Raw genomic sequence first — 90,891 nt, forward strand, 5'->3', positions numbered from 1 at the left:
GCCGTAGCGCCGATGGTAGTGTGGGGTCTCCCCATGTGAGAGTAGGGAACTGCCAGGCATCAATTGAGAAGAACCCCGTACCGTAAGGTGCGGGGTTTTTTGCTTTGTGCGCGATAAAAATGCCGGGTGGTGGTTTCGCCTTACCCACCGACAAAACCCGTAGGCCCGGTAAGCACAGCGCCACCGGGCACGCCAAACCGCCCCCTTCCTGAAACTTTCTCACCTTCGACTTGCAGGCTCGACATTACGACCGTTTATAAGTATTGTTAGCTGTCTGGATGTCTAAACGTTTATACGTATGCTGTGAGGAAACAGAGTTATGCCGATTCGGGTTCAGGACGAGCTGCCAGCCGTCAATTTCTTACGTGAGGAAAACGTCTTTGTGATGACGGCTTCACGTGCGACAGGTCAGGAAATTCGCCCGCTAAAGGTGCTCATTCTCAACCTGATGCCTAAGAAGATCGAAACCGAGAATCAGTTCCTGCGCCTGCTCTCCAACTCCCCGCTTCAGGTTGATATCCAGCTGCTGCGCATTGATGCCCGCGAATCGCGTAACACGCCGTCAGAGCATCTCAACAATTTCTACTGCAACTTCGATGACATTCGCAATGATAACTTCGATGGCCTGATCGTCACCGGCGCGCCGCTGGGCCTGGTGGAGTTCAACGACGTTGCCTACTGGCCGCAGATCAAACAGGTGCTGGAGTGGGCCAAAGATCACGTGACGTCCACGCTGTTTGTCTGTTGGGCGGTACAGGCCGCGCTGAACATTCTCTACGGCATTCCCAAGCAAACGCGCACGGAAAAGCTCTCCGGCGTTTATGAACACCACATTCTTCATCCGCACGCATTACTGACCCGCGGTTTTGATGATTCTTTCCTTGCGCCGCATTCTCGCTATGCGGACTTCCCGGCCCAGCTGATTCGTGATTACACCGACCTGGAGATCCTGGCCGAAACGGAAGACGGTGATGCATACCTGTTCGCCAGTAAAGATAAACGTATCGCCTTCGTTACCGGCCACCCTGAATACGATCCTGACACCCTTGCGACAGAATTTTTCCGTGACGTTGAAGCCGGTCTCAATCCAGACGTGCCGTACAACTATTTCCCGAAAAACGATCCGCAAAACACGCCGCGCGCATCCTGGCGCAGCCATGGAAATTTGCTGTTTACCAACTGGCTTAACTATTACGTCTATCAAATCACACCATACGATCTGCGACACATGAATCCAACGCTGGAATAATGTTCTACGAAGATCGATCCTAAAGCGTTTCAGCTAATCACATCAGGCACCTTCGGGTGCCTTTTTTATTTCTGAAATCCTGCTCAACACTGGGTGAAACTTTAATCCATTAGTAATCAAAATGTTACATACAATTAACGATTAAAATGGAAATTGTTTTTGATTTTAGAAAAAATAAAGATAGGCTTAATTCTGCTGAGCGAAAACTACACAACGATCTTCGCTCGCGCTCGGGAGTGGATTGAGATCTTTGAAGAGGAGCAGAATGATGACTCAACAGGCAACGACGGCGGACGAACTCACGTTTAACCAGCCGCATGGCGAGCAGGAACAGCAGATTTTAACGGCGGACGCCGTCGAATTTCTGACAGAGCTGGTCACCCGCTTTACGCCGCAGCGTAACAAGCTGCTGGCTGCGCGCATTCAGCAGCAGGAAGCCATCGACAACGGTAAGCTTCCAGACTTTATTTCGGAAACCGCTTCCATTCGTAGCAGCGAGTGGAAAATCCGCGGCATTCCGGAGGATTTGCAGGATCGTCGCGTAGAGATCACCGGCCCGGTAGAGCGCAAGATGGTGATCAACGCCATGAATGCCAACGTTAAAGTTTTTATGGCCGATTTTGAAGACTCGCTGGCTCCGGACTGGCGCAAAGTGATCGACGGGCAGATTAACCTGCGCGACGCCGTAAACGGCACGATCAGCCATACCAACGAAGCTGGGAAAATTTATCAGCTCAAGCCCAACCCGGCGGTTCTGGTCTGTCGCGTGCGCGGTCTGCACCTGCCTGAAAAGCACGTCACCTGGCGCGGCGAGGCGATCCCGGGCAGCCTGTTTGACTTCGCACTGTACTTCTTCCATAACCATCAAAACCTGCTGGCCAAAGGCAGCGGCCCCTATTTTTATCTGCCGAAGACCCAGTCCTGGCAGGAAGCGGCGTGGTGGAGCGAAGTCTTAAGCTATGCGGAAGATCGGTTCAGCCTGCCGCGCGGCACCATCAAAGCCACGCTGCTGATTGAAACGCTGCCCGCGGTCTTCCAGATGGATGAAATCCTTCACGCGCTGCGCGACCACATCGTTGGCCTGAACTGCGGGCGCTGGGACTACATCTTCAGCTACATCAAAACGCTAAAAAATCACGCCGATCGTGTACTTCCGGATCGCCAGGTCGTCACCATGGATAAGCCTTTCCTGAGCGCCTACTCGCGGCTGCTGATTAAGACCTGCCACAGGCGCGGTGCCTTTGCGATGGGCGGCATGGCGGCCTTCATCCCAAGCAAAGATGCCGAGCGCAATAATCAGGTTCTGAGCAAGGTGAAGGCCGATAAAGAGCTGGAAGCCCGCAACGGTCATGACGGCACGTGGATTGCGCATCCGGGCCTGGCAGACACGGCGATGGGCGTGTTTAACCGCGCGCTGGGCGACCAGAAAAATCAGCTTTCTGTATTACGCGAGGAAGATGCGCCAATAACCGCCGAGCAGCTGCTTGCGCCATGCGAGGGCGAACGCACCGAAGAGGGCATGCGCGCCAATATTCGCGTCGCCGTGCAGTACATCGAGGCGTGGATTTCCGGCAACGGCTGCGTGCCGATCTACGGCCTGATGGAGGATGCCGCCACGGCAGAAATCTCCCGTACCTCTATCTGGCAGTGGATACACCACCAGAAAACGCTCAGCAACGGCAAGCCGGTCACCAAACCCCTGTTCCGCCAGATGCTGGCCGAAGAGATGCGGGTGATTCAGGACGAGCTGGGCGAGCACCGCTACAGCAGCGGCCGCTTTGACGATGCCGCACGCCTGATGGAGCAAATCACCACATCAGATGACTTAATCGACTTCCTGACCCTGCCGGGCTATCGCTTCCTGGCGTAATTCACCACATAACAATATGGAGCATCTGCACATGAAAACCCGTACCCAACAAATCGAAGAATTACAGAAAGAGTGGACTCAGCCGCGCTGGGAGGGCATTCGCCGCCCGTACAGCGCACAGGAAGTGGTGAAATTACGCGGTTCGGTCAACCCGGAATGCACGCTGGCGCAGAACGGCGCGGCAAAAATGTGGCATCTTCTGCACGGCGGCTCTAAAAAAGGCTACATCAACAGCCTCGGCGCGCTGACCGGCGGCCAGGCGCTGCAGCAGGCGAAAGCGGGTATCGAAGCCGTCTATCTCTCCGGCTGGCAGGTAGCGGCAGATGCCAACCTGGCCTCCAGCATGTATCCGGATCAATCGCTCTATCCGGCGAACTCCGTGCCGTCGGTAGTGGATCGGATCAACAATACCTTCCGCCGCGCTGATCAGATCCAGTGGGCCGCAGGCATTGAGCCAAACGATCCGCGCTTTATTGATTATTTCCTGCCGATCGTCGCGGATGCGGAAGCGGGGTTCGGCGGCGTGCTCAACGCCTTTGAGCTGATGAAATCGATGATTGAGGCCGGTGCAGCGGCCGTACACTTCGAAGACCAGCTGGCGTCAGTGAAGAAATGCGGACACATGGGCGGCAAGGTGCTGGTCCCGACTCAGGAAGCGATTCAGAAGCTGGTTGCCGCGCGCCTGGCTGCGGACGTGCTGGGCGTGCCGACCCTGGTGATTGCCCGTACCGATGCCGATGCTGCCGATCTGATCACCTCTGACTGCGACCCGTACGACAGCGAGTTCATTACCGGCGAGCGCACCAGCGAAGGCTTCTACCGCACGCATGCCGGTATTGAGCAGGCGATTAGCCGCGGTCTGGCCTACGCGCCGTATGCTGACCTGGTGTGGTGCGAAACCTCTACGCCGGACCTGGCGCTGGCAAAACGCTTTGCCGACGCCATCCACGCGAAATACCCGGGCAAGCTGCTGGCCTACAACTGCTCGCCGTCCTTCAACTGGCAGAAGAATCTGGACGACAGCACCATCGCCAGCTTCCAGCAGCAGCTCTCCGACATGGGCTACAAATACCAGTTCATTACCCTGGCGGGCATTCACAGCATGTGGTTCAACATGTTCGACCTGGCGCACGCTTACGCGCAGGGAGAGGGCATGAGGCACTACGTTGAGAAGGTGCAGCAGCCAGAGTTCGCGGCCAGTAAAGAGGGCTATACCTTTGTGTCTCACCAGCAGGAGGTGGGCACCGGCTACTTCGATAACGTGACCACGATTATTCAGGGCGGGACCTCCTCCGTCACCGCCTTAACGGGTTCAACGGAAGAAGCACAGTTCTGATGTTTTCCCCCTCTCCCCTTTGGGGAGAGGGTTAGGGTGAGGGGTGAAGGGCGAGGAGAATATATGCCGCGTGGTCTGGAATTACTGATTGCCCAAACGATTTTGCAGGGCTTTGACGCCCAGTACGGGCGGTTTCTGGAAGTCACCTCGGGGGCGCAGCAGCGCTTTGAACACGCCGACTGGCACGCCGTGCAGCAGGCGATGAAGCAGCGCATCCACCTCTACGATCACCACGTTGGCCTGGTGGTCGAACAGCTGCGCTGTATTACTGAAGGCAAGAGTCCTGATGCGGCATTTTTACTGCGCGTGAAGGAGCATTACACCCGTTTGTTACCCGACTACCCTCGCTTCGAGATTGCGGAGAGCTTTTTCAACTCCGTCTATTGCCGGTTATTTGACCACCGCTCGCTATCTCCCGAGCGGTTATTTATTTTCAGCTCTCAGCCGGCGCGCCGCTTTCGCACCATTCCGCGTCCGCTGGCGAAGGATTTCTTTCCTGACGGCGGCTGGGATACGCTGCTAAACCGCGTTCTGAGCGACCTGCCGTTACGGTTGCCCTGGCAAAATCGCGCGCGTGACGTGGGCTACATCATTGCGCATTTGGAGGAGAATTTCGGCGAAGAGACGCTAAAACACAGCCATCTTCAGGTTGCCAACGAGCTTTTTTACCGCAATAAAGCGGCCTGGCTGGTCGGCAAGCTCGCCACGCCAGCGGGCGTTTTTCCGTTTCTGCTGCCCATCCACCGCACCGATGACGGCGAGCTTTTCATCGACACCTGTCTGACGACCAGCGCCGAGGCCAGCATCGTCTTTGGGTTCGCCCGATCCTATTTCATGGTGTATGCCCCCTTGCCCGCGGCGCTCGTAGAGTGGCTGCGGGAGATCCTGCCGGGCAAAACCACCGCCGAGCTGTACATGGCCATTGGCTGCCAGAAGCATGCCAAAACCGAAAGCTACCGCGAATACCTGCACTATATTGCCCGCGCGGACGAGCAGTTTATCGAGGCGCCCGGCATCCGCGGCATGGTGATGCTGGTGTTTACGCTGCCGGGATTTGACCGCGTGTTTAAGGTGATCAAAGACCGGTTTGCTCCGCAGAAGGAGATGACCGCCGCGCACGTTCGCGCCTGCTATCAGCTGGTCAAGGAACATGACCGCGTCGGGCGAATGGCGGATACCCAGGAGTTTGAAAACTTCGTGCTGGATAAACGGCAAATCGATCCGGCGCTGTTGGCGCTTTTGCAGCAGGAAGCGCCGGGGAAACTGACCGATCTCGGCGATAAAATTTCCATCAGCCACCTTTACATCGAGCGGCGGATGGTGCCGCTGAATATCTGGCTTGAGCAGGCAGAAGGGCAGGCGCTGCGCGATGCAATAGAAGAGTACGGCAATGCCATCAGGCAGCTTGCCGCCGCCAATATTTTCCCGGGCGATATGCTGTATAAAAATTTTGGCGTGACCCGGCACGGGCGCGTCGTGTTCTACGATTACGATGAAATTTGCTACATGACGGAAGTGAATTTCCGCGATATTCCCGCGCCGCGTCATCCGGAGGATGAGCTATCGGGCGAGCCGTGGTACAGCGTCTCGCCCGGCGACGTCTTTCCTGAGGAGTTTCGCCACTGGCTGTGCGCCGATCGGCGCATCAGGCCATTGTTTGAAGAGATGCACGCGGATCTGTTCCGCGCCGACTACTGGCGCGGCCTGCAAACGCGGATTAAGAACGGGCACGTCGAAGACGTCTATGCCTACCGCAGGCGACAGCGTTTCTGCGTGCGCTACGCGGCCTAGGGCTCGCCGTACAGCCCGATTAACCGCCGCACCACGCCGTTGGTCCAGCCGAAGCCGTCCTGCAGCGGATATTCGCCCCCGCCCCCTTCGCGCGGCGTGCTGCTGGCGATGTGGTACTTCTCAATCAGCTTGTGGTGCGTTTTGTAATAGTGGTTGACGGTCTGCAGCCAGCTCCACGCAATCTCATCGCCCAGCGAATCGTTGCCGTACTGCTTAAAGCCCTGAATCGCCATCCACTGCAGCGGTGCCCAGCCGTTGGGGCGGTCCCACTGCTCGCCGGTTTCATATTCCGTTGCCAGAATGCCGCCCGGCGTCAGCAGGCGCGCTTTTACGGCGTCGGACAGGCGCTCCGCCTGCTCGTGCGTGGACATGCCGACGTACAGCGGCACGATGCTTGCCGCAGAGAACAGCGCCATCTCCTCGCGTCGCCAGTCGTAATCGCGGTAGCAGCCGCTCTCCTCGTCCCACAGGTAGCGGTTCACCGCCTCGCGGCGGTTTGCGGCCTTCCGGTGGAACTGCTCGGCGACCTCTTTATCCCCTTTCGAGGCAGAGATGTTGGCGATAGCGCTTTCCAGCTTGAACAGAAACGCGTTCAAATCAATCGGGATAAACTGCGTGGTGCGAATGCTGGCAAGGCGAGCCGGATCGCGCAGCCAGCGGGAAGAGTAATCCCATCCCGACGCCGCGCCCGCCCGCAAGTCGCGGTAAACCTCGTTAGGCGGACGACCGGAGTGTCGCGCGGTTTCCACGTCTTCAACCCAGGACTCGTCTCGCGGCGTGTCGCGGTCGTCCCAGTAGCGGTTGAGTAAGGAGCCATCCGGCATGCGTACCGCGCTGCGGTAGGCCTGGTTGAGCAGCAGCGATTCCGCGCCGTCCATCCAGAAGGCGTACTCCATCTTCAGGTGGTCCAGATAGCGCTTCGCGCCCCGCACGCCGTCCTCCTCGAACAGCTCAACCATCAGGGCAAACACCGGCGGCTGGGAGCGGCTCAGGTAGTAGGTGCGGTTGCCGTTCGGGATATGGCCGTAGCGCTCGATCAGCCACGCGAAGTTATCCGCCATGCATTTCAGCAGGTCGTTACGGCCGCTCTCCGCCAGCCCCAGCATGGAAAAGTAGGAGTCCCAGTAGTACGTTTCGCTAAAGCGCCCGCCCGGCACGATATAGGCCTGAGGCAGCGCCAGCAGCGACGACCACGGAATATGATCCTGCGGTTCCCGCGTCAGCACCGGCCACAGGCTATCGATGTGTTCTTTCAGCGAATTTCCTGGGTCGGAAACATATTCACTGGTTAGCACTTCCGGCAGCCAGAAGTGGTTTTCCACGAACTGGCGCAGGTCGAAATCGCGGTGGCGACGCACCTTGCGGTAGCGGATCAGAATATCCAGCGGGTCCATTTTGGGCGCGCAGTCGGGGAACGTTTTGCTATCCACAAACAGCCGCGATGACTGAACGTGTTCGAACAGTTCAAGATAGCGGTCTGCGGGCGTCAGGGCATCGGAGGCGGGAAGCCCCTCGATCATCTCCGGCTCCGGTTCCGCCTCGATCATCTCATCCAGTTTCAACTCGCAGGGATCGGTTTCGTAGCGCAGCTCTTCTGCAATCTCGAACTCGACATTCTCGGCAGCCTGTAGTTTCTGGTTGAACATGGTGATAAGCGCCTCCGGTTATAGGTTCACGTTGACGGGTTTTTCCGGCTTTCTATAAAGCGTAGACATTCGCTTCGGTGTCTGGGGAGGGAAATGTGCGGTAGATCACTATTTTCGGAGCATTCGTTTTGCAACGATTTATGAATGTTAAAAAAATGCCCCTCCGGGGAGGGGCATCAGGATTAACGCATGGTAACGAACTCTTCCGCCGCGGTAGGGTGGATCGCCACGGTGTTGTCGAAGTCTTTCTTCGTTGCGCCCATCTTCAGCGCCACCGCAAAGCCCTGCAGGATCTCGTCCATGCCGAAGCCGATGCCGTGGATACCGACAATCTTCTCGTCCGGCCCGACGCAGACCAGCTTCATGCGGCACGGCTGGCGGTGCGAGGTGACGGCGGTGTACATCGCGGTAAAGGACGATTTATAGACCTTCACCTGGTCCTCGCCGTACTGCTCGCGCGCCTGCGGCTCGGTTAAGCCGACGGTGCCGATAGGCGGATGGCTGAAGACCACGGTTGGAATGTTGCTGTAGTCCAGATGCTCGTCCGGCTTGTTGTTAAACAGGCGCTCGGAGAGGCGACGGCCCGCCGCGACGGCGACCGGAGTCAGCTCAACCGCGCCAGTGTTATCGCCCACGGCGTAAATGCCGGGAACGCTGGTGTTCTGGAACTTATCAACGACGATATAGCCTTTTTCGTTGGTTTTCACGCCAGTGGCGGCCAGGTTGAAGTTGTCGGTAGCCGGTTCGCGACCAATCGCCCAGATCAGGCAGTCCACGGTCTGGCTGCGGCCATCTTCCAGCTCCAGCGTCAGGCTGCCGTCAGCGTTTTTCACCACCGCTTTCGGCACCGCGTTGGTGTGCAGCGTTGGGCCTTCGGCGTTCATGACCTCAACCAGCGTCTCGACGATCAGCGGGTCGAAGCTGCGCAGCGGCGCGTGTTTACGCACGAACAGGTGCGCTTCTGCGCCCAGGCCGTTAATCACGCCGGCCAGCTCGACCGCGATGTAGCCCGCGCCAACGACCGCAACGCGCTTAGGCAGGGCAGGCAGCTCGAAGAAACCGTCGGAGTCGATGCCGTATTCCACGCCGGGGATGTCCGGGTGGCTCGGACGGCCGCCGGTGGCGATCAGGATATGATCGGCGGTGATCGTCTCACCGTTCACTTCGATCGTCTTCGCATCCACAAAGCGGGCAAACCCACGGATCACGTCGACGTTATTCTTGCCCAGCACGTTGTCGTACGAGGTATGGATGCGGTCGATATAGGCGGTGCGGCTGGCAATCAGCTTGTCCCAGTCGAAATTATTGATGGTGGTGTCAAAGCCGTAGTCCGGGCCATACATATGGATGGCTTCGCGGATTTGCGCCGCGTGCCACATCACCTTTTTCGGTACACAACCTACGTTCACGCAGGTGCCGCCCAGCGCTTTGGCTTCAATCAGCGCACACTTCTGGCCGTACATGGCTGCACGGTTGATGGAGGCGATGCCGCCGCTGCCGCCGCCGATGGCGATGTAGTCATAATGCTTGCTCATGGGTCTTGTCCTTAATCGTTAATTGCCGCGATTGTATACCTGAAATCAATAGTTTCCACCGATGGCTGCGATTACTCCGGTACGATCCAGCTCACGGTGGCGTGGCCTGTTCCGGCCGGCACCAGCGTTTTGTGCAGCCACGGCAGCACGTTGTTCATCTGCGCTTCCAGCTTCCACGGCGGGTTAATCACAATCATGCCGGACGCGGTCATGCCGCGCTGGTCGCTGTCCGGACGCACCGCCAGCTCAATTTGCAGAATTTTGCGAATGCCGGTGGCCTCTAAATCCTTGATCATGCGTTTGATTTGCGCGCGCAGCACCACCGGATACCACAGGGCATAGGTGCCGGTGGCGAAACGCTTATAGCCCTCGTTGATGCCCGTCACCACCGCCTGATAGTCGGTTTTGATTTCGTACGGCGGGTCGATCAGCACCAGGCCGCGGCGCGAAACCGGCGGCAGCTTGGCCTTCAGCTGCTGGTAGCCGTCGGCTTTATCCACGCGGGCGCGGTTATCTTTCTGAAATTCTGAGCGCAGCAGCGGGAAGTCGCTCGGGTGCAGCTCGGTGAGCTGAAGGCTGTCCTGCTCGCGCAGCAGCTGGCGCGCAATCAGCGGCGAGCCGGGGTAGTAGCGCAGCTGGCCGTTGCGGTTGAAGTGATTGACCACGCTAATGTACGGCTCCAGCTCGGCGGGCAGGTCGTCCTGCTGCCAGATACGCGCGATACCTTCCAGATACTCGCCGGTACGCTCGGCGTGCTCGCCGCTCAGCTGGTAGCGGCCCGCGCCCGCGTGGGTGTCCAGGTAGAGAAACGGCTTATCTTTCTCTTTGAGCGCTTCGATGATCAGGCTCTGAACGGTATGTTTAAGGACGTCGGCGTGGTTGCCTGCGTGGAAGCTGTGGCGATAACTGAGCATGGATGAATGTATTCCAGGTAGCAAACGTAGGCCCGAAAGCTGCGCGCCTTCGGGCAAAAATAGAGCGTATCGCCACAGTATACAGAAAAGTTTCCACGGCCGCGAAAGCACAACGCCCGGCATTGAAATCCTCTACAATTAACCCCATTACACTTTCAATATGCACAGCGCCGGATGCGCGCTTCATTCACCTATTTGACAGGACAGCGCTTATGACCAATCCATTACTGACGCCTTTCTCGCTCCCGCCGTTTTCTAAAATCCTCCCCGAGCACGTTGTTCCAGCCGTAACGCAATCGCTGGAAGACTGCCGCAAGGCCGTTGAGAGCGTCGTCGAGCAGGGCGCGCCCTATACCTGGGAAAACCTGTGTCAGCCGCTGGCCGAAGTGGACGACGTGCTGGGGCGCATTTTCTCTCCGGTAAGCCACCTCAACTCGGTGAAAAACAGCCCGGAGCTGCGCGAAGCCTACGAACAAACCCTGCCGCTGCTCTCCGAGTACAGCACCTGGGTCGGCCAGCACGAAGGGCTGTACAAAGCCTATCGCGACCTGCGGGACGGCGATCATTACGCGTCCCTCAACACCGCGCAGAAAAAAGCGGTCGATAACGCGCTGCGCGATTTTGAACTGTCCGGGATTGGCCTGCCGAAAGAGAAGCAAAAACGCTACGGCGAAATCGCCGCTCGCCTGTCCGAGCTGGGCAACCAGTACAGCAACAACGTGCTGGATGCGACCATGGGCTGGACGAAGCTGATTACCGATGAAGCCGAGCTGGCCGGAATGCCGGAAAGCGCGCTGGCGGCGGCGAAGGCGCAGGCCGAGGCGAAAGAGCAGGAAGGCTACCTGTTAACGCTGGATATCCCAAGCTACCTGCCGGTGATGACCTACTGCGATAATCAGGCGCTGCGTGAAGAGATGTACCGCGCCTACAGCACCCGCGCCTCCGATCAGGGGCCGAACGCCGGTAAATGGGACAACAGCCCGGTAATGGCGGAAATCCTCGCCCTGCGCCACGAGCTGGCGCAGCTGCTGGGCTTCGAAAGCTACGCCTATAAGTCCCTCGCCACCAAAATGGCGGAAAACCCGCAGCAGGTGCTCGACTTCCTGACCGATCTGGCGAAACGCGCCCGTCCGCAGGGTGAGAAAGAGCTGGCCCAGCTGCGCGCCTTCGCCAAAGCGGAGTTCGGCGTCGACGAGCTGCAGCCGTGGGACATCGCCTACTACAGCGAAAAACAGAAGCAGCATCTCTACAGCATCAGCGACGAGCAGCTGCGCCCGTATTTCCCGGAGAACAAAGCCGTTAACGGCCTGTTCGAAGTGGTTAAGCGCATTTATGGCATCACCGCCAAAGAGCGTAAAGACATCGACGTCTGGCATCCGGACGTGCGCTTCTTCGAGCTGTACGACGAGAAGAACGAGCTGCGCGGCAGCTTCTACCTTGACCTTTACGCGCGTGAGAACAAGCGCGGCGGGGCGTGGATGGATGATTGCGTCGGGCAGATGCGCAAAGCCGACGGTTCACTGCAGAAGCCGGTCGCCTACCTGACCTGTAACTTCAACCGTCCGGTGAACGGCAAGCCCGCGCTGTTTACCCATGATGAAGTGACTACCCTGTTCCACGAGTTCGGCCACGGGCTGCACCACATGCTGACGCGTATCGAAACCGCGGGCGTGTCCGGCATCAACGGCGTGCCGTGGGATGCGGTCGAGCTGCCGAGCCAGTTTATGGAAAACTGGTGCTGGGAGCCGGACGCGCTGGCGTTTATCTCCGGCCACTACGAGACGGGCGAACCGCTGCCGAAAGAACTGCTGGATAAAATGCTGGCGGCGAAAAACTACCAGGCGGCGATGTTTATCCTGCGCCAGCTGGAGTTCGGCCTGTTCGACTTCCGCCTGCACGCCGAATTCAGCCCGGAGCAGGGGGCGAAAATCCTCGAAACGCTGGCCGAAATTAAAAAGCAGGTCGCCGTTATTCCTGGGCCAACCTGGGGCCGCTTCCCGCACGCGTTCAGCCATATCTTCGCGGGCGGTTACGCTGCGGGCTACTACAGCTACCTGTGGGCCGACGTGCTGGCGGCAGACGCGTACTCGCGCTTCGAGGAGGAGGGGATCTTCAACCGCGAAACCGGCCAGTCGTTCCTCGATAACATCCTGACGCGCGGCGGCTCTGAAGAGCCAATGACGCTGTTCAAACGCTTCCGCGGGCGCGAGCCGCAGCTGGATGCGATGCTTGAGCATTACGGCATCAAGGGCTAGTTGATTCGTGAAGATCTGCTTAGTAGATGAAACAGGCGCCGGAGACGGCGCCTTATCCGTTTTAGCGTCCCGCTGGGGGCTGGAGCACGACGACGAAAACCCGATGGCGCTGGTGATGACGCCCGGGCATCTGGAATTACGCAAGCGCGACGAGCCGAAGCTCGGCGGGATTTTTGTCGACTTTGTCGGCGGAGCCATGGCGCACCGGCGCAAGTTTGGCGGCGGTCGCGGCGAGGCGGTGGCGAAAGCCGTGGGCATCAAGGGAAGCTATCTCCCGGACGTGGTTGACGCCACGGCGGGGCTGGGGCGCGATGCCTTCGTGCTGGCCTCCGTGGGCTGCCGCGTGCGGATGCTGGAGCGTAACCCCGTGGTTGCGGCGCTGCTCGACGACGGGCTGGCGCGTGGCTATGCGGATCCGGAAATCGGCCCGTGGCTGCGGGAGCGGCTGCAGCTCATACACGCCTCAAGCCTGACGGCCCTGACGGATATCACCCCGCGTCCGCAGGTGGTTTATCTCGACCCGATGTTCCCGCACAAGCAGAAAAGCGCGCTGGTGAAAAAAGAGATGAGGGTGTTTCAGTCGCTGGTGGGGCCGGATTTAGATGCGGACGGCCTGCTGGAGCCCGCTCGTCAGCTCGCGACGAAGCGCGTGGTGGTGAAGCGTCCGGACTATGCGCCGCCGCTGGCGGACGTGGCGACGACCAACGCGGTGACCACCAAAGGGCACCGGTTTGATATTTATATTCCCTCACCCCAACCCCTCTCCCCATAGGGGCGAGGGGCTCGATCGTTCCCTCTCCCCTATGGGGAGAGGGTTAGGGTGAGGGGTAAGGTTTGTACCTACTTACTCGTCTTCTTCGTCACGCAGCGGAACAATCAGCATATCCACGTGAACGGTGTTGATCAGCTGGCGCGCGGAGGACATCAGCTTGCTCCAGAAGTCCTGATGGTGGCCGCATACCACCAGATCCATATCGTATTTCTTAATCGCATCAACCAGCACCTGGCCCAGGTCGCCGCTGCCGCTTAATGTTTCGGTGATGGGGTAGCCCGCGTTGGTAGAGAGCTCGCTCAGCGCGTGGTGCGTCTCTTCGGAGATGCGTTTCTGCATATCCCCAAGATTCACGTCAATCAGGCCGGTGTAGAGATCGGAGTAATTCACATCAACGTGAATCAGAGAAACTTTCGCGTTGTAGGGACGTGCCATGGATACCGCTTTATCAACCAGCACTTTGCTCTCTGGGGAGAGGTCTACCGCGATGAGAATGTGTTTGTAAGCCATAGTGTTACTCCTTCCTTAAGTTATCGATGACTAAAAGGGAAAGCCGTCGTCTGTTGCTTTCATTACGGCCCAGTTAAACAAAATTATCAAGCTTTGGTGTTGATAACGATTAACCTTGTGGCAAAAAAATTAACGGATCTCCTACACTATTTAATGAGCCGTTCGGATTTTAAAACGCGAACCGGATCGACTTTTGGTCATTCTTTCACTGAACTGTCTGTCAGGGCATTGGGTGCGGTAGCTCGGAAGCCTCGCTTCATGGGCGGACGCCGGGGAGGATGTATGATTAGCACCGTCGCATTGTTTTGGGCGTTATGCGTGGTTTGCATAGTGAATATGGCGCGCTATTTTTCATCGTTACGCGCGCTGTTAGTGGTACTTCGTGGTTGCGATCCGTTGCTTTATCAGTATGTGGACGGTGGAGGATTCTTCACCTCGCATGGACAGCCCAGCAAACAGATGCGTCTGGTGGGGTACATCTACTACCAGCGCTATCGCGATCACCATGATGACGAGTTTATTCGTCGCTGTGAGCGCCTGCGTCGTCAGTTCATTTTAACCAGCGCCCTGTGCGGGCTGGTTGTCGTCAGTATGATTGCATTGATGATTTGGCACTGAGCATAAAAAAAGGCGGAGCATGTCTCCGCCTTCTTTCTTTCATTACTCTGCGTTAACCGAGAACCGCAGGTTAGAAACATCCTTCTGTATTGACGTTACCTTTCCGCTGTATGAGATGTTTACTTCCCCGTTCTCACCTAAACGTGCCTCGGTAATCGTGCCAGTTCCTTCAATGACGGGATATTTAGCATTGAGCTGTTGGATAATTTCCGCATCTTTCCCGGTTAACTTTTGCGAAAGATAGTAACGGTAGAGGGTAGGGACCGTTGCTCCGCCCTGATTATTTACCGTCATATAGAGCCAAACGCTATCGGACAGCTTATAGACACGCTGCAGTTCATCGCTATTTCGCGGATCGGGCTGGTGGTTTAGCCAAATAAACCCTGCGACCAGGAGCAGAAGGAAAAGCGTGATAAGTCGGTGAGTCCATTTAATAGCCGTGTTGAATGGCATACTCTATCCCTTCCCTAATATTTCGCTGATCTGTGGGGTCGTCACCATAAGGCGGTTTTTCATGCCATTTTCCCCATTCAGGTTTTGATGTTCCTGCTCGTCCTTGCGCCCAGCCTGCGCCCATCAGAAGCATTTTTGCAGGGATACCTGCTGCTGTTCCGGCAGCACCAAAGTTGAAATTACCGAATGCCGCGAAGTAAGGATCAAATTTTTTGTAATCCCATGGGCCACCATTTCTCACTTTTTGATAGAACCAGTAGTACGTCGAGGCGGTAGCCATATTTCGTGACATTCCTTGACGTCTGGCCTCGCGCATATTATTCACGATAACGATTGAGCCGGGTCCAGGGGTAGGTACAGAAGCCATACATTCTCCATTGTTTTAACATATCCATACCCAGCATGGTAATCAGCGTACTCGATTGTTTTTGTGCAAAAAATGTTCAGGCTTTCCTTATAATATGAGCTGATCATGGAATGAAAGCATAAAAAAAGCGGGTCAGTTTCCTGACCCGCTTTTTGTCACTCTCGGCCGATTAAATCAGCTTCAGTGAAAGCCAGTAGAGCCCGCCGGACAGCAGGATGGAGGCTGGAAGGGTGAACACCCAGGCCATCAGGATGTTGGTCACGGTTTTGCGCTGCAGACCGCCGCCGTCAACAATCATCGTACCCGCTACGGAAGAGGAGAGCACGTGAGTGGTTGATACCGGCATACCGGTGTAGCTCGCCAGACCGATAGAGACAGCCGCCGTCATCTGCGCGGACATACCCTGCGCATAGGTCATGCCTTTCTTACCGATCTTCTCGCCGATGGTGGTCGCCACGCGGCGCCAGCCAATCATCGTACCGATACCCAACGCCAGCGCGACCGCCATGATGATCCAGATTGGCGCGTACTCGATAGTATTGAGCATATCGCTTTTCAGTTTCTTCAGCAGACGCTGGTCGTCAGCGTTCACTTCCGGCAGCTTGGCGACTTTATCCGTCACGTCAGAGATGCAAAGCATAATACGACGCAGCTGACCGCGCTGTTCAACGCTAAGCTTGTCGTAGCTTTCAATATCGCCCAGCATGCCTTTCGCACGTTCCAGCGCGCTGATGGCATTTGCCGGATGGCAGTGGAACTCGCCCGGTACGGTGGCTGCACCTGCTTCCGGAGAAGGGATCAGCTGGTCAACGCCCGTTGCTTTCTTCAGCAGCGCAGGATGCTGCTGGAAGTAAACTTCAACGTTGTTGACGGCATCACGGGTACGGGTGATTTCGTATCCGGAAGCGTTCATGTTGACCACGAAACCTGCCGGTGCAACGCCAATCAAGACCAGCATCACCAGGCCAATGCCTTTCTGACCGTCGTTCGCGCCGTGTGAGAACGCCACGCCGATAGCGGAAATGATCAGCGCGATACGCGTCCAGAACGGCGGCTTTTTCTTGCCGTCTTTCTTCTCACGCTCTGCTGGCGTGAGGTGGATGCGCGCACGTTTTTTGGTGTTGCTCCAGTAGCGACGCAGGATGAAGATTAAGCCACCCGCAACCACCAGACCCACAATCGGGGAGACGATAAGAGACGCAAAAATGCCGAGCACTTTCGGAATGTTGAGCGCATCAACAACAGACGTGCCGGTCATCAGCGCATTGGTTAACCCGATACCAATAATGGCACCGATGAGAGTGTGAGAACTGGATGCAGGCAGGCCGAAATACCAGGTTCCGAGGTTCCAGATGATGGCAGCGAGCAGCATTGAGAACACCATGGCGAGACCATGGCCAGAACTAACGTTGAGTAGCAGATCCGTTGGCAGCATATGCACGATCGCATACGCAACGCTCAGTCCGCCCAGGAGGACACCAAAGAAGTTAAAAATCGCTGCCATGACAACCGCAAGCTGCGATCGCATTGCGCGAGTATAGATAACCGTTGCTACTGCGTTTGCAGTGTCGTGGAAGCCGTTGATCGCTTCGTAGAACAATACAAATACCAGAGCAAGCAAGAGTAAAAGGCCGGTATGTAAATCCAGGCCAGCAAACAAATGTAGCATAGGACGTTACGCCATTTTGGAGGACATGAACGCGGCGCATTATCCAGGACAAATGCGCAACGGGCAAAGTGAAATATAGACTTTTTTTGACATACCACCTGTTTTGAGAAAAGCGCCTGAAGGGTTATTCTTTTAATATCAATGGAATGGCTTTGTATTATCTTTTTGCGCTGGTGCGACCACAGAGGAAACTTTACAATCCGCGGCAGTTAACGATGAGGATTTTGACGTGGAAAGGTTTGATGCCGTAGTAATTGGCGCCGGTGCGGCGGGTATGTTTTGTGCGGCGATGGCCGGACAGGCGGGTCGTCGCGTGCTGCTGCTGGATAACGGTAAAAAACCGGGGCGCAAAATTCTGATGTCCGGCGGCGGCCGCTGTAACTTCACCAATCTCTATGTTGAACCCGCGGCCTACCTTAGCCAGAATCGCCACTTCTGCAAATCTGCGCTGGCGCGTTACACCCAGTGGGACTTTATCGATCTGGTCGGCAAGCACGGCATTGCCTGGCATGAGAAGACGCTGGGCCAGCTGTTCTGCGACGACTCCGCGCAGCAGATTGTCGATATGCTGGTGGCCGAGTGTGAAAAGGGCGGCGTGACGATGCGCCTGCGCACCGAGGTGCTCGAGGTCGCACGCGACGAACAGGGCTATACGCTGCAGCTCAACGGTGAAAGCGTCAGCGCGGACAGCCTGGTGATCGCCAGCGGCGGCCTGTCGATGCCGGGCCTGGGGGCTTCGCCTTTCGGTTATAAAATCGCCGAGCAGTTTGGCCTGAAGGTGCTGCCGACCCGCGCAGGCCTCGTTCCGTTCACCCTGCACAAGCCGCTGCTCGAACAGCTCCAGACGCTTTCCGGCGTTTCGGTTCCGTCGGTCATCACGGCAGAAGACGGCACGGTGTTTCGCGAAAACCTGCTCTTTACCCACCGCGGCCTCTCCGGCCCGGCGGTGTTGCAAATCTCCAGCTACTGGCAGCCGGGCGAATTTGTTACGGTCAACCTGCTGCCCGATTGCGACATCGACAGCTTCCTCAACGAGCAGCGCGCCGCGCATCCGAACCAAAGCCTGAAGAACACCCTGGCGATGCAACTGCCAAAACGTCTGGTGGAATGCTTGCAGCTGCTAGGGCAGATCCCGGACGTCTCGCTCAAGCAGCTCAACGGCCGCGAGCAGCAGGCGCTGGTCGAGACGCTGACGGCGTGGCGCGTGCAGCCAAACGGTACCGAAGGCTACCGCACGGCGGAAGTGACCCTCGGCGGGGTAGACACTGACGCGCTTTCCTCGCGCACCATGGAGGCCCGCAACGTGCCCGGCCTGTATTTCATCGGCGAAGTGATGGACGTTACCGGCTGGCTGGGCGGGTACAACTTCCAGTGGGCATGGTCCAGCGCATGGGCGTGCGCGCAGGCGCTGGCTGAAAAGAACGTTTAATATTTAATTTTTAGAGCGTTGATCTCTGGGCGCTCACTTTTTATCTCTCATGGCCTTTGCCAACTTGCATACTGTTGTATTTTCTCTAAAAAAGGATTGTGTATGTCCTCTGCTCATCTCGGTTTCCCAACGGAAACCGTTGTTGTCTTTGTGGTCATGGCCGTTGGGGCGATGTTTGTCGACCTCTTTATGCACCGCCACGACAAGCCCGTTTCGCTGAAAAGCGCCGCGATGTGGTCCATCTTTTGGGTCATGATGGCGATGGCCTTTGCCGGGTTTCTGTATGTTCACCACGGCGCGGAGATGGCGAGCCTGTTCCTGACGGGGTATGCGCTGGAAGAGGTGCTCTCGGTCGATAACCTGTTCGTGATGATGGCCATTTTCGCCTGGTTCGGCGTGCCGGATAAGTATCGTCACCGCGTCCTTTACTGGGGCGTGCTGGGCGCGATTGTCTTCCGCGGTATCTTTGTTGCCATCGGCACCAGCCTGCTCAGCCTTGGGCCGTACGTTGAGGTGATCTTTGCGCTGGTGGTGGGCTGGACGGCGGTCATGATGCTCAAGCGTAACGAAGAGAGCGATGAGGTTGAAGATTACTCCGGCCACCCTGCCTATCGCCTGGTGAAGCGGTTCTACCCCGTCTGGCCGAAAATCAGCAGCAATAAATTCCTGCTGACCCAGCAGGAGGTGGATGCGGAGCTGGAGAAGCCGGAAAACCAGGACGTAACGGTTGGGCGCGTGAAGAAAGCGAAGCGTTACGCGACGCCGCTGCTGCTGTGCGTGGCGGTGGTGGAGCTGTCCGACGTGATGTTCGCGTTTGACTCCGTGCCGGCGATTATTGCCGTCAGCCGCGAGCCGCTGATTATCTACAGCGCCATGATGTTCGCGATCCTCGGCCTGCGTACGCTCTACTTCGTTCTGGAGGCGCTAAAGCAGTACCTGGTGCATCTGGAGAAGGCCGTTGTGCTGCTGCTGTTCTTCGTGGCGTTCAAGCTGGGGCTGAATGCTACCGATCACTTCTGGCACCACGGTTACAGCATCGGCGCGACGGCGAGCCTGTTTGTGGTATTAGGCGTGCTGGCGCTGGGGATTATTGCGAGCGTGATGTTCCCTGGGAAACGTGAAGCCTGATGCATCGCCCGGTGGCGCTTCGCTTACCGGGCCTACTGTTCGAATGTAGGCCGGGTAAGGCGCAGCCGCCACCCGGCAAAAAGGCTACTTGATGGGTGAATTGCGGCGCTTGCGCGGGTGATGGAAATGCCGCCAGTGCGGATCTTGCGCCGCGGCCAGCAGTTCGTGGTCGCCGCGCGTGTCGCCCCAGGCGCGCAGATGATAGGCGGTCAGATCGCCGTACACCTTTTCCAGCCGCGCCACTTTCTGCGCGCAGCGGCAGTTGTTGCCGGTAATTCGTCCCGTCAGCCTGCCGTCTTTCACTTCCAGCTGAGTGCCAATCAGCTTAATACCGAGCTTGTCGGCCCAGGGCTGCAGCACCAGTGCCGGTGAGGCCGAGCAGATGGTCACTTCCGCACCGGAGTTAACCTCCGCCGCAACCGCCAGAACGCCTTCCGGGCGCATCAGCTTATTCCAGTATTTTTCACAAAAGGCTTCCGCCTGCTGGCGTAGCCAGTGCTCGTCCACGCCGGTCAGGAACGTTTTGATCAAGACCTCTTTCAGCTCATCGCGCGTCAGCTTGCGGCGGACACAGTGCAGCGTTGGCAGCGCCATGCGCACCAGTCGTCCCGCGAAGTACCGTTTACCAAAGGCAAAACGCAGGAAAGGAATGAAGCTGTCGTGGTGGGTCAACGTTCCATCAAAGTCAAAGACGGAGAGCACGTTAGACCGGGCCACCGTATCGTCGGCAATCATATTGGTCATAAATAAGTCTTAGCTGAAATACACATCCTGCCCATTAGTTTACCCGTTTTGCCGCCGCAGTCCTTACTCCTCGCACGATTTTTTCGCGATCCGCAGCGCCGGGAAGTCCGAAAGTGGACCCGATATGAGTTGGTTGAAAAGTGAGCTGTCTATATTATCACCACATCGCACGATATTTCAGGAGGCCCTTGGTCTCCACAGGTAAGGAAAACTTTACTCACTGTTGCTTCTTGTTATGACGTTCAAAAAGTTAATTTCAATACTCTCTTTAAGTTTTGCCTCATTCTCTGCGTTCAGCTTTCAGATACCCGCGTCAATGCTCTCGGCGCAAAGCGCCTTTGCGATCTCCCCCGCGCGGGCGTCGCTGGTCCACCCGGAATCGGGGCCGCTGCGCTCACGCATTATGGATCAATATCAGAAGTGGAAAGGAACCCACTACCAGTGGGGCGGCACCACGCATCGCGGCGTGGATTGCTCCGCGCTGATGCAGCACCTGTTCAGCGACGCGGCGCATCTCAGCCTGCCGCGCACTACCGGTGAGCAGATCCAGCGCGGCGTGCAGGTGGCGCAGTACCGCCTGAAGGCCGGAGACCTGGTGTTCTTCCAGACCGGCCCGCACCGTCGGCACGTGGGGGTTTACATCGGCGACAGCCAGTTCATTCATGCGTCGAGCAGCCAGGGCGTAACGGTTTCAGCCTTGACGGATAACTACTGGCAGGCGCATTTCATCACCGCCCGCCGCGTGGCGGGCAGTGCGGCCTGACGCATCAGATAATGTCATCCACGACGCCACCGTCGACGCGCAGCGCCGCGCCCGAGGTGGCGGAGGCCTGGGTCGAGCAAACGTACACCACCATGTTGGCAACCTCTTCAACCGTTGCCGCCCGCTGGATCACCGAGCTGGGGCGATTCGCCATCACGAACTCTTTCGCCAGCTGCTCCAGCGATTTGCCGGTTTTTTCGACTTCGTCTTTCATCATCTCGGCAAAGCCGTCGGACATCGTCGGGCCGGGCAGCACGCTGTTCACCGTAACGCCGCTGCCCGCCGCGAACTTCGCCAGCCCGCGCGCCAGCGAAAGCTGCGCCGTTTTGGTTACGCCGTAGTGGATCATGTCCGCCGGAATGTTGCAGGCCGATTCGGAGGAGATAAACACCACGCGGCCCCAGCCCTTTTGCACCATGCCCGGCAGCAGGGCGCGGGAGAGGCGCACGCCGGACATGACGTTGGTTTGCCAGTAGCGATCCCAGGTCTCGTCGTCGGTGGCGTAGAAATCCTGCGGCCCGTAAATCCCGGCGTTGTTCACCAGGATATCGACGTTCGACGCCACCTTCAGCAGCGCCTCCACCCCTTCCGGCGAGCTAAGATCGGCGATGGAAGCCCGCGCCTGAACGCCGGGAACCGCCTCCTGCAGCTGCTGAATACCGCGATTCACCGAGTCGGCGCTGCGGCCGTTAATAATCACTTCCGCGCCGCTCTCGGCCAGCCCTCTGGCAATGGCCAGCCCGATGCCGCCGGTTGACGCGGTCACCAGTGCCACTTTCCCCGTAAGGTCAATCTTCATCGTCTGCTCCTTGTCGTTTTCACCTTCAGACCCTAAAGCGTAGCAGCTGACGGTGACTCGTCCTGGCGAAACAGGTGCAGCAGCGTTTCCACCTGCTCGTCGAGCGGAGTAAGCGCGCGCTTCACAATCAGGTGCAGCGGCGTGGCGCGACGCACGCCGTGGCTCAGCGGCAGCGTTTTCAGCACGCCCTGTTCCAGCAGCCTCTGGATGCGCTCCTCCGGCAGCCAGCCGTAGCCTACCTGCGAAATCACCGCTTCAATGGCGGCATCAATGGTGGAGAAGGTCCATGCCTCCGCGCCGGGGCGGGCGCTGGTGTGGCTATCCGCGATCTGAATCAGCGGCCACGGGCGAAGCAGATCGTCGTTAAGCGGCGCGTCGAGGGCGAAGAGGGGATGATCGCGATGGGCGACGGCGACAAAATCAACGTTCATCAGCCATTCGCCCAGCCCGGTAATGTCCTGGCGGCGGGTGAGCACCATCACGTCAGCTTCGCTGCTGGCCGCGTCGACGCTGGCGTTTTCCAGCACCTCGGTCAGCCGCACCTGCGTTTGCGGATAGCGCTGCTGAAACTGGCGCAAAATCGCAAACAGTCGGCGGCGTGGGAAAATACTGTCTACCATAAGATCGATGCGCGTTCGAACGCCGCTGCGTAACGTCGCGGCGCGCGTCTCAACGTAGCTGAAGGCTTTAAGGAGCGGTTTGACCTGGTTCAGCAGCAGCTCTCCCGCGGGCGTCAGCACGGCCCGCCTTCCTTCCGCCGCCAGCAGCGCCACGCCCAGGCGCTCCTGCAACAGCGAGAGGTTATAGCTCACGGAAGACTGGCTGCGGTTGGTCAGCTCTGCCGCTTTGGCAAAGCTCCCGGCCTCAACCACTTTTTCCAGCAAGGACCATTGTTCGAGCGTTGTTTTGTGCATGATTTATCTAAATTTTGAATTAATTTGATTCAAACATAGCGTTATTCATTCGATTTTTGAAGGGGTACGATACGTTCATCAAAACAAAGGAGAGACATCATGAGCAACTTCGACAAACATGACTTAAGCGGCTTCGTCGGCAAACACCTCGTTTACACCTATGATAACGGCTGGAACTACGAGATTTACGTCAAAAATGAAAACACCCTCGACTACCGCATCCACAGCGGGCTGGTAGGCAACCGCTGGGTTAAAGATCAGCAGACGTACATCGTTCGCGTTGGGGAGAGCATCTACAAAATCTCCTGGACGGAACCGACCGGTACCGACGTCAGCCTGATTGCCAACCTGGGCGACAACCTGTTCCACGGCACCATCTTCTTCCCGCGCTGGGTAATGAATAATCCGGAAAAAACCGTCTGCTTCCAGAACGATCACATCCCGCAGATGAATGCGTACCGCGACGCGGGCCCAACCTATCCAACGGAAGTAATTGATGAATTTGCGACCATCACCTTCGTTCGCGACTGCGGCGCCAACGATGACACCGTCATCGCCTGTTCCGCCAGCGAGCTGCCGGAAAACTTCCCGGAAAATTTAAAATAAGCGCGACACTTAACTAAAAAGAAAAGTTCCCGATATATTTCGTTTTCTCGTGAAATATATTGGGAATTTTTTATCCGTTGAGGTTTGGTTTAAATAACAAAAAACGCTCCGCAACTATTGTCACAAATTTAAAAAATTCATAAAACTTTAACCTGTTGTAATTTAAAGGTTAATTACATTTAACTCGCTTTTTTATTCCCTTCCTTAATTTTCTCCTAAGAAATGAACGCTACCTTGAGATGAGTTTATGGTTCGTTGAAATAAACGATTCGGCATTTCGCTATTATCCTGAAAAGATGCTTTTCTTATCTCAAGGAAATTAATGATGAGTGAATTTCTGCCTTTTTCCCGTCCCTCAATGGGCAGTGAGGAAATAGCCGCGCTGCAGGAGGTAATTGCGTCCGGCTGGATCACGACGGGGCCGAAGAATCAGGCGCTAGAAGAGGCATTTTGTACGCTAACGGGAAATCGTCACGCCGTTGCCGTGAGCTCCGCCACGGCGGGGATGCACGTCACGCTGATGGCGATGGGGATCGGCCCGGGTGATGAAGTGATTACGCCTTCCCTGACCTGGGTTTCCACGCTGAATATGATCGTCCTGCTGGGCGCCACGCCGGTGATGATCGACGTGGATCGCGATACGCTGATGGTCACGCCGGAGGCAGTCGAGGCGGCTATTACCCCAAAAACCAAAGCCATTATCCCCGTTCATTATGCCGGAGCGCCCTGCGACATTGACGCGATCCGCGCGGTCGGCGAGCGCCACGGCATTCCCGTCATCGAGGATGCGGCGCATGCTGCAGGCACCTACTACAACGATCGCCACGTGGGCTGGCGGGGCACCGCGATCTTCTCCTTCCACGCCATCAAAAACATGACCTGCGCCGAAGGCGGGCTGGTGGTGACGGATGACGAACAGCTGGCACAGCGCATCCGCAGCCTGAAGTTTCACGGCCTGGGCGTGGACGCCTACGATCGCCAGACGCACGGCCGCGCGCCGCAGGCGGAGGTGATCTCTCCCGGCTTCAAATACAACCTGGCGGATATCAACGCCGCGCTGGCGCTGGTGCAGCTGGGCAAGCTCGGCGAGGCCAACAGGCGCCGTCGCGACATCGCCGACCGCTACCTGCTTGAGCTCTCCGATACGCCGTTCGAGCCGCTGCGCATTCCGGCCTGGCCGCACCTGCATGCCTGGCACCTGTTTATTATCCGCGTGGATGAAGCCCGCTGCGGGATCTCCCGCGATGGCCTGATGGCGGCGCTGAAAGAGAAGGGCATCGGCACCGGCCTGCACTTCCGCGCTGCGCACACGCAAAAATACTATCGCGAACGCTTCCCGGACGTCTCTTTGCCGAACGCCGAATGGAACAGCGATCGCATTTGTTCTCTCCCTCTTTTCCCGGATATGACCCATGACGACACAACCCGCGTCATTACCGCGCTCCATCAGCTTGCAGGATATTGATATGTTCAGCGCGCCGCCCGTAAAAAAAGTGTCCGTGGTGATCCCGGTCTACAACGAGCAGGAGAGCCTGCCCGAGCTGATCCGCCGCACCACCGCCGCCTGCGAAACGCTGGGCAAAGAGTATGAAATCCTGCTCGTGGACGACGGCAGCAGCGACGATTCCGCAATGTTGCTCACCGACGCCGCGCAGGCCGACGACAGCCACATCGTCGCCGTGCTGCTCAACCGCAACTACGGCCAGCATTCAGCGATCATGGCCGGGTTCAGCCACGTCACGGGCGATCTGATCATCACCCTGGACGCCGACCTGCAAAACCCGCCGGAGGAGATCCCGCGCCTGGTGGACAAAGCCGATGAAGGTTACGACGTGGTAGGCACGGTGCGGCAGAACCGCCAGGACAGCCACTTCCGCAAGCTGGCATCCCGCACCATTAACCGCCTGATCCAGCGCACGACCGGTAAAGCGATGGGCGACTACGGCTGCATGCTGCGCGCCTATCGCCGCCACATTGTCGACGCCATGCTGCACTGCCACGAACGCAGCACTTTTATTCCGATTCTGGCGAATACCTTCGCCCGTAAAGCGACCGAGATCCCCGTCCTGCACGCCGAGCGCGAGCACGGGGAGTCCAAGTACAGCTTTATGCGCCTCATCAACCTGATGTACGACCTGATCACCTGCCTGACCACCACGCCGCTGCGCCTGCTGAGCGTCTTCGGCAGCGTAATCGCGCTGGCCGGATTTGCGCTCTCGGTGCTGCTGGTCGTGCTGCGGCTGGTCTTTGGCCCGCAGTGGGCCGCAGAAGGGGTCTTTATGCTGTTTGCCGTGCTGTTCATGTTTATCGGCGCGCAATTTATCGGCATGGGCCTGCTCGGGGAATACATAGGCCGTATCTATAACGATGTTCGCGCGCGTCCGCGCTACTTTATTCAACGTGTTGTCCGTCAGGAACACAAAGCGTCTCAAGAGGAAAACCACCCATGAAAGCCGTTGTCTTTGCCTATCACGATATGGGGTGCGCGGGCACGCTGGCCCTGCTGGAAGCGGGCTATGAAATTGCCGCTATCTTTACCCATCCGGACTCAGCCGGGGAGAACCATTTCTTCGGCTCCGTGGCGCGTATCGCGGCCGAGCGCGGCATTCCTGTTTACGCGCCGGATGATGTAAACCATCCGCTGTGGGTCGACCGCATTCAGAAGCTTTCTCCGGACGTGATTTTCTCGTTCTACTACCGCAACCTCCTGAGCGACGCGATTTTAAGCCTGGCGCCAAAAGGCGCGTTTAACCTGCACGGCTCCCTGCTGCCCGCCTACCGCGGCCGCGCGCCGCTCAACTGGGCGCTGGTCAACGGCGAAACGAAAACCGGGGTAACCCTGCACCGGATGGTGCGCCGCGCCGACGCGGGCGCGATCGTGGCGCAGCAAAGCGTGGCCATCGGCGAGGACGACACGGCGCTGCAGCTGCACCACGCGCTTTGCGAAGCGGCGCGCGCCCTGCTGCATGACGCTCTGCCCGCAATCCTTCGCGGCACGTTCAGCGAAACCGCGCAGGACGAGAGCAAGGCAACCTGTTTTGGCCGCCGCAAGCCGGAAGATGGCCGCCTGGACTGGACCAAACCGGCGCGCCAGCTGCACAACCTGGTGCGCGCGGTGACCGATCCGTGGCCGGGCGCGTACAGCTTTGCCGGGGTCAGCAAGTTTATCGTCTGGAAGTCCCGCGTGCGCGACGACGTTTCCGCCGCGAAGCCGGGCACCGTTATCTCCGTTTCGCCGCTGATTGTCAGCTGCGGCGAGCAGGCGCTGGAGATCGTCACCGGGCAAACTGACAGCGGCCTGTACGTGCAGGGCACCCAGCTGGCGCAGTCGCTTGGCCTGGTTGCGGGGGCGCTCATTACCAGCGCGCCGGTCGTCGCCATCAAGCGCCGCACGCGGGTGCTGATCCTCGGCGTGAACGGCTTTATCGGTAACCACCTCACCGAACGCCTGCTCAAGGACGACAACTACGAAATCTATGGCCTGGACATCGGTTCCGACGCCATCAGCCGCTTCCTCGACAACCCGCGCTTCCACTTTGTGGAAGGGGATATCAGCATTCACTCCGAGTGGATCGAATACCACATTAAAAAATGCGACGTGGTGCTGCCGCTGGTGGCGATCGCAACGCCGATTGAGTACACCCGCAACCCGCTGCGCGTGTTCGAGCTGGACTTCGAAGAGAACCTGAAGATCATCCGCGACTGCGTGAAATACGATAAGCGCATCATCTTCCCGTCCACCTCCGAGGTGTACGGCATGTGCACCGACAAAAACTTCGACGAAGACACCTCCAACCTGGTGGTGGGGCCGATCAACAAGCAGCGCTGGATTTACTCCGTATCCAAACAGCTGCTGGACCGCGTGATTTGGGCCTACGGCGAAAAAGAGGGGCTGCGCTTTACGCTGTTCCGTCCGTTTAACTGGATGGGGCCGCGTCTGGACAACCTCAATGCGGCGCGCATCGGCAGCTCCCGCGCCATCACCCAGCTGATCCTCAACCTGGTGGAAGGCTCGCCGATTAAGCTGATTGAGGGCGGCAAGCAGAAGCGCTGCTTCACCGACATCAGCGACGGCATCGAGGCGCTGTTCCGCATCATCGAGAACAACGATAACCGCTGCAACGGGCAGATCATCAACATCGGCAATCCGGACAACGAAGCGAGCATTCGCGAGCTGGCCGAGATGCTGCTGGCAAGCTTTGAACGCCATCCGCTGCGCGACCGCTTCCCGCCGTTTGCCGGCTTCCGCGAAGTGGAAAGCAGCAGCTATTACGGCAAAGGCTATCAGGACGTTGAGCACCGCAAGCCGAGCATTCGCAACGCGAAGCACTGCCTGAACTGGACGCCGACCGTGAAGATGGAGCAGACCATTGACGAAACGCTCGACTTCTTCCTGCGCACCGTGGAGCTATCGGAACAGGCGTCATGAAAAAAGTCGGTTTACGCATTGATGTCGATACCTTTCGCGGCACGCGTGACGGCGTACCGCGGCTGCTGGAACTGATGAGCAAGCACAACGTTCGCGCGAGCCTCTTTTTCAGCGTGGGGCCAGACAACATGGGACGTCACCTGTGGCGTCTGGTTAAACCGGCATTTCTGTTCAAAATGCTGCGCTCGCGCGCGGCATCCCTTTACGGCTGGGATATCCTGCTGGCGGGCACCGCCTGGCCCGGCAAGCGCATCGGCGCGGGTAATGAAGCGATTATCCGCGAGGCGGCGCGCCTGCATGAGGTCGGCCTGCACGCCTGGGATCACCACGCCTGGCAGGCCTGGGCGGGCGTGTGGGATATTCCGCGGATGACGCGTGAAGTTGAGCGCGGCGTGCTGGAGATGGAGGCCATTACCGGCCAGCAGGTGCGCTGCTCGGCGGTGGCGGGCTGGCGGGCGGACCAGCGCGTGGTGAAAGCCAAAGAGCCGTTCGCGTTCCGCTACAACAGCGACTGCCGCGGCACCGGGCCGTTTTTACCGCAGCTGGGTGAGAACCGGTTCGGCACCGTGCAAATTCCGGTTACGCTTCCCACGTGGGATGAAGTGGTCGGGCGCGAAGTCAGCGCCGACGGGTTCAATCGCTATATCCTGGACCGCATTCATCGCGACGCCGGTACGCCGGTGTATACCATTCATGCGGAAGTGGAGGGGATCGCGTATCAGCACGATTTCGACGCGCTGCTGGCGATGGCGAAGCAGGAGGGCATCGCGTTTTGCCCGCTCGGCGAGCTGCTGCCGGACGATCTCTCAACGCTGCCGCCCGGCAAAATCGTACGCAATGAAATGGCCGGCCGGGAAGGCTGGCTTGGCTATCAACAAACCGTGAGTCCCGCATCATGAAAGCAGCCCGTTACGGCTTAGCGCTTCTCGCACTGTTTATCGTTTACTACCTCATTCCGGTCGATCTCCGCCTGCTGTGGCAGCCTGATGAAACGCGCTACGCGGAGATCAGCCGCGAAATGCTGGCCTCGGGCGACTGGGTGGTGCCGCACTTTTTAGGGCTGCGCTACTTCGAAAAGCCGATAGCCGGGTACTGGGTTAACAGCATCGGACAGCTGCTGTTTGGCCACTCTAACTTTGCCGTGCGCGCGGGGGCCATATTCTCCACCGGGTTCGCCGCGCTGCTGGTGATCTGGCTGGCGTGGCGCCTCTGGCAGGACAAGCGCGTCGCGCTGTTCTCCGGCATCATCTTTATCACCCTGTTCCTCGTTTACGGTATTGGCACCTACGCGGTGCTGGATCCCATCATCACCCTCTGGCTGGTGGCGGCGATGTGCAGCTTCTGGCTGGCCGCGCAGGCGCAAACCGTCGGCGGGAAGGTGGGCGGCTATCTCCTGCTCGGGCTGGCCTGCGGCATGGGCGTAATGACCAAAGGCTTTCTGGCGCTGGCGGTGCCGGTGATTGGCGTTCTGCCGTGGGTGATCGTGCAAAAGCGCTGGAAGGAGGTGCTGCTGTACGGCTGGCTGGCGGTTCTGAGCTGCGTGCTGATCGTGCTGCCCTGGGGGCTGGCGATCGCCCAGCGCGAGCCTGACTTCTGGCGCTACTTCTTCTGGGTGGAGCATATTCAGCGCTTCGCGCAGAGCGACGCCCAGCACAAGGCGCCGTTCTGGTATTACCTGCCGTTCCTGATTGCCGGAAGCCTGCCGTGGCTGGCGCTGCTGCCGGGCGCGCTGCGTCTGGGCTGGCGCGACAGGCAGGGTGACGGCCGCGGCTGGTATCTGCTGGGCTGGGTGGTGATGCCGCTGCTGTTCTTCAGCATCGCCAAAGGCAAGCTGCCGACCTACATTCTGCCGTGCTTTGCCCCGCTGGCGATCCTGATGGCGCGCTACGCCTGCGCCCTCGCCGGGAAGGGCGTGAAGGTGCTGCGCATTAACGCGTGGATTAACCTCGGCTTTGGCGCGCTTGGCGTGGCGGCGGCGCTGGCGGTTTCCCCGTGGGGGCTGACGAAGCATCCGGTCTGGACCTCCGTCGAGCTGTATAAAGTCTTCTGCGCCGCGGTGGCCTTCCTTGTGTGGGCCGTGATGGGCTGGTTTACGCTGCATCGAAGCCCGCAGCGCTGGTGGCTGGCTGCGCTCTGCCCGGCCGGGCTGGCGCTCCTGATTGGCTTCGCCATTCCTAACCGCGTGGTGGATTCGAAGCAGCCGCAGTCGCTGGTGGATACCGTGCGCGTCCCGCTGGAGGAGAGCAAGTTCGTGCTGGCTAACAGCGTCGGCGTGGCGGCAGGGCTGGCGTGGGAGCTGAACCGTAGCGACATTATTCTCTACGGCCAGGGCGGCGAGCTGAAATACGGCCTGAACTACCCGGATGCGCAGGGGCGGTTCGTGAGCGAGGATGATTTGGCGCAGTGGCTGGAGGTGCATCGCCAGCAGGGGCGCGTTTCGCTGGTGATCCTGCTGTCGAAAAACGACGATCTTGAGCGGGCGAAGCTGCCAAAACCGGACAACCTGTACGTTCAGGGGCGTCTGGCCTACCTGCAGTATCTGCCGCAATGATGGTCTGGATCGGGCTGATTCTGGCAAGCCTGCTGAGCTGCGCGGGGCAGCTGTGCCAGAAGCAGGCGGCGCGTCCGGCGAAAGCCGGGCGGCGCGGCAGGCATCTGCTGCTCTGGCTCGGCCTTGCGCTGCTGGCGCTTGGCTGCGGAATGCTGGTCTGGCTGGCGGTGCTACAGCACCTGCCGGTCGGTATCGCTTACCCGATGCTGAGCCTGAATTTCATCTGGGTGACGCTGGCGGCGAAGGCGGTCTGGCATGAGAACGTTGCGCCGCGGCACTGGCTCGGCGTGGGCTTTATTATCGTTGGCATTATCCTGCTGGGAGGAAGCCTGTGAGGGGCGCGTTCTGGGCATTATTCAGCGTGGCGCTGGTCAGCGCGGCGCAGCTGCTTCTGCGATACGCGATGGTGACGCTGCCGTCGGTCAGCGACGTCAGCGCGTTTATCGCTGCGCTGTGGCACTTCGCGCCCGGCACCGGCTCGCTGGCGCTCGGCCTGGCGGGGTACGTGGCGTCGATGGGCTGCTGGTATCTGGCGCTGCAGCGCATGGCGCTTAGCAAAGCCTATGCCCTGCTGAGCCTGAGCTACATTCTGGTCTGGGGCGCAGCGATTGCGCTGCCCGGCTGGGAAGAACATTTCTCATGGCGCGGGCTGGCGGGGGTTGGGTTTATTATTCTGGGCGTGCTGACTATTTTCCGGCCAGCGCGCCGCCGACCGGCTGGATCAGCGTCGTCGTAAGCGCGAAGGGCGTGGCGGTGCAGACGGCAAGGCTCAGGGCATCAATCTGACAGTGGCTGACCGAATGCGTTCCGGCGGCGGCGCTGTCGATGCTGACCATCTGCCACGGGTGGCCGTCACGCTGCTTGATGATGGCCCCCTTGCGCGTCCAGATGCGCCAGAACGCGGCAAGCTGGCGCTCTGCCGCTTCCTTTTCCAGCTCGTCGTGCTCGGCGTTGCTGAAGACCGCGTTGGCAAGCGTGCGCCAGTTATCCTGCACGCGAATATGCTCCAGCGAACAGCCCACTTCACCTTCGTCGCTGACGATCAGGGCAATATCGTCCTCGCAGTGGCTGACGCTAAACCACAGCGGAAAGCCGTTCGCAAAGCCCGGTTTCCCCTGCTCGCTGTAGACAATTTCCGGCAGCGGCTGGGGATCGAGCAGGCGCGAAAGCAGCCCGCGTCCGGCCAGCCAGCGGGCGCGCCGTGCCCCCTGCGGGGCTTGCCTGGCCAGCGCTTCAGCCCAGTTATCGTTGCTTAGCGTGGAGATTTTTCCCAGAAAAACCTGGTACATATAACGTCTGGCCTTCAGTTAAAGCAGTAAGAACCGCACAGTCACGCGGCGAAACCATTACTATAATCCATTGGCAGCGCGAATAGCTAACCGCTTTCCGGGATTAGCCCGGTAATCGGCTCTTAGGACGCCCTGGTCCGAGGAGTATCGCCAGCTTGCTGCCGCCCTTGGTGGTCTCCATCCAGATTTTACACACGCTGGTCAGCGGCACCGAGAGCAGCATGCCCACCGGCCCCAGCAGCCATCCCCACACCAGTAACGATAAAAAGACCACCAGCGTCGACATGCCCAGGCGGTGGCCCATCATGCGCGGCTCAAGGATATTCCCCAGCACCATATGCACGACCAGGAACAGCGCCCCGATGAGCATGCATTCATAGAAGCCGTTGAACAAAAAGGCCTGGATCATGGGCGGCACGGCGGAAAGCACCGCCCCGATGTTGGGAACGTAGTTCAACAGAAACGCCAGCACGCCCCACATCAGGGCGAACTGGATGCCCATCAGCGTGAGGCCCAGCCAGACGAGCGCGCCGGTCCATAGGCTGAGGAGCGTTTTAAGCGCCAGGTACTTGGTCACGCCTTTCAGCGCGCGGTGCAGGCCGGCGATGTGGATCTGCGGGTTATTCAGCGCAAAGCGCAGCTTGTAGGGAACGTGGCGCACCTCGAAGAGCATAAACACCACCGTCATCACCAGCAGCAGGATGCTCGCCATCGCGCCGGAAAGCCCGGTCATCAGGGTGGTGGCGTAGGTCATCAGCTTTTCCGAGTCCATCCTGCGCAGCATGCGCTCCGGCGAAAAATGCAGATTGAGGAACGGCATCATCTCCTGCAGCTCAACCAGCTTGCGGGTCAGCGCTTTGTTGTACTGCGGGAGCAGGGTGGAGAACTCGCTGAGCGACGCCGCCAGCACGCCGAACAGCGCCGTCAGCACGATGAGCATCACGATAACCACGATGGTGATGGCCACCGGGCGGCTTACGCCGCGACGCAAAAACCACGTCACCAGCGGGTTAAGAACAATGGCAAAGAAGAGGGCCAGCAGAAGTTGAACGATAATATCGGCCGCTGAGTGTATCCCGGCAAGGATCACCACCAGGCAGGCAAGCTTAAGTAAAATGTGCAAACCCGCTTTATCGGGCTGGGAAGGTGTCATAGGTTTTCCTTTTTCGTGGGCTCGTTAAGTGTAGTGCGCGGGATACGCTTCGTCTGGGGCGCTAATCTGAAAGTCGGTGCTGATTTTCACAGGGCATCGTGTAATAGTGAAACACCGTTGCAAAAATCAGAGAAAACGTCATGCCCGAACCTGCCGTCGAACCGGCGCTGAGCGGATTTCGCCTCAATCTGCGCATTGTTTCCGTTGTCATCTTCAACTTCGCCAGCTACCTGACGATCGGCCTGCCGCTGGCGGTGCTGCCGGGGTATGTTCACGACGTGATGGGCTTTAGCGCCTTCTGGGCCGGGCTGGTGATTAGCCTGCAGTATTTCGCCACGCTCCTGAGCCGCCCGCACGCGGGGCGCTATGCGGATCGGTTCGGGCCGAAAAGTATTGTGGTGATTGGGCTGTGCGGCTGCTTCCTGAGCGGGCTGAGCTATCTGCTGGCCGCCTCCACCAGCCACTGGCCGCTGATGAGCCTGGCGCTGCTGTGCCTGGGCCGCATGATTTTAGGCATCGGCCAGAGCCTGGCGGGAACGGGGTCCACGCTGTGGGGCGTCGGCGTTGTGGGCGCGCCCCACATCGGCAGGGTGATCTCCTGGAACGGGATAGTGACCTATGGCGCGATGGCGATCGGCGCGCCGCTCGGCGTGGCGTTTTATGCCTACGGCGGCCTGCACGGGCTTGCCGTCACGATTATGGTCATCGCGCTGCTGGCGATCGCCTTTGCGCTGCCGCGCCCGAAGGTGAAGGCCAGCAAGGGCAAGCCGCTGCCGTTTCGCGCCGTGCTGGGGCGCGTCTGGCTGTACGGGATGGCGCTGGCGCTGGCTTCCGCCGGGTTCGGCACCATCGCAACGTTTATCACGCTGTTTTACGATGCCAAAGGCTGGGACGGCGCGGCTTTTGCGCTGACGCTCTTTAGCTGTGCGTTTGTGGGCGCTCGCTTACTTTTCCCGAACGGGATAAACCGCCTCGGCGGCCTGAACGTGGCGATGATTTGCTTCGCCGTGGAGATTGTTGGCCTGCTCCTGACCGGCGTCGCCACCGCGCCGTGGATGGCGAAAGTCGGCGTTTTCCTGGCGGGAGCCGGGTTCTCGCTGGTGTTCCCGGCGCTGGGCGTCGTGGCGGTGAAGGCGGTGCCGCCGCAAAATCAGGGATCGGCGCTGGCGACCTACACGGTGTTTATGGATATGTCGCTGGGGATCACCGGGCCGCTGGCGGGGCTGGTGATGGCGTGGGCGGGCGTGCCGGTGATTTATCTTGCCGCGGCGGGCCTGGCGGCGGTGGCGCTCCTGCTAGCGTGGCGGCTAAAAAAATGGCCCCCCGAGCACGCCCGGGAGGCCACGTCTTCATCGTGAAAATTACTGAATCGCGATGGTGTTAATGATGTTTTCCGCGGCGGTTTGCGCTTTCTGCTGATCGTCCGCTGGCAGCGTAATCTGCAGTGTGAGCAGCTTGTTATCGATCTTGCCGAGCACCACGGAAGAGTAGGCTGTCTGGCCTTTCGCCGAGATGATGCTGTCGAGCTGCTGCAGCGTGTGGCCTTTCAGCTCGATGGATTTGTTGGTAACAACCTGCAGCTGCGGGTCGCGGCCGCGCTGCTGCTCTTCCAGACGCTTGGCGAGCACGCCCAGATCTTCGCTGGTGTCGTCGCCGACGATCACAATCACCGCCTTCTGCCCGGTCGCATCAGAATAGACGTGCATGTTGTTCGCCTGGGTGCCCAGCTTGCCGCTCTGGTCGGTCATATCCGCCGGCAGAGAGAAACTGAGTTTGCCATCCATCAGGCTGACCGGCTGCCCGGTGGCGTTGCTTTCAGCGGACGCACCCTGAGCAGGCGTTTTGGTGTCGCTGTTATCACAGGCTGCAAGGCCAACAACCAGCAGGCCAATCCCGACATATTTAACCAGATTGCGCATTGACTTCTTCCTTTCGATAAACGGCCATAGCGGCTCATTCACCCATCTTATCACAACTGATAAAGCGAACCCTTAACCTGCCTGCAATGCGGAGATTTCAGATTTATCTGCCAGCCTTTTCATCAGCATATTCAATAGCACGCCGTACATCGGCAGGAAGAAGACGATGCTGATAAGCACCTTGAAGCAGTAGTCCACCAGCGCGATTTCCATCCAGTGCTCGGCCATAAACGCGTCCGGGCTGCGCCAGAAGGCGATGAAGAAGAATGCCAGCGTGTCGCTCACGTTGCCAAACAGCGTCGAGGCGGTGGGCGCCATCCACCAGCGGTGGTTCTGACGCAGGCGGTTAAAAACGTGGACGTCGAGGATCTGCCCCAGCGCGTAGGCCATAAAGCTGGCCGCCGCGATGCGCGCCACGAACAGGTTGAAGTTAGTGAGTGCTTCCAAACCTTGCCAGCTGCCCATGTAAAACAGCGATGAAATCACGTACGAAACGAACAGCGCGGGCATCATCACTGCGAAAATAATGCGGCGTGCCAGCGGTGCGCCAAAAATTCGCACGGTCAGATCGGTGGCGAGGAAGATAAACGGAAAGCTAAACGCGCCCCAGGTGGTGTGAAAACCAAAAATGGAGATCGGAAGCTGAACCAGATAGTTGCTGGAGGTGATCACCAGCAGATGAAAAAGCGAAAGCCAGAACAACGCCTTAACGCGTTGCGGGTGTGTAAAGGAGCTCATATTGTACCTTTTTGATTAATATTTGGGGTGAGGGAACCCAATAAAGCCGCCGCATGATACTGCTTTAACGGTCATTTGCAACGGTTAATTTTCACGCAATCGTTAACCTGTTTGCATTGAGAGTGGCGGGGCGTAAACTACAGCCGTTTTGACACGAATGAGAAGAAAATGACCGACCTGTTCTCCACTCCCGACCATACTCTTGACGCTCAGGGCCTCCGCTGCCCGGAGCCGGTCATGATGGTGCGCAAAACCGTACGCACCATGCAGGCTGGCGAAACGCTGCTGATCGTTGCCGACGACCCGGCCACCACCCGCGATATCCCCGGCTTTTGTACCTTTATGGAGCACGAGCTGGTGGCGCAGGCGACCGACGCGCTGCCGTACCGATATCTGATTCGCAAGGGGCAATAGCCCGAATCCGGCGGGCTAGCGAATGACGTCGTAAATCGCGGTCTGTATCGACTGCCATTTTTTCGTCGTCGCGTCCGGCTGCGCCAGCGCGCGACGTTTCGCCATCTCCGCGTCGTGCTGCTGGCGCTTCACCACGGCGGGCACGGTGCAAAAAGCCTTCAGATACTGTTTGCGGACCGACGTCAGCGATTCGCCGTTTGCCATGGCGTGGCCGACCGTATTGATAAAGCGGCGGCACGGCTTCTCTTCCACCATCTGCTGCCGGTAGCGCAGCATCAGCTCCAGCACGTCGTCATGGCGCGCGGCCATGGCCTCTTCTGTCCACGACACCTTCCAGTCCATTCCGCCCTGCAGGAACAGCAGCACGACGCGCGTGTCGTTACGGTTGATGGCCGAGCGGAAGTTGTTTTCGTCCCAGGTCACGCCCTGGCGGGTCAGCGTTTCGCGCGAGGAGGGCGTTTCCCGCATCTCCTTCGGCGCTGGCGCGGGCTCTGCCGCGCTCGCCACCGCCTGCTGCGGCTTGTCGCTGGTGACTAATATAAAGCCGCCGACCACGATGGCGATAACCATTGCGCCGACCGCCCCCCACAGCGCGCCGGAGATCAGCTGCTCGCGCTGTTCCGGCGTGCGCGGCGCGCGCTGCGTCGGCTTTTCGATGGTGTCGCGCACCTCAAACAGATCGCTTCCGGTGACGCGATCCCTTTTCTGCGCGTTCTCCCAGAACGCGTGCAGCTCGCTGGCGTCAACGGCCATCAGCCCCGCCGGATTGATGCGCGTTCGCCCCTCTTCAAATGCCCGCTGCACGGGCCGGGTGATTTGCGAATAGTAGCAATCCAGCAGCTGAATTTGCGCCGAGCTGAGCGGCTGCTGAACGGTGATGCCGTTGCGGATTTGGCGGATGTCGTCGAGGAAGGTTTGCAGCGTTTTGCGCGGGTCGACCAGCAGGGTCAGCATCATCGGGTCGCTGAACAGCGAGGCGTAGTAACGGCTGTACTCTTTTTTATCGACCAGCATCTGCGCCAGCTCGCTGAACATCATGCCGCTCAGGATATCGTTGATCTCGCCAAGCTTCAGCCAGCGCCGCACGCGGTCGGCGTTGAACAGCGTTTTGAGGTGGTTATTCAGCCGCACCGGATCGGGCCACGCCTGCTGTATCAGGCCTTTGATCGTCAGCTCAATCGCCCGCACCTGCTTGCGCGCCTGCTGCTGCTGTATTTCGTCTCCCGGGGCCAGCTCGGTGCTGTAGGTCAGAAGGGGCTGCTGCATTCGCAGATGTTCCAGCGAGGTGACAAAACGCATCGCCGCGATGAGCTGGTTCTCGCTCACGTCCTGGCCGCTCTCGTACTGGGGAACGCGCTGCTGCAGCAGGCGAAGCTGCAGCGTAAACGCCGACATCTCCGCGTCGTTGAGGTTGAGCTGCTTCGCCACCGCCCCCCAGCCGCCCAGACCTAAGCGGGCGTTATCCAGCTGCTCCAGGAACCAGCGCGGATCTTTACCTTCGGCAACGTGAACGTTGAGCAGCAGCAGTATTTCTACTGACGCGTGACGGATAACCGCCAGGCAGTGTTCAAACTGTTCGCGGATGCGGTGTGATGGACTGAGAGTCATTGTTTTCCTTGAGAGGCAACGAATACACCAAAATGGGCCAGCTGTGGCCGTTATTTTCTTTTTAGTTATACGACGTTAAACCATACCTGAGTTTTTGTTGAAAAAAAGTGACAAACTCTATAATCATTGGCAGGTCTTTCAGGAGAAACCGCATGCCAGCTTTTACCACCGCGCGCTTACGCTGCTCGCCTCTACTGGCCGCCGACTGGCCCTTCTTTCTGGCGTTACAGCAAAACGCGGAAGTGATGCGTTACGTTGCGCAGGACCGCTGCGTTGCGGATATTCGCGACGCCTTTGACGCTCGCCTGCAGCCGTGGAAGCCCGGCAGCGCGCACTGGCTCTGCCTGGTCGTGCGCGACGCGCAGGATGAAACGCCGCTGGGCGTGACGGGCTATGTTCACCGGGAGGACGATTGCGCCGAAGTGGGCTTTCTCTTTGCGCCGCCCGCTCAGGGTAAGGGATATGGCTACGAATCGCTTAAGGGACTTTGCGATTTCGCGTTTGCCGAGGGCGGGATTCGCCGCCTGACGGCGACCGTAACCGCGGGCAATATCGCCTCCCGACGCGTGCTGGAAAAGGTGGGATTTCGGCTGGAGGGCGAGCTGCGGGAAAGTTATTTTCTCGCCGGGCGCTGGCACAATGACTGGCTCTTTGGGTTATTAAAAAACGAATATTGACTGAGCAACGGCTGAATTATGGCCATTTGGCCTATAGGTTATTGAGACTATTTCCTCTACGCTACCGATCTAGAGAGGAAATGAATATGAACGATCATACGCTTAAGATATCTTATTCAGCCATCGAGCTATTAAAAAAACAGCAGGGCCTTTCACTGGAAAAATACAAGGATGAGAAAGGCTTATGGGTAATAGGATATGGACACGTTATTCGTCCGTGGGAAAACTTTAGTGGCCTCATCACGCCTCTGGCAGCGGAAATAATGCTGCAGAACGATCTGCAAATATGGGAAGCGCTGCTGCGTGAAAATATTAAACAGACATTGACACAGCAGCAGCACGATACGCTTATTTCATTACTTTATAGTCTCGATGATATCTCGGTACTCAAAACCACTGTTTTTCAAGCCATCATTCGGGTGTAGAGCATCGCGGCCTGGGTTCTGTTTTTGACCTCCAGTCGTCGAAACAGGGTTTCCAGATGCGCTTTTACCGTTCCCGCACTGATGTTCAGTGAACGACCAATCTCTTTATTCGACTCGCCGGCCGCCAGTAGCCTAAGCACTTCATACTGGCGCTCGCTGAGCTGCGCGAGATCCAGCTGCGGCGCAGTGAAATCGTGTAGCCATTCGCCCGGAAGGCAAACCATGCCCTTCGACACGGAATGCAGCACGGCAGAGAACATCTCCGGTGCCGCGTTGCGCGGAATAACGGCCATAACGTTTCGCTGCAGGATTTTTTCAACGTAGCGCGGATCTTTTTTAGCTAAAACGATCGCTACGCGCAGTGCAGGAAAACGAAGCTGAATGTCTTCCAGCAGCGTTATATTTTCATCCTCAAGAATATTCCCATCAATCATGGCGATAGCGGAAGGTGATGCTGATAGCTGTGATAAAAATTCATCTGCCTGACGGGCTCCAGTAATATTTATTTCTGGAATTAACGCCCGCAGACTGTTGATCGCTCCATGAATAAATATTGACTGCCTGTCAAACATGATTACTCGCATTGTTTTTCCCCTTCAGATGGTGCCGCGGAATGTGGCCGCAAATACCATCGTAAATAGTACAATCTCAATGAATAGCGAGGGGATTCTACAGAGGCTTTATATGAGAAAAAACTCAATGAAGGTTAGCGTTACAATTCAGTCATTGATTTTTATAACTACCAGGATTTTGACATAACTATCTTAAGGCTTTCCTTAAGGGGTTCCCTCCCCTTAAGCGCGATGCTTACAGGAACATCCCGCCTGAAACTTCAATGCGTTGGGCATTCATCCAGCCCAGCCTGTCGCTGAGAAGGGCCGCAATCGCGTCGCCAATGTCGTCCGGCAGGCCCACGCGCCCCAGTGCCGTCTGCGAGGCCAGATGCTGGTTAATCTGCGCGTTATCGCGCACGCGTCCACCGCCGAAGTCGGTTTCAATCGCCCCTGGAGCAATGATGTTCACGCTGATCCCGCGCGCGCCCAGCTCTTTCGCCTGGTAGCGGGTGAGCACTTCCATCGCGCCCTTCATCGCCGCGTAGGCACCCGATCCCGGCTGGGTGAAGCGCGCCAGCCCGCTTGAGACGTTCAGGATCCGTCCGCCGTCCTGCATTAGCGGCAGCAGGCGCTGCGTCAGGAAGAACGGCCCCTTGAAATGGACGTTCATCGCCTCGTCAAACTGGGCTTCCGTGGTGTCGGTAAACGGCGCGTATAAACCCGTACCCGCATTGTTCAATAAATAATCGAAGGTGTCGCGCTGCCAGACGGTGCGAAGGGTTTCCTCCACTTGCTGAGCAAAGCGCTCAAAACCGGAAATATCGCCGACGTTCAGCTGCAGCGCCGCTGCCTTCACGCCTTTGGCTTCAATTTCACGGACCACGTCCAGGGCTTCCTGCTCGCTGCTGTTATAGGTGAGGATAATTCCCGTCCCATCGGCTGCCAGCTTTAACGCCGCATTTTTACCTAAACCACGGCTGCCGCCCGTCACTAATGCAATACGTTCAGACATAAGAAACCTCGTTTCGCTTGTTGTGAAGATTGAGTAAGAGCTTATTAGGTGATAAATAATCAATAAAGAGGGTGGATAACGCTTCACTGTTTCATTGAAAACAACAATGAGCCGAACCTATGGATAAAATTCACGCAATGCAGCTGTTCATCCGCGTCGCGGAGCTGGAGAGTTTTTCCCGCGCGGCGGAGACGCTGAGCCTGCCGAAGGGCAGCGTTTCGCGCCAGATTCAGGCGCTGGAAAATATTCTCGGCACGCAGCTGCTGCACCGCACCACGCGCCGCGTCAGCCTCACGCAGGACGGCATGGTCTATTACGAGCGCGCAAAAGATCTCCTCACCAACCTCGACGAGCTGGACGGCCTCTTTCAGCACGACCCCTCCAGCATCAGCGGACGGCTGCGCGTGGATATGCCCGTTGGCATTGCGCGAAATTTAATCATCCCCAGGCTGCCCGCTTTTTTACAGCAGTATCCCGGCATTGAAGTGGAGCTTAGCAGCAGCGACCGCCTGGTGGACGTGATTCGCGAAGGCTTTGACTGCGTGGTGCGCGTCGGCACGCTGAAGGACTCCGGGCTTATCGCGCGCCCGCTCGGCAGGCTGTCGGTGATCAACTGCGCCAGCCCGGATTATCTGGAGCGTTTTGGTTATCCAGAAACGCTGGACGACCTGGCCTCTCACGCCGTGGTGCATTACGCCGCCACGCTGGGGACGCGGCCGCAGGGCTTCGAATATTTCAACGGCACGTCCACGCAGTGGGTGAAAACGGGCGGGGTACTCACGGTCAACAGCACCGAGACCTACCACGCCGCCTGCATTGCCGGACTGGGGATTATTCAGGTGCCGCGCGTAGGCGTGCGCGACTCGCTGCGCACGAAAAAGCTGATTGAGATCCTGCCGCAGTACCGCGCCGAGCCGATGCCGGTTTCGCTGATTTACCCTCATCGCCGCAACCTCTCCCGCCGGGTTCATCTGTTCATGGAGTGGCTGACCGAGCAGACAAAAGCCTACGTGGGCTAGCCACGCGCTATAATTCAAAGATATTCAGGAAAACGAAAAGGAAAAGACGCGTGACGCAGGAAAACGATCCGCAACGACCAACGCAGCATCTGGATTTTGAGCCCGTGAAGAAAATGGATACCGGGCCCGAAGAACCGCAAGAGCCCGGCAAAGCCAGCAAGGCGCTGGGAACCGCCGTGACGCTGGCTGAACGCATCAAGCAGCTTCCCGTCGTCGCGCACCTGATCCGCGCCGCCGAGCGCTTCAACGACCGCCTGGGCAACCAGTTCGGCGCGGCCATTACCTACTTCTCGTTTTTATCGATGATCCCGATCCTGATGGTGTCCTTCGCCGCGGCGGGCTTTGTCCTTGCCTCGCACCCCACGCTGCTTCAGGACATCTTCACCAAAATTCTGAACAACGTGAGCGACCCGACGCTTGCCGCGACGCTGAAAAGCACGATTAACACCGCGGTGCAGCAGCGCACCACGGTTGGGATCGTCGGTTTGCTGATTGCGCTCTACTCGGGCATTAACTGGATGGGCAACCTGCGCGAGGCCATTCGCGCACAGTCGCGCGACGTGTGGGAGCGCACGCCGCAGGACGAAGAAAAAATCTGGGTCAAGTATTTCCGCGACTTCATCTCGCTGATTGGCCTGCTGGTGGCGCTGATCGTGACGCTCTCCATCACCTCGGTCGCGGGCTCCGCCCAGCAGATGATTATCTCGGCGCTATACCTGGACTACATCGAATGGCTGAAGCCCGCCTGGCGCGGCATTGGCCTGGCGATCTCCATCTTTGCCAACTATCTGCTGTTCTTCTGGATCTTCTGGCGGCTGCCGCGCCACCGCCCGCGTAAAAAGGCGCTGATCCGCGGGACGATGATTGCCGCCATCGGCTTTGAGGTGATTAAGATCGTGATGACCTATACGCTGCCGTCGCTGGTGAAATCGCCCTCTGGCGCGGCGTTTGGCTCGGTGCTCGGGCTGATGGCGTTCTTCTACTTCTTCGCCCGCCTGACGCTGTTCTGCGCGGCCTGGATCGCCACCGCAGAATACAAAGATGACCCGCGCATGCCGGGCAAAACGCACCGCTAACCCCCTCATCGGGCTGAATATGTCAGCCCGATTCTTCATTTCAGCATATAAATCCAGTCCGTAACTTTTATTTAACCAGAAACCAGTTTTAACCTCTGATATTTAAAATCTGTGAAGCATTTCATGGAAGCGTTTTGCCGAGCCTGAACATTATCCACTTTTTGCTTAATTTATCGTCAATTCGCCGCTTTGTTACAGATTGAAATGTCGCTTTTGCTGTGCGTAATATGGCCTTTCGTTCGTCAAAAATAAGAAAATATTATGCAAGCAACAGCCACCACACTCGCGTCCGACGCGGAGCAGGCGCCCGTCAACTCGCGCAACAAAGTTGTTGTCGCCTCGCTGATCGGGACCGCCATCGAGTTCTTCGACTTTTACATTTACGCCACCGCGGCGGTGATCGTCTTTCCCCATATTTTCTTCCCGCAGGGCGATCCCACGGCGGCCACGCTACAGTCTTTGGCGACGTTTGCGATTGCCTTCGTCGCCCGTCCGATTGGCTCCGCGCTGTTTGGCCACTTCGGCGATCGCGTGGGGCGCAAGGTGACGCTGGTCGCCTCGCTGCTAACCATGGGCATTTCAACCGTCGCTATCGGCCTGCTGCCCACCTATGAAACCATCGGGATTTTAGCTCCGCTGCTGCTGGCGCTGGCGCGTTTTGGTCAGGGCCTGGGCCTGGGTGGCGAATGGGGCGGCGCGGCGCTGCTGGCCACCGAGAACGCCCCGCCGCGCAAGCGCGCGCTGTACGGCTCGTTCCCGCAGCTGGGCGCGCCGATTGGCTTCTTCTTCGCCAACGGAACGTTCCTGCTGCTCTCCTGGCTGCTGACCGATGAGCAGTTTATGAGCTGGGGCTGGCGTATTCCGTTCGTCTTCTCCGCGGTGCTGGTGCTGATCGGCCTGTACGTGCGCGTTTCCCTGCACGAAACGCCGGTCTTTGCCAAAGTGGCGGCGGCGAAGAAGCAGGTCAAAGTGCCGCTGGGCACGCTGCTGACCAAACACGTTCGCGTCACCGTGCTGGGCACCTTTATCATGCTGGCGACCTACACGCTGTTCTACATCATGACCGTGTACTCAATGACGTTCAGCACCGCCGCCGCACCGGTAGGACTCGGGCTGCCGCGTAACGAAGTGCTGTGGATGCTGATGATGGCGGTGATTGGCTTCGGCGTGATGGTGCCGGTATCAGGCATGCTGGCGGACAGATTTGGCCGTCGCCCGAGCATGATTATCATCACCACCCTGATTATCCTGTTTGCGCTGTTCGTCTTCCCGCCGCTGCTAGGTTCCGGCAGCCCGGCGCTGGTGATGGCGTATCTGCTGATTGGCCTGAGCCTGATGGGGCTGACCTTCGGCCCGATGGGCGCGCTGCTGCCCGAGCTGTTCCCGACCGAGGTGCGCTACACCGGCGCGTCGTTCTCGTACAACGTGGCGTCTATTCTGGGGGCGTCCGTGGCGCCGTACATCGCCACCTGGCTCCAGGCGAACTACGGCCTGTTTTACGTCGGCGTTTATCTGGCCGCGATGGCGGCGCTGACGCTGATCGCGCTGCTGCTGACGCACGAAACGCGGCACCAGTCGCTCTAGGCAAAAAAAACGGCAGTCCAGAAGGATTGCCGTTTTTTATTTACGCTGTTGGAAAGCGTTACTTCTTCACCTGCGCCTTGAATTTTTTCATCCACACCAGCAGCTCAAACACGCCAAAAATAAACACGCGCAGCTGCTGCCAGCCGGTCATCTGAGGGCCGTCTTTCGGCAGGCCGTTTTTCAGCATCACCATCTGCAGGGCGTGCATGAACGAGGTAAAAATCAGCGCCACGTTCACGAAAATGTTCATCGGGCGCGGGAACGGATGCACCAGATTCAGGATCAGGAACGCCCAGACGCCCAGCATCAGTAAACGTCCCAGGTTAATCAGTACCGGCATCGGATTCTCCTTGTGCCTGTCGGTGATACAAACGGTAGGCGACCTGGCCAGCCACCTTTTCGCGGTGCAACTCCCAGTGGGCGGGCACCGGCGGCAGGCCATTTTCCACTTCGCTTTCAACGTAAATCAGCGCGCCGTCCGCCAGCCAGCCGTTATTTTCCAGCAGGGAGAGCGTCTCTTCCAGCAGCCCTTTGCGGAACGGCGGGTCAACGAACACCACGTTGTGCGGCGTGCCTTTTTGCGCCAGGAAGCTGAGGGTATTGGTATTCACCACGCTGGCGTGCGTCGCCTTCAGGGTCGCCAGATTTTGCTTCAGCGTCTGCGCAACATTGCGCTCCATCTCCAGCAGCGTGGCGCTGGCGGCGTAGCGCGACAGCGCTTCCAGCCCGAGCGCGCCGCTGCCCGCGAAGCAGTCCAGGCAGTGGGCGTCTACCATTGACGGAGCCAGCCAGTTAAACAGCGTCTCGCGCACGCGGTCTGTGGTGGGGCGCAGGCCGGGGCTGTCCGGCACCGGTAATTTCCGGCCTCGCCACTGGCCGCCGATAATGCGAATTTGACCGGCGGGGGCGCGGTTGGGTTTCTTCATCTCAGGAAAGCTCTGTTAACAATTGGCCTGCGATTGCGGGCGGTGATGTCATTTAAGTAAAGTGTTAGACTATTTCATCATTTTTTTAGCTTCCCTGTATATAGCGCCGCGAGGAGTGTAGTCGCTGATGGCAAAACAAAAAAAACGTGGCTTCTTTTCCTGGCTAGGCTTCGGTGAAAAAGAGCAAGAAAAAGAGCAGCAAACCGAAGAGCAGCAGGCCGTTGAAGAGCCGTCCCAGCCTGAGACGCCTGTCGAAACCGCCGCGGTTGTAGAAGCGGAAGAGCCAGCGCACAGCAAAGAAGAGATTGAGTCCTTCGCCGACGAGGTGGTCGAGGTCACTGAACAGGTTCAGCAGAGCGAGACGCCGGAACCGGTAGTGGTTGAACAGATTGCCGAGGTTATCGAAACCCCTCAGGCCGCTATCGAGCACGAAGCGCTGCCGCTGCCGGAAGAGGTCAACGCCGAAGCGGTGTCTGCCGACGAGTGGCAGGCGGAAGCGGAAACCGTCGAGATCGTTGAAGCGGTAGAAGAAGAGGCGGTCAACGAGCCTGAGCTCACCGACGACGAGCTGGAAGCCCAGGCGCTGGCGGCACAAGCCGCAGAGGAAGCGGAAATCGTCGTGCCGGTGGCTGAACAGGACGAACCGGTTGAGGAGATCGCTCAGGAGCAGGAAAAGCCGACCAAAGAAGGTTTCTTCGCTCGCCTGAAGCGCAGCCTGCTCAAGACCAAAGAAAATCTCGGTTCCGGATTTATCAGCCTGTTCCGCGGCAAAAAAATCGACGATGATCTTTTTGAAGAGCTGGAAGAGCAGCTGCTGATTGCCGACGTTGGCGTGGAAACCACCCGCAAGATTATCGCCAGCCTGACCGAAGGCGCGAGCCGCAAGCAGCTGCGCGACGCCGAAGCGCTGTACGGCCTGCTGAAAGACGAGATGGGCGAAATTCTCGCAAAAGTTGACGAACCGCTTAATATTGAAGGCAAAACGCCATTTGTTATTCTGATGGTTGGCGTGAACGGCGTGGGTAAAACCACCACCATCGGCAAGCTGGCGCGTCAGTTCGAGCAGCAGGGCAAGTCGGTGATGCTGGCGGCGGGCGATACCTTCCGCGCGGCGGCGGTAGAGCAGCTCCAGGTCTGGGGCCAGCGCAACAACATTCCGGTGATTGCGCAGCACACCGGTGCGGACTCCGCGTCGGTGATCTTTGACGCCATTCAGGCGGCGAAGTCGCGCAACGTGGACGTGCTGATTGCCGACACCGCCGGGCGCCTGCAGAACAAATCGCACCTGATGGAAGAGCTGAAGAAAATCGTTCGCGTCATGAAGAAGCTGGACGAAGAGGCACCGCATGAAATCATGCTGACCATCGACGCCAGCACCGGGCAAAACGCCATCAGCCAGGCGAAGCTGTTCCATGAGGCGGTAGGGCTGACGGGCATCACGCTGACCAAGCTGGACGGCACCGCCAAGGGCGGGGTGATCTTCTCCGTGGCCGATCAGTTCGGCATTCCTATCCGCTACATCGGCGTAGGCGAGCGTATTGAGGATTTGCGTCCGTTTAAATCGGACGACTTTATTGAGGCATTATTTGCCCGAGAGGACTAACAATGATTCGCTTTGAACATGTCAGCAAGGCCTATCTCGGTGGGAGACAAGCGCTGCAGGGGGTGACATTCCACCTGCAGCCGGGCGAGATGGCGTTCCTGACCGGCCACTCCGGCGCGGGGAAAAGTACCCTGCTCAAGCTGATCTGTGGGATCGAACGGCCCAGCGCCGGGAAAATCTTTTTCAGCGGCCATGACATTAGCCGCCTGAAAAACCGCGAGGTGCCGTTTCTGCGCCGCCAGATCGGCATGATTTTCCAGGATCACCACCTGCTGATGGATCGCACCGTGTTCGACAACGTGGCGATCCCGCTGATTATTGCCGGTGCCAGCTATGATGATATCCGCCGCCGCGTTTCTGCGGCGCTGGACAAGGTCGGGCTGCTGGACAAAGCGAAGAATTTCCCGATCCAGCTCTCCGGCGGTGAACAGCAGCGCGTGGGCATCGCCCGTGCGGTGGTGAACAAGCCTGCGGTGCTGCTGGCGGATGAACCGACCGGTAACCTGGACGATGCCCTCTCTGAAGGGATCTTACGTCTGTTTGAGGAATTTAACCGCGTTGGGGTGACGGTACTGATGGCGACGCACGACATCGGGCTGATTTCCCGTCGTTCGTACCGCATGCTGACGCTGAGCGACGGTCATTTGCACGGAGGCCACGGTGAATAAGCGCGACGCAATGAACCAGATCCGGCAGTTCGGAAACCGCTTTGACCGCTTCCGCAAGCCGCAGGGCGGCGGCGATGGCAATCGTCATGCGCCCAAGCGCGCGAAGGCCGCGCCGAAGCCGAACTCCCGCAAAACTAACGTCTTTAACGAGCAGGTGCGCTACGCCTTCCAGGGCGCGCTGCAGGACCTGAAAAGCAAGCCGCTGGCGACGTTCCTGACGGTGATGGTGATCGCCATCTCCCTGACGCTGCCGAGCGTCTGCTACATGGTTTATAAGAACGTTAACCAGGCGGCGTCACAGTACTATCCGTCACCGCAGATCACCGTTTACCTCGACAAGGCGCTCGACGATAACGCGGCGGCGCAGGTGGTGGGGCAGATTCAGGCCGAGCAGGGCGTAGAGAAGGTTAACTACCTGTCGCGCGACGAGGCGCTGGGCGAGTTCCGCAACTGGTCGGGCTTTGGCGGCGCGCTGGATATGCTTGAAGAGAACCCGCTGCCCGCCGTGGCCGTAGTGATCCCGAAGCTCGATTTCCAGGGCACCGATTCTCTCAACACCCTGCGTGACCGCATCACCCGGATTAACGGCATCGATGAGGTGCGCATGGACGACAGCTGGTTTGCCCGTCTCGCGGCCCTGACCGGGCTGGTCGGGCGCGTCTCTGCGATGATCGGCGTGCTGATGGTCGCGGCGGTCTTCCTCGTGATTGGCAACAGCGTGCGCCTGAGCATCTTCGCCCGCCGCGACACCATCAACGTGCAGAAGCTGATCGGCGCAACGGACGGTTTTATCCTCCGTCCGTTCCTCTACGGCGGCGCGTTATTAGGTTTTTCTGGTGCATTTCTTTCATTGATTTTGTCAGAAATTTTGGTGATGCGCCTTTCCTCCGCCGTCACCGACGTGGCGCAGGTTTTCGGAACCAAGTTTGATATCAGTGGCTTAGGGTTCGATGAGTGCCTGCTGTTGCTGCTGGTGTGCTCGATGATCGGCTGGGTGGCCGCATGGCTCGCAACCGTGCAACATTTACGTCACTTTACTCCCAACTAATAAAAGCGTGATATAATCTTTCCCTGCACCGAGACGTTCGCTCTGCAGGGAAAGATGTCCCTGTTGTCTCTTCCCCGCAGTCCCGTCTTCATGTCACATTTTGTGCGTAATTTATTCACTGTTGCACTGGGAACTTGTGGATAAAATCACTGTCTGATAAAAGAGTGAATGCTAATCTCGTTGCTCAAACGCTTTGGCATGGTTGTTGCCTGACGGGGACAGCCTGGACCAGAAGAAACATTGAGAGGAATGAATGACCAAAGAAATGCAAACTTTAGCTTTAGCCCCTGTTGGTAACCTGGAATCTTACATCCGGGCTGCGAACACCTGGCCGATGTTGACGGCCGAGGAAGAAAAGGAGCTTGCTGAAAAGCTGCATTACCAGGGCGATCTGGAAGCAGCTAAGACGCTGATCCTGTCTCACCTGCGCTTTGTTGTTCACGTTGCTCGTAATTATGCGGGCTACGGCCTGCCGCAGGCGGACTTGATTCAGGAAGGTAACATCGGCCTGATGAAGGCTGTACGTCGCTTTAACCCGGAAGTGGGTGTGCGACTGGTCTCCTTCGCCGTGCACTGGATCAAAGCGGAAATTCACGAATACGTTCTGCGTAACTGGCGTATCGTGAAGGTCGCCACGACAAAAGCGCAGCGCAAACTGTTCTTCAACCTGCGTAAAACCAAGCAGCGTCTGGGCTGGTTCAATCAGGATGAAGTTGAAATGGTGGCGCGCGAGCTGGGCGTATCCAGCAAAGACGTTCGTGAGATGGAATCCCGCATGGCCGCGCAGGACATGACCTTTGACATGTCTTCCGATGACGATGCGTCCGACAGCCAGCCGATGGCGCCGGTTCTGTATCTGCAGGATAAAACCTCCAACTTTGCCGACGGCATTGAAGAGGATAACTGGGAAGATCAGGCCGCGAACAAGCTGAGCTTCGCGATGGAAGGTCTCGACGAGCGTAGCCAGGACATTATCCGCGCACGCTGGCTGGACGAAGACAACAAGTCCACGCTGCAGGAGCTGGCCGACCGCTACGGCGTCTCCGCTGAACGCGTGCGTCAGCTTGAGAAGAACGCGATGAAAAAACTTCGCGCCGCTATCGAAGCGTAATTTCCGCGAAGTATGACGAGAGCCCCTGGATGTGAATCCGGGGGTTCTGTTTTTTTAGCGCCCGCTCTGGCGAATTGTCACCCCCTGGCAAACACTTACTGATGCGCTACGCATGCGATCATCAGGGGGGAGACCGTGAAGAATAACGAACTGAACGAGCGGCGCGTGCAGGCCACGCCGCGCGGCATTGGGGTGATGTGTAACTTCTATGCCGAGAAAGCCGAAAACGCCACCGTGTGGGACGTGGAAGGCAACGAGTACATCGATTTCGCCGCCGGGATCGCCGTTCTCAATACCGGCCACCGCCATCCCAAAATCATTGCCGCCATCGAAAAACAGCTCCACGCCTTTACCCACACCGCATACCAGATTATCCCCTACGAGGGCTACGTCGCGCTGGCGGAACGCATCAACGCCCGCGTGCCGGTTGACGGCCCCGCCAAAACGGCCTTCTTCTCCACCGGCGCGGAAGCCGTCGAAAACGCGGTGAAAATTGCCCGTGCGTACACCGGGCGCCCCGGGCTGATTACCTTCGGCGGCGCGTTCCACGGGCGCACGTTCATGACCATGGCGCTCACGGGTAAAGTCGCGCCGTATAAGATCGGCTTCGGCCCGTTCCCCGGCTCGGTTTACCACGCGCAGTACCCGAACGCGCTGCACGGCGTGAGCTCGCAGGAGGCGATCAAAAGCGTAGAGCGCCTGTTTAAGGCGGATATCGCGCCCGAGCAGGTGGCGGCGATCGTGCTTGAGCCCGTGCAGGGCGAGGGCGGGTTTAACGTCGCCCCGGCGGACTTCATGCAGGCGCTGCGCGCCCTGTGCGACACCCACGGCATTCTGCTGATTGCCGACGAGGTGCAAACCGGCTTCGCGCGCACCGGCAAACTGTTCTCGATGGAAAACCACTGCGTGAAGCCGGACCTGATTACCATGGCGAAAAGCCTGGCGGGCGGGATGCCGCTCTCCGCGGTGTCCGGTCGGGCGGAGGTGATGGACGCTCCTGCGCCCGGCGGTTTAGGCGGCACCTACGCGGGGAACCCGCTGGCGATTGCCGCCGCGCACGCGGTGCTGGACGTTATTGACGAAGAGGATCTCTGCACGCGCGCGTCGCACCTTGGGCATCACCTCGTTGAAGTGCTGAATAAGGCCAAAGGCCAGTGTCAGTATATCGCCGATATCCGCGCCCAGGGCTCGATGGTGGCGGTGGAATTTAACGATCCGCACACCGGCCAGCCGTCGCCGGAGTTCACCCGCCAGGTGCAGGAGCGCGCGCTCCAGCAGGGGCTGCTGCTGCTAAGCTGCGGCGTCTACGGCAACGTGATTCGCTTCCTCTATCCGCTCACCATTCCCGAAGCGCAGTTCCGCGAGGCGCTGGATATTATTTCTGCGGCGCTGACTCGTTAAAGCCAAACGCCCGGCCGTCACCGCGGCCGGGCGTAGCATATATACATTTCAAATTATCTATTCCAAAATCATAAAAATGGGGTATGTTTTAGCAGAGTATGCTGAAAAAGCGCGAGCGGCACACCTATAATTGAAATAAAGCGCTACACAACAACATCACAACAATCGTAATAACCATAATAATGGGGAATCTCAGGATGAATATGAAGGGTAAAGCGTTACTGGCAGGATGTATGGCCTTGGCATTCAGCTCCATGGCGCAGGCGGATATTAAAGTGGCCGTGGTCGGCGCGATGTCCGGCCCGGTAGCGCAGTACGGCGACCAGGAATTTACCGGCGCCGAGCAGGCGGTTGCCGACATTAATGCCAAGGGCGGCATCAAGGGCGAAAAGCTGCAGATCGTAAAATATGACGACGCGTGTGACCCGAAGCAGGCGGTCGCGGTCGCAAACAAAGTGGTGAACGACGGGATCAAATACGTTATCGGCCACCTGTGTTCTTCTTCTACTCAGCCAGCGTCTGACATCTACGAAGACGAAGGCATTCTGATGATCACCCCGGCGGCGACCGCGCCGGAGCTGACCGCGCGCGGCTATAAGCTGATTCTGCGCACTACCGGCCTCGACTCCGATCAGGGGCCAACCGCCGCGAAATACATCGTCGAGAAGGTGAAGCCGAAGCGCATCGCGATTGTGCATGACAAGCAGCAGTACGGCGAAGGTCTGGCGCGCTCCGTGCAGGACAACCTGAAGAAAGCCAACGCGGACGTAGTGTTCTTTGACGGCATCACCGCCGGTGAAAAAGACTTCTCCACCCTGGTGGCGCGCCTGAAGAAAGAGAACATCGACTTTGTTTATTACGGCGGCTACCACCCGGAAATGGGCCAGATCCTGCGCCAGGCGCGCGCGGCCGGCCTGAAAACCCAGTTCATGGGCCCGGAAGGCGTAGCGAACGTGTCCCTGTCTAACATCGCCGGTGAATCAGCCGAAGGCCTGCTGGTGACCAAGCCGAAGAACTACGACCAGGTGCCAGCGAACAAACCGGTTGTTGATGCGATCAAGGCCAAGAAACAGGATCCAAGCGGCGCGTTCGTCTGGACCACCTACGCCGCGCTGCAGTCTCTGCAGGCGGGCCTGAACCAGTCAGCCGATCCGGCGGAAATCGCCAAATGGCTGAAGGCGAACAAGGTGGATACCGTGATGGGGCCGCTGTCGTGGGATGAGAAGGGCGATCTGAAGGGCTTCGAGTTCGGCGTGTTTGACTGGCATGCGAACGGTACGGCGACAGACGCCAAATAAAAGCAAAAAGGCAACGTATGTTGCCTTTTTTTAGTGTTTTCTCCCTCTCCCCGTGGGAGAGGGCCGGGGTGAGGGCATCAGGCCGCACACATCTCCCCATATTTGGGAAAATGTGGTGGAAATTGTAGGCCGGGTAAGGCGCAGCCGCCACCCGGCTTTTTTTACCGCTTCTCCCACCCATTAACCTGCGCCGTAAACCCTAACGCCTGCATAAACGCCGCCATCACGCCGCGATCTTCCACGCCCACGTCGGCCATCCACCAGGAGGTCACGCTCGGGTTTTCGCGAATCACCTCTTCAATCAAATACTGCCCCACGCCGCGACGGCGGGTGACCTCGCGCACGCGCAGCGAGTCCAGCGCGCCCTGCGTGCCGCTCAGCGTGACGCGCACGGCGGCCAGCAGGCGTTCGTTAAAGCGCGCGGCGTAGATGCGATGGTTTTCATCCACGCTCAGTGATGAAGAGGAATACTCCGGCCAGATTTTGCCCAGGTCGATACGATCCTGGTCGCTAAAGGTCACCAGACGAACGATAGTCAGTTTCATTAGCAGCTTGTCCACGTCAAAAAAAGTGCGAGCAGTGTACTCAATTTATCCATTCAGCGGCTTTCTCTTTTTAACCCATTAACCAGGTGATTAGTTTTTTGGCGGCGCGTTGTGCAGTTCGAAAACGTATGGATCGAAAAATAAGCAGGATTTTAACCTAAACGGCAGTGATTTGTTCCGCCTAATATCCCGTTATTTTATGCTGCAAACCGCGCTTTTATTTGTTTATCTCTGCCTGATTTCAGAATATTATCTTTTCTTAATCGCCTGAAAAATAGAGATTTTAGTCTGGTTTTTACTAAAAAACTGCGCTAAACCATTAAGGGCACTGGTAAAAATAGCGTTGTTCATTAAAAGTACAGAATGCTTTTTAACCATAATAAAACAAAATATAAACATCACGTCACGAATGGGGATTCTGAAATGAAAAGGAACGCGAAAGCATTGATCGCGGGAATGGTTGCACTGGCGATTTCACAGTCTGCACTGGCTGATGACATCAAAGTTGCCGTGGTCGGCGCGATGTCCGGCCCGGTTGCTCAGTGGGGCGATATGGAGTTCAACGGCGCGCGCCAGGCGATCAAAGACATTAACGCCAAGGGCGGCATCAAGGGCGACAAGCTGGTGGCGGTGGAATACGACGACGCCTGCGATCCGAAACAGGCCGTTGCGGTTGCCAACAAAATCGTCAATGACGGCATCCAGTACGTGATTGGCCACCTGTGCTCATCCTCCACGCAGCCCGCGTCCGATATCTATGAAGACGAAGGCATTCTGATGATCACCCCGGGCGCAACCAACCCGGAGCTGACCCAGCGCGGCTACGAACACATCATGCGCACCGCCGGTCTGGACTCCTCGCAGGGACCGACCGCCGCGAAATACATCCTCGAGACCGTCAAGCCGCAGCGCATTGCCATTATTCATGACAAACAGCAGTACGGCGAAGGGCTGGCCCGCTCCGTGCAGGACGGCCTGAAAAAAGGCGGCGCGAACATCGTCTTCTTCGACGGCATTACCGCGGGCGAGAAAGACTTCTCGGCGCTGATTGCCCGCCTGCAAAAAGAGAATATCGACTTCGTTTACTACGGCGGCTACTACCCGGAAATGGGCCAGATGCTGCGCCAGGCGCGCGCCACCGGCCTGAAAACCCAGTTTATGGGGCCAGAGGGCGTGGGCAACGCCTCGCTGTCTAACATCGCGGGGGATTCTGCCGAGGGCATGCTGGTCACGATGCCAAAACGCTATGACCAGGATCCGGCGAACAAGGCTATCGTGGACGCGCTGAAGGCGCAGAAGAAAGATCCGAGCGGTCCGTACGTCTGGATCACCTACGCCGCCGTGCAGTCGCTGGCAACGGCAATGGACCGTACCGGCAGCAAAGAGCCGCTGGATCTGGTGAAAGATTTGAAAGCGCACGGGGCGAACACCGTGATTGGGCCGCTGAACTGGGATGAGAAAGGCGATCTGAAGGGATTTGAATTTGGTGTCTTTAAGTGGCACGCCGACGGTTCTTCCTCGGCCGCCAAATAATTATCCCACCGCCCGGACCGCCGGGCGGGTTTAAAAAGGTTTGCATATGTCCGAGCAGTTTCTCTATTTCCTGCAGCAGATGTTTAACGGCGTCACGCTGGGAAGCACCTACGCGCTGATCGCCATCGGCTACACGATGGTTTACGGCATTATCGGCATGATCAACTTCGCCCACGGCGAGGTGTACATGATCGGCAGCTACGTCTCCTTTATGATTATCGCCGCGCTGATGATGATGGGCATCGACAGCAGCTGGCTGCTGGTCGCCGCCGGGTTCGTCGGCGCGATTGTGATCGCCAGCGCCTACGGCTGGAGCATCGAGCGCGTGGCCTACCGGCCCGTGCGCAGCTCCAAGCGCCTGATTGCGCTGATCTCCGCGATCGGGATGTCCATCTTCCTGCAAAACTACGTCAGCCTGACCGAAGGCTCGCGCGACGTGGCGCTGCCGAGCCTGTTCAACGGCCAGTGGATTGTGGGCGCGAGCGAAAACTTCTCCGCGTCGATTACCACCATGCAGCTGGTGATTTGGGTGGTGACCTTCCTCGCGATGCTCGCCCTGACTATTTTCATCCGCTACTCCCGCATGGGGCGCGCCTGCCGCGCCTGCGCGGAAGACCTGAAGATGGCGAGCCTGCTCGGCATCAACACTGACCGCGTGATTGCGCTGACCTTCGTGATCGGCGCGGCGATGGCGGCGGTGGCGGGCGTGCTGCTCGGCCAGTTCTACGGCGTAATCAACCCGTACATCGGCTTTATGGCCGGAATGAAGGCCTTCACCGCGGCGGTACTGGGCGGCATCGGCAGCATTCCGGGGGCGATGATCGGCGGCCTGATCCTGGGCGTGGCGGAAGCGCTCTCCTCGGCGTACCTGAGCACCGAATACAAAGACGTGGTGTCGTTTGCCCTGCTGATTCTGGTTCTGCTGGTGATGCCTACCGGTATTCTGGGCCGTCCGGAGGTAGAGAAAGTATGAAACCGATGCATTTTGCAATGGCGCTGCTCTCTGCCGCCATGTTTTTCGTGCTGGCGGGCGTCTTTATGGGCGTCCAGCTGGAGCTCGACGGCACTAAGCTGGTGGTCGATACCGCACCTGACATCCGCTGGCAGTGGGTGTTTATCGGCACCGCCGTGGTATTCCTGTTCCAGCTGCTGCGTCCGCTGTTCCAGAAGACGCTGAAAAACGTCTCCGGGCCTAAATTCGTCCTGCCGGCGATCGACGGCTCCACCGTGAAGCAAAAGCTGTTCCTCGTGGCGCTGCTGGTGGCCGCCGTGGCGTGGCCGTTCGTGGTGTCGCGCGGGACGGTGGATATCGCCACCCTGACCATGATCTACGTGATTCTGGGGCTCGGCCTGAACGTGGTGGTGGGGCTTTCCGGCCTGCTGGTGCTGGGCTACGGCGGCTTCTACGCCATCGGTGCCTACACCTTCGCGCTGTTGAACCACTATTACGGCCTCGGCTTCTGGACCTGCCTGCCGCTGGCGGGGCTGGTCTCTGCCGCCGCAGGCTTCCTGCTCGGCTTCCCGGTGCTGCGCCTGCGCGGCGACTACCTGGCGATTGTGACCTTAGGCTTTGGCGAAATCGTCCGTATCCTGCTGCTGAACAACACCGAAGTGACCGGCGGCCCGAACGGCATCAGCCAGATCCCGAAACCGACCTTCTTCGGCCTGGAGTTCAGCCGCACCGCCCGCGAAGGCGGCTGGGACACCTTCAGCAACTTCTTTGGCATCAAGTACGACCCGTCCGACCGAGTAATTTGGCTCTACCTGGTGGCGCTGCTGCTGGTGGTGATTACGCTGTTCGTGATCAACCGCCTGCTGCGCATGCCGCTGGGCCGCGCGTGGGAAGCGTTGCGCGAAGATGAAATCGCCTGCCGCTCGCTGGGCCTGAACCCGACCCGCATCAAGCTGACCGCGTTCACCATCAGCGCCGCGTTTGCCGGTTTCGCCGGAACGCTGTTTGCCGCGCGTCAGGGCTTCGTCAGCCCGGAATCGTTCACCTTTGCCGAGTCCGCCTTCGTGCTGGCGATCGTGGTGCTGGGCGGCATGGGCTCGCAGTTCGCCGTTATCCTCGCCGCCATCCTGCTGGTGGTCTCGCGCGAGCTGATGCGCGACTTTAACGAATACAGCATGCTGATGCTGGGCGGCCTGATGGTGCTGATGATGATCTGGCGTCCGCAGGGCCTGCTGCCGATGACCCGTCCGCAGCTGAAGCTTAAAGATGCGGAAGTAAAAGGAGAGCAGGCATGAGTCAGCCATTATTATCCGTAAACGGCCTGATGATGCGTTTTGGCGGCCTGCTGGCGGTCAACAACGTCTCTCTGGATCTGCATAAGAAAGAGATCGTCTCCCTGATCGGCCCGAACGGCGCGGGGAAAACCACGGTGTTCAACTGCCTGACCGGCTTCTACAAGCCGACGGGCGGCACCATCATGCTGCGCGACCAGCACCTTGAAGGGCTGTCGGGCCAGCAGATTGCCCGCATGGGCGTGGTGCGAACGTTCCAGCACGTGCGCCTGTTCCGCGAAATGACGGTGATTGAAAACCTGCTGGTGGCGCAGCATCAGCAGCTCAAAACGGGCGTCTTCTCCGGCCTGCTGAAAACCCCGGCGTTTCGCCGCGCGCAGGAGGAAGCGCTGGACCGCGCCGCCACCTGGCTCGACCGTATCGGCCTGCTCCAGCACGCCAACCGCCAGGCGAGCAACCTGGCCTACGGCGACCAGCGCCGTCTGGAGATCGTGCGCTGCATGGTCACCCAGCCGGAAATCCTGATGCTCGACGAACCGGCGGCGGGCCTCAACCCGAAAGAGACCAAGGAGCTGGACGAGCTGATCGCCGAGCTGCGCGATCGTCACGACACCACCATCCTGCTGATTGAGCACGACATGAAGCTGGTGATGGGCATTTCGGACCGTATTTACGTGGTAAACCAGGGCACGCCGCTGGCAAACGGTACGCCGGAAGAGATCCGCAACAACCCGGACGTGATCCGCGCATACCTGGGTGAGGCATAAGATGGAAAAAGCGATGTTAACGTTCGACGGGGTCAACGCGCACTACGGCAAGATCCAGGCGCTGCACGACGTCAGCCTGCATATCAATCAGGGAGAAATCGTCACCCTGATCGGGGCCAACGGCGCGGGCAAAACCACGCTGCTCGGCACCCTGTGCGGCGACCCGCGCGCCACCAGCGGGCGGATTGTGTTTGATGGCAAAGACATTACCGACTGGCAGACCGCAAAAATCATGCGCGAGGCAGTCGCGATTGTGCCGGAAGGGCGCCGCGTCTTCTCCCGCATGACGGTGGAAGAGAATCTGGCGATGGGCGGCTTCTTCGCCCACCGCGACGAGTTTCAGACCCGCATCAAGTGGGTGTATGAACTCTTCCCGCGCCTGTGGGAGCGCCGCATCCAGCGCGCGGGCACCATGTCCGGCGGCGAGCAGCAGATGCTGGCGATTGGCCGCGCGCTGATGAGCCAGCCGCGCCTGCTGCTGCTGGACGAACCGTCGCTCGGTCTTGCGCCGATCATCATCCAGCAGATCTTCGACACCATCGAACAGCTGCGCAAGGAGGGGATGACCATCTTCCTCGTGGAGCAGAACGCCAACCAGGCGCTGAAGCTCGCCGACCGCGGCTACGTGCTGGAAAACGGCCGCGTGGTGCTGGAGGATACCGGCGACGCGCTGCTGGCGAACGAGGCGGTGCGGAGCGCGTATTTAGGCGGTTAATCGCGTTTCCCCCTCACCCTAACCCTCTCCCTCAAGGGAGAGGGAACCGATCGGTTTTCTCCCTCTCCCTGTGGGCTGAGGGTTCCCCAGAAAAATGAAAAGCACGATGAAGTGTGATCTACTGATTGCGCCAACAAAACAGAAGAGACCTCATCGTGCCTTTACATACAGTCTGCCAGAGATTTTTCTCCTCGTCTTTATCCGGTATCCATTCCTTCCGGATTAACGTCCTTGTTTCCATGGCTGTCGCCCTTACACACGGTGCCAGCCTGACCCTGACCAGCCTCGGTCGCACCCTTCCCGGCAGGGCGCACGTCAAAAATAAAATTAAACGTGTCGATCGTGCCCTGGGCAATACTGCCCTTCATCGCGATATTCCCCGTATCCAGCATATGCTCACCCATGCCATCACGTCCCTGATGCCCTTTTGTGTTATCGCCGTCGACTGGACCGGCTGGCATGACAGGAACTGGCATCTTCTGCGGGCAAGTCTGGTCTGTAACGGGCGCTCACTTCCGCTTATGAGCGAACTCGTTCCCGCCGAGCGGGCTCAGAACAGCGACGTCCAGTGCCGCCTCCTTGAGCGTCTCCATGATGCCATCCCGAAAGATAAACCCGTCACTGTCATTACAGACGCAGGCTTCAGGACGGACTGGTTCCGTCATGTTGCTCATCTGGGCTGGACCTTCACTGGCCGGGTCAGGGGCTGCATTAGCTTCCGGCTGGAGGGCGAGGGAAAATGGATGAAAATCAGCGAGCTGCAGGCCAGTCAGACGCCGACATATGTGGGTTACGGCGTTCTGTCCCGTAAACCGCGCACGCCCTGTTACGGCAGGTTTTACCTGCATAAACGTCCCGGAGTGGGACGTCATGGTAAGGGAGGGATGCCGAAAACACAGCGGGAACACCGCAGCAGCGCGCAGGAGCCGTGGCTGCTGTTCAGTAATGCGCAGGAACTGGAGCCATACCAGATAATGGCGCTGTACAGCCGCAGAATGCAGATAGAGCAAAACTTCCGGGACGACAAAAGCCCCCGGTTCGGGTTCGGCCTGAGGCTAAGCCGGAGTCAGGGGAAAGGGCGGCTGGAAGTACTGAATATGGTGGCGGCGATGGCAAGCCTGGTGATGTGGCTGGCGGGCTACAGGGCGGAAAAACAGCGGCTGCACTGGCACTATCAGGCAAGCAGCATCCGGTGCAGGCGGGTTCTGTCTTACCTGAGGCTGGCAGAGGAAGTGATCAGGCATGACCCCCGGAGAGTGAGGCGGCTGAATATAGGTAACGAGTTGAAAAGAGTGGGAAAGGAGTACAGTAATATGGTCATGGAGGTATGACCATATTACTGGGGATCCCTCAGCCCTGTGGGAGAGGGCCGGGGTGAGGGCATCAAACCGCACCGATCCCTTTCACACAACCATCATCCCCCTGACGCCTGGCTGTCACTTATCTGCAAACAAACGGTTATTTTTCTGTCATTCGCGCATGTCATGTTACCTCGCGAGCATAAAACGCGTGATATCGCGCATCCCGGCACAATAAGAGAGATGACAATGACATCGTTACGACACACGGCTTTGGGTCTGGCAATCGGTCTGGCTTTTGCGTCCAACGCAATGGCCGTCACCACCATTCCGTTCTGGCATTCCATGGAAGGGGAGCTGGGGAAAGAGGTTGACTCCCTGGCGCAGCGTTTCAACGACGCCCATCCGGATTACAAAATTGTGCCGGTGTATAAAGGCAACTACGAGCAGAGCCTGAGCGCGGGCATCGCCGCCTTCCGTACCGGTAACGCCCCTGCGCTGTTACAGGTTTACGAAGTGGGCACCGCCACCATGATGGCCTCCAAAGCGATCAAGCCGGTGTACGAAGTGTTCAAAGACGCGGGCATTAACTTCGACGAATCCCAGTTCGTGCCGACCGTTTCCGGCTACTACACCGATTCCAAAACCGGCCACCTGCTGTCGCAGCCGTTTAACAGCTCCACGCCGGTGCTGTACTACAACAAAGACGCCTTCAAGAAGGCGGGGTTAGACCCGGAGCAGCCGCCAAAAACCTGGCAGGATCTCGCCGAGTACACCGCGAAGCTGAAAGCGGCGGGGATGAAGTGCGGCTACGCCAGCGGCTGGCAGGGCTGGATCCAGATTGAGAACTTCAGCGCCTGGCACGGCCTGCCGGTCGCCACCAAAAACAACGGCTTCGACGGCACCGACGCGGTGCTGGAGTTCAACAAGCCGGAGCAGGTGAAGCACATCGCGCTGCTGGAAGAGCTCAACAAGAAGGGCGATTTCAGCTACTTCGGGCGTAAGGACGAATCCACCGAGAAGTTCTACAACGGCGACTGCGCCATTACCACCGCCTCGTCCGGCTCGCTGGCGGACATCCGTCATTACGCCAAATTCAACTACGGCGTGGGCATGATGCCGTACGACGCGGACGTGAAGGGCGCGCCGCAGAACGCCATCATCGGCGGGGCGAGCCTGTGGGTGATGCAGGGCAAAGACAAAGGCACCTATAAAGGCGTGGCCGAGTTCCTCGACTTCCTGGCGAAGCCTGAGATTGCCGCCGAATGGCATCAGAAGACCGGCTACCTGCCGATCACCAAAGCCGCATACGACTTGACCCGCGAGCAGGGTTTCTACAGCAAGAACCCGGGCGCGGATATCGCGACGCGTCAGATGCTGAACAAGCCGCCGCTGCCGTTCACCAAGGGCCTTCGCCTGGGCAACATGCCGCAGATCCGCACCATCGTGGATGAAGAGCTGGAAAGCGTCTGGACCGGGAAGAAAACCCCGCAGCAGGCGCTGGACTCCGCGGTTGAGCGCGGGAACCAGCTGCTGCGCCGCTTTGAGCAGCCGACTAAAACTTAAAAAAAAAACCCCCCCCCCCCTACCCCGCTCCCCATCGGGGAGAGGGGACTGCCCGGAGCCGTCTTTTCTCCCTCGCCCCTTTGGGGAGAGGGCCGGGGTGAGGGGTATGTTTTGTAGGCCGGGTAAGGCGTAGCCGCCACCCGGCATTGTTCAGGAACGTAATCTCAATGTCCTCATCCCGTCCGGTGTTCCGCTCCCGCTGGCTGCCCTATCTGCTGGTCGCGCCGCAGCTGGTCATCACCGTTATTTTCTTCATCTGGCCCGCGGGCGAAGCGCTGTGGTACTCGGTGCAAAGCGTCGATCCGTTCGGGCTGTCCAGCCAGTTTGTTGGCCTGGATAACTTCACCGCGCTGTTCCACGACGGCTACTATCTGGACTCCTTCTGGACGACGATCAAGTTCAGCGCGCTGGTCACCGTGAGCGGTCTTGTCGCGTCGCTGTTTTTCGCCGCGCTGGTGGATTACGTGGTGCGCGGCAGCCGCCTGTATCAGACCCTGATGCTGCTGCCCTACGCCGTCGCCCCCGCCGTCGCCGCCGTGCTGTGGATCTTCCTGTTTAACCCGGGGCGCGGGCTGATTACCCACTTTCTGGCCGAATTCGGCTACGACTGGAACCACGCCCAGAACAGCGGTCAGGCGATGTTCCTGGTGGTGTTCGCCTCCGTCTGGAAGCAGATCAGCTACAACTTCCTGTTCTTCTTCGCCGCGCTGCAGTCCATCCCGCGCTCGCTGGTGGAAGCCGCCGCGATTGACGGCGCGGGCCCGGTTCGCCGCTTCTTCCGGCTGTCGCTGCCGCTGATCGCCCCGGTGAGCTTCTTCCTGCTGGTGGTCAACCTGGTGTACGCCTTCTTCGACACCTTCCCGGTGATCGACGCCGCCACCGCGGGCGGCCCGGTGCAGGCGACCACGACGCTAATTTATAAGATCTACCGCGAAGGCTTTGCCGGGCTGGATCTCTCGGCCTCCGCCGCGCAGTCCGTCGTGCTGATGTTCCTCGTCATCATCCTCACGGTGGTGCAGTTCCGCTACGTTGAAAGTAAGGTGCGCTACCAATGATTGAGAACCGTCGCGGGCTGACGATTTTCAGCCACACCATGCTAATTCTGGGGATTATCGTCATTCTGTTCCCGCTGTACGTGGCGTTTGTCGCCGCCACGCTCGACACCAAAGCGGTGTTTGACACGCCGATGACGCTGATCCCCGGCGGCCACCTTTTCGAAAACATGAAGACCATCTGGACCCAGGGCGTGGGCGCCAACAGCGCGCCGTTCTGGCTGATGATGCTTAACAGCTTCATCATGGCGTTCGGCATCACGGTCGGCAAAATCACGGTGTCGATGCTCTCGGCCTTCGCCATCGTCTGGTTCCGCTTTCCGCTGCGCAACCTGTTCTTCTGGATGATCTTCATCACCCTGATGCTGCCGGTGGAGGTGCGTATCTTCCCGACGGTGGAGGTGATCGCCAACCTGAAGATGCTCGACAGCTACGCGGGCTTAACCCTGCCGCTGATGGCCTCGGCGACCGCCACCTTCCTGTTCCGCCAGTTCTTTATGACCCTGCCGGACGAGCTGATTGAAGCCGCGCGCATCGACGGCGCGTCGCCGATGCGCTTCTTCCGCGACATCGTGCTGCCGCTGTCGAAAACCAACCTCGCGGCGCTGTTTGTGATCACCTTTATCTACGGCTGGAACCAGTACCTGTGGCCGCTGCTGATTGTTCAGGACGTGAATCTCGGCACCGCCGTGGCGGGCATCAAGGGCATGATCGCCACCGGCGAAGGCACCACCCTCTGGAACCAGGTGATGGCGGCGATGCTGCTCACCCTTATCCCACCCGTAGTCATTGTTTTAGCCATGCAGCGCGCGTTTGTCCGCGGCCTGGTCGATAGCGAGAAATAAGATGGCAGGTTTAAAACTTCAGGCAGTAACCAAAAGCTGGGACGGCAAAACCCAGGTGATTCAGCCGCTGACGCTCGACGTGGCGGACGGCGAGTTTATCGTGATGGTCGGCCCGTCCGGCTGCGGCAAATCCACGCTGCTGCGCATGGTGGCGGGGCTGGAGCGCGTCACCTCCGGCGATATCTGGATTGACCGCCAGCGCGTCACCGAGATGGAGCCGAAAGATCGCGGCATCGCAATGGTGTTCCAGAACTACGCCCTCTATCCGCACATGAGCGTGGAGGAGAACATGGCCTGGGGGCTGAAAATCCGGGGCATGGGCAAAGGCCACATCGACGAGCGCGTGAAGGAGGCGGCGCGCATCCTGGAGCTGGACGGCCTGCTCAAGCGCCGCCCGCGCGAGCTCTCCGGCGGCCAGCGCCAGCGCGTGGCGATGGGGCGCGCCATCGTGCGCGATCCGGCGGTGTTCCTGTTCGACGAGCCGCTCTCTAACCTCGACGCCAAGCTGCGCGTGCAGATGCGCCTTGAGCTGCAGCAGCTGCACCGTCGTCTGAAAACGACGTCGCTGTACGTCACGCACGATCAGGTCGAAGCCATGACCCTCGCCCAGCGCGTGATGGTGATGAACAAAGGCGTCGCCGAGCAGATCGGCACGCCGGTTGAGGTGTACGAAAAGCCGGCCAGCCGCTTCGTGGCGAGCTTTATCGGCAGCCCGGCGATGAACCTGCTGGACGGGCGCATCAGCACGGCGGGCACGCACTTTGAGCTGGAAAGCGGGATGGCGTTGCCGATCAGCTGGTACTATCGTGGCTACGCAGGGCGTAAAATGACGCTCGGCATTCGCCCGGAGCACATCGGCCTGACCTCTCAGGCGGACGGCGGCGTGCCGCTGGTGATGGACACGCTGGAGATGCTGGGTGCAGACAACCTCGCACACGGACGCTGGGGCGAACAAAAAATGGTGGTGCGCCTGGCCCATCAGGAGCGCCCGAAAGCAGGCAGCACGCTGTGGCTGCATCTGCCGGAAAATCACCTGCACTTTTTTGACGGTGAAACAGGACAACGCATATGAGCAACTGGCCTTACCCCCACATCGTCGCCCACCGCGGCGGCGGCAAGCTGGCGCCGGAGAACACCCTGGCAGCAATTGATGTGGGCGCGCGTTTCGGTCACACGATGATCGAATTTGACGCCAAGCTGTCGAAAGACGGCGAGATATTTTTGCTGCACGACGACAACCTCGAGCGCACCAGCAACGGCTGGGGCGTGGCGGGTGAATTGCCGTGGCGCGATCTGCTGAAGGTGGACGCCGGAAGCTGGTTCAGCGGCGAGTTTAAAGGCGAGCCGCTGGCGCGGCTGGCGGACGTGGCGGACCGCTGCCGCCAGCACGGCATGATGGCCAATATCGAAATCAAACCAACCACCGGGACGGGGCCGCTGACCGGTAAAGCGATTGCCCTCGCCGCGCGCGAGCTGTGGCAGGGGATGACCGCGCCGCTGCTGTCATCGTTCGAAATTGATGCGCTGGAAGCCGCGCAGGCCGCCGTGCCGGAACTGCCGCGCGGGCTGCTGCTGGACGAATGGCGCGAAGACTGGCGTGAGCTAACGACCCGCTTAGGCTGCGTGTCGATTCACCTCAACCACCGCCTGCTGGACGAGGCGCGCGTGAAGGCGCTGAAAGATGCAGGCCTGTATATTCTGGTTTATACTGTCAACAGGCCCCAGCGCGCAGCCGAGCTGCTGCGCTGGGGCGTGGACAGCATCTGTACCGATGCGATTGACCGGATTGGCCCGAACTTTAGTTCTGCGGATTATTGAGCATATTGCCGTTCGACGGCGGCGTAAGCATGTGCTGCTGGCCGCCGTTTAGCGTGCTTCCCCCGCCGAGCATCCCGCCGTTTTTATTCTGCAGCGGCTGCTCGCGCATCTGACCCTGCTGAACGCGCTGCGTGTTGGCGTTCATCTGGTTTTGCAGGTTCTGCTGCTGCATCTGGGTCTGCGTTCTTAGCTGCTGGTTCAGCATCCCTTTTTGCTGCTGCTGTTGGCTCATCATCTCCGTCTGCATGCGCTGCTGGCTCGGAATGACGTAGCCCTGCTGGTTCGGGTTATTGAGGGTGTTAATCGGCTGTGCGAGCGCGGCGAACGGAAGCAGCGCCGTCAGAATCACTATGCGTTTCATGGTTGTTTCCTCCTGTGAGGCCTCACTTAAGTTTACTCTGATTTCGCCATGACGATGATTTTTTAAGAGTTGTGAACCAGGCTTAAGCGGGGAATATGGGCCCCTTCACCTGGAGAACAATAATGATGAAACCAACGTTTTTGCGCTGGGTAGCGATCGCCGCGCTGATGGCCGGCGGCACGTTTAGCGTGGCGGCAAATCCGCCCGCCGCTCCACCGGTGTCGTACGGCGTGGAGGAGGACGTTTTCCATCCCGTGCGGGCGACCCACGGCATGGTGGCCTCGGTGGACGCGCTGGCAACGCAAGTGGGCGTCGATATTCTCAGGCAGGGCGGCAACGCGGTGGATGCGGCGGTTGCGGTCGGCTACGCGCTGGCGGTGACGCACCCGCAGGCGGGTAACCTGGGCGGCGGCGGCTTTATGATGCTGCGCACCAAAGACGGCAAAACCACCGCCATCGACTTCCGCGAAATGGCGCCAAATCAGGCATCTCGCGATATGTTCCTCGACGACCAGGGCAACCCGGACAGCAAAAAATCCCTCACCTCACATCTGGCAAGCGGCACGCCGGGCACCGTCGCGGGCTTCTCGCTGGCGCTGGAAAAATACGGCACGATGCCGCTCAACAAGGTGGTGCAGCCCGCGATTGCGCTGGCGCGCGACGGCTTCGTGGTGAACGACGCCCTCGCCGACGATCTCAAAACCTACGGCAGCGAAGTCATTCCGAATCATGAAAACAGCAAGGCTATCTTCTGGAAGGAGGGCGAGCCGCTGAAGAAGGGCGATAAGCTGGTGCAGAAAAACCTGGCAAAAAGCCTGGAGCTGATTGCCGAGAACGGCCCGGACGCCTTTTATAAAGGGGCGATTGCCGACCAGATCGCCGACGAGATGCAGAAGAACGGCGGCTTAATCACCAAAGCGGACCTGGCGGAATACAAGGCGGTGGAGCGCGAGCCGATTAGCGGCACCTATCGCGGCTACGAGGTCTTCTCCATGCCGCCGCCGTCCTCCGGCGGGATCCACATCGTGCAGATCCTCAACATTCTTGAAAACTTCGATATGCACAAGTTTGGCTTCGGCAGCGCCGACGCGATGCAGGTGATGGCCGAAGCGGAAAAGCGCGCCTACGCCGACCGCTCGGAATACCTCGGCGATCCGGACTTCGTGAAGGTGCCGTGGCAGGCGCTGACCAACAAAGCCTATGCCAAGTCCATTGCTGACGAAATCGACATCAACAAGGCGAAGCCGTCCAGCGAGATCCGCCCCGGCAAGCTGGCGCCTTACGAGAGCAACCAGACCACGCACTTCTCCGTCGTGGATAAAGACGGCAACGCGGTGGCGGTGACCTATACGCTTAACACCACCTTCGGCACCGGCATCGTGGCGGGCAACAGCGGCATTCTGCTCAACAACGAGATGGATGATTTCTCTGCCAAACCGGGCGTGCCGAACGTCTACGGGCTGGTGGGCGGCGATGCCAACGCCGTCGGGCCGAAGAAGCGCCCGCTGTCGTCCATGTCGCCGACCATCGTGGTGAAAGACGGTAAAACGTGGCTGGTGACCGGTAGCCCGGGCGGCAGCCGGATTATCACGACCGTGCTGCAGATGGTGGTGAACAGCATCGATTTTGGGATGAACGTCGCCGAAGCGACCAACGCGCCGCGCTTCCACCACCAGTGGCTGCCGGACGAGCTGCGCGTGGAGAAGGGCTTTAGCCCTGACACGATAAAACTGCTGGAGCAGCGCGGGCAGAAGGTCGCGGTGAAGGAGGCGATGGGCAGCACGCAGAGCATCATGGTCGGGCCGGACGGCGCGCTGTTTGGCGCATCGGACCCGCGTTCGGTGGATGATTTGACGGCGGGGTATTGATTGTTCCCCTCACCCTAACCCTCTCCCCATAGGGGAGAGGGGATTGCACGGTGCGATCTTTCCCCCCTCGCCCCGTTGGGGAGAGGGCCGGGGTGAAGGAGGTGATGGGCAGCACGCAGAGCATCATGGTGGGGCCGGACGGCGCGCTGTTTGGCGCATCGGATCCGCGTTCGGTGGATGATTTGACGGCGGGGTATTGATTGTTCCCCTCACCCTAACCCTCTCCCCATAGGGGAGAGGGGATTGCACGGTGCGGTCTTTTCCCCCTCGCCCCGTTGGGGAGAGGGCCGGGGTGAGGGGGAAACAGACTACTTCATCCGCGCCATATAATACGCATCCACATACTCGCCGTTGCGCAGGGCAAATTTCCTGCCGGTGCCTTCGATTTCAAAACCGAAACGCTGATACAGCGCAACGGCGGCCGCATTATCCGCAAAAACCGTGAGCTCGATGCGTTCAACGCGCAGCCAGTTGTCGCACAGGTTGATCATCTCGGTCATCAGCCTGCTTCCGACGCCGCGCCCCTGCATATCTGCCGCCACGCTGATGCCAAAGGTGGCTACGTGGCTTCGGCGCGGGTTTTCCATTATGTCCAGCGCCATATGCCCCACCACGCGCTCGTCCAGACACGCAACCAGATGCCGTCTTCCAGGTTTCACCGCGACGCGTTCATGCCACATGGCCATAGAGGGATGAGGAATTTGTAGCGTGTCGTGATAAACCCCAGGATGCGACATGATGTCTCGTAACGCTTCTGCATCGCTGGCTTCGATATGGCGTATCACTATCTCACTCATTCCTTGTTCCTCAGTCAGTTAAAAGTCCCTTCCAACATCAATGACTTTAAAATGTGCGTCAACTGCTAATTTTTGCAAAAAGTGTTGGACAAGTGCGAATGAGAATGATTATTATTGCTTTGCGTTCAGGAAGACCTCTGCGGAAACCTGAAAGCACGACATTGCTCACATTGCTTCCAGTATTACTTTAGCCAGCGTCTCGCTGGCTTTTTTTTTGCCTTTTTTCTCCCTCTCCCCGTGGGAGAGGGCTGGGGTGAGGGCAAAACTTGCGCTATGGTAAAACCCAGTAACCTTAAAAAAGGACTGACACCATGCCCCTACACTGCGCATTTATTGGATTTGGCAAAAGCACCACCCGCTACCACCTTCCGTATGTTCTCCACCGCAAAGATTCCTGGCACGTCGCCCATATTTACCGCCGCAGCGCGAAGCCGGAAGAACAATCACCGCAGTATTCCCATATTCATTTCACCAGCGATCTTGACGAGGTTCTCAGCGACCCGCAGGTAAACCTGGTCATCGTCTGCACCCACGCCGACAGCCATTTTGACTACGCGAAGCGCGCGCTGGAAGCGGGCAAAAACGTGCTGGTGGAAAAACCGTTTACGCCCACCATCGCCGAAGCGAAAGCGCTGTTTGCGCTGGCAAAAAGCAAAGGGCTGACCGTCACGCCGTACCAGAACCGCCGCTTTGACAGCTGCTTCCTGACCGCGAAAAAGGCGATTGAAAGCGGCAGGCTGGGCGAGATCGTGGAGATTGAAAGCCACTTCGATTACTACCGTCCGGTGGCGGAAACCAAGCCGGGCCTGCCGCAGGACGGTTCGTTCTACGGCCTCGGGGTGCACACCATGGACCAAATCATCTCCCTGTTTGGCCGCCCGGACCACGCCGCGTATGACATCCGCAGCCTGCGCAACAAGGCCAACCCGGACGACACCTTTGAGGCGCAGCTGTTTTACGGCGATCTCAAGGCCATCGTCAAAACCAGCCACCTGGTCAAAATCGACTACCCGAAATTCATCGTTCACGGCACCAAAGGCTCGTTTATCAAGTACGGCATCGACCAGCAGGAGACGAGCCTGAAGGCTAATATCATGCCGGGCGAGCCGGGCTTCGCGGCGGACGATTCCGTGGGCGTGCTGGAGTACGTCAACGATGAAGGCGTGACGGTAAAAGAGGAGCTGCGGCCAGAACCCGGCGACTATGGCCGCGTCTACGATGCGCTGTACGAGACGCTCGCCAGCGGCGCGCCGAATTACGTCAAGGAATCTGACGTTCTCACTAACCTCGAGCTGCTTGAACGCGCCTTCGAGCAGGCGTCTCCCGCCACGATAACCCTCGCGAAATAAGCCGAAAAGACTCCTCTGCACTCGTTCAAATATTTTGTACAGAGGAGTCAATTTTCACCCTCTATGATCCCAGGGCGTTTGCGTCCACACTTACTCCATCGAAACGAACTGAGGGTGAAAACAATGATCTACTTACGCAAAGCAAACGAACGTGGTCACGCGAATCATGGCTGGCTGGACTCATGGCATTCATTCTCGTTTGCCGATTACTACGACCCGAACTTTATGGGCTTCTCCGCGCTGCGCGTCATTAACGATGACGTGATTGATGCAGGCCAGGGCTTCGGTACCCACCCGCACAAAGACATGGAGATCCTGACCTATGTGCTCGAAGGTGCCGTGGCGCACAAAGACAGCATGGGCAACGAAGAGCAGGTTCCGGCCGGTGAGTTCCAGATCATGAGCGCGGGCACCGGGGTGCGTCACTCCGAGTACAACCCGAGCAAAACGGAAAAACTGCACCTGTATCAAATCTGGATCATTCCAGAAGAGACCGGCATCACGCCGCGCTACGAGCAGCGCCGCTTCGACGCCAAACAGGGCAAACAGCTGGTGCTGTCCCCGGATGCGCGTGAAGGTTCCCTGAAGGTGTATCAGGACATGGAGCTGTACCGCTGGGCGCTGGCGAAAGACGAGCAGTCCGTACACCAGATTTCGGCCAACCGCCGCGTGTGGATCCAGGTGGTAAAAGGCGACGTGACCATCAACGGCACCAAAGCCACCACCGCCGATGGCCTGGCCATCTGGGACGAGCAGGCGATCTCCATCCACGCCGACAGCGAAAGCGAAATTCTGCTGTTCGACCTGCCGCCGGTGTAATAAATCATAAATAAATGCCCAACCTTCCCTCCGACAGGGGAAGGTTGGGCTTTGTCCGTGATAAACTGAGCAAATCTCTCTCTTCAAGATTTCTCAGGACGATGAAAAAGAAACGCCCCGTACTTCAGGATGTCGCCGATCGCGTTGGTGTGACCAAAATGACGGTCAGCCGCTTCTTACGTAACCCGGAGCAGGTTTCCGTGGCGCTGCGTGGCAAAATTGCCGCGGCTCTTGATGAACTGGGCTATATCCCCAACCGCGCGCCCGATATTCTCTCCAATGCGACCAGCCGCGCGGTCGGCGTTCTGCTGCCTTCCTTGACCAACCAGGTGTTCGCCGAAGTGCTTCGCGGCATTGAAAGCGTGACCGACGCGTTTGGCTATCAGACCATGCTCGCGCACTACGGGTACAAGCCGGAACTCGAAGAGGAACGTCTGGAATCGATGCTTTCCTGGAACATCGACGGCCTGATTTTAACCGAACGTACCCACACGCCGCGCACCCTGAAGATGATTGAAGTGGCGGGCATTCCGGTGGTGGAGCTGATGGACAGCCAGTCGCCGTGCCTCGATATTGCCGTCGGGTTCGACAACTTCGAAGCGGCGCGGCAGATGACGGCGGCGATTATCGCCCGCGGCCATCGCCACGTGGCGTACCTCGGCGCACGTCTCGACGAACGTACTATCATCAAACAGAAGGGATATGAGCAGGCGATGCTCGACGCGGGCTTGACGCCGTACAGCGTGATGGTGGAGCAATCTTCCTCCTACACCTCCGGCATTGAGCTGATGCGCCAGGCGCGACGCGAGTATCCGCAACTGGACGGTATCTTCTGCACCAACGATGACCTTGCGGTGGGCGCCGCGTTCGAGTGCCAGCGCCTGGGGCTGAAAATCCCGGACGATATGGCGATTGCCGGCTTCCACGGCCACGACATCGGCCAGGTGATGGAGCCGCGCCTGGCGAGCGTGCTGACCCCGCGCGAGCGCATGGGGCGCATTGGTGCAGAACGCCTGCTGGCGCGCATTCGCGGTGAGTTGGTTACCCCTAAAATGTTAGATTTAGGTTTCACCTTGTCACCGGGTGGATCAATTTAGTCTGACAAATTTGAACCAGGTCACACTTATTCACTTCGCGCACGTTTGGATATTGCTTCTCTAAAGTCCCGGCAGGACAATGTTACCGATAACTGTTACCCGTAACAATTGACTGAGGGACTCCCTTTGAGCACGACTAATCACGATCACCACGTTTACGTCCTGATGGGCGTCTCCGGTAGCGGTAAATCTGCCGTGGCGAGCGAAGTGGCGCATCAGCTGCACGCTGCGTTTCTTGACGGTGACTTCCTCCATCCGCGCAGCAACATCATGAAAATGGCCTCCGGCGAGCCGCTGAACGACGACGACCGCAAGCCGTGGCTGCAGGCGCTGAACGACGCCGCCTTCGCCATGCAGCGCACCAACAAGGTGTCGCTGATCGTTTGCTCCGCGCTGAAAAAAACCTACCGCGACCTGCTTCGCGACGGTAACCCGAACCTCTCCTTCATCTACCTGAAAGGCGATTTTGAGGTGATTGAAAGCCGCCTGAAGGCGCGTAAAGGCCACTTCTTCAAAACTCAGATGCTGGTCACGCAGTTTGAAGCGCTGCAGGAGCCGGCTGCGGACGAGCGGGACGTATTGGTGGTTGATATCGATCAGCCGCTGGACGGTGTTGTTGCCAGCACCATCGAGGTCATTAACAAAAGGCAGTAAGTTTTGAGTACATTAACGCTTGTTTTAACGGCAGTTGGCTCCGTTTTGCTGCTGCTGTTTTTGGTGATGAAAGCGCGTATGCACGCCTTCGTTGCTTTGATGGTGGTGTCTATTGGCGCTGGCCTTTTCTCCGGCATGCCGCTCGATAAAATCGCGGCGACGATGGAAAAAGGGATGGGCGGCACGCTGGGCTTCCTGGCAATTGTGGTCGCGCTGGGCGCGATGTTTGGCAAGATTTTGCACGAGACGGGCGCGGTCGATCAGATCGCCGTCAAGATGCTGAAATCCTTCGGCCACAGCCGCGCGCACTATGCGATCGGCCTGGCCGGTCTGATCTGCGCGCTGCCGCTGTTCTTTGAGGTGGCCGTCGTGCTGCTGATTAGCGTGGCGTTCTCGATGGCGCGCCACACCGGCACCAACCTCGTTAAGCTGGTCATTCCGCTGTTTGCGGGCGTGGCGGCGGCGGCGGCGTTTCTGCTGCCGGGGCCCGCGCCGATGCTGCTGGCCTCCCAGATGCACGCCGACTTCGGCTGGATGATCCTGATTGGCCTGTGCGCCGCGATCCCGGGGATGATTATCGCCGGGCCGCTGTGGGGCAACTTTATCAGCCGCTACGTTGAGCTGCACATTCCGGACGACATCACCGAGCCGCACCTGGGCGAAGGCAAAATGCCGTCCTTCGGCTTCAGCCTGTCGCTGATCCTGCTCCCGCTGGTGCTGGTGGGCCTGAAAACCATCGCCGCGCGCTTTGTGCCGGAAGGCTCTACCGCCTACGAATGGTTTGAGTTTATCGGCCACCCGTTCACCGCGATCCTGGTGGCGTGTCTGGTCGCGATTTACGGCCTGGCGATGCGTCAGGGGATGGCAAAAGACCGCGTAATGGAGATCTGCGGCGCGGCGCTGCAGCCTGCGGGCATCATCCTGCTGGTCATCGGTGCCGGTGGCGTGTTCAAGCAGGTGCTGGTGGATTCCGGCGTCGGTCCGGCGCTGGGCGAAGCGCTGACGGGCATGGGCCTGCCGATTGCGGTGACCTGCTTCGTGCTGGCCGCGGCGGTGCGTATCATTCAGGGCTCCGCGACCGTAGCGTGCTTAACCGCCGTGGGCCTGGTGATGCCGGTGATTGAACAGCTGAACTACTCCGGCGCGCAGATGGCGGCGCTCTCTATCTGCATCGCGGGCGGTTCGATTGTGGTGTCCCACGTGAACGACGCGGGCTTCTGGCTGTTCGGTAAATTTACCGGCGCGACCGAAGCGCAAACCCTGAAAACCTGGACGCTGATGGAAACCATCCTCGGCACCACGGGTGCGATTGTCGGGATGATTGCGTTTTCGCTGCTGAGCTAAGCCTGATTTGCTTGAACAAACGAAAGGGCTTCCATTTGGAAGCCCTAATTTATTGTAAAAGAGAAGAGTTTGATGGAGCGATAATGCCAGGTACGCCATTTATCTGAAAATAGCATCGATAGTTATTTTTGTTAGATTCCGATACTAATTCGCCAATTAACTGCAGATCTTCTACAGCGTACCGTTCATAAGAATGCATGTATCGATCCAGCTCGCGCATACAAATCAACTGTCGAACGCGGGATTCGATACCGACATCCCTAACGTACTTCCTGAATTTTGGTGAAATCCAGAAAAGTAACTCCATGATATGGTCAAGTTTCTCGATCAAGCGATCGATTATGTCCTGCTTATTTCGCACGCCTTCAGTCATCCATGCAGGTTCATTGTGAGAAATTCTGTTTCTGAACGATCGTACTTCCTCAATGCGACGACGAAGTGCATCTCGTTGATGAAACATAGCGTTTTTAGTTTCCTGCACTCTGGGAAGTTTGCGAAAGACCTTTGTAAGCTCATGTGGCCAGAGGAAATTTTTATCTGAACCATCATAAAAATGCTTATCAAGGATATATTCCCAGGTCGCAAAATCGCATTGAGAAATGACCTGATCTACGGTTGGTATAGGGCTTGCGATTCCTTTGCTTTCAAGCGTGCGCTTAGCGCTTTTCTTAGCATTTTTTATGCAGTCATGGAACTTACGCACTTGTTCTGCGGTTATCGGTTGGCCATTTTCATCAGTAGCTTGCCTGCATGGAACCATTCTAAACCAATGTTCATTGTTAGTGCCCTGATACTTGGAGGATGCTACATGATGAAGTGCATTGCGTAGTGCTACTTCAACAAGTTGAATAAGAGGATAAAAAGCCCCGACGATGGCAAGATTCCAACAATATGCCCCTAAAAGCTGGGCATCAGTTTGTGTTGCCATCGAAGTGGTATAGCTACTTAATCGAATACGGCTAACTAAGCGGGTTGGTTCCGAGTAATCATAGGACTCAGGCATGGTAGTTATGATCTGTTGATTTTAATGCACAAGATTCTAAATCTTCGGATGATTAATCTCTACATTTTGAATGCTTTCATGGGCATATTCGGTTTTTGCGAAAGGGATATCCGATGGATGTACCTTGTACATCCACCGGATATCCTTGTATTGCTTGCCATCCAAAAGATAGCCCGATATACTTTCCAGCGTAGCTAATTGAAAGTTCTTCTCCCACCTTGACGTGGTGCCAGTTCTTCAATGCAAAGCGAAAGGATACCGACCCCGGAATCATGAAAATGGCTCCGGGGTTGTTTTTGGTAGCTAGATCAAGCTAAAACTCAAATCTCTACCGTATCTAAGGGCGTTTGCAGCCAGCGCGGTGCTTTCAGCGTCCCGCTGTAAAACTCAACCAAATCCTGCAATAAATCCCCCGCAATTCTCTCATCGCCCGCCGATAGCGTGCGAGTCAACAGCAGCTGCGTTACCAGCTGGCAGTATCGCCCAAGCCGATCGCTTTGCGGCTCGAAGACCGGCACGTCCAGAGGCAGTTCATCCACCGTCAGGCTTTCTTTTATATGGCCATATACAGGGTTTATCAGGATTGGCTGCAGCAGGGCAAGACAGGCCGAGAGGCGCCCGCACAGCGCCAGCTTGTGTACCGGATCGTCGCATTCGAGCAGCATCTCTAAGAAATGCTTGCAGTTATCGGTCAGTACGGTGAAGTGATCAAATGGGGTGGTGAATAAAGCGTGAGAAAAGGTGTATACCATGAATAATATTCCTCAAGTAAGAAGCCATGATGAGATTATTCAGGAGACCAATCCCGACGCCTGATTTTGCAGGCGCGGCAAGAAGATACTGCTTGGCCGATTGGGTGGCAAGAGAGGCAGGGGAAGATGGCTCGCAAAACGAATAATTATAGGTGAGGTCATCAGGCCGCAGAGGATGCACCTTTCCGGGTGACTGCTGCAACTTACCCGACCTACAAAACCATTCGAACGTAGGCCGGGTAAGCATAAGCTGCATGATTTATCTTTTGGCGGGGATATAGGGGAGGATAGTGCCGACAAATTCACCCAAATTTCGCGTCTGAATCAATATCTTTCCGCGACCGCTGAACGCGTTGACGATATTCTCTCCCGTTCTGACACCCAACAGCCCGGACGCGGTTTTTATTTCATAAGAGAGCGTGTTTTGCCAGGCCACAACGTGGATATTATCGACCACTAGCGTGTCTTCGCCGTCCAGTTCAAGCTCAACAATTTCGCCAAGTCCGCTCACCAGTAACGTCCCCGTTCCGGCTGTTTCCATGACAAAAAGGCCGCCATTGTTGCCGAAAATAGTGCTTCTCAGCGTGATGGGCTGCCTTTTCATGCTGTAGGTCACCGTGCCGTCGCAGGCTAAAAATACCCCGTCGTTGAGCCGCCACGTTGTTTGGCCAACCTCCAGCGCCTTAATACTGCCCATCGCCTTTGGCGCTATCGCGATCAGGCCGTCCGGGGCGGTGCCTTTTGCCGTAGTCACGAAGAAATTTTCACCGCTGGTCAACGAGCGGGCTGCGGCCCTGATGATGCCTCCCACCAGGCCCGAACCATTTTGGTTCATGTGGGCGTTCAGCGAGATTTTATTGTTGTGAAACACCATCGCGCCCGGTTCTATCGTGACTTCTTCGTTCGTTGCCAGTGAAATGAGCACCAGCGGGCAGGTGCTTTCGCTGGAAAATTCATACTTCATAAACGCTATCCTTAAAACGCGGTTCCATTTAACGCGATTTTATTCAATCGATTATCGATTTGCGCTTAGCGTTATTTATGAGCGTTTTAAGGGGTGATTAATACATCTGTTACGATGATAAGGCCGGGCCTCGCTGGAAGCGGGTCTGTCCCAAACGCAGGTTCTAGCCCTTCATCCACGCCCGAATCCCGTCCAGGAACATCTGCGTCGCCATCATCACCAGAATCAGCCCCATCAGCCGCTCCAGCGCGTTCACCCCTTTCTCGCCCAGCAGGCGCAGGAACAGCGACGACTGCAGCAGGATGATAAACGTCCCGCCCCAGGCAATCAGCAGGGCAATCACCAGGTGGCTCATCTGATTCGGGTACTGATGCGACAGCAGCATTAGCGTCGCCAGAATCGTCGGACCGGCCACCAGCGGGATCGCCAGCGGCACAATGAACGGCTCTTCGCCCGCGGGCAGGCCGCTGCTGCTGCCTTCCGCGCTCGGGAAAATCATCTTAATGGCGATGAGGAACAGGATAATCCCGCCGGAAATCGAGACCGTTTCCGCACGCAGGTTAAGGAAGGCCAAAATCTTCTCGCCCGCAAACAGGAAGATAAACATCACCAGCAGGGCGATGAGCAGCTCGCGGATCATGATCGCCCGGCGGCGCTTCGGCTCGGTGTGCTTCAGCACCGACATGAAGATGGGCAGATTGCCGAGCGGATCCATAATAAGGATCAATAAAACGGCGGCCGAAATGATCTCACTCATGGTTAGTTATCCCTGAAATTTTGTATGGTTATTCGCATGATTAGCTGCTTTTCTGATTGCAGGGCAATCATCGATTAATTTCGCTTGCGACTTTGGCAGCATTTTGTAATGTGAAGCATATCTCAGTTGAATACTGGTTTGCATAAACAGCACACACCCTTGCAGGAAAAAAATGCTATGAAAAACGTTGGTTTTATCGGTTGGCGTGGAATGGTCGGCTCTGTCCTCATGCAGCGCATGGTTGAAGAGCGCGATTTCGACGCTATCCGCCCGGTCTTCTTCTCCACTTCCCAGCTCGGCCAGGCTGCACCGTCCTTTGGGGGTACCACGGGCACGTTGCAGGATGCTTACGATCTGGAAGCGCTGAAGGCACTCGACGTTATTGTCACCTGCCAGGGCGGCGATTACACCAACGAGATCTACCCGAAGCTGCGTGAAAGCGGCTGGCAGGGCTACTGGATTGACGCGGCCTCTTCGCTGCGCATGAAGGACGATGCCATCATTATTCTCGACCCGGTGAACCAGGACGTCATCACCGACGGCCTGAACAACGGCGTGAAAACCTTCGTCGGCGGCAACTGCACCGTCAGCCTGATGCTGATGTCCCTCGGCGGCCTGTTCGCGCAGGATCTGGTGGAGTGGGTGTCCGTTGCTACTTACCAGGCGGCGTCCGGCGGCGGCGCGCGCCACATGCGCGAGCTGCTGACCCAGATGGGCAAGCTGCACAACAGCGTGGCCACCGAGCTGGCGAACCCGGCGTCCGCGATTCTGGATATCGAACGTAAAGTCACCCAGCTGACCCGCAGCGGCGAGCTGCCGGTGGATAACTTCGGCGTACCGCTGGCCGGCGGCCTGATCCCGTGGATCGACAAGCAGCTGGATAACGGCCAGACCCGCGAAGAGTGGAAGGGCCAGGCCGAGACCAACAAAATCCTCGCGACCGCGAACACCATTCCGGTGGACGGCCTGTGCGTGCGCATCGGCGCGCTGCGCTGCCACAGCCAGGCCTTCACCCTTAAACTGAAAAAAGATGTGTCTATCCCAACCGTGGAAGAGCTGCTGGCCGCGCACAACCCGTGGGCGAAAGTGGTGCCAAACGATCGCGACATCACCATGCGCGAACTGACGCCTGCGGCCGTCACCGGCACGCTGACCACGCCGGTGGGCCGCCTGCGCAAGCTGAACATGGGGCCGGAGTACCTCTCCGCGTTCACCGTCGGCGACCAGCTCCTGTGGGGCGCGGCCGAGCCGCTGCGCCGCATGCTTCGCCAGCTGGCGTAATAATTTGTTAACTACCGGGGGTGATTTTCACCCCCTTTTTTTGCGTGCTACATGGAGTAAAACGCAGATGTCTTATTTTTTATCCGGAGGGCCTACGTCGTTGGCTATGCTTTAAGGAAGAGTTATTTCTCACCTGAGGGTAGGGCGGAGCAGAGAGGATGTGCTGCACCGTTCAGGTCACATTAAAAGTCGTCCCGGAGCGCGTAAAAAGGGCGACATAAAAAAAACAGGATGAATACCATGTCCGATCGTATTTCGCGAGACGTGATTAATGCGCTTATTGCGGGTCATTTTGCCGACCCCTTTTCCGTGCTGGGGATGCACCGCACGGAAGCCGGACTGGAAGTCCGGGCACTCTTACCTGACGCCACGGAAGTGTGGGTCATCGAGCCCAAAACCGGCCGCAAGGTGGGTAATCTTGAATGCCTTGATTCGCGAGGCTTCTTCTGCGGCGTGATGCCGCGTCGTAAAAACCCCTTTCGCTACCAGCTCGCCGTTATCTGGCACGGGCAGCAAAACCTGATTGACGATCCCTACAGCTTTGGCCCGCTGCTTAAGGAGATGGACGCCTGGCTACTCTCCGAGGGCACCCACCTGCGTCCGTATGAAACGCTCGGCGCCCATGCTGATACGATGGACGGCGTGACCGGCACCCGGTTTGCCGTGTGGGCGCCGAACGCCCAGCGCGTCTCCGTCGTCGGGCAGTTCAACTACTGGGACGGCCGCCGTCACCCGATGCGCCTGCGCCGCGAAACCGGCATCTGGGAGCTGTTTATCCCCGGCGCGCACAACGGCCAGCTCTACAAGTTCGAAATGATTGATGCCAACGGCAAGCTGCGCATTAAGGCCGACCCGTACGCCTTCGAGGCGCAGATGCGCCCGGATACCGCCTCGCTGATTTGCGGCCTGCCGGAGAAAATTACCCAGAGCGAAGAGCGCAAGCAGGCCAACCGCTTCGACGCGCCGATCTCGGTGTACGAAGTCCACCTTGGCTCCTGGCGTCGTCACACCGATAACAACTTCTGGCTCAGCTACCGCGAGCTGGCCGACCAGCTGGTCCCCTACGCCAAATGGATGGGCTTTACCCACCTTGAGCTGCTGCCGGTCAACGAACACCCGTTCGACGGCAGCTGGGGCTATCAGCCGACCGGGCTTTACGCCCCGACGCGGCGCTTCGGCACGCGCGACGACTTCCGCTACTTCATTGACGCCGCGCACGCCGCCGGGCTGAACGTGATCCTCGACTGGGTGCCGGGCCATTTCCCGTCGGATGACTTTGCGCTGGCAGAGTTTGACGGCACTAAACTGTACGAGCACAGCGACCCGCGCGAAGGCTATCACCAGGACTGGAACACGCTGATCTACAACTACGGCCGCCGTGAGGTGACGAACTACCTGGTGGGCAACGCGCTGTACTGGATCGAACGCTTCGGCGTTGATGCCCTGCGCGTCGACGCGGTGGCCTCGATGATCTACCGCGACTATAGCCGCAAAGAGGGCGAGTGGGTGCCGAATGAGTTCGGCGGCCGCGAAAACCTCGAGGCGATAGAGTTCCTGCGCAACACCAACCGCATTCTCGGCGAGCAGGTTGAGGGCGCGGTGACCATGGCGGAAGAGTCGACCGACTTCCCCGGCGTCTCCCGACCGCCGTCAATGGGCGGCCTGGGCTTCTGGTACAAGTGGAACCTCGGCTGGATGCACGACACGCTCGACTACATGAAGCTCGACCCGATCTACCGTCAGCATCATCACGATAAACTCACCTTCGGGCTGCTGTACAACTACACCGAAAACTTTATGCTGCCGCTGTCGCACGATGAGGTCGTCCACGGCAAAAAATCGATTCTCGACCGCATGCCGGGCGACGCGTGGCAGAAGTTCGCCAACCTGCGCGCCTACTACGGCTGGCTGTTCGCCTTCCCGGGGAAAAAGCTGCTGTTTATGGGCAACGAGTTTGCGCAGGGCCGCGAGTGGAACCACGACACCAGCCTCGACTGGCACCTGCTGGAAGGGGGCGACAACTGGCACCACGGCGTGCAGCGCCTGGTGCGCGACCTGAACCTGACCTATCGCCACCACAAGGCCCTGCACGAGCTGGACTTCGATCCGTACGGCTTCGAGTGGCTGGTGGTGGACGATCGCGAACGCTCGGTGTTCGTCTTCGTGCGCCGCGACAAGGCGGGCAACGAGATCGTCGTTGCCAGCAACTTTACCCCCGTTCCGCGCAGCCACTACCGCTTCGGCATCAACCAGCCGGGCAAATGGCGCGAAATCCTCAACACCGATTCCATGCACTACCACGGCAGCAACGCCGGAAACGGCGGCCTGGTGCAGAGCGACGAGCAGGAAAGCCACGGACGACCGAACTCGCTCAGCCTGACGTTGCCGCCGCTCAGCACCATCTGGCTGGTCCGGGAGGGCGAATGACGCAGCTGACGGCAGGCCGGAGCGAACCGCTCGGAGCACGCTTTGACGGAAAAGGCGTGAATTTCACGCTTTTTTCGGCGCACGCGGAGCGGGTCGAGCTGTGCGTGTTTGACGGCGAAGGCAACGAGCACCGCTACGATCTGCCGTCGCACACCGGCGATATCTGGCACGGCTACCTGGCCGGCGGGCGTCCGGGAATGCACTACGGCTTTCGCGTTCACGGCCCGTGGGAGCCCGCGCAGGGGCACTGGTTTAACCCGGCGAAGCTGCTGCTCGATCCGTGCGCCCACCGCGTGGACGGCGAGTTCAAAGACGACCCGCTGTTCCACGTCGGCTACGGCGAGCCGGACCATCGCGACAGCGCGCCCCTCGCGCCGAAAAGCGCGGTGGTGAACGACCTGTACGACTGGGAAGACGACGCCGCGCCGCGCACGCCGTGGGGCAACACCGTCATCTACGAAGCCCACGTGAAGGGGCTGACGTACCTGCACCCGTCGATTCCGAAAGAGATGCGCGGCACCTATAAGGCGCTCGGCCACCCGACCATGGTGGCCTACCTGAAGCATCTGGGCATTACCGCGCTGGAGCTGCTGCCCGTGGCGCATTTCGCCAGCGAGCCGCGCCTGCAGCGGCTTGGGCTAAGCAACTACTGGGGCTACAACCCGCTGGCGATGTTTGCCCTCGACCCGCGCTACGCCGCCGATCCTGATAAGGCGCGGGACGAGTTTCGCGACGCGGTTAAGGCGCTTCACCGGGCGGGAATTGAGGTCATTCTGGACGTGGTGCTGAACCACAGCGCAGAGAGCGATCTCGACGGACCGACGCTCTCCCTGCGCGGAATTGATAACCGTAGCTATTATTGGATCAGGGAGGATGGCGATTACCTCAACTGGACCGGCTGCGGGAACACGCTCAACCTCAGCAATCCTGCCGTGACGCACTACGCGTATGAGTGCCTGAAGTATTGGGTAGAGACGTTCCACGTCGACGGCTTTCGGTTTGACCTCGCGCCGGTGATGGGGCGCACGCCAGCGTACAGCCCGCAGGCGCCGCTGTTTGAGGCGATAAAAAACTGCCCGGTGCTCTCGCAGGTGAAGCTGATCGCCGAGCCGTGGGACATAGGTGAAGGCGGCTATCAGGTGGGGAACTTCCCGCCGCCGTTTGCCGAATGGAACGACCATTATCGCGACGCCGCGCGCCGTTTCTGGCTGGAGCGGAATCTGTCGTTAGGGGAGTTTGCCGGACGTTTTGCCGGTTCCAGCGATCTCTTTAAGCGCGAGGGCCGACTGCCGTCCTCGACGATTAACCTGGTGACGGCGCACGACGGCTTCACCCTGCGCGACTGCGTTTGTTTCAATCAGAAACACAATGAGGCAAACGGCGAGGAGAATCGCGATGGGACTAACAATAACCATAGCTTTAATCATGGTATAGAGGGATTAGGCGGGAGTCTGGACGTGATCGAGCGGCGGCGCGACAGCGTACACGCGCTGCTGACGACGCTGCTGCTGTCTCAGGGCACGCCGATGCTGCTGGCGGGCGATGAACACGGCCACAGCCAGCACGGCAACAATAACGCCTATTGCCAGGACAACACCTTAACCTGGCTTAACTGGGAGGAAGCGAACAGCGGTTTGACCCATTTTACCGCGGCGCTGATCCACCTTCGCCAGCAAATTCCTGCCCTCACCGCCGATCGCTGGTGGGAAGAGGGGGACGGCAACGTTCGCTGGCTGAATCAATACGCGCAGCCGTTGAGCGCGCAAGAGTGGCAACACGGCGTACCTCGCCTGCAAATCCTGTTATCGGATAAGTGGCTGATCGCGCTGAACGCGACGGATGACGTCGCAGAGATTGTTTTACCTGACGGGGAGTGGCGCGCCGTTCCCCCTTTCGCCGGAGCGGATAATCCGGTGTTAATGGCTGTCTGGCACGGGCCCGCGCACGGAGTGTGCGTTTTCCAAAGATGATAAAAAAGGAGTTAGTCATGGTTAGATTAGAGAAGAACGATCCCTTAATGTTGGCTCGCCAGTTACCCTTAAAAACGGTTGCCCTGATACTCGCTGGCGGGCGCGGTACCCGTCTTAAAGATTTGACCATCAAGCGCGCTAAACCGGCCGTTCACTTTGGTGGTAAGTTTCGTATTATCGATTTTGCCCTGTCCAACTGCCTGAACTCGGGCATTCGCCGCATTGGCGTGATCACCCAATACCAGTCGCACACGCTGGTGCAGCACATCCAGCGCGGCTGGTCCTTCTTTAGCGAAGAGATGAACGAGTTTGTCGACCTGCTGCCCGCGCAGCAGCGCGTCCACGGTGAAAACTGGTATCGCGGCACCGCCGACGCGGTGACGCAAAACCTCGACATCATTCGCCGCTACGGTGCGGAATACATCGTGATCCTCGCCGGGGACCATATCTACAAGCAAGACTACTCCCACATGCTGATCGACCACGTCGAAAAAGGGGCGCGCTGCACCGTGGCGTGTCTGCCGGTGCCCGTTGCGGAAGCCACCGCGTTCGGCGTGATGCACGTGGACGCGGACGACAAGATCATCGACTTCGTTGAAAAACCGGCCAACCCGCCGACCATGCCGGGGGACGACACCAAATCGCTCGCCAGCATGGGGATCTATGTCTTTGACGCCGACTATCTTTACGAGCTGCTGCAGGAAGACGACAAAGACGAAAGCTCCAGCCACGACTTCGGCAAAGACATCATCCCGAAAATCACCAAAGCCGGTATGGCCTACGCCCATCCTTTCCCGCTGTCCTGCGTGCAGTCCGACCCGAACTCAGAGCCGTACTGGCGCGACGTGGGTACGCTCGAAGCCTACTGGAAGGCGAACCTCGATCTGGCATCGGTCACGCCTGAACTGGATATGTACGACCAGAACTGGCCGATTCGTACGCATATGGAATCGCTGCCGCCCGCGAAGTTCGTGCAGGACCGCTCCGGTAGCCACGGCATGACGCTGAACTCGCTGGTCTCCGGCGGGTGCATCATCTCCGGCTCGGTGGTGGTGCAGTCCGTCCTGTTCCCGCGCGTGCGGATCAACTCATTTTGCAATATCGACTCGGCGGTGCTGCTGCCGGACGTGTGGGTGGGCCGCTCGTGCCGCCTGCGCCGCTGTGTAATAGACCGCGCCTGCGTCATTCCTGAGGGAATGGTGATTGGCGAGAACGCGGAAGAAGACGCGCGTCGTTTCTACCGTTCAGAAGAGGGGATTGTGTTAGTCACGCGGGAAATGCTGCGTAAGCTGCAGATCAAACAGGAGCGATAATGCAGGTTTTACACGTATGTTCTGAGATGTTCCCGCTGCTGAAAACCGGCGGGCTGGCGGATGTACTTGGCGCGCTACCGGCAGCGCAAATTGCCGCAGGAACCCATGCGCGCGTGCTTCTGCCCGCGTTCCCGGATATCCGCCGCGGCGTTCCCGATGCGCAGGTGGTGACGCGGCGTGAAACCTTCGCCGGGCACATCACGCTGCTGTTCGGGCACTACAACGGCGTCGGCATCTACATGATTGATGCCCCGCACCTTTACGACCGACCGGGCAGCCCGTATCACGATACCAACCTGTTCGCCTATACCGACAACGTGCTGCGCTTCGCGCTGCTCGGCTGGGTGGGTGCGGAGATGGCCTGCGGGCTGGACCCGTTCTGGCGGCCGGAGATTGTCCATGCGCACGACTGGCACGCCGGCCTGGCGCCAGCCTACCTGGCGGCGCGCGGGCGACCGGCGAAGTCGGTCTTTACCGTGCATAACCTGGCGTACCAGGGTATGTACTACGCCCATCACATGAATGACATCGATCTGCCATGGTCGTTCTATAACATGCACGGGGTGGAGTTTAACGGGCAGATCTCGTTCCTGAAGGCCGGGCTGTACTACGCGGACCATATCACGGCGGTCAGCCCGACCTATGCCCGCGAAATCACCCAGCCGGAGTTCGGCTACGGCATGGAGGGGCTGCTTCAGCAGCGCCATCGCGAGGGACGCCTGTCCGGCATCCTGAACGGCGTGGATGAAAAAATCTGGAGCCCGGAATCCGACCTCCTGCTGACGTCCCGCTACAGCCGCGACGCGCTGGAAGAAAAGGCGGAGAACAAGCGCCAGCTGCAAATTGCGATGGGCCTGAAGGTCAACGACAAGGTGCCGCTTTTCGCGGTGGTCAGCCGCCTGACCAGTCAGAAAGGGCTGGATCTGGTGCTGGAGGCGCTGCCTGGCCTGCTGGAGCAGGGCGGCCAGCTGGCGCTACTGGGCGCGGGCGATCCGGTGCTGCAGGAAGGCTTCCTGGCCGCGGCGGCGGAGCATCCCGGGCAGGTGGGCGTGCAGATCGGCTATCACGAGGCGTTCTCGCACCGCATTATGGGCGGCGCGGACGTTATTCTGGTGCCGAGCCGCTTCGAGCCCTGCGGCCTGACGCAGCTCTACGGGCTGAAGTACGGCACCCTGCCGCTGGTGCGGCGCACGGGCGGGCTGGCGGACACCGTCTCCGACACCTCGCTGGAGAACCTGGCAGACGGCATCGCCACCGGATTCTCCTTCGAGGACAGCAACGCCTGGTCGCTGCTGCGGGCCATTCGGCGTGCTTTCGTCCTGTGGTCACGTCCTTCGCTGTGGCGTTACGTTCAGCGTCAGGCGATGTCCATGGACTTTAGCTGGCACGTTGCGGCGCAGTCCTACCGCGATCTCTATCAACGCTTGATGTAACGAGGCGAAGTTACCGATATGAATGCACCCTTTAGCTACTCTTCCCCCACGCTCAGCGTTGAGGCATTAAAGCACTCCATCGCCTACAAGCTGATGTTTACCATCGGCAAAGATCCGGTTATCGCCAACAAGCACGAGTGGCTGAACGCCACCCTGTTTGCCGTGCGTGACCGCCTGGTGGAGCGCTGGCTGCGCTCCAACCGCGCCCAGCTTTCGCAGGAAACGCGGCAGGTTTACTACCTGTCGATGGAATTTTTGATTGGCCGGACCCTCTCCAACGCCCTGCTGTCGCTCGGGATTTATGAAGACGTCAAAAACGCACTGGAAGAGATGGGGCTGGATTTAGAAGAGCTGATTGACGAAGAGAATGACCCCGGCCTCGGCAACGGCGGCCTGGGGCGTCTTGCCGCCTGCTTCCTCGACTCGCTCGCGACGCTGGCGCTGCCGGGCCGCGGCTACGGCATCCGCTACGACTACGGCATGTTCAAGCAGAATATCGTCGACGGGCGGCAGAAAGAATCTCCGGACTACTGGCTGGAGTACGGCAACCCGTGGGAGTTCAAGCGCCACAATACGCGCTACAAGGTGCGCTTTGGTGGGCGCATCCAGCAGGAAGGGAAAAAATCCCGCTGGGTGGAAACCGAAGAGATCCTCGCCGTGGCCTATGACCAGATCATCCCCGGCTACGACACCGACGCTACCAACACGCTTCGCCTGTGGAGCGCCCAGGCGAGCAGCGAGATCAACCTCGGTAAATTTAACCAGGGCGACTACTTCGCGGCGGTGGAAGATAAAAACCACTCGGAAAACGTCTCCCGCGTGCTGTACCCGGACGACTCGACCTATTCGGGCCGCGAGCTGCGCCTGCGCCAGGAGTATTTCCTCGTCTCCTCGACGATTCAGGATATCCTGAGCCGCCACTACCAGCTGCACAAAACCTACGCCAACCTGGCGGATAAAATCGCTATTCACCTCAACGACACCCATCCGGTGCTGTCGATCCCCGAGCTGATGCGCCTGCTGATAGACGAGCATAGGTTCAGCTGGGACGAGGCCTTCGAGGTGACCTGCCAGGTGTTCTCCTATACCAACCACACGCTGATGAGCGAAGCGCTGGAGACCTGGCCGGTGGACATGCTCGGCAAAATCCTGCCGCGCCATCTGCAGATCATCTTTGAGATTAACGACTACTTCCTGAAAACGCTGCAGGAGCAGTATCCCAACGACACCGGCCTGCTGAGCCGCACCTCGATTATCGACGAATCTAACGGCCGCCGCGTGCGCATGGCGTGGCTGGCGGTGGTGATCAGCCACAAGGTGAACGGCGTCTCGGAGCTGCACTCGAACCTGATGGTGCAGTCGCTGTTTGCCGACTTCGCGAAGATCTTCCCGACGCGCTTCTGCAACGTGACCAACGGCGTCACGCCGCGCCGCTGGCTGGCGCTGGCGAACCCGCCGTTGTCAGAAGTGCTGGATGAAAATATTGGGCGCACCTGGCGTACCGATTTGGGGCAGCTGAGCGAGCTTGAGCAGCACATTGACTTCCCGACGGTAAACAAGGCCGTGCGCGAAGCCAAGCTGGCGAATAAAAAGCGCCTGGCGGTCTATCTGGCGATGCACCTGAACGTCGTGGCGAATCCGAAGGCGCTGTTCGACGTGCAGATCAAGCGCATCCACGAGTACAAGCGCCAGCTGATGAACGTGCTGCACGTGATCACCCACTACAACCGCATCAAGGCGGACCCTACCGCCGAGTGGGTGCCGCGCGTGAAGATCTTTGCCGGCAAGGCGGCCTCCGCCTATTACATGGCGAAGCACATCATCCATCTCATCAACGACGTGGCGAAGGTGGTCAACACCGATCCGGACGTTGGCGATAAGCTGAAGGTGGTATTCATTCCGAACTACAGCGTGAGCCTGGCGCAGCTGATCATCCCGGCGGCGGATCTGTCCGAGCAGATTTCAACGGCGGGGACGGAAGCGTCCGGCACCAGCAACATGAAGTTTGCCCTCAACGGCGCGCTGACCATCGGCACGCTCGACGGCGCGAACGTTGAAATGCTGGAGCACGTCGGCGCAGATAACATCTTTATCTTCGGCAATACGACGGAAGAGGTGGAGGAACTGCGCAGGCAGGGCTACCAGCCGCGCCAGTACTACGAGGAAGATGAAGAGCTTCGTCAGGTGCTGACGCAAATCGCCACCGGCGTGTTCAACCCGGACGAGCCGAGCCGCTACCGCGACCTGGTGGATTCGCTGATTAACTTTGGCGATCACTATCAGGTGCTGGCGGACTACCGCAGCTACGTGGACTGTCAGGACAGGGTGGACGAGCTGTACCGCCAGCAGGAGAAGTGGACCAGCGCCGCGATGCATAACATCGCCAATATGGGCTATTTCTCGTCGGACAGGACCATCAAGGAGTATGCCGATACGATTTGGCATATTGATCCGGTGAGGCTGTAAAACACAATGCCCGGTGGCGCTGCGCTTACCGGGCCTGCGGGATCGAGTGGGCCGGGTAAGGCGAAGCCGCCACCCGGCTTTTTTTCATATTACGACGCTAACGACAGTTCACCCTTTCCCGCATTTTGCGCCAGCCACTGCGCCACGCGGGACTGCTGCTCGGCGTTGAGCCACATCCCTTCCTTCGTCCGGCGCCAGATGGCGTCCTCCAGGCGGCGCACCCACTCGTGTTCAACCAGGTAGCGCAGCTCGGCTTCGTACAGCTCGTGCCCGAAGTGCTCGCCCAGGTCGGCGATCTCTTTCGCATCGCCCAGCAGCAGCTCGGTGTTGCTGCCGTAGGTGCGCGCATAGTGGCGCGCCATGCCTTCGGTAATGAACGGATAGCGGCGGCGCAGCTTCGCGGCATAGTCGTCGCGATTGTTACCGATATCGCCGCCCGGCAGCACGGCGTCTTTCGTCCACGCTTGGCCGATGCCTTTGTAGTACGGCGTCAGTTTTTCCAGCGCGTGTTCGGCCAGCTTGCGGTAGGTGGTCAGCTTGCCGCCAAACACCGACAGCAGCGGCGCCTGACCGTCAACGTCGTGAATATCAAGCGTATAGTCGCGCGTAATGGCCTGCGGGGAATCCGACTCGTCGTCGCACAGCGGGCGCACGCCGGAGTAGGTCCAGACCACGTCATCGCGCGCCAGCTGTTTCTTAAAGTGCGCGTTGTAGACTTTGAGCAGGTAGCTGACCTCGCTCTCTTCGATCTCGACGTTTTTCGGATCGCCTTTGTACTCCACGTCGGTGGTGCCGATGATGGAGAACTCGTCCATCCACGGGATCACAAACACGATGCGCTTGTCTTCGTTTTGCAGAATGTAGGCCTGCTTCTGGGTGTGTACGCGCGGCACCACGATGTGGCTGCCTTTGATCAGGCGAATGCCGTACGGAGACGGCAGGTGCATACCGTCGTCAAAGAACTGTTTGACCCACGGGCCGGTGGCGTTTACCAGGCCGCGCGCCTTCCAGCTGAATTTCTCGCCGGTGTCGATATCTTCCGCTTCCACAATCCACAGGCCGTTTTCGCGGCGAGCGGCGGTCGCGCGGGTGCGGGTTTTCACCTCGCCGCCCTTTTTCACCACCATCTGCGCGTTGGCCAGGACCAGGCGCGCATCGTCTACCCAGCAGTCGGAATATTCGAAACCGCGCACGATTTCCGGCTTAAGCACCGACTCTGAGCCAAAACGCAAGCCGTTCGAACCCGGCAGGCTGGTGCGTTTGCCGAGGTGATCGTACATAAACAGGCCGATGCGGATCATCCACGCCGGGCGCAGGTGCGGACGGTGCGGCAGACGAAAGCGCATCGGGATGGCCAGATGCGGGGCCATTTTCAGCAGCACTTCACGCTCGGCCAGCGCTTCGCTAACCAGGCGAAACTCGTAGTGCTCCAGGTAGCGCAGGCCGCCGTGGATCAGTTTTGAGCTGGCGGAGGATGTCGCGCAGGCGAGATCGTTAGCTTCCAGCATCAGTACGGACAAACCGCGTCCGGCGGCATCTACCGCAATACCGGCACCGTTAATGCCGCCGCCTATCACAATCAGATCTTTGGTTTCCATAACACCCTCACGCGCTTTCGTTAAAGCTCAAAAATGTTCGATATCGCTCATAATAGCAAAGGAACGCGCTTTTGGTAACATCAAAAAAACAATTTAGAGTGATATGGCTAACATAATGGCGTTTACCCGCCGCCAGGACGTACACTACGGGGTAAAATAGTGCGGTGAAACGTCACCCCTCACCCTAACCCTCTCCCCAGAGGGGCGAGGGTTAGGGTGAGGGTCAGCAAGCCGCATAAAATCTGAATAATCGAAAGAGAAATCCATGGAACAGTTTGAATGTATTAACGTAGAAGAAGCCCACCAGAAGATGCACCAGGGAACGGCGGTGCTGGTGGATATCCGCGATCCGCAGAGCTTCGCCATGGGCCATACCCCGGGCGCGTTCCACCTCACCAACGACACTCTGGGCGCGTTTATGCGCGATAACGACTTCGACACGCCGGTGATGGTGATGTGCTACCACGGCAACAGCAGCAAAGGCGCGGCGCAGTATCTGCTCCAGCAGGGCTACGACGCGGTCTACAGCGTCGACGGCGGCTTTGATGCCTGGCACCGTCATTTCCCGGCGGAAGTTGAGCACGCGTTCGGGGGCTAAAACCTCTATACTGTCCCCTTTTGTGTGGAAATAAGCGACCGCTGCCCATGTTGATGATCACCTCCTTTACCAACCCGCGCGTCGCCCAGGCGTTTGTCGACTATATGGCGACGCAGGGCGTTATTCTGACCATCCAGCAACACACCCAGACCGACGTCTGGCTGGCCGACGAGAGCCAGGCCGCGCGGGTGAACGACGAGCTGGCGCGCTTCCTGGAAAACCCGGGCGATCCGCGCTATCTGGCCGCGAGCTGGCAGTCCGGCCACACCGGAAGCGGCCTGCGCTACGGCCGTTTCCCTTTCCTCGCCACTATCCGCGAGCGCGCGGGGCCGTTTACGCTGCTGCTGATGGCGGCCTGCATTATCGTCTTCATCATCATGAACGTGGTGGGCGACCAGAGCGTGATGATTGCCCTCGCGTGGCCGTACGATCCGTCGCTGCAGTTTGACGTCTGGCGCTACTTCTCCCACGCGCTGATGCACTTCTCGGTCATGCATATTCTCTTCAACCTGCTGTGGTGGTGGTATCTCGGCGGCGCGGTGGAGAAGCGCCTCGGGAGCGGCAAGCTGATTGTGATTACGATCATCAGCGCCCTGCTGAGCGGCTACGTGCAGCACAAGTTCAGCGGCCCGTGGTTCGGCGGATTGTCTGGCGTGGTGTATGCCCTGATGGGGTACGTCTGGCTCAGGGGCGAACGCGACCCGGAAAGCGGCATCTATCTGCAGCGCGGGCTGATAACCTTTGCGTTAATATGGCTAATTGCCGGATGGTTTGATCTGTTTGGTATGTCGATCGCCAACGGTGCGCACGTCACCGGGCTGGCCGTTGGGCTGGCGATGGCGCTTGCCGATACGCTTCATGCGCGAAAACGAACATAATTCCAGGGATATTTCATGAAACAAACACAGCGTCATGACGCCATTATCGAGCTGGTAAAAAAACAGGGATACGTCAGCACCGAAGAGCTGGTCGAGCAGTTTGCCGTGAGCCCACAAACGATTCGTCGCGATTTGAACGACCTGGCGGATCAGAACCGCATTCTGCGCCACCACGGCGGCGCGGCGCTGCCGTCCAGCTCGGTTAACACCTCCTGGCATGACCGCAAGGCCACGCAAACGGCGGAGAAAGAGCGGATTGCCCGCCGGGTGGCAAGCCAGATCCCGAACGGCGCGACGCTGTTTATTGATATCGGCACCACGCCGGAAGCGGTGGCCCACGCGCTGCTGGATCACGAGAACCTGCGCGTGGTGACCAACAACCTGAACGTGGCGAATACCCTGATGCAGAAAGACGATTTCCGCATCATCCTGGCGGGCGGCGAGCTGCGCAGCCGCGACGGGGGAATTATTGGCGAAGCGACGCTCGACTTTATCTCCCAGTTCCGCCTTGATTTCGGCATTCTGGGGATCAGCGGCATCGACAGCGACGGCTCGCTGCTGGAGTTTGATTACCACGAGGTCCGCACCAAGCGCGCAATCATTGAGAACTCGCGCCACGTGATTCTGGTGGCGGACCACTCCAAGTTTGGCCGTAACGCGATGGTAAACATGGGCAGCATCAGCATGGTGAACGCGCTTTACACCGACGTGATGCCGCCAGCGGGCGTGCTGCAGGTGATTAAGGATAATAATCTGCAGTTAGAGCTGTGTTGAGAAGCCTTTCTCCCTCTCCCTGTGGGCTGAGGGATCCCCAGTAATATGGTCATACCTCCATGACCATATTACTGTACTCCTTTCCCACTCTTTTCAACTCGTTACCTATATTCAGCCGCCTCACTCTCCGGGGG

General features: G+C 58.7%; 85 protein-coding genes and 1 pseudogene. 58 read left to right on the plus strand and 28 right to left on the minus strand.

The annotated features are described in order from the left end of the window. The first annotated feature begins 319 nt into the window (after positions 1-319). The 4 genes from metA (at position 320) to aceK (ending at position 6,246) form a co-directional block, all read left to right on the plus strand. The gene (gene metA, locus AB8804_RS17270; protein WP_371188327.1) at positions 320-1,249 is read left to right on the plus strand and encodes a homoserine O-succinyltransferase; all 930 of its coding nucleotides are present in this window, start codon (positions 320-322) and stop codon (positions 1,247-1,249) included. A gap of 268 nt (positions 1,250-1,517) precedes the next feature. Beyond that, on the plus strand, positions 1,518-3,119 hold the full coding sequence (aceB, locus tag AB8804_RS17275; protein ID WP_371188475.1) for a malate synthase A: 1,602 nt from the start codon (positions 1,518-1,520) through the stop codon (positions 3,117-3,119). A 31-nt stretch (positions 3,120-3,150) separates the two neighbouring features. Further along, positions 3,151-4,455, plus strand: a complete 1,305-nt coding sequence (gene aceA, locus AB8804_RS17280) for an isocitrate lyase (RefSeq protein ID WP_371188329.1) — start codon at positions 3,151-3,153, stop codon at positions 4,453-4,455. Positions 4,456-4,518: 63 nt separating this feature from the next. Next, positions 4,519-6,246, plus strand: a complete 1,728-nt coding sequence (gene aceK, locus AB8804_RS17285; protein WP_371188331.1) for a bifunctional isocitrate dehydrogenase kinase/phosphatase — start codon at positions 4,519-4,521, stop codon at positions 6,244-6,246. Here the strand turns inward: aceK and AB8804_RS17290 are convergent. The 3 genes from AB8804_RS17290 to AB8804_RS17300 all read right to left on the minus strand — a co-directional run bounded on the left by AB8804_RS17290 (position 6,243) and on the right by AB8804_RS17300 (position 10,341). Further along, positions 6,243-7,892: an alpha,alpha-trehalase gene (locus AB8804_RS17290; RefSeq protein WP_371188333.1), complete on the minus strand. Its 1,650-nt coding sequence runs from the start codon at positions 7,890-7,892 to the stop codon at positions 6,243-6,245. The genes aceK and AB8804_RS17290 overlap by 4 nt on opposite strands. Positions 7,893-8,074: 182 nt before the next feature. Next, a complete protein-coding gene (gene gorA / locus AB8804_RS17295) occupies positions 8,075-9,427 on the minus strand; it encodes a glutathione-disulfide reductase (protein WP_371188335.1) in 1,353 nt (450 codons plus the stop codon). Between the two features lie 71 nt (positions 9,428-9,498). Beyond that, positions 9,499-10,341: a 23S rRNA (adenine(2030)-N(6))-methyltransferase RlmJ gene (locus AB8804_RS17300; RefSeq protein ID WP_371188338.1), complete on the minus strand. Its 843-nt coding sequence runs from the start codon at positions 10,339-10,341 to the stop codon at positions 9,499-9,501. A 212-nt stretch (positions 10,342-10,553) separates the two neighbouring features. Between AB8804_RS17300 and prlC the strand changes: the two genes are divergently transcribed. After that, the gene (gene prlC, locus AB8804_RS17305; protein WP_371188341.1) at positions 10,554-12,596 is read left to right on the plus strand and encodes an oligopeptidase A; all 2,043 of its coding nucleotides are present in this window, start codon (positions 10,554-10,556) and stop codon (positions 12,594-12,596) included. 7 nt (positions 12,597-12,603) lie between these two features. Continuing rightward, positions 12,604-13,368 (plus strand): 16S rRNA (guanine(1516)-N(2))-methyltransferase RsmJ, encoded by a 765-nt coding sequence (rsmJ, locus tag AB8804_RS17310; protein ID WP_371188343.1) that lies wholly within the window; start codon positions 12,604-12,606, stop codon positions 13,366-13,368. Between the two features lie 72 nt (positions 13,369-13,440). Here rsmJ and uspA read toward each other — a convergent pair whose 3' ends face one another. Then, positions 13,441-13,878 (minus strand): universal stress protein UspA, encoded by a 438-nt coding sequence (gene uspA, locus AB8804_RS17315; RefSeq protein ID WP_003861223.1) that lies wholly within the window; start codon positions 13,876-13,878, stop codon positions 13,441-13,443. A gap of 282 nt (positions 13,879-14,160) precedes the next feature. Between uspA and uspB the strand changes: the two genes are divergently transcribed. Then, a complete protein-coding gene (gene uspB, locus AB8804_RS17320) occupies positions 14,161-14,496 on the plus strand; it encodes a universal stress protein UspB (protein WP_102890054.1) in 336 nt (111 codons plus the stop codon). A gap of 42 nt (positions 14,497-14,538) precedes the next feature. Here the strand turns inward: uspB and AB8804_RS17325 are convergent, their stop codons facing one another. From AB8804_RS17325 to pitA, 3 genes are all read right to left on the minus strand, one after another. After that, on the minus strand, positions 14,539-14,949 hold the full coding sequence (locus AB8804_RS17325) for a hypothetical protein (protein WP_371188349.1): 411 nt from the start codon (positions 14,947-14,949) through the stop codon (positions 14,539-14,541). After that, positions 14,927-15,316 (minus strand): polymorphic toxin type 44 domain-containing protein, encoded by a 390-nt coding sequence (locus tag AB8804_RS17330; protein WP_371188351.1) that lies wholly within the window; start codon positions 15,314-15,316, stop codon positions 14,927-14,929. Before AB8804_RS17330 ends, AB8804_RS17325 begins: the two co-directional genes overlap by 23 nt. Before the next feature lie 169 nt (positions 15,317-15,485). Further along, positions 15,486-16,985 (minus strand): inorganic phosphate transporter PitA, encoded by a 1,500-nt coding sequence (pitA, locus tag AB8804_RS17335; RefSeq protein ID WP_371188353.1) that lies wholly within the window; start codon positions 16,983-16,985, stop codon positions 15,486-15,488. 229 nt (positions 16,986-17,214) lie between these two features. Here pitA and AB8804_RS17340 point away from each other — a divergent pair, with 229 nt between their 5' ends. Then, complete coding sequence (locus tag AB8804_RS17340; RefSeq protein ID WP_371188355.1) at positions 17,215-18,414, plus strand: NAD(P)/FAD-dependent oxidoreductase; 1,200 nt, start codon at positions 17,215-17,217, stop codon at positions 18,412-18,414. Positions 18,415-18,516: 102 nt separating this feature from the next. Next, positions 18,517-19,542, plus strand: a complete 1,026-nt coding sequence (locus AB8804_RS17345) for a TerC/Alx family metal homeostasis membrane protein (protein ID WP_371188358.1) — start codon at positions 18,517-18,519, stop codon at positions 19,540-19,542. An 84-nt stretch (positions 19,543-19,626) separates the two neighbouring features. Here the strand turns inward: AB8804_RS17345 and AB8804_RS17350 are convergent, their stop codons facing one another. Next, positions 19,627-20,286, minus strand: a complete 660-nt coding sequence (locus AB8804_RS17350) for an HAD family hydrolase (RefSeq protein ID WP_371188360.1) — start codon at positions 20,284-20,286, stop codon at positions 19,627-19,629. A gap of 235 nt (positions 20,287-20,521) precedes the next feature. Here AB8804_RS17350 and AB8804_RS17355 point away from each other — a divergent pair, with 235 nt between their 5' ends. Next, positions 20,522-21,049, plus strand: a complete 528-nt coding sequence (locus tag AB8804_RS17355; protein ID WP_371188362.1) for an NlpC/P60 family protein — start codon at positions 20,522-20,524, stop codon at positions 21,047-21,049. Between the two features lie 4 nt (positions 21,050-21,053). Here AB8804_RS17355 and AB8804_RS17360 read toward each other — a convergent pair whose 3' ends face one another. Next, positions 21,054-21,848, minus strand: a complete 795-nt coding sequence (locus AB8804_RS17360) for an SDR family NAD(P)-dependent oxidoreductase (RefSeq protein ID WP_371188364.1) — start codon at positions 21,846-21,848, stop codon at positions 21,054-21,056. A gap of 32 nt (positions 21,849-21,880) precedes the next feature. Next, entirely contained in the window at positions 21,881-22,762 is an 882-nt protein-coding gene (locus AB8804_RS17365) for a LysR family transcriptional regulator (protein WP_371188366.1), read from the minus strand. A 99-nt stretch (positions 22,763-22,861) separates the two neighbouring features. Between AB8804_RS17365 and AB8804_RS17370 the strand changes: the two genes are divergently transcribed. The 8 genes from AB8804_RS17370 to arnF all read left to right on the plus strand — a co-directional run bounded on the left by AB8804_RS17370 (position 22,862) and on the right by arnF (position 31,084). Then, positions 22,862-23,368 carry a phenolic acid decarboxylase gene (locus AB8804_RS17370; RefSeq protein WP_371188368.1) on the plus strand — a complete coding sequence of 169 codons (507 nt, stop codon included), beginning with the start codon at positions 22,862-22,864 and terminating at the stop codon, positions 23,366-23,368. Between the two features lie 325 nt (positions 23,369-23,693). Continuing rightward, positions 23,694-24,833, plus strand: coding sequence for a UDP-4-amino-4-deoxy-L-arabinose aminotransferase (gene arnB / locus AB8804_RS17375; RefSeq protein ID WP_371188477.1), 1,140 nt, complete (start codon positions 23,694-23,696; stop codon positions 24,831-24,833). A 1-nt stretch (position 24,834) separates the two neighbouring features. Continuing rightward, a complete protein-coding gene (gene arnC / locus AB8804_RS17380) occupies positions 24,835-25,818 on the plus strand; it encodes an undecaprenyl-phosphate 4-deoxy-4-formamido-L-arabinose transferase (RefSeq protein ID WP_371188479.1) in 984 nt (327 codons plus the stop codon). Beyond that, complete coding sequence (gene arnA, locus AB8804_RS17385; protein WP_371188370.1) at positions 25,815-27,797, plus strand: bifunctional UDP-4-amino-4-deoxy-L-arabinose formyltransferase/UDP-glucuronic acid oxidase ArnA; 1,983 nt, start codon at positions 25,815-25,817, stop codon at positions 27,795-27,797. The genes arnC and arnA overlap by 4 nt, the downstream gene beginning before the upstream one ends. Then, positions 27,794-28,696, plus strand: coding sequence for a 4-deoxy-4-formamido-L-arabinose-phosphoundecaprenol deformylase (arnD, locus tag AB8804_RS17390; RefSeq protein WP_371188372.1), 903 nt, complete (start codon positions 27,794-27,796; stop codon positions 28,694-28,696). The genes arnA and arnD overlap by 4 nt, the downstream gene beginning before the upstream one ends. Beyond that, complete coding sequence (arnT, locus tag AB8804_RS17395; protein ID WP_371188374.1) at positions 28,693-30,348, plus strand: lipid IV(A) 4-amino-4-deoxy-L-arabinosyltransferase; 1,656 nt, start codon at positions 28,693-28,695, stop codon at positions 30,346-30,348. The genes arnD and arnT overlap by 4 nt, the downstream gene beginning before the upstream one ends. Continuing rightward, the gene (gene arnE, locus AB8804_RS17400; RefSeq protein ID WP_371188376.1) at positions 30,345-30,683 is read left to right on the plus strand and encodes a 4-amino-4-deoxy-L-arabinose-phosphoundecaprenol flippase subunit ArnE; all 339 of its coding nucleotides are present in this window, start codon (positions 30,345-30,347) and stop codon (positions 30,681-30,683) included. The genes arnT and arnE overlap by 4 nt, the downstream gene beginning before the upstream one ends. Then, the gene (gene arnF, locus AB8804_RS17405; protein WP_371188378.1) at positions 30,680-31,084 is read left to right on the plus strand and encodes a 4-amino-4-deoxy-L-arabinose-phosphoundecaprenol flippase subunit ArnF; all 405 of its coding nucleotides are present in this window, start codon (positions 30,680-30,682) and stop codon (positions 31,082-31,084) included. Before arnE ends, arnF begins: the two co-directional genes overlap by 4 nt. Here arnF and acpT read toward each other — a convergent pair. Both acpT and AB8804_RS17415 read right to left on the minus strand, forming a co-directional pair. After that, positions 31,035-31,637, minus strand: coding sequence for a 4'-phosphopantetheinyl transferase AcpT (gene acpT / locus AB8804_RS17410; RefSeq protein WP_371188380.1), 603 nt, complete (start codon positions 31,635-31,637; stop codon positions 31,035-31,037). The genes arnF and acpT overlap by 50 nt on opposite strands. A 103-nt stretch (positions 31,638-31,740) precedes the next feature. Continuing rightward, positions 31,741-32,790, minus strand: coding sequence for an AI-2E family transporter (locus AB8804_RS17415; RefSeq protein WP_371188382.1), 1,050 nt, complete (start codon positions 32,788-32,790; stop codon positions 31,741-31,743). A gap of 140 nt (positions 32,791-32,930) precedes the next feature. On the opposite strand from AB8804_RS17415, the gene AB8804_RS17420 reads away from it, so the two are divergent. Then, complete coding sequence (locus AB8804_RS17420) at positions 32,931-34,148, plus strand: MFS transporter (RefSeq protein ID WP_371188384.1); 1,218 nt, start codon at positions 32,931-32,933, stop codon at positions 34,146-34,148. Between the two features lie 3 nt (positions 34,149-34,151). On the opposite strand, the gene AB8804_RS17425 is transcribed toward AB8804_RS17420, so the two are convergent. Together AB8804_RS17425 and AB8804_RS17430 are read right to left on the minus strand one after the other, a co-directional pair. After that, positions 34,152-34,709, minus strand: coding sequence for a DcrB family lipoprotein (locus AB8804_RS17425; RefSeq protein ID WP_112011835.1), 558 nt, complete (start codon positions 34,707-34,709; stop codon positions 34,152-34,154). Between the two features lie 72 nt (positions 34,710-34,781). After that, the gene (locus AB8804_RS17430) at positions 34,782-35,447 is read right to left on the minus strand and encodes a 7-cyano-7-deazaguanine/7-aminomethyl-7-deazaguanine transporter (RefSeq protein ID WP_371188386.1); all 666 of its coding nucleotides are present in this window, start codon (positions 35,445-35,447) and stop codon (positions 34,782-34,784) included. Between the two features lie 168 nt (positions 35,448-35,615). Here AB8804_RS17430 and tusA point away from each other — a divergent pair, with 168 nt between their 5' ends. Then, entirely contained in the window at positions 35,616-35,861 is a 246-nt protein-coding gene (gene tusA, locus AB8804_RS17435) for a sulfurtransferase TusA (protein WP_371188388.1), read from the plus strand. 15 nt (positions 35,862-35,876) lie between these two features. Here tusA and AB8804_RS17440 read toward each other — a convergent pair whose 3' ends face one another. Then, positions 35,877-37,469 carry an STY4199 family HEPN domain-containing protein gene (locus AB8804_RS17440; RefSeq protein ID WP_371188390.1) on the minus strand — a complete coding sequence of 531 codons (1,593 nt, stop codon included), beginning with the start codon at positions 37,467-37,469 and terminating at the stop codon, positions 35,877-35,879. A gap of 152 nt (positions 37,470-37,621) precedes the next feature. Here AB8804_RS17440 and AB8804_RS17445 point away from each other — a divergent pair, with 152 nt between their 5' ends. After that, positions 37,622-38,146, plus strand: coding sequence for a GNAT family N-acetyltransferase (locus tag AB8804_RS17445; RefSeq protein WP_371188392.1), 525 nt, complete (start codon positions 37,622-37,624; stop codon positions 38,144-38,146). An 86-nt stretch (positions 38,147-38,232) separates the two neighbouring features. Further along, on the plus strand, positions 38,233-38,571 hold the full coding sequence (locus AB8804_RS17450; RefSeq protein ID WP_371188394.1) for a glycoside hydrolase family protein: 339 nt from the start codon (positions 38,233-38,235) through the stop codon (positions 38,569-38,571). Here AB8804_RS17450 and AB8804_RS17455 read toward each other — a convergent pair. Next, a complete protein-coding gene (locus AB8804_RS17455; RefSeq protein WP_371188396.1) occupies positions 38,550-39,155 on the minus strand; it encodes a response regulator transcription factor in 606 nt (201 codons plus the stop codon). The genes AB8804_RS17450 and AB8804_RS17455 overlap by 22 nt on opposite strands. A gap of 223 nt (positions 39,156-39,378) precedes the next feature. After that, positions 39,379-40,137: an SDR family NAD(P)-dependent oxidoreductase gene (locus AB8804_RS17460; protein ID WP_371188398.1), complete on the minus strand. Its 759-nt coding sequence runs from the start codon at positions 40,135-40,137 to the stop codon at positions 39,379-39,381. A 119-nt stretch (positions 40,138-40,256) separates the two neighbouring features. Between AB8804_RS17460 and AB8804_RS17465 the strand changes: the two genes are divergently transcribed. From AB8804_RS17465 to AB8804_RS17475, 3 genes are all read left to right on the plus strand, one after another. Beyond that, complete coding sequence (locus AB8804_RS17465; RefSeq protein ID WP_371188400.1) at positions 40,257-41,156, plus strand: LysR family transcriptional regulator; 900 nt, start codon at positions 40,257-40,259, stop codon at positions 41,154-41,156. A 50-nt stretch (positions 41,157-41,206) separates the two neighbouring features. Continuing rightward, entirely contained in the window at positions 41,207-42,232 is a 1,026-nt protein-coding gene (gene yhjD, locus AB8804_RS17470; protein WP_371188402.1) for an inner membrane protein YhjD, read from the plus strand. A 261-nt stretch (positions 42,233-42,493) separates the two neighbouring features. Next, positions 42,494-43,816, plus strand: a complete 1,323-nt coding sequence (locus AB8804_RS17475; RefSeq protein ID WP_371188404.1) for an MFS transporter — start codon at positions 42,494-42,496, stop codon at positions 43,814-43,816. Positions 43,817-43,874: 58 nt separating this feature from the next. Here the strand turns inward: AB8804_RS17475 and AB8804_RS17480 are convergent, their stop codons facing one another. Together AB8804_RS17480 and rsmD are read right to left on the minus strand one after the other, a co-directional pair. Continuing rightward, positions 43,875-44,156 (minus strand): DUF1145 family protein, encoded by a 282-nt coding sequence (locus AB8804_RS17480; protein ID WP_010436509.1) that lies wholly within the window; start codon positions 44,154-44,156, stop codon positions 43,875-43,877. After that, positions 44,140-44,742: a 16S rRNA (guanine(966)-N(2))-methyltransferase gene (gene rsmD / locus AB8804_RS17485; protein ID WP_371188406.1), complete on the minus strand. Its 603-nt coding sequence runs from the start codon at positions 44,740-44,742 to the stop codon at positions 44,140-44,142. The genes AB8804_RS17480 and rsmD overlap by 17 nt, the downstream gene beginning before the upstream one ends. Before the next feature lie 127 nt (positions 44,743-44,869). Between rsmD and ftsY the strand changes: the two genes are divergently transcribed. The 6 genes from ftsY (at position 44,870) to livJ (ending at position 51,871) form a co-directional block, all read left to right on the plus strand. Further along, complete coding sequence (gene ftsY / locus AB8804_RS17490) at positions 44,870-46,345, plus strand: signal recognition particle-docking protein FtsY (RefSeq protein WP_371188408.1); 1,476 nt, start codon at positions 44,870-44,872, stop codon at positions 46,343-46,345. 2 nt (positions 46,346-46,347) lie between these two features. Beyond that, positions 46,348-47,013, plus strand: a complete 666-nt coding sequence (gene ftsE / locus AB8804_RS17495) for a cell division ATP-binding protein FtsE (protein WP_006177946.1) — start codon at positions 46,348-46,350, stop codon at positions 47,011-47,013. After that, entirely contained in the window at positions 47,006-48,061 is a 1,056-nt protein-coding gene (ftsX, locus tag AB8804_RS17500) for a permease-like cell division protein FtsX (RefSeq protein ID WP_371188411.1), read from the plus strand. The genes ftsE and ftsX overlap by 8 nt, the downstream gene beginning before the upstream one ends. Before the next feature lie 253 nt (positions 48,062-48,314). Beyond that, positions 48,315-49,172, plus strand: a complete 858-nt coding sequence (rpoH, locus tag AB8804_RS17505; protein ID WP_006177943.1) for an RNA polymerase sigma factor RpoH — start codon at positions 48,315-48,317, stop codon at positions 49,170-49,172. 135 nt (positions 49,173-49,307) lie between these two features. Beyond that, positions 49,308-50,573, plus strand: coding sequence for a 4-aminobutyrate--2-oxoglutarate transaminase (locus AB8804_RS17510; protein WP_371188413.1), 1,266 nt, complete (start codon positions 49,308-49,310; stop codon positions 50,571-50,573). 197 nt (positions 50,574-50,770) lie between these two features. Beyond that, positions 50,771-51,871, plus strand: coding sequence for a branched chain amino acid ABC transporter substrate-binding protein LivJ (gene livJ / locus AB8804_RS17515; RefSeq protein ID WP_371188415.1), 1,101 nt, complete (start codon positions 50,771-50,773; stop codon positions 51,869-51,871). Between the two features lie 161 nt (positions 51,872-52,032). Here livJ and panM read toward each other — a convergent pair whose 3' ends face one another. After that, a complete protein-coding gene (panM, locus tag AB8804_RS17520; RefSeq protein WP_371188417.1) occupies positions 52,033-52,416 on the minus strand; it encodes an aspartate 1-decarboxylase autocleavage activator PanM in 384 nt (127 codons plus the stop codon). Positions 52,417-52,839: 423 nt separating this feature from the next. Between panM and livK the strand changes: the two genes are divergently transcribed. From livK to livF, 5 genes are read left to right on the plus strand one after another with little or no spacing between them, the layout of a single operon-like run. Next, positions 52,840-53,949: a high-affinity branched-chain amino acid ABC transporter substrate-binding protein LivK gene (gene livK / locus AB8804_RS17525; protein WP_371188419.1), complete on the plus strand. Its 1,110-nt coding sequence runs from the start codon at positions 52,840-52,842 to the stop codon at positions 53,947-53,949. A gap of 46 nt (positions 53,950-53,995) precedes the next feature. Beyond that, entirely contained in the window at positions 53,996-54,922 is a 927-nt protein-coding gene (gene livH / locus AB8804_RS17530; protein ID WP_010436488.1) for a high-affinity branched-chain amino acid ABC transporter permease LivH, read from the plus strand. Next, complete coding sequence (locus tag AB8804_RS17535) at positions 54,919-56,196, plus strand: high-affinity branched-chain amino acid ABC transporter permease LivM (protein ID WP_371188421.1); 1,278 nt, start codon at positions 54,919-54,921, stop codon at positions 56,194-56,196. Before livH ends, AB8804_RS17535 begins: the two co-directional genes overlap by 4 nt. Next, positions 56,193-56,960, plus strand: coding sequence for a high-affinity branched-chain amino acid ABC transporter ATP-binding protein LivG (gene livG, locus AB8804_RS17540; protein WP_371188423.1), 768 nt, complete (start codon positions 56,193-56,195; stop codon positions 56,958-56,960). Before AB8804_RS17535 ends, livG begins: the two co-directional genes overlap by 4 nt. A 1-nt stretch (position 56,961) precedes the next feature. Beyond that, the gene (livF, locus tag AB8804_RS17545; protein WP_371188425.1) at positions 56,962-57,675 is read left to right on the plus strand and encodes a high-affinity branched-chain amino acid ABC transporter ATP-binding protein LivF; all 714 of its coding nucleotides are present in this window, start codon (positions 56,962-56,964) and stop codon (positions 57,673-57,675) included. 197 nt (positions 57,676-57,872) lie between these two features. Here the strand turns inward: livF and AB8804_RS17550 are convergent, their stop codons facing one another. Further along, on the minus strand, positions 57,873-58,079 hold the full coding sequence (locus AB8804_RS17550) for a hypothetical protein (RefSeq protein WP_371188483.1): 207 nt from the start codon (positions 58,077-58,079) through the stop codon (positions 57,873-57,875). Here AB8804_RS17550 and AB8804_RS17555 point away from each other — a divergent pair. The 6 genes from AB8804_RS17555 (at position 58,002) to ugpQ (ending at position 64,254) form a co-directional block, all read left to right on the plus strand. Next, a complete protein-coding gene (locus tag AB8804_RS17555) occupies positions 58,002-59,006 on the plus strand; it encodes an IS4 family transposase (protein WP_371188481.1) in 1,005 nt (334 codons plus the stop codon). The genes AB8804_RS17550 and AB8804_RS17555 overlap by 78 nt on opposite strands. A 216-nt stretch (positions 59,007-59,222) precedes the next feature. Beyond that, positions 59,223-60,539, plus strand: a complete 1,317-nt coding sequence (gene ugpB / locus AB8804_RS17560) for a sn-glycerol-3-phosphate ABC transporter substrate-binding protein UgpB (RefSeq protein WP_371188427.1) — start codon at positions 59,223-59,225, stop codon at positions 60,537-60,539. A gap of 167 nt (positions 60,540-60,706) precedes the next feature. Then, the gene (gene ugpA / locus AB8804_RS17565; protein WP_371188429.1) at positions 60,707-61,594 is read left to right on the plus strand and encodes a sn-glycerol-3-phosphate ABC transporter permease UgpA; all 888 of its coding nucleotides are present in this window, start codon (positions 60,707-60,709) and stop codon (positions 61,592-61,594) included. Continuing rightward, positions 61,591-62,436 carry a sn-glycerol-3-phosphate ABC transporter permease UgpE gene (gene ugpE / locus AB8804_RS17570; protein WP_015571468.1) on the plus strand — a complete coding sequence of 282 codons (846 nt, stop codon included), beginning with the start codon at positions 61,591-61,593 and terminating at the stop codon, positions 62,434-62,436. The genes ugpA and ugpE overlap by 4 nt, the downstream gene beginning before the upstream one ends. A 1-nt stretch (position 62,437) precedes the next feature. Next, positions 62,438-63,508 (plus strand): sn-glycerol-3-phosphate import ATP-binding protein UgpC, encoded by a 1,071-nt coding sequence (locus AB8804_RS17575; protein WP_371188432.1) that lies wholly within the window; start codon positions 62,438-62,440, stop codon positions 63,506-63,508. Further along, a complete protein-coding gene (ugpQ, locus tag AB8804_RS17580; RefSeq protein WP_371188434.1) occupies positions 63,505-64,254 on the plus strand; it encodes a glycerophosphodiester phosphodiesterase in 750 nt (249 codons plus the stop codon). Before AB8804_RS17575 ends, ugpQ begins: the two co-directional genes overlap by 4 nt. Here ugpQ and AB8804_RS17585 read toward each other — a convergent pair. Next, positions 64,235-64,615: a DUF2756 family protein gene (locus AB8804_RS17585; RefSeq protein WP_371188436.1), complete on the minus strand. Its 381-nt coding sequence runs from the start codon at positions 64,613-64,615 to the stop codon at positions 64,235-64,237. The two genes, ugpQ and AB8804_RS17585, sit on opposite strands and share 20 nt — an antisense overlap. 122 nt (positions 64,616-64,737) lie before the next feature. Here AB8804_RS17585 and ggt point away from each other — a divergent pair, with 122 nt between their 5' ends. Both ggt and AB8804_RS17595 read left to right on the plus strand, forming a co-directional pair. Continuing rightward, positions 64,738-66,483: a gamma-glutamyltransferase gene (gene ggt, locus AB8804_RS17590; protein WP_371188438.1), complete on the plus strand. Its 1,746-nt coding sequence runs from the start codon at positions 64,738-64,740 to the stop codon at positions 66,481-66,483. 104 nt (positions 66,484-66,587) lie between these two features. Continuing rightward, positions 66,588-66,683: pseudogene (locus AB8804_RS17595) on the plus strand (hypothetical protein); the annotation flags it as partial. A 108-nt stretch (positions 66,684-66,791) separates the two neighbouring features. Here AB8804_RS17595 and yhhY read toward each other — a convergent pair. Then, positions 66,792-67,280 carry an N-acetyltransferase gene (gene yhhY / locus AB8804_RS17600; protein ID WP_032644694.1) on the minus strand — a complete coding sequence of 163 codons (489 nt, stop codon included), beginning with the start codon at positions 67,278-67,280 and terminating at the stop codon, positions 66,792-66,794. Positions 67,281-67,591: 311 nt separating this feature from the next. Between yhhY and AB8804_RS17605 the strand changes: the two genes are divergently transcribed. The 5 genes from AB8804_RS17605 (at position 67,592) to gntU (ending at position 72,543) form a co-directional block, all read left to right on the plus strand. Then, on the plus strand, positions 67,592-68,629 hold the full coding sequence (locus AB8804_RS17605; RefSeq protein WP_371188441.1) for an oxidoreductase: 1,038 nt from the start codon (positions 67,592-67,594) through the stop codon (positions 68,627-68,629). A gap of 123 nt (positions 68,630-68,752) precedes the next feature. Next, complete coding sequence (locus tag AB8804_RS17610) at positions 68,753-69,448, plus strand: pirin family protein (protein ID WP_371188443.1); 696 nt, start codon at positions 68,753-68,755, stop codon at positions 69,446-69,448. A gap of 101 nt (positions 69,449-69,549) precedes the next feature. Next, positions 69,550-70,545 (plus strand): gluconate operon transcriptional repressor GntR, encoded by a 996-nt coding sequence (gene gntR, locus AB8804_RS17615; protein WP_371188445.1) that lies wholly within the window; start codon positions 69,550-69,552, stop codon positions 70,543-70,545. A 126-nt stretch (positions 70,546-70,671) separates the two neighbouring features. Continuing rightward, positions 70,672-71,199: a gluconokinase gene (gene gntK, locus AB8804_RS17620; protein WP_371188447.1), complete on the plus strand. Its 528-nt coding sequence runs from the start codon at positions 70,672-70,674 to the stop codon at positions 71,197-71,199. 3 nt (positions 71,200-71,202) lie between these two features. Beyond that, a complete protein-coding gene (gntU, locus tag AB8804_RS17625) occupies positions 71,203-72,543 on the plus strand; it encodes a gluconate transporter (RefSeq protein WP_112011804.1) in 1,341 nt (446 codons plus the stop codon). A 49-nt stretch (positions 72,544-72,592) separates the two neighbouring features. Here the strand turns inward: gntU and AB8804_RS17630 are convergent, their stop codons facing one another. From AB8804_RS17630 to yhgN, 4 genes are all read right to left on the minus strand, one after another. After that, positions 72,593-73,471, minus strand: coding sequence for a hypothetical protein (locus AB8804_RS17630; protein ID WP_371188449.1), 879 nt, complete (start codon positions 73,469-73,471; stop codon positions 72,593-72,595). A 395-nt stretch (positions 73,472-73,866) separates the two neighbouring features. Next, complete coding sequence (locus AB8804_RS17635; protein WP_371188451.1) at positions 73,867-74,298, minus strand: hypothetical protein; 432 nt, start codon at positions 74,296-74,298, stop codon at positions 73,867-73,869. Between the two features lie 259 nt (positions 74,299-74,557). Further along, positions 74,558-75,262 (minus strand): TIGR00266 family protein, encoded by a 705-nt coding sequence (locus tag AB8804_RS17640; protein ID WP_371188453.1) that lies wholly within the window; start codon positions 75,260-75,262, stop codon positions 74,558-74,560. A gap of 163 nt (positions 75,263-75,425) precedes the next feature. Continuing rightward, positions 75,426-76,019 (minus strand): NAAT family transporter YhgN, encoded by a 594-nt coding sequence (yhgN, locus tag AB8804_RS17645; protein WP_003861574.1) that lies wholly within the window; start codon positions 76,017-76,019, stop codon positions 75,426-75,428. Positions 76,020-76,196: 177 nt separating this feature from the next. Here yhgN and asd point away from each other — a divergent pair, with 177 nt between their 5' ends. From asd to glgP, 6 genes are all read left to right on the plus strand, one after another. Continuing rightward, on the plus strand, positions 76,197-77,300 hold the full coding sequence (gene asd, locus AB8804_RS17650) for an aspartate-semialdehyde dehydrogenase (protein WP_371188457.1): 1,104 nt from the start codon (positions 76,197-76,199) through the stop codon (positions 77,298-77,300). 240 nt (positions 77,301-77,540) lie between these two features. Beyond that, the gene (gene glgB / locus AB8804_RS17655; protein WP_371188459.1) at positions 77,541-79,727 is read left to right on the plus strand and encodes a 1,4-alpha-glucan branching enzyme; all 2,187 of its coding nucleotides are present in this window, start codon (positions 77,541-77,543) and stop codon (positions 79,725-79,727) included. Then, the gene (gene glgX / locus AB8804_RS17660; RefSeq protein ID WP_371188461.1) at positions 79,724-81,697 is read left to right on the plus strand and encodes a glycogen debranching protein GlgX; all 1,974 of its coding nucleotides are present in this window, start codon (positions 79,724-79,726) and stop codon (positions 81,695-81,697) included. The genes glgB and glgX overlap by 4 nt, the downstream gene beginning before the upstream one ends. 17 nt (positions 81,698-81,714) lie before the next feature. After that, complete coding sequence (gene glgC, locus AB8804_RS17665) at positions 81,715-83,010, plus strand: glucose-1-phosphate adenylyltransferase (RefSeq protein ID WP_371188463.1); 1,296 nt, start codon at positions 81,715-81,717, stop codon at positions 83,008-83,010. Continuing rightward, on the plus strand, positions 83,010-84,443 hold the full coding sequence (glgA, locus tag AB8804_RS17670) for a glycogen synthase GlgA (protein WP_371188465.1): 1,434 nt from the start codon (positions 83,010-83,012) through the stop codon (positions 84,441-84,443). The genes glgC and glgA overlap by 1 nt, the downstream gene beginning before the upstream one ends. Positions 84,444-84,461: 18 nt before the next feature. Next, positions 84,462-86,909 (plus strand): glycogen phosphorylase, encoded by a 2,448-nt coding sequence (gene glgP / locus AB8804_RS17675; RefSeq protein ID WP_371188467.1) that lies wholly within the window; start codon positions 84,462-84,464, stop codon positions 86,907-86,909. Between the two features lie 89 nt (positions 86,910-86,998). Here glgP and glpD read toward each other — a convergent pair whose 3' ends face one another. Continuing rightward, entirely contained in the window at positions 86,999-88,507 is a 1,509-nt protein-coding gene (gene glpD, locus AB8804_RS17680) for a glycerol-3-phosphate dehydrogenase (RefSeq protein WP_371188469.1), read from the minus strand. 265 nt (positions 88,508-88,772) lie between these two features. On the opposite strand from glpD, the gene glpE reads away from it, so the two are divergent. From glpE to AB8804_RS17695, 3 genes are read left to right on the plus strand one after another with little or no spacing between them, the layout of a single operon-like run. After that, positions 88,773-89,105, plus strand: a complete 333-nt coding sequence (glpE, locus tag AB8804_RS17685; RefSeq protein WP_112011796.1) for a thiosulfate sulfurtransferase GlpE — start codon at positions 88,773-88,775, stop codon at positions 89,103-89,105. Between the two features lie 47 nt (positions 89,106-89,152). Next, entirely contained in the window at positions 89,153-89,983 is an 831-nt protein-coding gene (gene glpG / locus AB8804_RS17690) for a rhomboid family intramembrane serine protease GlpG (RefSeq protein ID WP_371188471.1), read from the plus strand. 15 nt (positions 89,984-89,998) lie between these two features. Further along, positions 89,999-90,757 (plus strand): DeoR/GlpR family transcriptional regulator, encoded by a 759-nt coding sequence (locus tag AB8804_RS17695; RefSeq protein ID WP_371188473.1) that lies wholly within the window; start codon positions 89,999-90,001, stop codon positions 90,755-90,757. Positions 90,758-90,891 lie beyond the last annotated feature (134 nt).

Source organism: Enterobacter sp. KBR-315C3_2022 (assembly GCF_041399425.1).
In the GTDB taxonomy this organism is placed as follows: Bacteria; Pseudomonadota; Gammaproteobacteria; order Enterobacterales; family Enterobacteriaceae; genus Enterobacter.

Coding starts and splice junctions, on each gene's coding strand:
- livG (WP_371188423.1), top strand. CDS start 56,193: ATGAGTCAGCCATTATTATCCGTAAACGGCCTGATGATGCGTTTTGGC.
- AB8804_RS17325 (WP_371188349.1), bottom strand. CDS start 14,949: ATGCCATTCAACACGGCTATTAAATGGACTCACCGACTTATCACGCTT.
- AB8804_RS17355 (WP_371188362.1), top strand. CDS start 20,522: ATGACGTTCAAAAAGTTAATTTCAATACTCTCTTTAAGTTTTGCCTCA.
- ftsE (WP_006177946.1), top strand. CDS start 46,348: ATGATTCGCTTTGAACATGTCAGCAAGGCCTATCTCGGTGGGAGACAA.
- AB8804_RS17695 (WP_371188473.1), top strand. CDS start 89,999: ATGAAACAAACACAGCGTCATGACGCCATTATCGAGCTGGTAAAAAAA.
- yhgN (WP_003861574.1), bottom strand. CDS start 76,019: ATGAGTGAGATCATTTCGGCCGCCGTTTTATTGATCCTTATTATGGAT.
- AB8804_RS17420 (WP_371188384.1), top strand. CDS start 32,931: ATGCCCGAACCTGCCGTCGAACCGGCGCTGAGCGGATTTCGCCTCAAT.
- AB8804_RS17465 (WP_371188400.1), top strand. CDS start 40,257: ATGGATAAAATTCACGCAATGCAGCTGTTCATCCGCGTCGCGGAGCTG.
- rsmD (WP_371188406.1), bottom strand. CDS start 44,742: ATGAAGAAACCCAACCGCGCCCCCGCCGGTCAAATTCGCATTATCGGC.
- AB8804_RS17605 (WP_371188441.1), top strand. CDS start 67,592: ATGCCCCTACACTGCGCATTTATTGGATTTGGCAAAAGCACCACCCGC.
- arnB (WP_371188477.1), top strand. CDS start 23,694: ATGAGTGAATTTCTGCCTTTTTCCCGTCCCTCAATGGGCAGTGAGGAA.
- gorA (WP_371188335.1), bottom strand. CDS start 9,427: ATGAGCAAGCATTATGACTACATCGCCATCGGCGGCGGCAGCGGCGGC.
- aceA (WP_371188329.1), top strand. CDS start 3,151: ATGAAAACCCGTACCCAACAAATCGAAGAATTACAGAAAGAGTGGACT.
- AB8804_RS17365 (WP_371188366.1), bottom strand. CDS start 22,762: ATGCACAAAACAACGCTCGAACAATGGTCCTTGCTGGAAAAAGTGGTT.
- ugpQ (WP_371188434.1), top strand. CDS start 63,505: ATGAGCAACTGGCCTTACCCCCACATCGTCGCCCACCGCGGCGGCGGC.
- metA (WP_371188327.1), top strand. CDS start 320: ATGCCGATTCGGGTTCAGGACGAGCTGCCAGCCGTCAATTTCTTACGT.
- pitA (WP_371188353.1), bottom strand. CDS start 16,985: ATGCTACATTTGTTTGCTGGCCTGGATTTACATACCGGCCTTTTACTC.
- prlC (WP_371188341.1), top strand. CDS start 10,554: ATGACCAATCCATTACTGACGCCTTTCTCGCTCCCGCCGTTTTCTAAA.
- aceK (WP_371188331.1), top strand. CDS start 4,519: ATGCCGCGTGGTCTGGAATTACTGATTGCCCAAACGATTTTGCAGGGC.
- AB8804_RS17440 (WP_371188390.1), bottom strand. CDS start 37,469: ATGACTCTCAGTCCATCACACCGCATCCGCGAACAGTTTGAACACTGC.
- ftsY (WP_371188408.1), top strand. CDS start 44,870: ATGGCAAAACAAAAAAAACGTGGCTTCTTTTCCTGGCTAGGCTTCGGT.
- ugpE (WP_015571468.1), top strand. CDS start 61,591: ATGATTGAGAACCGTCGCGGGCTGACGATTTTCAGCCACACCATGCTA.
- glgX (WP_371188461.1), top strand. CDS start 79,724: ATGACGCAGCTGACGGCAGGCCGGAGCGAACCGCTCGGAGCACGCTTT.
- uspB (WP_102890054.1), top strand. CDS start 14,161: ATGATTAGCACCGTCGCATTGTTTTGGGCGTTATGCGTGGTTTGCATA.
- AB8804_RS17445 (WP_371188392.1), top strand. CDS start 37,622: ATGCCAGCTTTTACCACCGCGCGCTTACGCTGCTCGCCTCTACTGGCC.
- AB8804_RS17290 (WP_371188333.1), bottom strand. CDS start 7,892: ATGTTCAACCAGAAACTACAGGCTGCCGAGAATGTCGAGTTCGAGATT.
- arnC (WP_371188479.1), top strand. CDS start 24,835: ATGTTCAGCGCGCCGCCCGTAAAAAAAGTGTCCGTGGTGATCCCGGTC.
- AB8804_RS17630 (WP_371188449.1), bottom strand. CDS start 73,471: ATGGCAACACAAACTGATGCCCAGCTTTTAGGGGCATATTGTTGGAAT.
- arnE (WP_371188376.1), top strand. CDS start 30,345: ATGATGGTCTGGATCGGGCTGATTCTGGCAAGCCTGCTGAGCTGCGCG.
- AB8804_RS17300 (WP_371188338.1), bottom strand. CDS start 10,341: ATGCTCAGTTATCGCCACAGCTTCCACGCAGGCAACCACGCCGACGTC.
- glpE (WP_112011796.1), top strand. CDS start 88,773: ATGGAACAGTTTGAATGTATTAACGTAGAAGAAGCCCACCAGAAGATG.
- yhhY (WP_032644694.1), bottom strand. CDS start 67,280: ATGAGTGAGATAGTGATACGCCATATCGAAGCCAGCGATGCAGAAGCG.
- ugpA (WP_371188429.1), top strand. CDS start 60,707: ATGTCCTCATCCCGTCCGGTGTTCCGCTCCCGCTGGCTGCCCTATCTG.
- AB8804_RS17430 (WP_371188386.1), bottom strand. CDS start 35,447: ATGAGCTCCTTTACACACCCGCAACGCGTTAAGGCGTTGTTCTGGCTT.
- rpoH (WP_006177943.1), top strand. CDS start 48,315: ATGACCAAAGAAATGCAAACTTTAGCTTTAGCCCCTGTTGGTAACCTG.
- livJ (WP_371188415.1), top strand. CDS start 50,771: ATGAATATGAAGGGTAAAGCGTTACTGGCAGGATGTATGGCCTTGGCA.
- AB8804_RS17415 (WP_371188382.1), bottom strand. CDS start 32,790: ATGACACCTTCCCAGCCCGATAAAGCGGGTTTGCACATTTTACTTAAG.
- AB8804_RS17575 (WP_371188432.1), top strand. CDS start 62,438: ATGGCAGGTTTAAAACTTCAGGCAGTAACCAAAAGCTGGGACGGCAAA.
- AB8804_RS17330 (WP_371188351.1), bottom strand. CDS start 15,316: ATGGCTTCTGTACCTACCCCTGGACCCGGCTCAATCGTTATCGTGAAT.
- livF (WP_371188425.1), top strand. CDS start 56,962: ATGGAAAAAGCGATGTTAACGTTCGACGGGGTCAACGCGCACTACGGC.
- ggt (WP_371188438.1), top strand. CDS start 64,738: ATGATGAAACCAACGTTTTTGCGCTGGGTAGCGATCGCCGCGCTGATG.
- AB8804_RS17450 (WP_371188394.1), top strand. CDS start 38,233: ATGAACGATCATACGCTTAAGATATCTTATTCAGCCATCGAGCTATTA.
- asd (WP_371188457.1), top strand. CDS start 76,197: ATGAAAAACGTTGGTTTTATCGGTTGGCGTGGAATGGTCGGCTCTGTC.
- AB8804_RS17585 (WP_371188436.1), bottom strand. CDS start 64,615: ATGAAACGCATAGTGATTCTGACGGCGCTGCTTCCGTTCGCCGCGCTC.
- gntR (WP_371188445.1), top strand. CDS start 69,550: ATGAAAAAGAAACGCCCCGTACTTCAGGATGTCGCCGATCGCGTTGGT.
- AB8804_RS17475 (WP_371188404.1), top strand. CDS start 42,494: ATGCAAGCAACAGCCACCACACTCGCGTCCGACGCGGAGCAGGCGCCC.
- arnD (WP_371188372.1), top strand. CDS start 27,794: ATGAAAAAAGTCGGTTTACGCATTGATGTCGATACCTTTCGCGGCACG.
- AB8804_RS17610 (WP_371188443.1), top strand. CDS start 68,753: ATGATCTACTTACGCAAAGCAAACGAACGTGGTCACGCGAATCATGGC.
- AB8804_RS17345 (WP_371188358.1), top strand. CDS start 18,517: ATGTCCTCTGCTCATCTCGGTTTCCCAACGGAAACCGTTGTTGTCTTT.
- glgA (WP_371188465.1), top strand. CDS start 83,010: ATGCAGGTTTTACACGTATGTTCTGAGATGTTCCCGCTGCTGAAAACC.
- AB8804_RS17535 (WP_371188421.1), top strand. CDS start 54,919: ATGAAACCGATGCATTTTGCAATGGCGCTGCTCTCTGCCGCCATGTTT.
- glgB (WP_371188459.1), top strand. CDS start 77,541: ATGTCCGATCGTATTTCGCGAGACGTGATTAATGCGCTTATTGCGGGT.
- aceB (WP_371188475.1), top strand. CDS start 1,518: ATGACTCAACAGGCAACGACGGCGGACGAACTCACGTTTAACCAGCCG.
- AB8804_RS17370 (WP_371188368.1), top strand. CDS start 22,862: ATGAGCAACTTCGACAAACATGACTTAAGCGGCTTCGTCGGCAAACAC.
- AB8804_RS17455 (WP_371188396.1), bottom strand. CDS start 39,155: ATGCGAGTAATCATGTTTGACAGGCAGTCAATATTTATTCATGGAGCG.
- livK (WP_371188419.1), top strand. CDS start 52,840: ATGAAAAGGAACGCGAAAGCATTGATCGCGGGAATGGTTGCACTGGCG.
- glpG (WP_371188471.1), top strand. CDS start 89,153: ATGTTGATGATCACCTCCTTTACCAACCCGCGCGTCGCCCAGGCGTTT.
- glpD (WP_371188469.1), bottom strand. CDS start 88,507: ATGGAAACCAAAGATCTGATTGTGATAGGCGGCGGCATTAACGGTGCC.
- AB8804_RS17460 (WP_371188398.1), bottom strand. CDS start 40,137: ATGTCTGAACGTATTGCATTAGTGACGGGCGGCAGCCGTGGTTTAGGT.
- AB8804_RS17425 (WP_112011835.1), bottom strand. CDS start 34,709: ATGCGCAATCTGGTTAAATATGTCGGGATTGGCCTGCTGGTTGTTGGC.
- AB8804_RS17635 (WP_371188451.1), bottom strand. CDS start 74,298: ATGGTATACACCTTTTCTCACGCTTTATTCACCACCCCATTTGATCAC.
- AB8804_RS17640 (WP_371188453.1), bottom strand. CDS start 75,262: ATGAAGTATGAATTTTCCAGCGAAAGCACCTGCCCGCTGGTGCTCATT.
- acpT (WP_371188380.1), bottom strand. CDS start 31,637: ATGTACCAGGTTTTTCTGGGAAAAATCTCCACGCTAAGCAACGATAAC.
- tusA (WP_371188388.1), top strand. CDS start 35,616: ATGACCGACCTGTTCTCCACTCCCGACCATACTCTTGACGCTCAGGGC.
- glgC (WP_371188463.1), top strand. CDS start 81,715: ATGGTTAGATTAGAGAAGAACGATCCCTTAATGTTGGCTCGCCAGTTA.
- glgP (WP_371188467.1), top strand. CDS start 84,462: ATGAATGCACCCTTTAGCTACTCTTCCCCCACGCTCAGCGTTGAGGCA.
- ugpB (WP_371188427.1), top strand. CDS start 59,223: ATGACATCGTTACGACACACGGCTTTGGGTCTGGCAATCGGTCTGGCT.
- arnA (WP_371188370.1), top strand. CDS start 25,815: ATGAAAGCCGTTGTCTTTGCCTATCACGATATGGGGTGCGCGGGCACG.
- AB8804_RS17550 (WP_371188483.1), bottom strand. CDS start 58,079: ATGGGTGAGCATATGCTGGATACGGGGAATATCGCGATGAAGGGCAGT.
- arnT (WP_371188374.1), top strand. CDS start 28,693: ATGAAAGCAGCCCGTTACGGCTTAGCGCTTCTCGCACTGTTTATCGTT.
- uspA (WP_003861223.1), bottom strand. CDS start 13,878: ATGGCTTACAAACACATTCTCATCGCGGTAGACCTCTCCCCAGAGAGC.
- AB8804_RS17480 (WP_010436509.1), bottom strand. CDS start 44,156: ATGCCGGTACTGATTAACCTGGGACGTTTACTGATGCTGGGCGTCTGG.
- AB8804_RS17360 (WP_371188364.1), bottom strand. CDS start 21,848: ATGAAGATTGACCTTACGGGGAAAGTGGCACTGGTGACCGCGTCAACC.
- panM (WP_371188417.1), bottom strand. CDS start 52,416: ATGAAACTGACTATCGTTCGTCTGGTGACCTTTAGCGACCAGGATCGT.
- AB8804_RS17350 (WP_371188360.1), bottom strand. CDS start 20,286: ATGACCAATATGATTGCCGACGATACGGTGGCCCGGTCTAACGTGCTC.
- livH (WP_010436488.1), top strand. CDS start 53,996: ATGTCCGAGCAGTTTCTCTATTTCCTGCAGCAGATGTTTAACGGCGTC.